General features: G+C 33.5%; 110 protein-coding genes, 6 tRNA genes, 2 rRNA genes and 1 CRISPR repeat array (1 of these 119 running past the window's edge). Of the genes, 72 read left to right on the top strand and 46 right to left on the bottom strand.

Annotation, left to right across the window (positions count from 1 at the left end):
• The 5 genes from rrf (EV697_RS10045) to EV697_RS00020 all read left to right on the top strand — a co-directional run.
• Window positions 1-86, top strand: a 5S ribosomal RNA gene (rrf, locus tag EV697_RS10045); the annotation flags it as partial.
• A 53-nt stretch (window positions 87-139) separates the two neighbouring features.
• Window positions 140-255: ribosomal RNA gene (gene rrf / locus EV697_RS00005) — 5S ribosomal RNA — on the top strand.
• Between the two features lie 12 nt (window positions 256-267).
• A tRNA-Asp gene (locus EV697_RS00010) sits at window positions 268-344 on the top strand.
• Window positions 345-362: 18 nt separating this feature from the next.
• A tRNA-Trp gene (locus EV697_RS00015) sits at window positions 363-438 on the top strand.
• Window positions 439-484: 46 nt separating this feature from the next.
• Window positions 485-1051, top strand: coding sequence for an anthranilate synthase component II (locus EV697_RS00020; RefSeq protein WP_132021268.1), 567 nt, complete (start codon window positions 485-487; stop codon window positions 1049-1051).
• Window positions 1052-1293: 242 nt separating this feature from the next.
• On the opposite strand, the gene mnmE is transcribed toward EV697_RS00020, so the two are convergent.
• The 5 genes from mnmE to rpmH form a co-directional block, all read right to left on the bottom strand.
• Entirely contained in the window at window positions 1294-2649 is a 1356-nt protein-coding gene (gene mnmE / locus EV697_RS00025) for a tRNA uridine-5-carboxymethylaminomethyl(34) synthesis GTPase MnmE (protein WP_132021271.1), read from the bottom strand.
• A gap of 139 nt (window positions 2650-2788) precedes the next feature.
• The gene (gene yidC, locus EV697_RS00030) at window positions 2789-4426 is read right to left on the bottom strand and encodes a membrane protein insertase YidC (protein WP_132021273.1); all 1638 of its coding nucleotides are present in this window, start codon (window positions 4424-4426) and stop codon (window positions 2789-2791) included.
• Entirely contained in the window at window positions 4426-4686 is a 261-nt protein-coding gene (yidD, locus tag EV697_RS00035) for a membrane protein insertion efficiency factor YidD (RefSeq protein WP_132021275.1), read from the bottom strand. Before yidD ends, yidC begins: the two co-directional genes overlap by 1 nt.
• Complete coding sequence (gene rnpA / locus EV697_RS00040) at window positions 4647-5009, bottom strand: ribonuclease P protein component (protein ID WP_132021277.1); 363 nt, start codon at window positions 5007-5009, stop codon at window positions 4647-4649. The genes yidD and rnpA overlap by 40 nt, the downstream gene beginning before the upstream one ends.
• A gap of 14 nt (window positions 5010-5023) precedes the next feature.
• Window positions 5024-5158, bottom strand: a complete 135-nt coding sequence (gene rpmH, locus EV697_RS00045) for a 50S ribosomal protein L34 (RefSeq protein ID WP_132021279.1) — start codon at window positions 5156-5158, stop codon at window positions 5024-5026.
• 362 nt (window positions 5159-5520) lie between these two features.
• Between rpmH and dnaA the strand changes: the two genes are divergently transcribed.
• Genes dnaA through recF form a run of 3 tightly spaced genes read left to right on the top strand, consistent with a single transcriptional unit; the run spans window position 5521 to window position 9080 of the window.
• Complete coding sequence (dnaA, locus tag EV697_RS00050; RefSeq protein ID WP_132021281.1) at window positions 5521-6888, top strand: chromosomal replication initiator protein DnaA; 1368 nt, start codon at window positions 5521-5523, stop codon at window positions 6886-6888.
• Window positions 6889-6903: 15 nt separating this feature from the next.
• Window positions 6904-8004 carry a DNA polymerase III subunit beta gene (gene dnaN, locus EV697_RS00055; protein WP_132021283.1) on the top strand — a complete coding sequence of 367 codons (1101 nt, stop codon included), beginning with the start codon at window positions 6904-6906 and terminating at the stop codon, window positions 8002-8004.
• Entirely contained in the window at window positions 8004-9080 is a 1077-nt protein-coding gene (gene recF / locus EV697_RS00060) for a DNA replication/repair protein RecF (protein ID WP_132021285.1), read from the top strand. Before dnaN ends, recF begins: the two co-directional genes overlap by 1 nt.
• Window position 9081: 1 nt before the next feature.
• Here recF and EV697_RS00065 read toward each other — a convergent pair whose 3' ends face one another.
• Window positions 9082-9837, bottom strand: coding sequence for a class I SAM-dependent methyltransferase (locus EV697_RS00065; RefSeq protein ID WP_132021287.1), 756 nt, complete (start codon window positions 9835-9837; stop codon window positions 9082-9084).
• Window positions 9838-9991: 154 nt separating this feature from the next.
• Between EV697_RS00065 and EV697_RS00070 the strand changes: the two genes are divergently transcribed.
• Window positions 9992-10693 carry a DUF6882 domain-containing protein gene (locus EV697_RS00070; RefSeq protein ID WP_132021289.1) on the top strand — a complete coding sequence of 234 codons (702 nt, stop codon included), beginning with the start codon at window positions 9992-9994 and terminating at the stop codon, window positions 10691-10693.
• Between the two features lie 53 nt (window positions 10694-10746).
• On the opposite strand, the gene EV697_RS00075 is transcribed toward EV697_RS00070, so the two are convergent.
• Genes EV697_RS00075 through tsaD form a run of 3 tightly spaced genes read right to left on the bottom strand, consistent with a single transcriptional unit; the run spans window position 10747 to window position 12619 of the window.
• Window positions 10747-11325, bottom strand: a complete 579-nt coding sequence (locus tag EV697_RS00075) for a thymidine kinase (protein WP_132021291.1) — start codon at window positions 11323-11325, stop codon at window positions 10747-10749.
• 7 nt (window positions 11326-11332) lie between these two features.
• Entirely contained in the window at window positions 11333-11566 is a 234-nt protein-coding gene (locus EV697_RS00080) for a hypothetical protein (protein ID WP_132021293.1), read from the bottom strand.
• A 21-nt stretch (window positions 11567-11587) separates the two neighbouring features.
• The gene (gene tsaD, locus EV697_RS00085; protein WP_132021295.1) at window positions 11588-12619 is read right to left on the bottom strand and encodes a tRNA (adenosine(37)-N6)-threonylcarbamoyltransferase complex transferase subunit TsaD; all 1032 of its coding nucleotides are present in this window, start codon (window positions 12617-12619) and stop codon (window positions 11588-11590) included.
• 228 nt (window positions 12620-12847) lie between these two features.
• Between tsaD and rpsU the strand changes: the two genes are divergently transcribed.
• The 5 genes from rpsU to gdhA all read left to right on the top strand — a co-directional run bounded on the left by rpsU (window position 12848) and on the right by gdhA (window position 19443).
• Complete coding sequence (gene rpsU / locus EV697_RS00090) at window positions 12848-13063, top strand: 30S ribosomal protein S21 (RefSeq protein WP_132021297.1); 216 nt, start codon at window positions 12848-12850, stop codon at window positions 13061-13063.
• 118 nt (window positions 13064-13181) lie between these two features.
• Window positions 13182-14927 (top strand): DNA primase, encoded by a 1746-nt coding sequence (dnaG, locus tag EV697_RS00095; RefSeq protein ID WP_132021299.1) that lies wholly within the window; start codon window positions 13182-13184, stop codon window positions 14925-14927.
• A gap of 90 nt (window positions 14928-15017) precedes the next feature.
• Complete coding sequence (gene rpoD / locus EV697_RS00100; protein WP_132021301.1) at window positions 15018-16859, top strand: RNA polymerase sigma factor RpoD; 1842 nt, start codon at window positions 15018-15020, stop codon at window positions 16857-16859.
• Between the two features lie 188 nt (window positions 16860-17047).
• Window positions 17048-17644 carry a Type 1 glutamine amidotransferase-like domain-containing protein gene (locus EV697_RS00105; protein ID WP_132021303.1) on the top strand — a complete coding sequence of 199 codons (597 nt, stop codon included), beginning with the start codon at window positions 17048-17050 and terminating at the stop codon, window positions 17642-17644.
• Between the two features lie 449 nt (window positions 17645-18093).
• Window positions 18094-19443, top strand: coding sequence for an NADP-specific glutamate dehydrogenase (gene gdhA / locus EV697_RS00110; RefSeq protein WP_132021305.1), 1350 nt, complete (start codon window positions 18094-18096; stop codon window positions 19441-19443).
• A 108-nt stretch (window positions 19444-19551) separates the two neighbouring features.
• On the opposite strand, the gene EV697_RS00115 is transcribed toward gdhA, so the two are convergent.
• From EV697_RS00115 to arsC, 6 genes are all read right to left on the bottom strand, one after another.
• The gene (locus EV697_RS00115; RefSeq protein ID WP_132021307.1) at window positions 19552-19812 is read right to left on the bottom strand and encodes a DUF5339 family protein; all 261 of its coding nucleotides are present in this window, start codon (window positions 19810-19812) and stop codon (window positions 19552-19554) included.
• 68 nt (window positions 19813-19880) lie between these two features.
• A complete protein-coding gene (gene htpG, locus EV697_RS00120) occupies window positions 19881-21761 on the bottom strand; it encodes a molecular chaperone HtpG (RefSeq protein ID WP_132021310.1) in 1881 nt (626 codons plus the stop codon).
• A gap of 84 nt (window positions 21762-21845) precedes the next feature.
• A complete protein-coding gene (locus EV697_RS00125) occupies window positions 21846-22139 on the bottom strand; it encodes a DUF5377 family protein (RefSeq protein ID WP_132021312.1) in 294 nt (97 codons plus the stop codon).
• Between the two features lie 53 nt (window positions 22140-22192).
• Window positions 22193-22378: an alternative ribosome-rescue factor A gene (locus EV697_RS00130; RefSeq protein WP_132021314.1), complete on the bottom strand. Its 186-nt coding sequence runs from the start codon at window positions 22376-22378 to the stop codon at window positions 22193-22195.
• Window positions 22379-22560: 182 nt separating this feature from the next.
• The gene (locus EV697_RS00135) at window positions 22561-23457 is read right to left on the bottom strand and encodes an SAM hydrolase/SAM-dependent halogenase family protein (RefSeq protein ID WP_132021316.1); all 897 of its coding nucleotides are present in this window, start codon (window positions 23455-23457) and stop codon (window positions 22561-22563) included.
• 103 nt (window positions 23458-23560) lie between these two features.
• Window positions 23561-23911: an arsenate reductase (glutaredoxin) gene (gene arsC, locus EV697_RS00140; RefSeq protein ID WP_132021318.1), complete on the bottom strand. Its 351-nt coding sequence runs from the start codon at window positions 23909-23911 to the stop codon at window positions 23561-23563.
• A 76-nt stretch (window positions 23912-23987) separates the two neighbouring features.
• Between arsC and EV697_RS00145 the strand changes: the two genes are divergently transcribed.
• Genes EV697_RS00145 through EV697_RS09780 form a run of 3 tightly spaced genes read left to right on the top strand, consistent with a single transcriptional unit; the run spans window position 23988 to window position 26641 of the window.
• Window positions 23988-25040, top strand: coding sequence for an AI-2E family transporter (locus tag EV697_RS00145; RefSeq protein ID WP_132021320.1), 1053 nt, complete (start codon window positions 23988-23990; stop codon window positions 25038-25040).
• A 33-nt stretch (window positions 25041-25073) separates the two neighbouring features.
• Window positions 25074-26468, top strand: coding sequence for a membrane-bound lytic murein transglycosylase MltF (gene mltF, locus EV697_RS00150; RefSeq protein WP_132021322.1), 1395 nt, complete (start codon window positions 25074-25076; stop codon window positions 26466-26468).
• A gap of 17 nt (window positions 26469-26485) precedes the next feature.
• Entirely contained in the window at window positions 26486-26641 is a 156-nt protein-coding gene (locus tag EV697_RS09780) for a hypothetical protein (protein WP_165906449.1), read from the top strand.
• A gap of 46 nt (window positions 26642-26687) precedes the next feature.
• Here the strand turns inward: EV697_RS09780 and dsbB are convergent, their stop codons facing one another.
• Both dsbB and nhaB read right to left on the bottom strand, forming a co-directional pair.
• Window positions 26688-27227: a disulfide bond formation protein DsbB gene (gene dsbB / locus EV697_RS00155; protein WP_132021324.1), complete on the bottom strand. Its 540-nt coding sequence runs from the start codon at window positions 27225-27227 to the stop codon at window positions 26688-26690.
• Window positions 27228-27260: 33 nt separating this feature from the next.
• Window positions 27261-28790, bottom strand: coding sequence for a Na(+)/H(+) antiporter NhaB (gene nhaB / locus EV697_RS00160; protein WP_132021326.1), 1530 nt, complete (start codon window positions 28788-28790; stop codon window positions 27261-27263).
• A 143-nt stretch (window positions 28791-28933) separates the two neighbouring features.
• Between nhaB and fadR the strand changes: the two genes are divergently transcribed.
• On the top strand, window positions 28934-29659 hold the full coding sequence (gene fadR / locus EV697_RS00165) for a fatty acid metabolism transcriptional regulator FadR (RefSeq protein WP_132021328.1): 726 nt from the start codon (window positions 28934-28936) through the stop codon (window positions 29657-29659).
• Between the two features lie 34 nt (window positions 29660-29693).
• On the opposite strand, the gene EV697_RS00170 is transcribed toward fadR, so the two are convergent.
• The gene (locus EV697_RS00170; RefSeq protein ID WP_132021330.1) at window positions 29694-30908 is read right to left on the bottom strand and encodes a pyridoxal phosphate-dependent aminotransferase; all 1215 of its coding nucleotides are present in this window, start codon (window positions 30906-30908) and stop codon (window positions 29694-29696) included.
• Window positions 30909-31068: 160 nt separating this feature from the next.
• Between EV697_RS00170 and EV697_RS00175 the strand changes: the two genes are divergently transcribed.
• Window positions 31069-32349 (top strand): isochorismate synthase, encoded by a 1281-nt coding sequence (locus EV697_RS00175; protein ID WP_132021332.1) that lies wholly within the window; start codon window positions 31069-31071, stop codon window positions 32347-32349.
• A gap of 15 nt (window positions 32350-32364) precedes the next feature.
• Complete coding sequence (gene menD / locus EV697_RS00180; RefSeq protein WP_132021334.1) at window positions 32365-34071, top strand: 2-succinyl-5-enolpyruvyl-6-hydroxy-3-cyclohexene-1-carboxylic-acid synthase; 1707 nt, start codon at window positions 32365-32367, stop codon at window positions 34069-34071.
• Between the two features lie 270 nt (window positions 34072-34341).
• Here menD and EV697_RS09785 read toward each other — a convergent pair whose 3' ends face one another.
• From EV697_RS09785 to corA, 16 genes are all read right to left on the bottom strand, one after another.
• The gene (locus EV697_RS09785) at window positions 34342-34446 is read right to left on the bottom strand and encodes a DUF5339 family protein (RefSeq protein WP_165906450.1); all 105 of its coding nucleotides are present in this window, start codon (window positions 34444-34446) and stop codon (window positions 34342-34344) included.
• A gap of 230 nt (window positions 34447-34676) precedes the next feature.
• Window positions 34677-35828: a peptidoglycan DD-metalloendopeptidase family protein gene (locus EV697_RS00185; protein ID WP_132021336.1), complete on the bottom strand. Its 1152-nt coding sequence runs from the start codon at window positions 35826-35828 to the stop codon at window positions 34677-34679.
• Between the two features lie 16 nt (window positions 35829-35844).
• A complete protein-coding gene (locus EV697_RS00190) occupies window positions 35845-36027 on the bottom strand; it encodes a hypothetical protein (protein WP_132021338.1) in 183 nt (60 codons plus the stop codon).
• A gap of 12 nt (window positions 36028-36039) precedes the next feature.
• A complete protein-coding gene (locus tag EV697_RS00195) occupies window positions 36040-36615 on the bottom strand; it encodes a YqaA family protein (protein ID WP_132021340.1) in 576 nt (191 codons plus the stop codon).
• 51 nt (window positions 36616-36666) lie between these two features.
• The gene (surE, locus tag EV697_RS00200) at window positions 36667-37407 is read right to left on the bottom strand and encodes a 5'/3'-nucleotidase SurE (protein WP_132021342.1); all 741 of its coding nucleotides are present in this window, start codon (window positions 37405-37407) and stop codon (window positions 36667-36669) included.
• Window positions 37408-37430: 23 nt separating this feature from the next.
• The gene (gene truD / locus EV697_RS00205; protein ID WP_132021344.1) at window positions 37431-38438 is read right to left on the bottom strand and encodes a tRNA pseudouridine(13) synthase TruD; all 1008 of its coding nucleotides are present in this window, start codon (window positions 38436-38438) and stop codon (window positions 37431-37433) included.
• A gap of 89 nt (window positions 38439-38527) precedes the next feature.
• Window positions 38528-39004: a 2-C-methyl-D-erythritol 2,4-cyclodiphosphate synthase gene (ispF, locus tag EV697_RS00210; protein WP_132021346.1), complete on the bottom strand. Its 477-nt coding sequence runs from the start codon at window positions 39002-39004 to the stop codon at window positions 38528-38530.
• Window positions 39005-39030: 26 nt separating this feature from the next.
• Window positions 39031-40836: a monovalent cation:proton antiporter-2 (CPA2) family protein gene (locus tag EV697_RS00215; RefSeq protein ID WP_132021348.1), complete on the bottom strand. Its 1806-nt coding sequence runs from the start codon at window positions 40834-40836 to the stop codon at window positions 39031-39033.
• 27 nt (window positions 40837-40863) lie between these two features.
• Window positions 40864-41541 (bottom strand): 2-C-methyl-D-erythritol 4-phosphate cytidylyltransferase, encoded by a 678-nt coding sequence (gene ispD / locus EV697_RS00220; protein WP_132021350.1) that lies wholly within the window; start codon window positions 41539-41541, stop codon window positions 40864-40866.
• Window positions 41542-41554: 13 nt separating this feature from the next.
• Window positions 41555-41827: a cell division protein FtsB gene (gene ftsB, locus EV697_RS00225; protein ID WP_132021352.1), complete on the bottom strand. Its 273-nt coding sequence runs from the start codon at window positions 41825-41827 to the stop codon at window positions 41555-41557.
• A 136-nt stretch (window positions 41828-41963) separates the two neighbouring features.
• Window positions 41964-42968: a tryptophan--tRNA ligase gene (gene trpS / locus EV697_RS00230; RefSeq protein ID WP_132021354.1), complete on the bottom strand. Its 1005-nt coding sequence runs from the start codon at window positions 42966-42968 to the stop codon at window positions 41964-41966.
• Between the two features lie 10 nt (window positions 42969-42978).
• Entirely contained in the window at window positions 42979-43656 is a 678-nt protein-coding gene (locus tag EV697_RS00235) for a phosphoglycolate phosphatase (protein ID WP_132021356.1), read from the bottom strand.
• Between the two features lie 14 nt (window positions 43657-43670).
• Window positions 43671-44345, bottom strand: coding sequence for a ribulose-phosphate 3-epimerase (gene rpe, locus EV697_RS00240; RefSeq protein ID WP_132021358.1), 675 nt, complete (start codon window positions 44343-44345; stop codon window positions 43671-43673).
• Between the two features lie 140 nt (window positions 44346-44485).
• Entirely contained in the window at window positions 44486-44779 is a 294-nt protein-coding gene (gene yggU, locus EV697_RS00245; RefSeq protein WP_132021360.1) for a DUF167 family protein YggU, read from the bottom strand.
• A 27-nt stretch (window positions 44780-44806) separates the two neighbouring features.
• A complete protein-coding gene (locus tag EV697_RS00250) occupies window positions 44807-45364 on the bottom strand; it encodes a YggT family protein (RefSeq protein WP_176672782.1) in 558 nt (185 codons plus the stop codon).
• The gene (gene corA / locus EV697_RS00255) at window positions 45364-46314 is read right to left on the bottom strand and encodes a magnesium/cobalt transporter CorA (RefSeq protein WP_132021362.1); all 951 of its coding nucleotides are present in this window, start codon (window positions 46312-46314) and stop codon (window positions 45364-45366) included. Before corA ends, EV697_RS00250 begins: the two co-directional genes overlap by 1 nt.
• Window positions 46315-46859: 545 nt before the next feature.
• Between corA and EV697_RS00260 the strand changes: the two genes are divergently transcribed.
• From EV697_RS00260 to EV697_RS00295, 8 genes are all read left to right on the top strand, one after another.
• A complete protein-coding gene (locus tag EV697_RS00260) occupies window positions 46860-48707 on the top strand; it encodes a TRAP transporter large permease subunit (protein ID WP_132021364.1) in 1848 nt (615 codons plus the stop codon).
• 187 nt (window positions 48708-48894) lie between these two features.
• A complete protein-coding gene (locus EV697_RS00265; RefSeq protein ID WP_132021366.1) occupies window positions 48895-49185 on the top strand; it encodes a YfcZ/YiiS family protein in 291 nt (96 codons plus the stop codon).
• Window positions 49186-49452: 267 nt separating this feature from the next.
• Window positions 49453-50436, top strand: a complete 984-nt coding sequence (locus tag EV697_RS00270) for a sialic acid TRAP transporter substrate-binding protein SiaP (protein ID WP_132021368.1) — start codon at window positions 49453-49455, stop codon at window positions 50434-50436.
• Between the two features lie 117 nt (window positions 50437-50553).
• Window positions 50554-51699, top strand: a complete 1146-nt coding sequence (locus EV697_RS00275; protein ID WP_132021370.1) for an N-acetylneuraminate epimerase — start codon at window positions 50554-50556, stop codon at window positions 51697-51699.
• 127 nt (window positions 51700-51826) lie between these two features.
• On the top strand, window positions 51827-52423 hold the full coding sequence (locus EV697_RS00280; RefSeq protein ID WP_132022271.1) for a GDSL-type esterase/lipase family protein: 597 nt from the start codon (window positions 51827-51829) through the stop codon (window positions 52421-52423).
• Window positions 52424-52629: 206 nt separating this feature from the next.
• Window positions 52630-54753 (top strand): polyribonucleotide nucleotidyltransferase, encoded by a 2124-nt coding sequence (pnp, locus tag EV697_RS00285; protein WP_132021372.1) that lies wholly within the window; start codon window positions 52630-52632, stop codon window positions 54751-54753.
• Window positions 54754-54860: 107 nt separating this feature from the next.
• The gene (nlpI, locus tag EV697_RS00290; protein ID WP_132021374.1) at window positions 54861-55763 is read left to right on the top strand and encodes a lipoprotein NlpI; all 903 of its coding nucleotides are present in this window, start codon (window positions 54861-54863) and stop codon (window positions 55761-55763) included.
• Window positions 55764-55898: 135 nt separating this feature from the next.
• Window positions 55899-57725, top strand: coding sequence for a DEAD/DEAH box helicase (locus EV697_RS00295; RefSeq protein ID WP_132021376.1), 1827 nt, complete (start codon window positions 55899-55901; stop codon window positions 57723-57725).
• 92 nt (window positions 57726-57817) lie between these two features.
• Here EV697_RS00295 and EV697_RS00300 read toward each other — a convergent pair whose 3' ends face one another.
• From EV697_RS00300 to EV697_RS00310, 3 genes are all read right to left on the bottom strand, one after another.
• On the bottom strand, window positions 57818-59044 hold the full coding sequence (locus EV697_RS00300; RefSeq protein WP_132021378.1) for a BaiN/RdsA family NAD(P)/FAD-dependent oxidoreductase: 1227 nt from the start codon (window positions 59042-59044) through the stop codon (window positions 57818-57820).
• Window positions 59045-59081: 37 nt separating this feature from the next.
• Window positions 59082-59756: a bifunctional tRNA pseudouridine(32) synthase/23S rRNA pseudouridine(746) synthase RluA gene (gene rluA, locus EV697_RS00305; RefSeq protein ID WP_132021380.1), complete on the bottom strand. Its 675-nt coding sequence runs from the start codon at window positions 59754-59756 to the stop codon at window positions 59082-59084.
• A gap of 147 nt (window positions 59757-59903) precedes the next feature.
• Window positions 59904-60608: a 7-cyano-7-deazaguanine/7-aminomethyl-7-deazaguanine transporter gene (locus EV697_RS00310; RefSeq protein ID WP_132021382.1), complete on the bottom strand. Its 705-nt coding sequence runs from the start codon at window positions 60606-60608 to the stop codon at window positions 59904-59906.
• Between the two features lie 224 nt (window positions 60609-60832).
• Between EV697_RS00310 and ubiE the strand changes: the two genes are divergently transcribed.
• The 11 genes from ubiE (at window position 60833) to cas2 (ending at window position 71880) form a co-directional block, all read left to right on the top strand.
• Window positions 60833-61630, top strand: a complete 798-nt coding sequence (gene ubiE / locus EV697_RS00315) for a bifunctional demethylmenaquinone methyltransferase/2-methoxy-6-polyprenyl-1,4-benzoquinol methylase UbiE (RefSeq protein WP_132021384.1) — start codon at window positions 60833-60835, stop codon at window positions 61628-61630.
• 8 nt (window positions 61631-61638) lie between these two features.
• Entirely contained in the window at window positions 61639-62274 is a 636-nt protein-coding gene (locus tag EV697_RS00320; protein ID WP_132021386.1) for a ubiquinone biosynthesis accessory factor UbiJ, read from the top strand.
• Between the two features lie 3 nt (window positions 62275-62277).
• Window positions 62278-63915 carry a ubiquinone biosynthesis regulatory protein kinase UbiB gene (gene ubiB / locus EV697_RS00325; RefSeq protein ID WP_132021388.1) on the top strand — a complete coding sequence of 546 codons (1638 nt, stop codon included), beginning with the start codon at window positions 62278-62280 and terminating at the stop codon, window positions 63913-63915.
• A 100-nt stretch (window positions 63916-64015) separates the two neighbouring features.
• A complete protein-coding gene (gene tatA, locus EV697_RS00330) occupies window positions 64016-64255 on the top strand; it encodes a Sec-independent protein translocase subunit TatA (protein ID WP_132021390.1) in 240 nt (79 codons plus the stop codon).
• A 3-nt stretch (window positions 64256-64258) separates the two neighbouring features.
• Complete coding sequence (gene tatB, locus EV697_RS00335; protein ID WP_132021392.1) at window positions 64259-64840, top strand: Sec-independent protein translocase protein TatB; 582 nt, start codon at window positions 64259-64261, stop codon at window positions 64838-64840.
• Window positions 64841-64856: 16 nt separating this feature from the next.
• Entirely contained in the window at window positions 64857-65627 is a 771-nt protein-coding gene (gene tatC / locus EV697_RS00340; protein WP_132021394.1) for a twin-arginine translocase subunit TatC, read from the top strand.
• A gap of 75 nt (window positions 65628-65702) precedes the next feature.
• Window positions 65703-66731, top strand: coding sequence for a porphobilinogen synthase (hemB, locus tag EV697_RS00345; RefSeq protein ID WP_132021396.1), 1029 nt, complete (start codon window positions 65703-65705; stop codon window positions 66729-66731).
• 36 nt (window positions 66732-66767) lie between these two features.
• Window positions 66768-67136 carry a DUF4870 family protein gene (locus tag EV697_RS00350; RefSeq protein ID WP_132021398.1) on the top strand — a complete coding sequence of 123 codons (369 nt, stop codon included), beginning with the start codon at window positions 66768-66770 and terminating at the stop codon, window positions 67134-67136.
• A gap of 293 nt (window positions 67137-67429) precedes the next feature.
• On the top strand, window positions 67430-70591 hold the full coding sequence (cas9, locus tag EV697_RS00355; RefSeq protein WP_132021400.1) for a type II CRISPR RNA-guided endonuclease Cas9: 3162 nt from the start codon (window positions 67430-67432) through the stop codon (window positions 70589-70591).
• Between the two features lie 55 nt (window positions 70592-70646).
• Window positions 70647-71561, top strand: a complete 915-nt coding sequence (gene cas1 / locus EV697_RS00360; protein ID WP_132021402.1) for a type II CRISPR-associated endonuclease Cas1 — start codon at window positions 70647-70649, stop codon at window positions 71559-71561.
• Window positions 71554-71880, top strand: a complete 327-nt coding sequence (gene cas2 / locus EV697_RS00365) for a CRISPR-associated endonuclease Cas2 (RefSeq protein WP_132021404.1) — start codon at window positions 71554-71556, stop codon at window positions 71878-71880. The genes cas1 and cas2 overlap by 8 nt, the downstream gene beginning before the upstream one ends.
• Window positions 71881-72124: 244 nt before the next feature.
• Window positions 72125-74668: direct repeats of the CRISPR family, unit length 36 nt; unit sequence ATTGTAGCACAGCGAAATGAGAAAGGGAGCTACAAC.
• 341 nt (window positions 74669-75009) lie between these two features.
• Here cas2 and EV697_RS00370 read toward each other — a convergent pair.
• Window positions 75010-76308 (bottom strand): phage head morphogenesis protein, encoded by a 1299-nt coding sequence (locus tag EV697_RS00370; RefSeq protein WP_132021406.1) that lies wholly within the window; start codon window positions 76306-76308, stop codon window positions 75010-75012.
• A 270-nt stretch (window positions 76309-76578) separates the two neighbouring features.
• Between EV697_RS00370 and EV697_RS09790 the strand changes: the two genes are divergently transcribed.
• On the top strand, window positions 76579-76719 hold the full coding sequence (locus tag EV697_RS09790) for a hypothetical protein (RefSeq protein WP_165906451.1): 141 nt from the start codon (window positions 76579-76581) through the stop codon (window positions 76717-76719).
• Window positions 76720-76924: 205 nt separating this feature from the next.
• Here the strand turns inward: EV697_RS09790 and EV697_RS00375 are convergent, their stop codons facing one another.
• Entirely contained in the window at window positions 76925-78508 is a 1584-nt protein-coding gene (locus tag EV697_RS00375) for an ABC transporter substrate-binding protein (RefSeq protein WP_418883950.1), read from the bottom strand.
• A 270-nt stretch (window positions 78509-78778) separates the two neighbouring features.
• Window positions 78779-79453, bottom strand: a complete 675-nt coding sequence (locus tag EV697_RS00380) for an HAD-IA family hydrolase (RefSeq protein ID WP_132021410.1) — start codon at window positions 79451-79453, stop codon at window positions 78779-78781.
• Between the two features lie 501 nt (window positions 79454-79954).
• Between EV697_RS00380 and clpB the strand changes: the two genes are divergently transcribed.
• The 4 genes from clpB to hflC all read left to right on the top strand — a co-directional run bounded on the left by clpB (window position 79955) and on the right by hflC (window position 85601).
• Window positions 79955-82525 (top strand): ATP-dependent chaperone ClpB, encoded by a 2571-nt coding sequence (clpB, locus tag EV697_RS00385; RefSeq protein WP_132021412.1) that lies wholly within the window; start codon window positions 79955-79957, stop codon window positions 82523-82525.
• Between the two features lie 135 nt (window positions 82526-82660).
• Window positions 82661-83419, top strand: a complete 759-nt coding sequence (locus EV697_RS00390; protein WP_132021414.1) for a 4'-phosphopantetheinyl transferase family protein — start codon at window positions 82661-82663, stop codon at window positions 83417-83419.
• Between the two features lie 59 nt (window positions 83420-83478).
• The gene (hflK, locus tag EV697_RS00395) at window positions 83479-84717 is read left to right on the top strand and encodes an FtsH protease activity modulator HflK (protein ID WP_132021416.1); all 1239 of its coding nucleotides are present in this window, start codon (window positions 83479-83481) and stop codon (window positions 84715-84717) included.
• Window positions 84717-85601: a protease modulator HflC gene (gene hflC, locus EV697_RS00400; protein ID WP_132021418.1), complete on the top strand. Its 885-nt coding sequence runs from the start codon at window positions 84717-84719 to the stop codon at window positions 85599-85601. Before hflK ends, hflC begins: the two co-directional genes overlap by 1 nt.
• Before the next feature lie 64 nt (window positions 85602-85665).
• Here the strand turns inward: hflC and yjgA are convergent, their stop codons facing one another.
• Entirely contained in the window at window positions 85666-86196 is a 531-nt protein-coding gene (gene yjgA / locus EV697_RS00405) for a ribosome biogenesis factor YjgA (RefSeq protein ID WP_132021420.1), read from the bottom strand.
• 113 nt (window positions 86197-86309) lie between these two features.
• Here yjgA and pmbA point away from each other — a divergent pair, with 113 nt between their 5' ends.
• Window positions 86310-87665 carry a metalloprotease PmbA gene (gene pmbA, locus EV697_RS00410; RefSeq protein ID WP_132021422.1) on the top strand — a complete coding sequence of 452 codons (1356 nt, stop codon included), beginning with the start codon at window positions 86310-86312 and terminating at the stop codon, window positions 87663-87665.
• A 227-nt stretch (window positions 87666-87892) separates the two neighbouring features.
• On the top strand, window positions 87893-88432 hold the full coding sequence (gene hpt / locus EV697_RS00415; RefSeq protein WP_132021424.1) for a hypoxanthine phosphoribosyltransferase: 540 nt from the start codon (window positions 87893-87895) through the stop codon (window positions 88430-88432).
• A gap of 47 nt (window positions 88433-88479) precedes the next feature.
• Here hpt and EV697_RS00420 read toward each other — a convergent pair whose 3' ends face one another.
• Window positions 88480-88728: a DUF5339 domain-containing protein gene (locus EV697_RS00420; RefSeq protein WP_132022273.1), complete on the bottom strand. Its 249-nt coding sequence runs from the start codon at window positions 88726-88728 to the stop codon at window positions 88480-88482.
• A 535-nt stretch (window positions 88729-89263) separates the two neighbouring features.
• Here EV697_RS00420 and EV697_RS00425 point away from each other — a divergent pair.
• The 19 genes from EV697_RS00425 (at window position 89264) to recC (ending at window position 103633) form a co-directional block, all read left to right on the top strand.
• Window positions 89264-90829, top strand: coding sequence for a cytochrome ubiquinol oxidase subunit I (locus EV697_RS00425; RefSeq protein ID WP_132021426.1), 1566 nt, complete (start codon window positions 89264-89266; stop codon window positions 90827-90829).
• Between the two features lie 14 nt (window positions 90830-90843).
• Entirely contained in the window at window positions 90844-91980 is a 1137-nt protein-coding gene (gene cydB / locus EV697_RS00430) for a cytochrome d ubiquinol oxidase subunit II (protein WP_132021428.1), read from the top strand.
• 20 nt (window positions 91981-92000) lie between these two features.
• Window positions 92001-92099, top strand: coding sequence for a cytochrome bd oxidase small subunit, CydX/CbdX family (locus EV697_RS00435; RefSeq protein ID WP_132021430.1), 99 nt, complete (start codon window positions 92001-92003; stop codon window positions 92097-92099).
• 4 nt (window positions 92100-92103) lie between these two features.
• Complete coding sequence (locus EV697_RS00440; RefSeq protein WP_132021432.1) at window positions 92104-92406, top strand: cyd operon YbgE family protein; 303 nt, start codon at window positions 92104-92106, stop codon at window positions 92404-92406.
• Window positions 92407-92537: 131 nt separating this feature from the next.
• On the top strand, window positions 92538-92936 hold the full coding sequence (gene ybgC, locus EV697_RS00445; RefSeq protein ID WP_132021434.1) for a tol-pal system-associated acyl-CoA thioesterase: 399 nt from the start codon (window positions 92538-92540) through the stop codon (window positions 92934-92936).
• A gap of 29 nt (window positions 92937-92965) precedes the next feature.
• Window positions 92966-93652: a protein TolQ gene (gene tolQ, locus EV697_RS00450; protein ID WP_132021436.1), complete on the top strand. Its 687-nt coding sequence runs from the start codon at window positions 92966-92968 to the stop codon at window positions 93650-93652.
• Between the two features lie 58 nt (window positions 93653-93710).
• Complete coding sequence (tolR, locus tag EV697_RS00455; protein WP_132021438.1) at window positions 93711-94139, top strand: colicin uptake protein TolR; 429 nt, start codon at window positions 93711-93713, stop codon at window positions 94137-94139.
• Between the two features lie 15 nt (window positions 94140-94154).
• On the top strand, window positions 94155-95342 hold the full coding sequence (gene tolA / locus EV697_RS00460; protein ID WP_132021440.1) for a cell envelope integrity protein TolA: 1188 nt from the start codon (window positions 94155-94157) through the stop codon (window positions 95340-95342).
• Between the two features lie 65 nt (window positions 95343-95407).
• Complete coding sequence (tolB, locus tag EV697_RS00465) at window positions 95408-96715, top strand: Tol-Pal system beta propeller repeat protein TolB (protein ID WP_132021441.1); 1308 nt, start codon at window positions 95408-95410, stop codon at window positions 96713-96715.
• 9 nt (window positions 96716-96724) lie between these two features.
• Entirely contained in the window at window positions 96725-97186 is a 462-nt protein-coding gene (gene pal, locus EV697_RS00470; RefSeq protein WP_132021468.1) for a peptidoglycan-associated lipoprotein Pal, read from the top strand.
• 180 nt (window positions 97187-97366) lie between these two features.
• Window positions 97367-97442: transfer RNA gene (locus EV697_RS00475), tRNA-Lys, on the top strand.
• 26 nt (window positions 97443-97468) lie between these two features.
• Window positions 97469-97544: transfer RNA gene (locus tag EV697_RS00480), tRNA-Lys, on the top strand.
• A 28-nt stretch (window positions 97545-97572) separates the two neighbouring features.
• A tRNA-Lys gene (locus EV697_RS00485) sits at window positions 97573-97648 on the top strand.
• Between the two features lie 20 nt (window positions 97649-97668).
• Window positions 97669-97743, top strand: a tRNA-Lys gene (locus tag EV697_RS00490).
• Between the two features lie 156 nt (window positions 97744-97899).
• Window positions 97900-98427 (top strand): prepilin-type N-terminal cleavage/methylation domain-containing protein, encoded by a 528-nt coding sequence (locus EV697_RS00495; RefSeq protein WP_132021470.1) that lies wholly within the window; start codon window positions 97900-97902, stop codon window positions 98425-98427.
• Window positions 98424-99167, top strand: coding sequence for a hypothetical protein (locus EV697_RS00500; protein ID WP_132021472.1), 744 nt, complete (start codon window positions 98424-98426; stop codon window positions 99165-99167). The genes EV697_RS00495 and EV697_RS00500 overlap by 4 nt, the downstream gene beginning before the upstream one ends.
• Window positions 99154-99852 (top strand): DUF2572 family protein, encoded by a 699-nt coding sequence (locus tag EV697_RS00505; protein ID WP_165906452.1) that lies wholly within the window; start codon window positions 99154-99156, stop codon window positions 99850-99852. Before EV697_RS00500 ends, EV697_RS00505 begins: the two co-directional genes overlap by 14 nt.
• On the top strand, window positions 99839-100138 hold the full coding sequence (locus EV697_RS00510; RefSeq protein WP_418883947.1) for a DUF5374 domain-containing protein: 300 nt from the start codon (window positions 99839-99841) through the stop codon (window positions 100136-100138). Before EV697_RS00505 ends, EV697_RS00510 begins: the two co-directional genes overlap by 14 nt.
• Window positions 100139-100174: 36 nt before the next feature.
• The gene (gene recC, locus EV697_RS00515; RefSeq protein WP_132021476.1) at window positions 100175-103633 is read left to right on the top strand and encodes an exodeoxyribonuclease V subunit gamma; all 3459 of its coding nucleotides are present in this window, start codon (window positions 100175-100177) and stop codon (window positions 103631-103633) included.
• A gap of 133 nt (window positions 103634-103766) precedes the next feature.
• Here recC and cysS read toward each other — a convergent pair whose 3' ends face one another.
• Complete coding sequence (gene cysS, locus EV697_RS00520; protein WP_132021479.1) at window positions 103767-105146, bottom strand: cysteine--tRNA ligase; 1380 nt, start codon at window positions 105144-105146, stop codon at window positions 103767-103769.
• 101 nt (window positions 105147-105247) lie between these two features.
• Between cysS and EV697_RS00525 the strand changes: the two genes are divergently transcribed.
• The 3 genes from EV697_RS00525 to EV697_RS00535 all read left to right on the top strand — a co-directional run bounded on the left by EV697_RS00525 (window position 105248) and on the right by EV697_RS00535 (window position 107150).
• Complete coding sequence (locus EV697_RS00525) at window positions 105248-105739, top strand: peptidylprolyl isomerase (protein WP_132021481.1); 492 nt, start codon at window positions 105248-105250, stop codon at window positions 105737-105739.
• A 77-nt stretch (window positions 105740-105816) separates the two neighbouring features.
• Window positions 105817-106356, top strand: coding sequence for a peptidylprolyl isomerase (locus tag EV697_RS00530; RefSeq protein ID WP_236824081.1), 540 nt, complete (start codon window positions 105817-105819; stop codon window positions 106354-106356).
• Window positions 106357-106361: 5 nt separating this feature from the next.
• On the top strand, window positions 106362-107150 hold the full coding sequence (locus EV697_RS00535; RefSeq protein WP_132021485.1) for a TatD family hydrolase: 789 nt from the start codon (window positions 106362-106364) through the stop codon (window positions 107148-107150).
• Window positions 107151-107153: 3 nt separating this feature from the next.
• Here EV697_RS00535 and nrdG read toward each other — a convergent pair whose 3' ends face one another.
• The 3 genes from nrdG to EV697_RS00550 form a co-directional block, all read right to left on the bottom strand.
• The gene (gene nrdG / locus EV697_RS00540; protein ID WP_132021487.1) at window positions 107154-107633 is read right to left on the bottom strand and encodes an anaerobic ribonucleoside-triphosphate reductase-activating protein; all 480 of its coding nucleotides are present in this window, start codon (window positions 107631-107633) and stop codon (window positions 107154-107156) included.
• A gap of 88 nt (window positions 107634-107721) precedes the next feature.
• A complete protein-coding gene (gene nrdD, locus EV697_RS00545) occupies window positions 107722-109845 on the bottom strand; it encodes an anaerobic ribonucleoside-triphosphate reductase (protein WP_132022277.1) in 2124 nt (707 codons plus the stop codon).
• 252 nt (window positions 109846-110097) lie between these two features.
• The gene (locus EV697_RS00550; protein ID WP_132021489.1) at window positions 110098-110898 is read right to left on the bottom strand and encodes a sulfite exporter TauE/SafE family protein; all 801 of its coding nucleotides are present in this window, start codon (window positions 110896-110898) and stop codon (window positions 110098-110100) included.
• Between the two features lie 295 nt (window positions 110899-111193).
• Here EV697_RS00550 and EV697_RS00555 point away from each other — a divergent pair, with 295 nt between their 5' ends.
• The 4 genes from EV697_RS00555 to EV697_RS00570 form a co-directional block, all read left to right on the top strand.
• A complete protein-coding gene (locus tag EV697_RS00555) occupies window positions 111194-112867 on the top strand; it encodes a solute:sodium symporter family transporter (RefSeq protein WP_132021491.1) in 1674 nt (557 codons plus the stop codon).
• A gap of 23 nt (window positions 112868-112890) precedes the next feature.
• Entirely contained in the window at window positions 112891-114339 is a 1449-nt protein-coding gene (locus tag EV697_RS00560) for a sulfatase family protein (RefSeq protein ID WP_132021493.1), read from the top strand.
• Window positions 114340-114443: 104 nt separating this feature from the next.
• Entirely contained in the window at window positions 114444-115025 is a 582-nt protein-coding gene (locus EV697_RS00565) for a Crp/Fnr family transcriptional regulator (RefSeq protein WP_132021495.1), read from the top strand.
• Window positions 115026-115069: 44 nt separating this feature from the next.
• On the top strand, window positions 115070-115343 hold the 5' end (the start) of the coding sequence (locus EV697_RS00570; protein ID WP_132021497.1) for an anaerobic sulfatase maturase. 869 nt of this gene lie beyond the right edge of the window; only the first 274 of its 1143 coding nucleotides appear in the window; the start codon lies at window positions 115070-115072; the stop codon falls past the right edge of the window.

The following is a 115343-nucleotide window of genomic DNA, read 5'->3' on the forward strand; positions in this document are numbered from 1 at the left end:
TAATCCATGCCGAACTTAGAAGTGAAACGCTGTTACGCCGATGGTAGTGTGGGGATTCCCCATGTGAGAGTAGGTCACCGCCAGGTTACTAATTATTTTATTAGCTAATTTAATTAAGTTAGTTAATAAAATAAAATTTTTTGGCAGATATAGTGCAGTGGACCCACCTAATTCCATACCGAACTTAGAAGTGAAACATTGTTACGCCGATGGTAGTGTGGGGATTCCCCATGTGAGAGTAGGTCACTGCCAATTATCAAATTTAGCGGAGTGGTAGTTCAGCTGGTTAGAATACCTGCCTGTCACGCAGGGGGTCGCGGGTTCGAGTCCCGTCCATTCCGCCAACTTATTGCATATCTTTTAGGGGCGTAGTTCAATTGGTAGAGCACCGGTCTCCAAAACCGGGTGTTGGGAGTTCGAGCCTCTCCGCCCCTGCCATTATCTTGTTTTTATTATTAAATTTTTCCTTTCTGATTTAAAATATATGAACTTATTAATTGTTAATAACCATGACTCATTTACCTATAATTTAGTAGAATTGGTTCGTAAATTAAAATGTCCTTTTGAGGTTATTGATGTTGAGTGCGTTGATTTATCATTGATTAATCATTTTACTCATATTCTCATTTCTCCAGGACCAGATGTACCTTCTGCTTATCCACAATTATTTTCTTTAGTTGAAAAATATTATTTATCTAAATCTATATTAGGCGTATGTTTGGGGCATCAAATGCTTTGTCAATTTTTTGGGGCTGTACTCTATAATCTCCCAAAAGTTAGACATGGCCAATCTCATAATATTTTTATCAAATCAGACAGTATTTTATTTCAGAATTTATTGAATCCCTTTAGGATAGGTCTTTATCATTCTTGGGCTGTGAGTAAAGATGATTTCCCGATAGATCTTAATATTATTGCTGAATGCGATGAGAATATTATTATGGCGTTTGAACATAAATACTTACCAATATATGGTATCCAGTTTCACCCAGAATCCTATATTTCTGAAAATGGATTAAAAATTTTAAAAAATTGGTTATCTAATAGTTAATTATTTTTTATTTTATTTAATTCATTAGAAAAGCTAAGTTTATAAAATTAATATATTAAAATAGGTAAAATATCTCTTTGGTAGTATAGGAGTAAAAGAACTAGTAATGATATTTATAATTGTTTACTAGCCCTTTTTTTTATTTATTATTAATATAGTAGTCTAAAAATTATTAAATATTTTTCCTTTTTAAACTCTTTCAGCTTAATATTATTTATTACTAGACACTAATTAGGAATATGTTACTTTCCAATACAGAATGAGCTAAATATATTTCCGAGTAAATCGTCAGATGTGAATTTACCTGTTATCTCACTCAAATGGTTTTGGACAAGTCGTAATTCTTCTGCGAGTAGTTCTCCAGCCTTATATTCCATAAGTTGTATTAATCCTGATTGTAAGTGCTTATCTGCTTTTTCTAAAGCTTCTAGATGGCGACGTCTAGCTAAAAATCCACCTTCAGAACTTGATTGGTAGCCCATTGATGTTTTCAAATGTCCTCGTAATAGATTAATTCCTTGTCCTGTTTTAGTAGATAAATTAATAATTGTCATATTATTATCTTCAAATTTTGCTTCTGTTTCACCACTTAAATCAACTTTATTACGAATAATTGTTACTGGAATACCCTTAGGTAATTTTGTTAAAAATTCTGACCGCACTTGCTCTAAATCTTGACTGGTGTCAGTAGTATCTAACATTAATAAAATACGATCTGCTTGTTCTATTTCATTCCAGGCTCTAGTTATACCAATACGCTCTACTTCATCAGTGGCATCTCGCAAACCAGCAGTATCAATAATATGTAGTGGCATTCCATCAATATGGATATGCTCTCTAAGAATATCTCGAGTTGTACCTGCTATATCTGTTACTATGGCAGCTTCTCTACCAGCTAATACATTGAGAAGACTTGATTTTCCTGCATTAGGGCGTCCAGCAATAACAACTTTCATTCCTTCCTTTAAAATTGAGCCTTGCTTTGCTTCTTTTTTAATGTCATTTAACTGATTAATAATATTTCGTAGTTTAGTTTCTATTTTTCCATCTGCTAAAAAATCAATTTCTTCATCAGGAAAATCAATTGAGGCTTCTACATAGGTACGTAAATAGATAATATCATCAACTAACAGATTTATTTTTTTTGAAAATTCTCCTTGTAATGATTTTAGTGCTGAGCGTGCTGCTTGTTCTGAGGTTGCATCAATTAAATCTGCAATTGCTTCTGCTTGTGTTAAATCTAATTTATCATTTAAAAACGCTTGTTCTGAAAATTCTCCAGGTTTTGCAAGCCGCAATCCTTTGACTTGTAAAATTCGTTTGAGTAGAAGATCCAGCACGATTTGCCCACCATGACCTTGTAATTCAAGAATATCTTCACCAGTAAAAGAATTTGGTGCTTTGAAAAATAATGCAATACCTTGATCTAGAATTGTACCATCCGAATCTTTAAAAGGAAGATAGTCTGCTATTCTTGGTTTGGGGCATTTACCTAATATTTCTAAGGCTACTTTTGTTGCTAGAGGACCAGATACACGTAGTATTCCAATTCCTCCTCGCCCAATAGGTGTTGCTTGTGCTACGATTGTTTCTTTCATTGCTTTTAAACTCATTCCGTTTTTAATTTTTATTGATATTACCATTAATGAATAAAAGAGCGGATCTTTTTTAGGTATATTTAATAAAACAAAAGGTATCTATTGATACCTTTTATAATAGTTTATTTTCAGTAAGATTTTACTTACGAGAATGTAATCCTTTTTTCTCCAAACCTCGATATATAAGCTGTTGTTGTGCAATAGTGATCAAGTTAGATACTAACCAGTACAGTACTAAACCAGCCGGGAAGAAAAGGAAAAATACCATGAAAATTAACGGCATAAATGTCATTACTTTCTGTTGTGTTGGATCCGCTACTGGTGTTGGTGACATTTTTTGTAATAAGAACATAGATGCACCCATTAAGATCGGTAGAATATAATATGGATCTTGTGCGGATAAGTCTTGAATCCAGCCAAAAAATGGTGCATGGCGTAGTTCTACCGCTTCCATAAATGTCCAATATAATGCGATGAAAATAGGCATTTGTAGAAGAATAGGTAAACAACCACCTAAAGGATTTACTTTTTCCTCTTTATATAGCTTCATCATTTCTTGGCTCATGCGTTGGCGATCATCACCAAAACGTTCACGCATTTCTTGCATTTTTGGTTGTAACATACGCATTTTAGCCATTGATGTATATTGTGCTTTAGTTAATGGATAGAGCAAGCCTTTTACTATTAATGTAACTCCAATAATTGCCAATCCCCAGTTACTTACAATACTTTGAATAAAGGTAAGTAGCTTGAATAATGGTTTTGCGATAAACCAAGCCCAACCATAATCAATAGTCAAATCTAAATGGTTGGCAACTTCTCCCATTTGATTTTGTTCTTTAGGACCTGTCCAAAGTTTGTTTGGTATAGTATTAGTTGTTCCAGCAGGAATAATCGTTGTTTGTCCTCTATAACCTATTAATCCAACATTATTCGCTTTATTTGTTAGCGTATATAATTGATTGTTTGCATCTTGATTTGGTACCCAAGCTGAAACGAAATAATGCTGTAAAATAGCAATCCATCCAGCTTTAGTGTCAATCGAAAGATTAGCTTTTTCCATATCATCAAAACTGTATTTTTTGTAATTGGTTTCTGACGAAGAGTATGCACCACCAGTATAAGTAGGCATCGTCATACTACCTGAACTTTCTACAATAGTATGTTTTAATTGTGCATATGGTACGACTTCAATGGCTTTATCACTTTGATTGTTGATTTCAAAATCAACAGCCACATCATATTTACCTCGTTTTAAGATAAATATTTTACTATAAGTAATACCATCTTTCTCGAAAACAAATGGAACCTTTAATTCGTTTTGTCCTTCAGCAAGTTTAAAGTTATCATTAGCTACTTGATAATTGGCTCTACCTGATTTGCTGTCAATACCATCTTTACCAATTAAGCCGCTTTGTGCAACATAAATTTTTTCAGCTGTATTTTGTAACAATACAAAAGGGGAGTTAGAGTCTAATTCTGCATCATATTTTAATAATTCTGAACGAATAATATCACCACCGAGTGCGTCTATTTGTAAGCGTAGAACATCACTTTCTAATGTAATAATGCGTCCTTTTTCAGTATTAGAATCATCTGCAATAATCGCTTGATTTGCTGTATTTGAATTAGGTACATCATTTAATGTTGATGCATTTGCAGACGCTTGTTCTGCAATGATTGGTTTTGGCGTATTGTAGTCTAAATTCCATTGTTGATAAACAAGAAAGGAAATAAAGAGCAATGCCATAACTAATAGGCTACGTCTTGAATCCATTATGTGTTCTCTTTGTTGTTATTAATCTTTGGGGGTACAGGATCGTATCCGCCCTCGTTTAAAGGATGACATTTTAATATACGTTTGGCAGTAAGCCAACTACCTTTTAATGCTCCATATGTTTTTAGTGATTCAATTGCATAATTAGAGCAAGTCGGAGTGAAACGACAACGAGGTCCGATTAATGGGCTAATCGTAACTTGATAGGCTCGTACAAGTATTATGAGTATTTTTGAGCTAAACGAATGTGTCGTTTCCATAGTTTATCCAAAATTTGAAATAACGTGGCATTATCAAGTTTACCGATGCCTGCTTTTGCAATGATTATAAAGTCGTAATTCGGAAGTTGATGTTGCAATAAACGAAAACTTTCACGGCTAATGCGTTTGACTCGATTTCGATCATGCGCTCGTTTTAAGTGTTTTTTAGGAATAGCTAAACCTAAACGAGGATTATCAGAATTATTCTGTCTAGCAAGTATGGTAATCTCAGGGGTGCTCGCACGCAGCGGCTCTTGAAAAACGTATTTGAATTGACTGGGAGTCAAGAGTCTTGACTCCCTAGTAAAGTTTAGCGTAATCACACTAATGTGTTAAATTATGCAGATAAACTTTTGCGACCTTTAGCACGACGACGAGCTAAAACTTGACGGCCATTTTTTGTCGCCATACGAGCACGAAAACCGTGACTACGACTACGTTTTAATACTGAAGGTTGAAATGTACGTTTCATAACTATAATCTACCTAAATTAAAATTGTTTTGTTTCTATTATACACGTTTATAAAACAGAAATGTTAAAAACAAAGGTTACTAAATAAGAGACAGAATTGTAATAGGAAATTACCTTTTCGTCAAATGAGAATGAACAAAATTGAAGAATAAATTTTATCTTCATTTATTATTAAGCATTAAGCTGTGTGAATTATACTTTTTTTGCAAAAGATCTCAAGTAACCTTTTTTATTTTTTTAGATCGTTTTTTAAGGATCTTTTCCATACTTTATTGTAGAATTAGTGACGCTTTTATATTACTTTTATTTATAAGTAGTATAGTTAATGAATTTTAAATTAATTGAAATTAAGATAATAGAAAATGACGATAAACTTATCTACCTTATGGCAAGATTGCTTGTCTCAATTACAAGATCAGATTCCTTCAGGTGATTTCAGTACTTGGCTTAGGCCTTTACAAGCTGATATTACTGGTAATACTATGATCCTTTATGCCCCAAATGTTTTTGTTAAAAGTTGGGTTGAAACTCATTATCTGACTCAAATTACTGAATTGAGCCAACAATTAATTAATTCGTCTGAATTTATAGTGAAGATTCAAGAAGGTTCAAAACCTATTGTAGAAAAACATCAGAATGATTATCAATCAGATACACCAAATTTACAAAAAGCACTTGATGTTGTTTTAGATACACAAGTAAAACATCAATCCAATTTGCAGTCAGATCAAATCTTTGAAAATTTTGTTGAGGGTAAATCAAATCAATTAGCAAGAGCCGTAGCACAAAAGGTGGCAAATAATCCTGGTGAGCAAGGGGTGAATCCATTATTTTTATATGGAGGTACTGGCTTGGGTAAAACTCACTTGTTGTATGCTGTTGGTAATGGTATTTTAGATAAGAATCCAAATGCTAGAGTTCTTTATATTCATGCCGAACGTTTTATGCAAGCCTATGTTAAATCATTAAAAACGGATAAAATGGATGCTTTTAAGAAATTTTATCGTTCACTTGATGCGTTACTTATTGATGATATCCAGTTTTTTGCGGGTAAAGATGGTACGCAAGAAGAGTTTTTCCATATTTTTAATTCATTATTCGAAAGTAGTCGGCAGATTATTTTAACCTCGGATCGCTATCCTAAAGAAATAGAAAAAATTGAAGATCGTCTAAAATCTCGTTTTGGTTGGGGACTGAGTGTTGCGATTGAACCACCAGATTTAGAAACTCGTGTGGCTATTTTATTAAAAAAAGCAGAAGAAAAAAATATGCGTTTACCTGAAGAAGTTGCATTTTTCATTGGCCAGAAATTACGAACTAATGTTCGTGAATTAGAAGGGGCATTAAATAGTGTTCATGCAAATGCTGAATTTAAAGGAAAGCCAATTACCATTGATTTTGTTCGGGAAGCATTAAAAGATATGTTAGCGTTACAAGATAAATTGGTTACTATTGAAAATATTCAAAAGGTAGTAGCTGAATATTATCGAATTAAAGTGTCAGATCTAAAATCAAAAAGTAAAGTTAGAACGTTTGTTCGTCCTCGTCAGCTTGCAATGGCGTTGGCAAAGGAATTGACCAATAGAAGTTTACCTGAAATTGGAAAAGGGTTTGGGGATCGTGATCATACGACAGTACTACATGCCTGTAAAAAAATTGTTGAATTACGAGAGCAAGATAATAGTATTCAAGAGGATTGGTCGAATTTAATTCGTACATTATCGGTATAATTAAGGGGCTGTATTATGCAATTTGTTGTTTCTAGAGAAAATTTACTAAAACCACTACAACAGGTTTGTGGTGTATTAACTAATCGTCCTAATATCCCTATTTTAAATAATATTTTGTTACAAATTGAAGGGAATAAATTAACGATTACAGGAACAGACTTAGAGGTTGAACTTTCGACACAAACGCATTTATCATCTTCTGAGAAGGATGGTAGTTATACTATCCCTGCAAAGAAGTTTTTAGATATTTGTCGAAGTCTTTCTGATGATGCAGATATTATTGTTACTTTTGAAGAAGAGAGAGCATTAGTACAAAGTGGACGTACAAAATTTAATCTGTCAACATTACCTGCAAGTGAATACCCTAATTTGGTTGATTGGCAGTCTGAGGTGGACTTTACTGTTAACCAATTAACTTTGAGACGACTCATTGAAGCCACGCAATTTTCTATGGCGAATCAAGATGCACGTTATTTTTTAAATGGAATGAAATTTGAAACAGAAGGTAATTTGTTACGTACTGTCGCAACAGATGGACATCGGTTGGCAGTTTGTACAATTCCTTTAGAACAAGATTTACAAAATCATTCTGTTATTCTGCCTCGTAAAGGTGTGTTAGAGTTAATGCGTCTTATTGATAATAGTGAACAAACCGTACGATTACAAATTGGCACTAATAACTTACGTATTAATTTAGGTAATATTATTTTTACTTCAAAGCTTATTGATGGTCGCTTTCCTGATTATCGTCGTGTTTTACCTCGTAATGCCACTCATATTATGGAAGCAAGTTGGGAAATATTAAAACAAGCGTTTGTGCGTATGGCAATTTTGTCGAATGATAGGGTAAAAGCGGTACGTTTACAATTAAGTCAAAATCAATTAAAAATTACAGCTACGAATACAGAACAAGAGGTTGCTGAAGAAATATTGGATGTCGCTTATTCTGGCGATGAAATGGAAGTTGGTTTTAATGTGACTTATATTCTAGATGTATTAAATACCTTAAAATGCCATCAAGTTCGCGTTCGTTTAACGGATTCTTCATCAAGTTGTTTAATTGAAGATGTTAATGATGCAAGTGCTGAATATGTGATTATGCCAATGAGATTATAATGGCGATTTCTCGATTACTTATTGAACACTTTCGTAATTTATCAGCCGTGGATCTTGAATTTGATCCCGGCTTTAATTTTTTGGTTGGTAATAATGGCAGTGGTAAAACTAGCTTATTGGAAGCGATTTTTTATCTGGGTCATGGGCGTTCTTTTAAAAGTGCGGTAACAAATCGTATTATTTCTTATGATCAACCTCATTTTACGCTTCATGGAAAAATTCAAGATAAGCAACATCAATGGTCAATAGGGCTACAAAAATTACGTCAAGGTAGTACCTTAATGAAAATTAATGGTGAAGATGCTAAAAAAATTTCTGATTTAGCTCATTTATTACCGATGCAAATTATTACTCCCGAAGGTTTGACATTACTGAATGGTGGACCGAGTTACCGTCGAGCTTTCTTAGACTGGGGGCTTTTCCATCATCATCAAGGTTTTTACCGAGTTTGGTCAAATTTAAATCGTTTATTAAAACAACGTAATGCGGCTTTACAACAAATTAATGATTATTCACAATTACTTATTTGGGATATTGAATTGGTTGATTTAGCCAATCAGGTAACAAAATGGCGGAAAAAATATGTAGAAACATTAAAGCCAGAAATAGAAAAAATGTGCCAATTATTTTTACCTGAGCTTGAAATTTCAGTTAGTTTTTCACAAGGTTGGGATAGAAATACAGATTATACTACAATCTTACAAACAAATTTTGAGCGAGATAGAAGTGTAGGCTATACCTTTTCAGGTCCTCAAAAAGCAGATTTTAAATTCAAGGCAAATGGTTTACCTGTGGAAGATGTGCTTTCTCGTGGACAGTTAAAGTTGCTAATGTGTGCATTACGATTGGCTCAAGGTGAACACTTAATGCAAGAGAAGGAACGTCATTGCATTTTTTTAATTGATGATTTTGCTTCGGAGTTAGATCAATATAAACGAGCGTTATTGGCGGAAAGATTGCAACAAAATGGTTCTCAAGTTTTTGTTACGGCGATTACTCAAGAACAATTACAAGAAATGCGATCAAAAAACAACCGCACTTTTTCTGTTAAACAAGGGGATATCCAAGTAATTTGAATTACTTTTGGCTTGCTATTGCAATAAAGTTTAGTTTTTTCTGTGGGTCATTAAAAATTTTAAACATTTTTTTAAAAGTTGGGAAATTTTCTGATTTTAGTGCATTTTTTATAATTTTTATTGTTCCTGTAATTCCTTCATCTCTTAGCATTCCTGTTGGTGAAAGTAGAGTCATATCACCAGAAGTACTTTCAACATTCATAAAACCAGTCTCTAAAAAAATTGCTTGCCAATTCTGCTTGGTTAGTGGGGTTACAGTAATATTAATCGCTTCTCTTAGTTCTTGAATAATATCTTCATCGGCATTATCTGTTAACATAACATCGTGAGTAAGCAGAATTCCCTGAGGTTTTAAGACTCGATAATATTCTGCGACTGCTTTATTTTTTGCTTGTACAGGTAACATAGTTAACATTGCTTCATTGATTACAATATCAAATGTATTATCTTCAAAAGGAAGTTTCATTGCATTGGCTCTTTGAATATGGATTTTATCTTGTAATCCATTAGTAATAATATTCTGTTGTGCTTGTACTAAAGCATTTTCATCAAGATCAACTCCTTCAATGTGGCAACCAAATTGTTTCGCTAAACCAATAGCTGTTGTTCCCATATTACAAGCTACTTCAAGTACTTTTTTATCTTTAGTAAAATGCCCTTGTTGAATTAACCAGTTTGTTGCTTTCTTACCACCCGGTCTTAAACGTGTTTTACCTAATCTAGCTAGAAAATTATGCCCAACTTCCTCTTTTTTCATCATTACTCCAAAGTAGTTGACTAAAATTATCGGATATTATAATTAAAAAAAGCGTAACATTATAGTGATTAAAGATATATTTTGATTAATTACACATCTTCAGGAATAATAGGTATATTTTTCTAAGATAAAGTAAATTGATAGGCGTTAACTTATGCTTTTTAAAAAATTATTTGGTGTTAATTTATTTTCGAATCAAAAAAGTTTTTCCAGTTTATACGATCAATATGCCATATTGGGTTTTGAAAAACAGTTAGCTTTTGCTGAAAGTGTCGAAGGACTAGATTGGAATATTAATCTTGATACTGGGCGTATTCATTTTGGAGAAAAATTAGTTTTTCCTGTTCAGGTAATCGGTTCTTTTTCTTTTGTCGAAAAAATCTGGTTATGGGCGTGGGCAAATAATACCGCAAAAATTCCTAACAAACTGCTCTCAGAAGTAAAGGAAATTCGAGCATACGGAAAAAAGCATAAAATTGATGAATTAATTAGAGTAAGTGCTAGTTTATCAATAAACGATATTCATACGTTCGGTTTGGTGATTATTGGAATGATGGAAAGTCATGGTTACTATATTGGTAATTTTGGAGACGGAGCTGTTCTAGTAACAGTTAAGAATGAAAATAACGAACGACATAATTTAGAAAGTGTACATACTTTAATACTTTCCACTTTTCCTCAATTTATTTCAAAGTTTAAAATTAAGGCTCAGAAAAAAGTATTGAAACATTATTTACTTGCGAAAAAATACCGTATTTTAGAGGAAACTGATACCCATCTTATTGGAAGCCGAGAAGGGAAGGAAATAGTCGGTATTTTTGATGAAAAAGGACGACTATTACAGTTGAAAGGGTAAAAGAGATTAATCATAAGAGCGGTCAAAACTAAAAAAGTTTTGAGCGCTCTTTTTTATTTATCTATCATTTCTTTATAGTGTTTACGGCATACGGAAGTATAACTGTCATTGCCACCAATCTGTATTTGTTCACCTTGTTTAACTACTTCTCCCTTTCCATTTAAACGCAGTACAAAATTTGCTTTTCTGCCACAATAACAAATGGTTTTTAATTCTTCTAATTGATCTGCCCAAGCGAGTAAATATTTACTTCCCTCAAAAAGCTCAGCTTGGAAGTCTGTCCGCAGTCCATAGCATAAAACAGGAATATTGAGCTTATCAACAACATCACTTAACTGATAAACTTGATCTTTTGTTAGAAACTGAGCTTCATCAACAAGAATACAATGTAATTTATTCTGCTGTTGCTGTGCTTTTATCTCTACAAAAAGATCGGTGTCATTATTAAATAAATTTGCTTGTCGACTGATGCCGATACGGGAGGTCACTTTGCCAAGACCAAATCGGTTATCTATCGCAGCGGTATAAACAAGCGTATTCATATTACGTTCACGATAATTATAGTCAGACTGAAGTAGTGTAGTTGACTTACCTGCATTCATTGTTGAATAGTAAAAATAAAGCTTTGCCATAATAAAATTATTTTAATACCCATAACCAGAAATAATAGAAAATAATTCCCATAAATAGTGGTAAACTTGCTACGATAAAAATACCTACGGTAGTACTTTGTCCTACAAATTCGCCAATTAAAGTAAAGTAATGAATGAGTTGCTGACTTGAGAGCATAAAAACAATGATACCAATGATTAACAATGTTATAAAGCAACCAATACCAGCCGCTCGTATAGCATAAAATTGATGTTTATCCATAATTACTTCCCTTGAGTTTATTTAGGTAATTGAGTTCAGCTCAGTCATTGCCCATCTAGGCTTTACTTCTAATGCTAAAGGCGATGTTTCTCCATTTTTTAAGCGAATAAAACCCGTATAAGCGATCATCGCACCATTATCGGTGCAAAATTGAGTTTGTGGATAAAATACTTCACCTTTTAACTGCGTCATTAATTCACCCAAAGATTGACGTAATTGCTTATTTGCACTTACTCCACCAGCAATAACTAAGCGATTAAAGCTGGTTTCTTTTAACGCTCGACGACATTTAATTACAATGGTTTCTACTACGGCTTGTTGAAAAGCATAAGCAATATCTGCTCTTGTTTGTTCTGATAATATTTTTTCATCTTTTATTGCTTGATTAATCGTATTTGCAGCAAAAGTTTTTAATCCTGAAAAACTAAAATCTAAGCCTGGACGATCTGTCATTGGTCGAGGAAATATGAAGCGATTTGCTTGTCCTTTTTCTGCAAGGCGAGAAAGGGCTGCACCACCTGGATAATCTAATCCAAGTAGTTTTGCTGTTTTATCAAAGGCTTCTCCAGCCGCATCGTCAATACTTTCACCTAATACCTGATATTTACCTATACCATCTACTCGTACTAATTGAGTATGTCCTCCAGAAATGAGTAGGGCGACAAAAGGAAATTGTGGTTTGTTATCTTCTAACATCGGGGCAAGCAAATGTCCTTCCATATGATGAACGCCAATGGCAGGTATATTCCAAGCATAAGCTAAAGCACGAGCAATGGTGGATCCAACAAGTAAAGCACCTACTAATCCAGGACCACAGGTATAAGCAATACCATCAATATCTTTTGAGGTTAGCTTAGCTTCTTCCAAGGCAGATATGATTAAGGGGATTGTTTTACGAATATGATCTCTTGAGGCTAATTCGGGAACAACGCCACCGTAATCTGCATGTAGGTCAATCTGAGAATATAGTTGATTCGCAACTAACCCTTTTTTTTCATCATAAATAGCAATACCTGTTTCATCACAGGATGTTTCAATGCCTAAAATTCGCATTTTTATCTCTTATTAGGTTAATATATATTTATGTTTGAGCGATTTTACTCTGTTTACTGTCATTTAACCAGTTTAGAAAAGATAATTTTAAGAAATGTTTAATCTGTACTTTACTTTTACTATCTATTTAGATTAAAATTGCGAACCTTATTATAGAATATCAATAAGCTTATTTATTGAAATATTAAATTTTGCAAAATATTAAATTAATCATTGAGGTGATGGCTCATGCCAGTAATTAAAGTACGTGAAAACGAATCATTTGACGTTGCATTACGTCGTTTTAAACGCTCTTGTGAAAAGGCAGGTATTTTAGCTGAAGTTCGTAGTCGTGAATTTTATGAAAAACCAACAACAATTCGCAAACGTGAAAACGCAACTCGTGCTAAACGCCATGCTAAACGTGTATTCCGTGAGAATGCTCGTAATACCCGTTTATATTAATTAAGATTATTTAATTAAACTCGAGTTCTGTAAACCGTGATACCTTTTAGGTTATCACGGTTTTGTTGCTTGTTAAAAATGACTATATTTATTTTCTATGTGATGAAAGGATAATTTAATGGCGGGATTGATACCACGTACATTTATTGATGATATTCTTGCTAGAACAGATATTGTTGATGTTATTAATAAGCGAGTTAAATTAAAAAAAGCAGGACGAGATTATCAAGCTTGTTGTCCTTTTCATAGTGAAAAAACGCCTTCTTTTACTGTTAGTCCTAAAAAACAATTTTATTATTGTTTTGGTTGCCATGCGAAAGGAAATGCAATATCGTTTTTGATGGATTATGAGAAGTTAGAGTTTGTTGAGGCAGTTGAAGAATTAGCAAATACCCTAGGTTTGGAAGTTCCTTACGAAAAATCTTTTAACTCTAATGAAAATAATCATTCTACAAGTTTTAAAACAAAACGTGATTTTTATACGCTTTTACAAAATATTGCTAAATTTTATCAAGAACAATTAGCGTTATTCCCTCTTGCTCAAGATTATTTGAAACAACGAGGACTATCTAAAAGTGTGATTGAACGTTTTCAAATTGGCTATGTACCAAATCAATTTAGTACGGTATTAAATAAATTTGCAATTAATTCTGAGGAACATAAAAAACTTTTTGACGTAGGAATGTTATCTCGTAATGACAGAGGTGATGTTTATGATCGTTTTCGTCATCGAATTATGTTTCCTATCAGAGATAGACGAGGCCGGACCATCGCTTTTGGTGGGAGAGCAACAAATAATGATGATAAGCCTAAATATCTAAATTCACCAGAAAGTGTAACATATCACAAGGGTAATGAGCTTTATGGCTTATTTGAGGCATTGGAAATAAATGCTAACCCTGAAAAATTACTTATTGTTGAAGGCTATATGGATGTTGTTGCTTTAGCTCAGTTTGACATTAACTATGCCGTAGCTTCTTTAGGTACAGCAACAACAGTGGAGCAATTACAACTTGCATTTCGAGCTACGGAACAAATAATATGTTGTTATGATGGCGATAGAGCTGGCCGAGAGGCTGCTTGGCGAGCGTTAGAAAATGCACTTCCTGCATTAGAAGATGGACGTCAACTAAAATTTATTTTTTTACCTGATGGTGAAGATCCTGACAGTTTTGTGCGGAAATATGGAAAAGACAAATTTGAAAGCTATATTGCTAATGCTCAATCATTAAGTGAGTTTTTATTTAGTTACCTTAGTAAACAGGTTGATTTTTCATCTTCAGAAGGAAAAGCAAAACTTGTTGCATTATCAGCACCATTGATAAAACAAATACCAGGTGAGATGCTAAAAGTTACGTTAAGAGATATATTAGCTCAAAAAGTGGGTATTTTTGATCAATCAAAATTAGAAAAACTTCTCCCTATAAATAAAAAAGATAGTGTGATAATCGCAAAACCAACATTAAAAAGAACACCTATGCGTTTACTTATTGCATTATTATTACAAAATAGTCAATTAGTTAGTTTTGTTCCTAATCTTGATGCGATAAAAGTATTAAATGAACCTGGATTTGATATATTTGAGGAATTAGTTAAGTTATGTCAATCTAGACCAGGACTAAGCACAGGGCAAATTTTAGAGCATTGGCGAAAATCTGATAAAATCAAGACCCTTGAAATTTTAGCTGTATGGGATCATCTTATAGAAGATGATAAAATAGAAACAATATTTTGTGATACATTAAAGTATTTTTATCGTCGAACTGTTGACAAACGAATTGAAGTTCTAATTGGTAAGCAAAGAATGGGTGGCTTAGATCTTATTGAAAGACAAGAGCTTGCTCAATTATTAATGAAAAAATAATAAAAGAATAGTTAATCTAGTGTAAGAATGATAAAATCCAGAGAATTTTATTCTTATACTTCATCATATTAATCAAGGCGGATATAGTAAATGGAACAGACTCCACAATCTCAATTGAAATTGTTAATTGCACAAGGAAAGGAGCAAGGCTACTTAACTTATGCAGAAGTAAACGATCACTTACCTGAGGATCTCGTTGATACTGATCAAATTGAAGATATTATTCAAATGATTAATGATATGGGTATCCAAGTATTAGAAACAGCACCTGACGCTGATGATTTGATGTTAAATGAATCTATTGCCGATGAAGATGTTGTGGAAGAAGCTACCCAAGTTTTATCAAGTGTTGAAGCTGAATTAGGTCGTACAACTGATCCTGTTCGTATGTATATGAGAGAGATGGGAACAGTCGAACTCTTAACAAGAGAAGGTGAGATTGATATTGCGAAACGAATTGAAGATGGTATTAATGAAGTACAAAGTGCAGCCGCTGCTTATCCGGAAGCGTTGAATTATCTCATTGAGCAATATGCACTTGTTGAAGAAGGCGGAATGCGTTTAGCTGATTTGATAACAGGTTTTGTTGATCCTAATGAGAATGTTGACGCGAGCGATGTGCCAGAAGAAGTATTGTTAATTGATGATGAAGAAGTTGTTGCGGATATTCCAGAGGAAGAAGAGGAAGATGAAGACGACAGCTCAAGTGATTCTGATAATTCTATTGATCCAGAATATGCTCGTGAAAAATTTGTGGAATTAAAATTACAATGTGCGAAAACATTAGAAGCTATAAAAAAATATGGTAGGACTAAAACACAAGCCAAAGAGCAAATTCAAATTTTATCTGATATTTTTACGCAATTTCGTTTAGTTCCAAAGCAATTTGACAGCTTAGTAAGTATTATGCGTAATATTGTTAAGCGTGTAAGACAGCAAGAAAGACAAATTCAACGCTTGGTTGTTGATCGGGCGACTATGCCTAAAGAAACCTTTTTGAAGGGGTTTGTGGGACATGAAACTTCAGATGCTTGGTTAATTAAAGCCTTATCTGCAGGAAAACCTTGGTCTGAAAAACTAATTCAATATGAAGAGCAAATCAGAATTCATATAAATACTCTTGCACAAATAGAGGAAGAAACGGGCTTAACAATTAAACAAGTTAGAGATATTTGTGAACGCGTTGCGCAAGGTGAGCTTCGTGCGCGTCGAGCTAAAAAAGAAATGGTAGAAGCAAATTTACGTTTGGTTATTTCTATTGCTAAAAAATATACTAACAGAGGATTACAATTCTTAGACCTAATCCAAGAAGGTAATATTGGTTTAATGAAAGCTGTTGATAAATTTGAATATCGCCGTGGTTATAAATTCTCGACTTATGCAACATGGTGGATTCGTCAGGCGATTACTCGTTCTATAGCCGATCAAGCGAGAACAATCCGTATCCCTGTCCATATGATTGAAACGATTAATAAACTTAATCGTATCTCTCGTCAAATGTTGCAAGAAATGGGACGTGAAGCAACGCCAGAAGAGTTAGCCGAAAGAATGGGAATGCCTGAGGATAAAATTCGTAAAGTCTTGAAGATTGCTAAAGAGCCTATTTCAATGGAAACCCCGATTGGTGATGATGATGATTCACATTTAGGTGACTTTATTGAGGATAATACCCTTGAATTACCATTGGATTCAGCAACAGCACAGAGCTTAAAAGTGGCAACCAACGAGGTGCTGGAAGGATTAACGCCTAGAGAAGCGAAGGTGTTACGTATGCGTTTTGGTATTGATATGAATACTGATCATACCTTAGAAGAAGTAGGTAAACAATTTGATGTCACTCGTGAACGTATTCGTCAGATAGAAGCAAAAGCATTACGTAAATTACGCCATCCTAGTCGTTCAGAAACCTTAAGAAGTTTCTTGGATGAATAAATAGTTTTTTCTATTTTCGTTTATTTCATAAAATTTGAAAGAAAATTAGTCTTCTAAGGAAGACTAATTTTCTAGCCCACCGAAGTATATTTTACGTTCAAATATCTAAACCAATTCAAAATATTAATGATCCTATAACATAAGCCAAATTACAAAAGTAATGATTAAAGAAGGAATAAGGGCGAATAATCAAAAAGTTTTTTTTATCATCTTCATTTGCTAATGTAGCAGAGCATTCGGAAGCTTTTGTAGGCGAAGAACTAACAGGAAAAACTCTTACTTTTATTCCAACCGCAAGTATTCCAGAAGAAGATAAAGCTTATGTGGAAGATGACAAAAAAGCATTTGAAAGATTAGGACTCATAGTAGAAGAATTAGATATTTCAAGCTCCACAATAAATCACATCAAAAAAACAATTAAGAAAAATGATTTTATCTATCCCTCAGGCGGAAATACGTTTTATTTACTTCAAGAACTAAAAATATCTGGAACTGATAAAATAATATTGGAAGAGATAAAAAATGGGAAATTGTATATCGGAGCATCAGCTGGTTCAATAATTACCACTAAAAACATAGGTTATATTGCGAAAATGGATGATAGAGGAAAAGCAAGAAATTTGACTGATTATAATGCGTTAAACCTTGTTGATTTTTACGTATTACCTCATCATACAAATGAACCTTTTACAAAGGTAGTAGAGGAAATAATTCTTGATTACAGTAACAAAATAGATTTAATTCCAATAAGTAATACTGAAGTAGTTCAGGTTAAGGGAGAATAAGTAGTAATAATAGGCGAAAAATAAAAATTGAATTCTGAAAAGATCTACTGATAAATATAAAAGTGCGATTAAAAAATCATTTAATTTTCTAACCGCACTTTCTATTTTCATAGAAATGTTGAGGATTCAATAAAATATGGAAATGATAGCTCCTGATATTTGTAAAAATAAATATTGAGTTAGTTATCCGAATAGGTACTAATACATAAAAGTTTATAATTAATGAAAGATTAGTTTATATTCTGTTTATGATGAATTTTTTATGTTTTATCTAAATAAAGCATTAATATGTTTTAAAAAATATTGCAATTGTTATTTTATTGTAGATTTATATTAAAAAATAATTGCAATCAGATGTTTTTTATTGCATATTAATAAAAGAGCAATTTGCTCACATAAGAATTAAATAAAAACAAACACACAAATTAAAATAATTAGGAAGGAAAATTATGTCAACATTAACTTCAGTAGAAGAATTTCTCGCAAAAGTAGAAAAACGTGATGGTCATCAACCAGAGTTTTTACAAGCTGTTCGTGAAGTACTAACATCTATTTGGCCATTTTTAGAAAAAAATCCTAAATACCGTTCTGAAGCATTATTGGAGCGTTTAGTTGAACCTGAGCGTGCATTCCAATTCCGTGTTGCTTGGACAGATGATAAAGGTCAAGTTCAAGTAAACCGTGCATTCCGTGTACAATTTAACAGTGCTATTGGTCCTTTCAAAGGTGGTATGCGTTTTCATCCGTCTGTAAATTTATCTATCTTAAAATTTTTAGGTTTTGAGCAAATTTTTAAAAATGCGTTAACAACATTACCTATGGGCGGTGGTAAAGGGGGTTCTGATTTTGATCCTAAAGGAAAATCAGATGCAGAGGTTATGCGTTTCTGCCAAGCATTAATGGTAGAGTTATATCGCCATGTTGGTCCTGATACAGATGTTCCAGCTGGAGATATCGGTGTAGGTGGACGTGAAGTAGGTTACCTTGCAGGTATGATGAAAAAATTATCTAATCAAGCTGGTTGTGTATTTACTGGTCGTGGTTTGTCATTTGGTGGAAGCTTAATTCGCCCAGAAGCAACAGGTTATGGTTTAGTTTATTTTGCTCAAGCGATGTTAGCAGAAAAAGGCCAATCATTTAAAGATAAAACTGTTATTGTTTCTGGCTCTGGTAATGTTTCACAATATGCGATCGAAAAAGCAATGCAATTAGGTGCTAAAGTAGTGACTTGCTCTGATAGTTCTGGTTATGTTTATGATGAAGCAGGGTTTACAGAAGAAAAATTAGCGGCATTGTTAGAAATTAAAAATGTAAAACGTGGTCGAGTGAAAGATTATGCTGAACAATTTGGCTTAAAATATTTTGAAGGACAACGCCCGTGGGGTGTGAAAGCGGATATTGCTTTACCTTGTGCGACTCAAAATGAGCTAGAATTAGAAGATGCGAAAACATTAATTGCTAATGGTGTTCAACTTGTTGCAGAAGGGGCAAATATGCCGACAACTATTGATGCAACAGATGCCTTATTAGCAGCTGGTGTGTTATTTGGTCCAGGTAAAGCGGCAAATGCTGGTGGCGTAGCAACTTCAGGTTTAGAAATGGCTCAAAGTTCTCAACGTTTATATTGGACAGCAGAAGAAGTGGATCAAAAATTACATAATATTATGCTTGATATCCACGCTAACTGTAAAAAATATGGCAAAGTTGAAGGGCAAGAAAATATTAATTATGTAGTCGGTGCTAACGTAGCAGGCTTTGTAAAAGTTGCTGATGCAATGTTAGCTCAAGGCGTTTATTAATAAAAATTAATTAAGATACTTTATAAAACCGCACCTTATTTTAAATAAGGTGCGGTTTATTTTTTATTAAGAAGAATGAAAAAATTAAGTATTATTTATTAAGAATATTTATTTGGATTTTTGTATAGTATGCGCCATTCGAATATTACAAATACGATTTTGTTTTTCAACAGGTAAGGCATCTAACTTTTGTTTGCTTTCATTAAATGAAATTTTTACATCTGATAAATTAGAAAGAGATGATTTTGATAAATTATTATCAATTACTTGGAAATAATCTTGGCAACTTGGCGATAACGTTTTTGTTGAATAATTTGTTGAGCAAGCAGCTAATAATACTGATATACCTAATAATAAAAATTTTTTCATACTCTTTCCTTTAATATTGAATAAAAAAAGCGTTACTATTTAAAGTAACGCTTACATTTTACTGAAATTTATTTAGATAACAACTGATTTACACGTTTAATAAATGCAGTTGGATTTTCTAATGAACCTCTTTCTGCTAGCATAGCTTGCTCAAGTAATAGTTCAATCCAGTTAGCAAAGGCCTCTTCATCAGCAATATCAGCCACTTTTTTAACTAGGTGATGTTCAGGATTTATCTCAAAAGTATATTTTACTTCAGGAACAGATTGCCCTGCGGCTACAAATAATTTTGCCATTTGTGTTGTCATTTGATCATTATCTGTTGATACAACTGCTGGCGTATCAGTTAATCGATGAGTTAAGCGGACTTCTTTTACTCTTTCACCTAACAATGTTTTTACCCTTTCGATAAAAGAACCAAATTCTTTATCTTGTTCTTTTTGCTGTTCTTCATCTTTGTCAGCAAGCTCACCGAGATCTAAATCTGCTTTGGTGATAGGTTGTAATTGTTTTCCATCAAATTCAGTTAAATAGCTTAACATCCATTCATCAATGCGATCTGAAAGCAGTAAAACTTCAATATCTTTTTTATTGAATAATTCTAAGTGTGGGCTATTTTTTGCTGCAATATAGCTATCTGCAGTAATATAGTAAATTGCCTTTTGTCCTTCTTTCATTCTTGCTACATAGTCAGTTAATGAAACATTTTGCTCACTACTATCATTTTTAGTCGAAGCAAAACGTAATAACTTAGCAATACTTTCTTTATTGGCAAAATCTTCTGCAGGTCCTTCTTTTAATACTAAGCCAAACTCTTTCCAAAATTGAAGATATTTTTCTTCATCTTTGGATAGTTTATCTAACATTTGTAGTGATCGTTTTGTTAATGCCTTACGTAATGCTGCTGTTACTTTATTGTCTTGTAATATTTCTCGTGAAACATTTAGTGGCAGATCGTTACTATCAATTAAGCCTCGCATAAAGCGTAAATAATTTGGCATAAATTGCTCAGCATCGTCCATAATAAAAACACGTTGTACATAAAGTTTTAATCCGTGTTTATGTTCACGATTAAATAAATCCCAAGGTGCTTTAGATGGAACATAGAGTAAACTAGTATATTCTTGGTTTCCTTCTACTCTGTTATGTGCCCATAATAGTGGGTCAGCAAAATCGCTACTTAGGTGTTTATAAAACGCTTTGTACTCATCGTCAGAAATTTCATTTTTACTACGATTCCAAAGTGCTTCAGCTTTATTGATTTTTTCCCATTTTACGCCCGTTTCTTTACCTTCATCATCATATTCTTTACTGAGAATTTCCACTGGTAAACCAATATGATCAGAATATTTAGCAATAACATCTCTTAGTCGCCACTCATTAGCAAATTCTTTTTCATCTTCTCTTAAATGTAATGTTATTTCAGTTCCACGATCTTTTTTCTCAATATCAGCAACAGAATACTCGCCTTCACCAGTTGATTCCCAAAGTACACCATTTTCTGATGTGGCTCCAGCTGCTCGAGTTTTTACAGTTACTTTGTCCGCTACAATAAATGCCGAGTAAAAACCGACACCAAATTGCCCGATAAGTTGACTATCTTTCGCTTGATCACTGCCAAGTGCAGTCAAAAATTCTTTAGTTCCAGATTTTGCAATTGTTCCTAAGTGATCGATCGCTTGATCACGAGTCATACCAATTCCATTGTCACTAACTGTAATAGTATTTTTTTTATCATCAAAACTGATGCGAACTTTTAACTCCCCATCCCCTTCATAAAGTTCAGGTGCTGAAAGTGCTTGAAAGCGTAGCTTGTCTGCGGCATCAGAGGCATTTGAAATAAGCTCACGCAAGAAAATTTCTTTATTAGAATAAAGTGAATGGATCATTAGTTGTAGAAGTTGTTTTACTTCAGATTGAAAACCACGAGTTTCTTGATTCTTGTTCATAAATTATTTCCTTATTATTTTATTAATTAGACGCTCACTTATATGGAGATAAAGTTACAAATTTCAACTTATTAAATGGAATTATTAGGCTTTAATACTAAGTTGACCAATTTTAACACCAAGTAACCCAAGAGAAATAGGATCTAAATAATCACCTAAAAATTTGAATAATTCTTCCAATTGAGTAAAAGAGCGGTTGATTTTTACTTGATCTTCTATTTTACGAATAAATTCATAAGAAATATTCATACCGTCAATATGAGCTAATAACGTTGTATTTATAGTCTCAAAAAAATGGCTTTTAGCACCCTCTTCACCAGGATCGCTGATTCGCACGTTACAATTATCAGTAAATAAAATTTCTGTTTTTGTTGACATAATTGATTACTCCTATTTATTTATAGCTTAAGAAAAACCCGATTATTAATTCTTTAGTAAAATAAGAAAGAATTAATAATCGGGCTTTCATCGCCTCTTTTTGCGTGTTTCGGCTTTCTTTGATAGCTCCCTTTTCCTTTTCGGTTTCGTTCTATCTTCTCTCTAAAAAGTCGGTCATGCAATAATGCTTTAATGGCATTATCTTTTATCTCACCACGAGTATGTTGATATTTTGTCATTTTTTTCTCTCATATTTTATTTTTAATAATATTACTAAATTTTGGAAAGCGATATATGAATAAATATATCGGTGGCGGATTATAGCACTATTTTATTAATAATAGACTAAAATCTTAGAAGATAATTCTAAGAAGATGGATGTAATAAAAAATGGAAGTTCTAATGAACTCCCAATTTTTAATTACTGGCACTTATGTAAAGTTACATTCCAATCTGATCCAGAATATACTTTATATGTTTCAGAGAAATTATCCATATTCAATGCAAAAGAAACATTTAATAAGCTGTTTAAATAAAGAAGCGGTTTTCCTTCTTTAACATCACCAAAACTACTTACATATGGCATTTTACCTGAATATTTTACTATATTTCCCTCTTTGATCTCGACACAAGTAATATCACCTTTTTTAATATTTGATTTAGTTAATAAATCATCATTTATATTTGTCCACACATTACCGTATTGGATATCTAAAATTGGAATATTACCTTTTAAAGTATCTTGTTCTAGAATTGCTTTCTGATAAGGTATATTAAGTACTTTATTATCTAATTTTTTACCCACTTCCTCAAATGAAATAGTCTCTGAGGCTAATCTTGCTCCAGTATAAGCATAGACATCTCTCCCATGAAAGGTATAAGACTTTTCAGAACCAGGAAGACGATTTTTATTTTCATCAATTTCTCGAATACTATCAATCCCTAGATTTTCAGCAATTAAGGTTAATGTACCATTGTCAGGTGTCACAAAGTAATGACCTGTTTTTGTTTTAAGTACAACAGATTTACGATCTGTTCCAACACCAGGATCTACAACGCTAACAAAGACCGTACCTTTTTTCCAATAAGGCGCTGTTTGGTATAAACGATAAGCTGCTTCCCAAATATTATAAGGGGGGATTTCATGTGTTAAATCAAAGATTTTTAAATCTTCATCAACAGAAAATGCGACGCCTTTCATTGCTGAAACGGCACCATCTTTCAAGCTGAAATCTGTTTGTAATACAAGTGCATTATCAGCTAATACCGAACAAGCACAACTTAAGCCAACAATTAGAGGTAAGAGTTGTTTTTGCATATTTTTTCCTTTTTGTGTAGTTATATAATCTAAAACTAATTATTACCTTATTTAAATTTATTTGTAAATAACTAAACTGATAGGAACAGTACAAATTAAATTGTTATAAAATAGATAATACATTTTCAGGAGGGCGTCCTATGCACGCTCGTTCACCATTTACTACAATAGGACGTTCTAATAATACTGGATTTTTTACAATCGTTTCTAATAATTCATCCTCGTTTAATTCTGGATTGTCCAATGCTAAAGACGTATAAAGTTCATCTTTGATTCTCATCATCTCTCTAGCAGAAGAAATCCCCAGTTTTTTGACTAATTCTTTTAGCTGCTCAAGAGAAAGTGGATTCTGTAAATATAGTTCTATTGTTGGTTGAATGTTATTTTTTTCTAATAATGCTAATGTTGCTCGACTTTTTGAGCATTTAGGGTTGTGATAAATAATGATTTCCATAAAAAAATCCTTTGTTGATATAAATTATTAAAATTTTACCTTATAATCATAAAAAAGTCTTATTGAAGGATAAATTATGATCGAAATGATAAGAAGCTGGTATTATCGCCGATTTACTGATCCACAAGCTATGGCATTGTTTGCTATTCTGCTTTTTAGTTTTATTATAGTTTATTTTTTTAGTAATTTACTTGCACCACTTTTAATTGCGATTGTGCTGGCATATTTACTTGAATATCCAATACATTTATTGACTAAAAAGTTAAATTTCCCTAGATTACTGGCTATTTCACTTGTTATTGGGGGATTTATAGGTATTGTTTTTCTAATGACATTTGTCTTGATTCCTAAATTATGGACTCAGACCGCAAAATTATTAAGTGATCTCCCTTATATGTTTAATCAATTAAACGGATGGCTAGTATCATTGCCTGAGGCTTATCCTGAGTTAGTGGACTATCAAATGGTTGATGCTTTTTTTACGACATTTAAAGGAAAAATTCTAGGTTTTGGTGAATCTGCATTAAAATTTTCGATAACTTCTTTACTAAGTCTAGTTACGTTGGGTATTTATGCTTTTCTTGTTCCGTTGATGATGTTTTTTTTATTAAAAGATAAACAAGAGTTAATGGATTATATTGTAGGTTTTTTACCTAAAAATCGTACATTAGTATCAGAGGTTTGGCGAGAAATGCAATTACAGATAGCGAATTATATTCGTGGTAAATTATTAGAAATTTTGGTAATGACGATTGTTAGTTATGCTATTTTTTTAATTTTTGGTTTGAATTATTCATTATTACTTGCGGTGTCTGTCGGTTTATCTGTATTAGTACCTTATATTGGAGCAGTACTTGTTACTATTCCTTTAGTGATTGTTGCCATCTTTCAGTTTGGGGTTACGCCAACATTTTGGTATTTAATTACAACTTATATTGTTTCTCAATTACTAGATGGTAATTTATTGGTTCCATTTTTATTTTCAGAGGCTGTAAACTTACATCCTTTAACAATTATTGTATCTGTTATTATTTTTGGGGGATTGTGGGGTTTTTGGGGGGTATTTTTTGCAATACCATTAGCTACTTTAGTGAAAGCAGTGGTCCATTCTTGGCCATCAACTGAGTAGAAAGAATGAGTATAAATTAATTGGGTGAATTGATTGAAAGGATTATTTATTAGAATTAGTTGTGCTATTTTATTATTGCTTTGGGCAATTGATATGGTTTTTCCTTGGCAAAAAGTAATTAGAGATGAGGAAAGTCGTTATACTGCGATTCAAAAACGTGGGGAGTTAATTTTAGGAACAATTAATAATCCAATTTCTTATTTCATTGACCAAAATGGACAATCAGGCTTGGAATATGAATTAGGTAAGCATTTTGCAGATTATCTCGGTGTAAAATTAGATATTAAGGTTTTTGAAAATAGTACTGAGTTATTTAGAGCTTTAGAACAACAACAAATAGATATTGCGGCAGCTAACTTATTATATGATTCAAATAAAGCAACTAATTTCCAATTAGGTCCCTCTTATTATAATGCTTCTTGGCAATTAGTTTATAAAAAAGGACAAAAAAGACCTTTATCTTTTGGAGATATTGATGGAAAGATAAGTATATCTTCAGGAACGGGTATTAATGAAATTCTCAATTCATTTACAGAGAAATATGCTAGATTAAGTTGGGAAGAATTAGATAAAACGCAAGAAGAGATATTGTTAAAAGTAGCAGAAGGAAAAATTGATTATGCTATTGCAACAAGCATTGATGTTGCCGCGGTACAGCAAATAAGGCCAGAAATATCTGTTGCATTTGATTTAACTGATGAATCAACAGTACATTGGTATTTGGCAAATAATGCGTATAATGAATTACAAGCTGCCTTATTAGGTTTTACAAGTATAGCTCTTGAAACAGGTGTTATTGCTAGAATAGAGGAAAAGTATTTTAGTCATTTATCTCAGTTTGATTATGTGGATATTCGCGCTTATATGAGAGCAATTCAAGATACTCTTCCGACTTATATTGAATTATTTAAAAAGTATCAAGGTAATTTGGATTGGAAATTATTAGCGGCTATTGCTTATCAAGAATCTCATTGGGAGCCTAAAGCCACATCTCCAACAGGAGTGAGAGGGATGATGATGCTAACAAAAGCAACTGCCGATAGAATGCAAATCACAGATAGATTAAATCCCGAACAGAGTATTAAAGCTGGTTCTGAATATATTCATCTATTACTTAATCAAATGCCTAATAGTATTTTAAAAGAAGATAGGATTTGGTTTGCGTTGGTCGCTTATAATATGGGGTTAGGGCATTTGTTGGATGTAAGGCGCTTAACAAAACAATTAGGAGGAAATCCGGATAATTGGTTAGATGTAAAAAATAATTTACCTTTACTTGCTGAAAAACGTTACTATTCAAAATTAAAATATGGTTATGCTAGAGGGTATGAGGCATTGCAATATGTTGAAAATATTCGGCGCTATATGAATAGTATTATCAATTATCATCGAGTAGAAGAAAATATAAAAGATAGTGTAGTAAAATAATAGAGGAAATAATTGTAATGATACGAAAAAGAAGAACATTTTTAAAACAAAATAAATCACCATCTAACTTTAGAACAAAAAGAACGGCAAGAATAAGACGTCTTAAACTACAAAAAAGACGTATTTGGGAAAGACAAAGTTTGCAGTTTGTTATTTTGGATATTCATAATTAGAAAATAAAAATGCTCAAATATTAATTTATTTGAGCATTTTTGTTCTCTAGCTTTCGTTAAAGATCATTCTTTGTTGCTTTATTTTTTTGAACTGGCTAATCAGCAATAATGAAAATAGAATGATATAACAAGAAAAAATAAAGATTATCCACTGTACCATAGAATACCCTAAAAATGACCACACAATGTCACTACAAGAGCCCGTTGGATTAAACATATAGGGAATCCATTTATCTAAAGGAATTGTAGTTGGAAACTCAGCTAATACAGAACATTGATTCCAAGGCCCTGGATTGATTTGATAATCAAAATGCTTTAATGCTAGTAACAATCCTTTAATGGCACTAAATAAGCCAACAATAATAGCAAATAGTCTTATTAGAATAAATCTAGGAAAGATAAAACCGATAATCCCTGAAATGACAATACCCAATAATGCAACCCGTTCATAAATACACATGAGACAGGGAGATAGGTCCATTCCATGTTGGAAATAGAGAGCGCATCCTTCTAACAACAATCCAGATAGAATGAGTAGTAGCCAGCTGGTACGTTGTGTTGATAATATTTTTAAAAATTTGAGCATTGCCATCCCTTTTGATTATAAGTAATGATGCATTTATCCCAGAAGTTGTAAAGCTAATGGGGTAATCCATGGTAGAATAAATTCAATTGCTAATAAACCAACTACAGATAAAACGATAGTATAAGGTAGTGCCATATATACCATTCTTCCATAAGATAAATTAATAAGTGGTGCTAATGATGAAGTTAATAAAAATAAGAAAGCAGCTTGTCCATTTGGTGTTGCCACAGAAGGTAAGTTGGTTCCCGTATTTATTGCTACTGCAAGCAACTCAAATTGATCTTGAGAAATAATATTTTCAGTAAGCGCTACTTTTGCTTCATTAATATAGACAGTCGCAACAAAAACATTATCTGATATGGAAGAAAGCACGCCATTAAATACGTAGAACAGAAGTAGTTGAGTATCTTCTGGTGCAGCTAATACAAAATGAATTAATGGGGCAAATAATTTTTGATCAATAATAACTGAAACAACAGCAAAAAATACGACCAATAATGCAGTGAATGGTAAGGATTCTTGGAAAGCCTTTCCTAGCTGATGCTCATTTGTCACTCCACAGAATGCTGTGGCTAAAATAATAACTGTTAATCCAATAATACCAACGGTTGCTAAGTGTAATGCGAGTCCAATGACTAACCAAATACCAACAATGGCTTGTATAATCAATTTCATTCTATCTTGCTTAGTCATTTTTTGGCTATTATTGCGATCAAATTTTGCCAAAATGCCCCATACTTTGCGAGGCAGTTTTGAACCATAGCCAAACCATTTTAATTTTTCTAATAAGACACAAGTAATAATTCCACAAATAAGAGTAGGAAGTGTAACGGGAAGCATTCGGATAAAAAACTCAGCAAAACTCCAATGAGCTTGTTCTGCGATAATTAAATTCTGAGGTTCTCCAACCATTGTCATTACACCACCCAATGCAGTTCCCACTCCAGAATGCATCATTAAGCTTCGTAAGAAAGAACGAAATTCTTCCAGTGTTTCTTTGCGATGAATAATATATTTATCATCTTTAATATCATCGGATTCATCGAATCCTCTACCAGATGCAACCTTATGGTACACCCCATAAAATCCAATACCAACACTAATGATAACAGCAACAACAGTTAAGGCATCAAGAAAGGCTGATAAAAAGGCCGCACTTAAACAAAATGCAAGGGATAAAATTATTTTAGAACGGATATTAAGTAACAATTTAGTAAAAACAAATAAAAGTAATTGCTTCATAAAATAAATACCAGCAACCATGAACATTAATAGTAGAATTACTTCAAAGTTTGCCATTATTTCTTCTTTTATGTGTTCTGCAGATGTCATTCCAATAATGACAGCTTCTAATGCCAACAGTCCTCCTGGTTGTAATGGATAGCATTTTAGAGCCATAGCTAAGGTAAATATAAACTCAGCGACGAGAACCCAGCCAGCTAAAAAGGGGCTAACTCCAAAAAATAAAACAGGGTTAATAATTAAAAAAGAGACTATTGCTATTTTATACCAATCAGGACTGCCTCCTAAAAAATTAACAAGGAAAGCTTTAGTATTGCTCATTTTACAACCTCAAATATAATAAAATAATAAAAACGAAGTCATTGTAATTGTAATATTTAGTACTTTCAAGGATAATAAAGAGCATTAATTTTATCACCTATAAAACTGTTAACTAAATCACATTTTTATTAAGTAGGCATATAATGACAAATAACCAATCCATTTTAAAAGCACAAAGTCCGGCAGGATTGGCTGAAGAATATATAGTTATGAGCATCTGGAATAATCATTATCCTCCAGGCTCTGATCTTCCCGCAGAAAGAGAGTTAGCAGAGCGTATAGGTGTTACTCGTACAACCTTGAGAGAAGTGTTACAACGTTTAGCAAGAGATGGTTGGTTAAATATACAACATGGAAAACCGACGAAAGTAAATAATGTTTGGGAAACTGCGGGACCAAATATTATTGGTACATTAATTAAGCTAGATAAGTCAACTGTTCCCACTATTATTTCTAATGTTGTTTCATTGCGAACGAGAATGGGGGAGCATTATATTCCTGAGGCAATAAAAATGGATTCAGTATCATCATTAAAGCTATTTGAATCATTGCCAAACTTACAAGATGATGAAAATTCTTTCGCAGACTTTGATTACCATCTTTATCGTAGTTTTACCTTTGTTGCTCAAAAGCCAGTATACGGATTAATTTTAAATAGCTTTAAGGATCTTTATCATAAAGTAGCTATTTTGTTTTTTAGTGAAAAAAAATCTCGTAAATTTACTTTATCTTTTTATCATAATTTAGCAGAATGTTGCAAAAATGGAGATTATCAAAAAGCAGCAAAATACTTATCGGATAATAAGGAAAGAAGTGCTGAGATTTGGAAATCAATGTTAAACCAGTTGCCTGATAATTTTGGAGAATAATAAAAACGCTCAACTTTGAGCGTTTTTATTTGTATTACTGTCGATATTGTTCCAAAAAACGAGCTAATTTATTTAATGCACTTTCAATTTGATCGGCATAAGGTAGTGTTACAATACGGAAATGATCTGGTGCATGCCAATTAAACCCTCTACCATGCACTAATAAAACTTTTTCTTGTCTTAAAAGATCCAATATCATTTTTTCATCATCATAAATATTGAATTTTTTAATATCAATTTTAGGGAACATATACATTGCGCCCATAGGTTTAACACAACTAATACCTGGAATTTGATTAATTAAATCATAAGCTTTATTACGCTGCTCTAATAAGCGTCCACCAGGTAAAATAAATTCATTAATACTCTGATAACCACCTAAAGCAGTTTGAATAGCATGTTGCATTGGATGGTTGGCACATAGTCTCATTGAGGCAAGCATATCAATACCTTCAATATAACCTTGAGCTTGATGTTTTGGTCCATTTAAAATCATCCAACCTTGACGAAATCCTGCAACACGATAAGCTTTTGATAACCCATTAAATGTAATAGTTAATAAATCTGGAGCTAACGCTGCAATATGATGATGAACCGCATCATCATAGAGAATCTTTTCATAAATCTCATCAGAAAAAATAATCAGATTATGTTGACGAGCGACCTCCACTATTTCTAATAGTAATTCTTTGCTATAAACGGCACCAGTTGGATTATTAGGGTTAATAATCACAATACCTTTCGTTTTAGAGGTAATTTTACTTTTAATATCATTTATATCAGGAAACCAATTAGCTTGTTCATCACATAAATAATGTACGGCTTTGCCTCCTGCAAGGGTTGTTGAAGCTGTCCATAACGGATAATCTGGCATTGGAATTAATATTTCATCTCCGTTATTAAGTAATGCTTGTAAGGACATAGTGATTAATTCAGAAACACCATTACCAATATATACATCATTTACGGTCGCTCCTAGAATATTTTTAGATTGGTAATATTGAACGATTGCTTTTCTCGCTGAATAAAGTCCTTTTGAATCGCAGTATCCTTGAGCGGATGGAAGATTTCGCAAAATATCTACAAGAATTTCGTCTGGAGCTTCAAAACCAAAAGGTGCGGGGTTACCAATGTTGAGTTTTAGAATTTTATTACCTTCTTCTTCAAGGCGCAATGCTTCTTTATGTACGGGACCACGGATGTCATAACAAACATGTTCTAATTTATCTGATTTAGGGAAATATTTCATAGGGTACCTTCGATTATTCGTTAAAAGTTGCATTATTTTAGGGGTATATTGTATTTATATTTGACTGACTAAAACTTTTGCTAAAAACTTTGGGTAAAGTGCGGTAAAATTAGAGCTTATTTTTAACTTATTTTTCCACTAAATACAATAATTTTTTGAAATGGATACTTTACAACAAATAAAAAGGGATTTAATTTCTATAATAAAGTGCCACAGACCTAGCAGAAAAGAGAAAATAAGTATTTTTCGTTTTCAAGTAACTGGGTATTTAGAATTACTGAGCTGGTTAAAGGCACAAGATTTATATCCTCAGTTTTATTTAAATTTTCGAGATAATGATAAAAAATTAGCCTCGATAGGTACTGTATTATCTTTTTCAGCACTCAATGAAGCACAGCAATTTATTTTATCAAACAAGGTTTCTCTAGTTGGAGGAATGAAATTTAATAATAATGTGATGTTTTTTCTACCTCGCCTTTTGCTTGAGCAAACTAAAGACTCATTATGTATTCAATTTGTTATTAACAACGAAATAAACTGGCTAGATGAAAAAAAAGAGATACTTGAATTACTTGATTCTTTAACATTAACTAAACCAATACAAGATATTAAGCAAACAATTCAATTACAAACTAAAAAAGCAAGTCAACAAGAATGGGAAAGTTGGGTTGAGGATGTATTAAGAGAAATTAAAAAAGGAATTTTAACAAAAGTTGTTTTGTCAAATGAAACTAATTTTGTGACTGATTCACCATTAGATGACAAGGATTTTTTAGCTAAAAGTGAAAAATATAATAAAGATTGTTACCATTTCTTATTAGCTGAAAATAAACATTGTACTTTTTTAGGTTCTAGTCCTGAACGATTATACCAACGTAATGGTCAATCTTTAGTAACTGAAGCGGTTGCTGGCACAGCGGTAATTACAGATAATGAAAAACAGAATAAACAACAAGCAACTTGGTTACTTAATGATGAGAAAAATGGTTATGAAAATTGGCTTGTTGTAAAAGATATTAAGCAGAATTTATTTCCTCATATTGAAGAAATAAATATTCAAGATAAAGAAATAAAACGATTAAGACAGGTTCAGCACTTAAAAAGAAGAATTACTGCAAGATTAAAGTGTGGTTACTTAGATCAGATTTGCTTAGAATCTATTCACCCGACAGCTGCAGTTGCAGGGGTACCAAAGAAAGAGTCAAAAAGCTTTATCCAACAAGTAGAAACTTTTAGTCGAGAGTGGTACGCTGGTACATTAGGTATTATGGCTGAAGATTATGCTGAATTTACAGTAACAATTCGTAGTGCTTTTATTGAGGATAATAATATTCGTATTTTGGCGGGAGCTGGGATTGTTGAAGGTTCTGTTCCTTTGCTAGAATGGGAAGAAATAGAACGTAAAGCACTGGGATTAATCTCATTGTTACACAAAGAATAAATGGAGAGAATAATAATGTCAATTAGTGTATTTAATCGTTGTTGGGCAAAGGTAATTTTAGAAACACTTGTTCGACAAGGCGTGTCGCATTTCTGCATTGCTCCAGGCTCTCGTTCTACTCCATTGACATTAGAGGCAAACCGTTTACAGGACGGAGGAAAAGTCGTTTGCCATACTCATTTTGATGAACGAGGTTTAGGTTTTTTTGCACTTGGTTTATCAAAATCAATAAAACAAAAAGTGGCTATTATTGTTACTTCTGGTACTGCTACGGCTAATTTGTATCCTGCGATTATTGAAGCTCGTCAGACAGGTGTTAATTTGATTGTTTTAACAGCAGATAGACCATTAGAGCTCCTAGAATGTGGAGCCAATCAAGCTATATTACAAGAAAATATGTTCGCAAATTATCCTATCGCAGCGATTAATTTACCTCGACCGAGCCAAGACTATAATACTAGCTGGTTAATCTCAATTATTGATAATGCTTGCTATAAACAAGAACAAGAATCAGGTGTTATTCATATTAATGTCCCTTTTGCAGAACCTTTATATGAAGCGAAGAATGAAGAAATTGATTTTCATCCTTGGTTATCAAATATACAACGTTGGTTGGCTCAAAATAAAAAATGGGTAAAGTACCAGTCTAATCAACATGAAGTTTTAATGCATGAAAACTGGGATCATTGGCGTACCCAAAAGGGAATTATTGTAGTGGGACGTCTTCCTATTGAACAGGCAATAGGCATTAAAGATTGGGCGAATACAATGGGTTGGATAATGATTACTGATATTCAATCAACTGTTGAACCAAATTTACCACATGCTGATATTTGGTTAGCTAATGAAACAATAAAACAAAAATTATTACAGGCAGATATTCTCATTCAACTAGGAACTGGCTTTATTAGTAAACGAATTAACCAATTCTTAAGTACATTCAAAAATGAATTTTGGATTGTAGATTCTTCAAATAAAGTGATCGATCCTTATCATCATTCAAGTATTCGCTTTAATGCTAAAATTCATCATTGGTTGAGAGCTCATCCTCCACTAAGACAGAAACCTTGGTTAATTGAGCCTTTAGCCTTAGCTAATTTTTGTACTAAATTTATTGAAGAAGAAGTGAGTGGAAATTTGAATGAGGCGTCTTTAGCTTATTATATTGGTCGTATTTTACCTAAAAATAGCCAATTATTTTTAGGCAATAGCTTATTTGTTCGATTAGCAGATGCTTTAGCTAAATTACCAGATGGTTATCCTGTTTATACAAATCGTGGTGCAAGTGGTATTGACGGATTACTTGCGACAATATCAGGTATTAGTATTGGCACTGAAAAGATAACTGTAGCAATGCTTGGTGATCTTTCGGCACTATATGATTTGAATTCATTTGCATTATTGAAAAAATTAGATCAACCAACGGTTATTTTCATTATTAATAACAATGGTGGTGCTATTTTTGATATGTTACCAGTAGATGAATCGGTTAAAGAACAATATTATCGAATGCCACACAATGTTGAGTTTTCTCAAGTTGCCACTATGTTTGACCTCAAATATGCAAGACCTTATACTTGGGCTGATCTTAGTTCCGTATTAAAAACAGCATATATTCGCAAAGAAACAACCATTATTGAAATAAAAGTCAATCCAAGTGACGGAAGTAATATTTATAAACGCTTAATTGAACAGATTAGTTATGCTGTTATTGGTTCGTAATGAATATTAAATTGTAATTATTTAAAGGGGTTTAGTAATATTATTAATTCATTACTATAACTTATAGCTTACAATAAGTTGAATTATATATTCAACATCTGTGAATAAGAGGTATAAGAAGAAATGAAAAGTTCATTATTTGATAAAATAGGTGTACGTTATCTGTTACTACAATAATAAATGGATTGAGACTAAGTTAAGAAGACTAGCCTTGATACAATATTGAACTAGTATCTAAAATTATTACTTAAATTTTTAACTATTTTTTATTTATTTCATACCCATTGCTGCTTCCATTTGTTTTAATTGTTTGAACGCTTGATTACAAGTTTGCTCTTGAGAATCTTTTGGCATTGCAACAAATTGAGCTTTCATTGCATCATTTGTGTTGCTTGAGCTACTGGTAATTTTGATAAGAAATTATTGTATTTTGTAAAATAACCTTAAAAGTAAAGTATTGTAAGTTTATATCTTTATTTCGGGTTATTTCGACAATATTAAGAGATTAAGAGGCATTGTAGATTTATATTCAAGTTACTATTTAGGCTAATTCCAGTAGGAATTAGCCTAACGAAGTAAAAAAATTGATTTTTACTGTTTATTTTTTAGCGTCTTGGTAAATAGCTCATCGGATCTACAGACTTACCTTTGTAACGAATTTCAAAGTGAAGTTTTACTGCATTCGTTCCTGAACTTCCCATTTTAGCAATTTGTTGACCTGTACTTACTTCTTGTTGATCTTTAACTAAAATAGTTTCGTTATGTGCATAGGCACTTAAGTAATCATTATTGTGCTTAATAATAATTAAATTACCATATCCTCTCAAGGCATTGCCTGCATAGACTACTCTCCCTGCTGAAGTTGCATTAACTGCCTGCCCACGAGAGCCTTTAATGTCAATCCCTTTATTTCCTCCATCGGCACTTGAGAAACCTTGTATTACTGTTCCATTAGTTGGCCAACGCCAAGCTATGTTAGAGGCAACAACAGGTTTTGTTGTTTGAATAGGAATGATGGATGGTGTTTTCTGCACTGTTGCAATAGTTGTATCTGTAACTGTTTGTTGAGCATTTGCTGTTGTTGATTTTATTGGTCCTACAATAGTACCATCCGATCCATATTTAGTGCCATTTGGTCCTTCTCTATAAGTTACCACTGGTTTAACTGGTTCTACAATTTTAGGCGATGGCGCAACTATATTTGTTGGTTCATTGCTATTATTAGGAATAGTTAAGGTTTGACCTACGGCTAAATGGTAGGGCTCCGACATATTATTAGCTGTAGCAAGCTCATCTACGCTAATCCCTGAAATATAGGCGATTAAGAACATTGTATCGCCCTTGCGTACTTTATAGCTACTTCCTTTATAAAAGCCTTTGTCAATTTTACTATATTCTGGTGCATTGGTTTGCGGATTACGTGGAATAGTAAAATCTTGAGATACTTTTTGTGTTACTGTATTTACCTGAGTATTGATCTTTTGCTTTGTCGCATTTATTTGAGTATTTACTTTCTGTTTTGTCGCATTAACTTGCGTATTTACACCTTGTTGATAACCAATGTTTGTATTGTTATTAACAGGTATTGATTGCTCCACAATTTGTGGTTGCCAGCTGCCATTTGTACCTGTATTTGACACGGGCTGCATCACGCCAGGTGTTAGCTCACCACTTGCGTTTTCAACGGGAGCTGGTGCATTGGATGAACAGGCGGTTAATACTGTGATTGCAATTGGCAGTACTAAAAATTTTTTCATTTTATTTTTTTCTCCATTAATTCATATTTGATTGTATAGCCTGCTCTTTTATTTCAGGAAACAGGTCGATTTTATCCTTTCCTTGATAGTCAACGGGTTGCATAATACCTGAAGGCAACAAATTTTCATCTTTTGGTTTTTGAGTAGCACAAGCCACCAATCCTAAGATTATAGACAATAAAAAAAGTAATTTATTCATATTTATCCTAAATTATTTTAACAGTAAGTAGGCTATTATAGCTAACGCCACGACTGACCAGCCAATAATTTCAATAGATTTACGTAATTTCGCCGCAAATTTTTCTCCACCCCAAGCGGCTAATTTTGCTACCAGTAAAAATCTTGCATATCTTGAAATAAATGAGGTAATTATAAAAGGAATAAATGCCATTTGCATTACACCTGCACAAATGGTAAATACCTTATAGGGTATTGGTGAAAATCCAGCAACAAAAACAACTAATATTCCCCATTTTGTAAACCAAGAGATAGCGGTATCTAAATGATGTTGATAACCCCATTGTTGAATATAGTCAGACACCAGATCAAAGGCATAATAGCCGATAGCATAGCCTATCATACCGCCGAGCATAGAGGCAATGGCTGTGTATAAAGCAAGCTTAGTTGCTTGCTTAGGTTGCGACATTGACATTGGAATTAACATCACATCAGCTGGTATAGGAAAAAAAATCGCTTCTATAAAACTTACAAAAGTAAGCCAGAAAGTTGCAAAACGATGTTTAGACCATTGCATCGTTTTATCATACATTGCCCCGAAAATATTCATTGATAGTTATTCCAAATATTTATACTTATTTTTATCAGTAAAATCATTGTATTATTTACTTTCTAGCCAATTTTGTAAAGTATCTAGCGAATGATAAGCGGTCATATCTGCTTGAATAGGCGTAATAGAAACATAATTATTTTCAATGGCGTGAAAGTCAGTACCTTGCTGTTTATTTTCCGCAAGTCCTGCTGGACCAATCCAGTAAATATGTTCACCTCTTGGATCAGTCTGTTTAATAATTTCAGCGGCAGCGGAACGATGACCTAAATGGCAAACTTTAATTCCTTGAAGCTGTTCATAGGGGACATCTGGCACATTAATATTTAATATCTCTCTTGTTTTTACTATTTTACTATGTAATTTAGGGACTAGATCACAAACTACACGAGCAGCAGTTTCATAATATAAGCGACCATCTAAAGAAACCGCAATAGCGGGTAAGCCTAAGTGACGACCTTCAAGGGCGGCAGCAACTGTGCCAGAATAAATAATATCATCACCTAAATTGACACCCGCATTAATACCTGAAACAACTAAATCTACTTGACCTGATAAAAAACCATTTAATGCTAAATGGACACAATCAGCGGGAGTACCATTAATACAATAGTCACCATTTGGTAATTTAATTGGACGTAATGGTTCAACTAGGGTAAGTGAGCTTGAGGCAGCACTACGATTTCTATCTGGAGCTACAACAGTTACCTGAGCAATTTTTCTTAATTCATCCGCTAAAATCTTAATTCCTTCGGCGTGAATACCATCATCATTAGATAGTAGAATGTGCATTAATTTTTCCTTATTTTTATCTTTTATTCTTCTGAAATTATTACTAATTCCCTGATCAACGCCGTAGCATAGCTACCTGTTGGTAAAAAGAAGCTAATAGTAAGCCCTTGATGATTAAACTGCCAATTCAAATTTTGGGCTTGCATTAATACTGGGCGACGAGCCGGTTTTACACGCTCTTTTTTCATCAGATTCAAAATATCTTGATGTTGTGTAACGATTTGATTTTCTAGTTCACAAGCTAACTGTGGCATATCGCCAACCAATGGAGCTGTTAATTGAATATCTTGTGTTTTTAATCGTTCTTGTAAAGCGGAAAAGTCTTCCTCTTTCGTTGCTGAAAACCAGCTATGCGAGCCTGTAAGTTGTAAAATATCATTTTCAAGAATAGTATTTGTTAGCTGTTGATTAATTCGTTCAGATACCACTAAATTAAATATTTCACTTCTTGCGGCAGATAAATAAAAACTACGTTTCTTACGATCTTTAATATTAATTTCACCCTTTGCCCAACGTAATGCTTGGGTTAAATTATGCCCGTCACGACCAAAACGTTGCTCGGTAAAATAATTAGGAAAACCATAATTCTTTAAATTTTCCAACCGCACTTTTAATTCATCGGTTTCAACAACATTACGCAGTAAGATTTCAAAATGATTTCCTTTGAGACTACCAATACGAATTTTCCGATTATGGCGAGTAACCGCTAAGATTTCTACGCCATCAAGTTGAAATTGACTAAAATCAGGGGTAGGTTTACCAGGCATTTGTAGGCAGAACCATTGTTCAGTAACCGCTTGACGATCTTTCAAGCCCGCATACCCCATATTCCGAGAGGAAATGCCCGCAAATTTTGCTAACTGTTCTCCTACAAAAAGCGTATTACAATTAGTTTTTCTCACCTTTAATGCAACAAATTCTCCCTCCCCTGATATTTGGTAGCCAAGTTCCTCTTTAACGATAAAATCAGTGCATTCTGATTTTAAAAGTGCGGTTTGTTTTGGTGGCGTTTGTAAATAAGCTAAGTTCATTATTTTCTCTATATTTATATTTATATTTATATTTATATTTATATTTATATTTATATTTTGCTATTTTTATGATGTGCTATTACTATATTTTACGATTTAACTAATAAGGCTACTGCTTCACAGGCAATACCCTCGCCACGCCCCGTAAATCCTAGTTTTTCTGTTGTCGTCGCTTTAACATTTACTTGTTCGACTTCACAATTTAATGTTTCAGCGATAGCTTGACGCATATCATCAATATATGGACGCATTTTCGGTGCTTGAGCAATGATAGTGACATCAATATTCCCTATTTTATAACCTTTTTTCAATATGTTTTGGTAAGCTATCTGTAATAATTCACGACTATCCGCTCCCTTATATTGCATATCTGTATCAGGGAATAATTTACCAATATCCCCAAGTGCTATTGCACCTAATAGTGCATCTGTTAATGAATGTAATGCTACATCGCCGTCACTATGAGCAACTAAGCCTTTTTCATAAGGAATAGTTACACCTCCAATAATAATAGGACCTTCACCACCGAAAGCGTGAACATCAAAACCATGACCAATTCTTATCATTCTTTTTCCTTGTTCTTTTTTCTTTATCAATCTTCTTTATGGATAATTTGTTGTATTTCAGCCATAATCTCTTGGTCAATATCAAGGGAAAGGCGAATAAGTTCTTTATTGTCAAAATGTGAGATTTTTGGGTCATAAATCTCAGAAGTTAGTTTTATATTATGTCTGTCCTTATAAAAGTAAACTTCGGTAATTTCCCTTGCCATCTCTTTTTCCATACCAAAAGCCCGTAATGTTTTTTCAACAGTCCTAAGTGCAGAATCAAAGGTTTCACGAATCTGAATATCTGCTCCTGCATTATAAAGATCATAAACGTGGACTCTGTCATAAGCTCGAGCAATAATTTTAATTTGTGGATTAATTTTTTTCGCTAATTCTACAATACGAATTGCTTGCTGTTTATCATCAATAGCGATAATAAGTAATTCCGCATTAGCTACACCTGCGGCTTGAAGTAATTCGGGGCGGCTTGCATCGCCATAATAACATTTAACACCCAATTTTTTCATACCAGCGATTAAAGACGCATTTTTGTCAATAATGGTTGGTTTATGCCCAGTCATTAATAACAACCTATTGACTACTTGACCAAATCGCCCCAAGCCAATTAAGACCGTAGGATGTTGTTCTTCAATATGATCGCTTTCTTGTTCAAAGCTCTCTTTTTTCAAATTTGGAATGACATATTTTTTATATAGGATAATCCATAATGGTGTTAGCAACATAGAAAGTACAACAATAGCCGTCATCGTTGCTTGCTGTTCTGGATTGATGACATATCGAGTTGTGGCAGCAGTAAAAAGTACGAAGGCAAATTCACCACCTTGCGACATAGTAACTGCTCGTTCAATAGCACTAGCATTGTTCATTCCAGTTATTCTTGCTACAAGGTAAACCGATGAGGTTTTGACTAACACAAAAAGCAATACTCCAATAACAATAAGAGCGAGGTTATTTGCTACGATAGCAAGATCTAAGGACATCCCAACACTTAGGAAAAATAAACCAAGTAATAATCCTCTAAACGGTTCTATATCTGCTTCCAGTTGATGCCTGAAACTTGACTCTGAAAGTAGCACGCCTGCAAGAAAAGCACCCATTGCCATTGATAAACCGCCAATTTCCATTAATAAGCCTGATCCCAGAACAACTAATAATGCGGCTGCGGTCATTACTTCTCTTATTTTTGTTTTAGCGAGAATTTTAAATAATGGATTTAAAAGCCATAAACCTATCACAATTAAAATAGCAATAGATGCTATTGGAATTGTAAGCTTTAACCAAATTGGATCAGGATTATCTATTTTATCTGGCGCTAAAAAGGTAACAAATGCAAGTAATGGTACAATCAACAAGTCTTCGAATAGTAAAATAGAAATAATACGCTGACTACGAGAAGAGGTCATATTTCCTCGGTCTCGTAGTTCTTGCATTACAATCGCCGTAGAGGAAAGGGTAAATCCTGCACCTGCAACAAAGGCAATTTTCCAATCTAGACCATATAATATGCCAATTCCTATAAGGATAGACATACAAACGGTTATTTGGAAGCTACCTAGACAGAAAATATGATGACGTAATCCCCAAATATGCAACGGTTTCATTTCTAGTCCAATAATGAACAAGAACATAACTACACCTAATTCAGCAATATGGATAATACCTTGGGAATCATTTACAAAGCCGAGTCCAAAGGGACCAATAACTAAGCCGGCAACAAGGTAGCCTAATATAGAGCCTAGGCCTAAGCGTTTGAATAATGGTACTGCAACAACAGCAGCAGCTAGTAGTGTTACCACACTAACAAGTTGATTTGCATTTTCTACTGCCATAATAAAGAGCCTCTATTACTTTAAAGTTTAATTGTTTAAATAAAATGAAACTAATGCAAGATCTTCTGGATTGGTTACTTTTATATTATCATTTCTTCCAATCACCAAATGCGGTTGAAATCCTGCGAGTTCCATTGCGGAGGCTTCATCTGTAATTTCATCACCATTTTTTATTGCATTTTCTAATGTATTTTTTAATATATCTGCTGGAAAAAACTGTGGTGTTTGAGCAAGCCATAATTCACTTCTATTTTCAGTATTTTGGATAGTATTGTGTCGAGTTGCTCGTTTAATTGTATCTATTGCAGGTTTAGCTAAAATTGCACCGCACTTTTCTTTTATTGCGAGTAATTTGTCAATATCTTGATGAGTAATACAAGGGCGAGCGGCATCGTGGACTAACGCCCAAGCGTCATCAAAATGCTTATTGATGTAATACAAGCCATTTAATACTGATTTAGCACGCGTATTCCCTCCAGTAACAAAAGTAACATTAGGGTTACTGAATAAATCTAATGTTTTTATATAGGGATCATTTTCAGCAATAGCCACAATAACAGTATTTATATTATTATGCTTTAATAACTTATCAACGGTATATTCTAAAATTGTTTTACCATTAATTTTAAGATATTGCTTAGGCTTATCTGCTTGCATACGACTACCTATGCCAGCAGCAGGAACAAGTGCGATTATTTTTCTCATTATTTTGGATTATTTACTGTTTAATGACACGATAAAAAATTTCATTTGATTTCATTAATTTATGTTCCATTCTTGCTTTCTCCTCAATAGCTGCCACTCCATTTTTAAGATCTTTAATTTCTGCAAAAATCGCATCATTTCTTTGTCTTAATTTATCATTTTCTACTTTTTGAATGGCTATTTCTTTAAGCACTTTTTGGTTGTCAATATAACCATTTTTTCCGAACCAAAATTCATATTGAAACAACGTTAAAACACCTAAAAGAATAAAAATGAATATTCGCATTGTTTGACTCTTTATTATCGTAAGTCGGTTTACTTTCATTTATTATTCAAAATAAGTAAAAAATAAACCGCACTTTTTATTTTATAATCAGACTGCTTTTATTTAATTAATGCTTAATTGAATTACCATTTAGCGATCAATAATTAATAAAACCAACAGCTTGATATACCTTGTCTAATGTTACTTTGGCACGTTGACGTGCTTTTTCTGCACCTGCTATAGCAATTTCTTTCAGTAATGTTTCATTATTACGGAAATGATAAAAACGTTCTTGTAATTCCATTAGCATTTTAGACACTTCATCGGCAACCGCACCTTTTAAATGACCATACATCTTGCCTTCAAATTCTGCTTCTAATTCGGCGATAGATTTTCCTGTTACTCCAGATAAAATATCTAATAAATTAGAAACGCCTGCTTTATTAGCGGTATCATAACGTACAACAGGTGGCTCATCGGAATCGGTAACGGCACGTTTAATTTTCTTGGCAACTGCTTTAGGATCTTCTAATAAACCAATCACATTATTTCGGTTTTCATCGGATTTAGACATTTTCTTTTCAGGTTCGAGTAATGACATTACTCTTGCTCCCGCTTTAGGGATAAATGCTTCAGGTATTACAAACATATTATCGCCATATAAACTATTAAAACGTTGAGCAATATCACGAGTAATTTCTAAATGTTGACGTTGATCATCTCCAACTGGCACTTGATTAGCTTGGTAAAGTAAAATATCCGCCGCCATTAATACAGGATAAGTAAATAATCCAACATTTACATTTTCAGCGTGGCGAGCGGATTTATCCTTAAACTGTGTCATACGTCCCATTTCACCAAAATAAGTATAGCAATTTAATACCCAAGCAAGTTGAGCGTGTTCAGGTACTTGAGATTGAATGAAAATTGTACTTTTTTGTGGATCAATTCCACAAGCTAAATAAAGAGCTAAAACATCTAAGGTTGCTTTACGTAATTGTTCTGGATCTTGGCGTACTGTAATCGCGTGTTGATCAACGATACAAAATAAACATTCGTAATCGTCTTGCATTTTTACCCATTGGCGTAATGCACCCAAATAATTACCAATAGTTAATTCGCCAGAAGGCTGCACGCCACTTAGTACAACGGGTTTAGTCATTCTTATTTCCTTATTTAATAATTTTTAAAATATCAGCGAAGTCATCAAATACCCAATCAGGATGGGCTTCCGAAATTGGAATATTATAATTATAGCCATAAGTTAAACCAACAACTGGGCAGCCAGCAGAATGGGCGGCTAAAATATCATTTTTGGAATCACCAACAAAAAGCACTTGTTTTGGATATAAACCAAATTTACCACATAAATAATAAAGTGGAGCAGGGTGTGGTTTAATGGCTGGCAAGGATTGACCGCCAAGCATCTCATCAAATAAATGATCAATACCAAAAGCCGATAAAACAGGTTTAACGTGCTTGGTTGGTTTATTGGTTACAACTGCTAATAAATATCCTTGCGCTTTTAATGTTTCCAATGTTGCCTTTACATTTGGGTATAACACACTAATATTACAAAGATTTTCACCATAATAGAACTCAAACCGTGCTTTTAGTTGGTTAATGTTTGCTTCATCAAGTTTTTTACCTGTTTCTTTTTCAGCCCATTCTAACGCACGTGCAATTAGAATATTTGCCCCATTACCAATCCAAGTTAATACGAGAGATTCTGGTGCTTTAGGATAGCCTACTTCGGCTAATGCTGAATTTACAGAAAGAGCAAGATCAGGCAAGCTATTGACTAATGTGCCATCTAAGTCAAAGCCAATTAATTTTATTTGTTGAGTCATTTATATATCCTAATTTATCTTGTTACACTTGCTAATTGTTGACGCATTGCGGTAATGACCGTTTCATAGTCAGGTTGATCAAAAATGGCTGAACCAGCAACAAACATATCCGCCCCCGCTTGAGCAATTTCTGCGATATTATTGACTTTTACACCGCCATCTACTTCTAAGCGAATATCATAACCACTTTCATCAATTTTTTTGCGTACTTGTTTTAATTTTTCTAAAGTCGCAGGAATAAAAGATTGTCCACCAAATCCAGGATTAACCGACATCAGCAATATAATATCCACTTTATCCATTACATAATTTAAATAACTTAAAGGTGTTGCTGGGTTAAACACTAAACCAGATTTACAACCACAATCACGAATAAGTTGTAAAGAGCGGTCAATATGTTCGCTAGCTTCTGGATGGAAAGTGATATAACTTGCACCTGCTTTTGCAAAGTCAGGAATAATACGATCGACAGGTTTCACCATTAAATGCACATCAATCGGTGCTGTAATACCATAATCTCTTAGAGCCTTACAAACAGCCGGACCAAAAGTTAAATTTGGTACATAATGGTTATCCATTACATCAAAATGAATAATATCCGCACCATTTTTTAATACATTTTCCACATCTTCACCTAAACGAGCAAGATCAGCAGAAAGAATAGAGGGTGCAATCAAATAAGGTTTCATTTTATCCCCTTGTTACTTGATAAAAAATAAAATTAATATTCCCTAGTGTACTATGTAATCGGTCTATTATTAAGAATTAATTAGAGAAAATTTTGTAAAATTGCAGGAAAGGTTATTTACAGAAACAAGCAAATTGCCTATTAACTTTTTAATAATGTAGAAAGTTCATCAGGAATCATTTTAGGAGCGGGAATTAAAATCTGTTTATGGCGATTTAATTCCCCTTTTTCTAAAATAATTGCACTTTTGGGGACTTTAAATGTTTTACTCAAAAACTTTAAAAGATGTGCGTTTGCTTTGCCATCTATTGGCGGAGCAGTGATGGTGATTTTAAGCTCATCATCGTGCAAGCCAACAATCTGATCTCGACTTGCTTTGGGTTGCAAAAATATACGCAACCTTAAATCTTCACCAATTTTTTCTACTGCTAACAAAAAATATCCTTATTTTTAACCGCACTTTTATGCTAAAGCCCAAAGGGTACCTAAAATATCATAAAGCACTCTATTTCCATAAAAGAGAATAAAGGCTAATAACATAGGTGAAAAATCAATCATTCCTGTTTTTGGTAAAATGCGGCGAATAGGATTTAATAATGGCTCACCTAATTGATATAAAAGGTATTGAACTGGGTTAGCGCCTTGATTAAACCAACTAGAAATCGCCCCAAAGAAAATAATGTAAAGCATTGCTTCGCCAAATACGCGTAGCGTATGTAACAAACCAACTACCACATAAAGTAGTAAAGGTAACTCAATTTGACCGAAACTAATTAATGGCAGTTTTACTATACCAATAATGAATACAACTAGTATTGCTGAAAAGTTAATACGCATTACCGTTGGAATAACTTTTTGCAACGGATTAATAATCGGATTAGTTATTTTTGCGATACTTTGAGAAAGGGGATTATAAAAATCTACCCGACAATATTGGAACCACATTCTCAGAATAAAAATAAAACTTAAAATATCAATCGCTAAATTGACTAAATACTGGATAGAATTATATTGTGTCATTATAACCAACCTTTACGTTTAAAATACCAATAGGGTGCAAATGCAGCTAATGCCATTAGGCTAAGCGCCATTGGATAACCAAATTTAAAGCCTAATTCTGGCATATTTCCAAAGTTCATACCATAGTTAGAGGCAACTAATGTTGGTGGTAAGAAAATAACGGATACCACTGAGAAAATCTTAATAATACGGTTTTGCTCTATATTAATGAAACCCATTGCTGCCTGCATTAAAAAGTTTACTTTTTGGAATAAAGACTCGTTATGAGGTTGCAATGACTCAATATCTCGTAAAATTTCACGGGCTTGTTCTAACTGATTTGCCGGTAAGCGAGTTTTACGCACTAAGAAACTCAAGGCTCGTTGTGTATCCATCAAACATAAACGTACTTTTGAACTGGTATCTTCCTGCTCTGTTAAGGTTGCTAAAGCCTGATCAAAGGCTTCCCCTTGTGTTCCGTCTAAAATAACACGGCTTAATTTTTCTAAATCAGAATATACATTCTCAATAACATCAGCAAGTTGCTCAATTTTAGTTTCAAAGAGATCCAATAAAACTTCATAAGCATTACATTCATTTAAACGTTGATTACGTGAACGCATACGATATAAACGAAAAGCGGGAAGTTCCCTATCTCTTAATGTGAATAAACGGCCATCACGAATAGTAAACGCGACACTTTCTAAATCAGCATAGTCGTCTTCATCTTCACAATAAAAGAAAGAGTGAAGATGTAAACCATCTTCATCTTCAAAGAAACGAGCCGATGCTTCGATATTTTCCAATTCAAGAAAAGTCGCAAGGTTTTGATCTAATCCTTCTTGTAAGACCTCACGTTCATCTTCTGTTGGAGAAAGTAAATCAATCCAAATCGCATCATTTAAGGTATTGGAAATACCTTCATCAAGACGAATTAAGCGAGCGTCTGCCAGTGCAAAAGCATTAATCATTTTGTCATACTCCTTATAGGATTATGAACAAACCCGATGGAACAATAAAATCAAATTATAGCTGACCACAACGCTGTGGAAAATTATTTTGACTAAAAGATACCTGATAAAATTAGGTAATGGAAACTTACCCGCGAAATCCCGCCGATAAGTAAAATGACGAGATTTAGATTAAAGACGATCGGTATCGACTGTGACTGTCCAAAGTGTATGTCCTCTTACTAATAAACTGTGGCGAATGTTACGCTTGTAAGACCAATTCGTCAAGATTATGATGGATATATTTTCTTTTTATAGTATGTTCTTTAATCCCAAAAAAATTGGTAAATAATTTTTTTAAAAATTTAAAGTAAATTGTGATATATGTCTCATTTATGAAATTTTACTTCATTTATAATGTAAAAAATAAATAGAAGATAGCTTATAATGGTTATTATTTGTTTATTATTGTAATTAGCGATTACAAATATATGGTGAAAGACTTCGATTATTGGAATGTGTCTTTAATTTAGTATCAGTAGGTAATTGATATTTTTGGAGTTTCTATGAAATTTATTAACAAATTAGAAGAATGGCTAGGCGGAACCCTTTTTCTGATTATTTTTGGGATACTGTTAGCACAGATAGTCTCGCGCCAAGTCTTTGATTCACCATTGATTTGGAGTGAGGAATTAGCAAGGTTATTATTTATCTATGTAGGTATGTTTGGAATTAGTATGGCGACTAGGACGCAACAACACGTTTACATAGATTTTTTAACCAATAAAATGCCAGTGGGAGTAAGAAAAGGGGTTAATTCATTTGTTCAAATCTTGACATATATTTGTCTTTTTTTATTTTTCCATTTAGGTTTAAAAGTTTTCTTAGATGCAAATTTTGAAATTGTGTCATTAGAGATATCAGAAAAATGGTTATATGCGGCATTGCCGTTAATTACGGTATTGATGTTTTACCGTTTTTTACAAGCACAAAATGAAAACTATAAAAATAATTTAAGTCATTTACCCCCATTATTTTATATAGTTTTGACAGTGGTATTACTTGGGATTTTATTTTTCCAACCTGATTTATTTAAGGCGTTGAGAATCACTAATTATGTAAAATTGGGTAGTGATGCAGTTTATGTTGTTCTAGTGGTTTGGTTAATTATTATGTTTCTTGGCTCACCGGTGGGTTGGTCATTATTTATTGCCACAATCTTATATTTTGCGATGACACGTTGGAGTATAGTAAATTCAGCTTCAATAAAGCTAACGGATAGTTTAAATAGTTTCTCATTACTTTCAGTACCGTTCTTTATTTTAACAGGTATTTTAATGAATACTGGTGGGATAACAGAAAGAATTTTTAACTTTGCGAAAGCGTTATTAGGTCATTATAGTGGTGGAATGGGACACGTTAATATTGGTGCGAGTTTGATTTTTTCTGGAATGTCAGGTTCAGCCTTAGCGGATGCGGGTGGTTTAGGGCAATTAGAAATCAAAGCGATGCGAGATGCGGGTTACGATGATGATATCTGTGGTGGGATAACGGCAGCATCTTGTATTATTGGACCGTTGGTTCCGCCGAGTATTGCGATGATTATTTATGGTGTTATTGCGAATGAGTCTATTGCCAAATTATTTATAGCAGGGTTTGTGCCAGGCGTATTAATTACCATTGCGTTAATGACGATGAACTACTTTGTGGCGAAAAAGCGTGGTTATCCAAAGACAGCAAAAGCGACATTAGAAGAGCGTTGTGTAGCGTTTAAGAAAGCGATTTGGGCGGTATTAACTCCAATTTTAATTATAGGTGGTATTTTCTCAGGGTTATTTACACCGACAGAGGCGGCGGTAATTGCGGCAGCATACTCAACAATAATTGGTATGTTTGTTTATAAAGAATTAACATTAAAGTTATTCTTTAAGAGTTGCGTAGAAGCAATGGCGATTACGGGTGTAACGGCGTTGATGGTAATGACAGTAACTTTCTTTGGAGATATGATAGCACGTGAACAGGTTGCGATGCGAATCGCGGAGTTTTTTGTTGCGGTAGCGGATACACCGACAATGGTATTAATAATGATTAACTTACTGTTGTTGTTCTTGGGAATGTTTATTGACGCATTAGCATTACAGTTTTTAGTATTACCGATGTTAATACCGATAGCGGTGCATTTTGGAATTGATTTAGTGTTCTTTGGAGTAATGACAACCTTAAATATGATGGTGGGTATTTTAACGCCACCGATGGGAATGGCGTTGTTTGTGGTAGCTCGAGTGGGTAATATGTCGGTAAGTACAGTAACCAAAGGTGTGTTACCATTCTTAGTGCCAATATTTGTGACATTAATATTAATTACATTCTTCCCGAGTATTATTACTTTTATTCCTAATTTGATTATGCCGTAATTGAGATGGGTAATAAGTAATTTGAGTATAGAATGAAATAGTCAATGAATTAATAATTATTGATAGTTAATGATAGAAAAGATGAGTGTAATGCTCATCTTTTATTTTAATAATAGGTATTTTATTATGATATTATTAAAGCTAGGTGTATAATGAACTGATATAAAGTTATTTAGTTGGAAGTAGAATGAAAACATTTAGTGATGAAGCTGATTGCTGTCGAGGATCTTGTCGTACGAAAACTACAGCAATGTTTGATAATGAAGATACAAGTCTTGAGATAATACAAGTTTATTCTACAGAGCAAGAAGCAAGGGAAGTACTGGAGCAATTAATGAAAAAAGCTCATTCTGTTGAAAATGAACCTTGTGAGATTGAAAGTCAAATTTTAGAGATTGAAAATGGTTTTGAATTATATGCAAAATTTAATTTTAGTTGTCAAGCTGAGTCCGTATTATTTCAATTGGCACTAAGATAATTAATTTTATATTTTTTGTATCTATCAGAAATAAAATGGAGTGTTTCTTCATATAGAGGGTGAGTGTTTTTTATTGAAATATAATAATTTATAAGAATTTTATAGGGGGCGAATATTTTTTTATTTTTTTTCTAAAAGTGTGATCTAATTCTCAGTAATGAAATATTACTTCATTTATTATAATAACAACTAAGGTTACCACATAGTTGAAAACTATGTCTTAGACAATTAACTATTATCTCTCAATCATTAAACAGGAGAATTTCAATGAAATTAAATAAATTAGCATTAGCAACATTGTGCGTTGGTATGTCAGCATCAGTTTTTGCTGCAGATTATGATCTTAAATTTGGTATGGTTGCGGGAACTAGCTCTAATGAATATAAAGCAGTAGAGTTCTTTGCTAAAGAAGTAAAAGATAAATCTAATGGTAAAATTGAAATTGCGATTTTCCCAAGTGCACAATTGGGTGATGACCGTGTAATGTTAAAACAATTGAAAGATGGTGCTTTAGATTTCACTTTAGGTGAATCTGCTCGCTTCCAAATTTTCTATCCTGAAGCAGAAGTGTTTGCATTACCATATATGTTACCTAACTTTGATATTGCTAAAAAAGCAGTATTAGAAACAAAATTTGGTAAGAATTTATTCAAAAAAATTAATAAAGAGTTAGGCGTAGATTTATTAGCTATCGCTTACAATGGTACTCGTCAAACAACATCTAACCGCGCTATTAACAGCATTGAAGATATGAAAGGATTAAAATTGCGTGTACCTAATGCTGCAACTAACTTAGCATACGCAAAAAATGTTGGTGCTTCACCTACACCTATGGCGTTCTCAGAAGTGTATTTAGCATTACAAACTAACTCTGTTGATGGACAAGAAAACCCATTACCAACAATCCAAGCTCAAAAATTCTATGAAGTGCAAAAATATTTAGCATTAACTAACCATATTTTAAATGACCAACTTTATTTAGTTAGTAATGAAACTATGGCAGATTTACCTGCCGATTTACAACAAGTTGTGAAAGATGCCGCATTAAAAGCAGCTGAATTCCATACTAAATTATTCGTAGATGGTGAAGCAAGTCTTGTTCAATTCTTCAAAGATAAAGGTGTGACAGTAACTAAACCTGATTTAGCTCCATTCAAAAAAGCATTAAAACCGTATTATGATGAATATTTACAAAAAAATGGTGATTTAGGTAAACAAGCATTTGAAGAAATTGATGCGTTAACTAAATAACTTCTTTTTATCCCTCTTTTCTACAATAAAGAGGGATATTTGAATGATTTAAATTGGTAGCTAGTACTCTGTAAGATCGATAATTTATTTATAGAATTAATTTTTATTGAGGTCATTATGAAAAAAACAGCTTTACATACAGCGTTATTTGCAGCAGTTGCGATGACAGCATTTGCAGCTCAAGCAGGACAATATCCAGATCTTCCTGTTGGCATTAAAGGTGGTTCTGGTGCATTGATTGGTGATACAGTTTATGTTGGTTTAGGTTCTGGTGGAGATAAATTCTTCTCTCTTAATTTAAAAGAAAAAGACGCTCAATGGCAAGAGTTACCAGCATTCCCTGGTGGTCCACGTAACCAACCTGTAGCAGCTGGTGTTGATGGTAAACTTTATGTATTTGGTGGTTTCCAAAAAACTGAAGTGGCAAATAACCAAATTATCAATGATGTTCACGTATATAATCCAGAAGATAATTCTTGGAGCAAAGTAGATACTCGTTCTCCACGTACTGCAGTTGGTGCAAGTTCAGTAACGAAAGATGGAAAAATTTATTTTGTTGGTGGTGTGAATGAAGAAATTTGGAATGGTTTATTCCAAGCATTAACAGCTGCTGGTGATGATAAAGCGAAACAAAAAGATATTTTAGATCCGTATTTTAATATGCGTGCTCAAGATTTCTTCTTCTCATCTGAAATCGCAAGTTATGAGCCGATGAAAAATAGCTGGCGCAATGAAGGTTATTTCCCATACCAAGGTCGTGCTGGGGCTGCATTAGGTCTTAAAGGCGATAAGTTATTGGTTGTTAATGGGGAAATTAAAGCTGGTTTACGTACCCCTACTACTGAGTTAGGTACTATCGGTAAAAATGGTATTTCTTGGAAGAAACTTGGTGATTTACCAGCACCTGAAGGCTATAAACAACAAGAAGGTATTGCCGGTGCAATGGGTGGTTATACAAATGGCAACTATATTGTAACAGGTGGTGCTAACTTCCCTGGTGCTCGTGCTAATTATGCAAAGGGTATTATGGATGCTCATCGTACTGGTGGATTGAAGAAAACTTATCATAGTGCAGTTTATGCTTTAGATGGCAAAAAAGGCACTTGGAAAGTGGTTGGTAATTTCCCACAAAATATAGGTTATGGCGTAGCAGTATCTTACAATAATAAAGTTGTTGTAATTGGTGGTGAAACTGATGGTGGTAAAGCATTAACTGCTGTTAGAACAATGAGCTACGATGGTAAGAAATTAGTGATTGAATAATTAAGTTTGAATAAGACCCCTTTATTGGGGTCTTTTTTATTTTTATTACTGATCGATTAATTAAGGGGAAAATATGCTATTAAATCAAATTATTCCACCAAGAGTATTACACATTCAAAAATTAGGAATGTTATCTGATCAGGATATGTTTTATCGTTATCAAGAAAAAGAATTTGAATTCCAAAAGGATGCTAATATTTCTTTAATTGGGCATTCTTTATTTGATATGTGGTCTGATATAGCACAATATAAGAATGTGTTTGTAAATAAACGTGTCGCAAATTTAGGTATTTCTGGGATAAGCACTTTTCAATATTTAGATATTATTACTCGTCCAAAGCGAATTAAAGAGCTTGGAGAAAATGTATTTATCTTCTTAGGAGTCAATGACATTGTCAAAGAACTTGATTATTCTCCAGAGAATGTTGGGTTATGGTTAAATGAAATTGTAGATGAATTAAGAGAGATTTCACCTAATTCTTATTATCATTTTTTAGAATTAACGCCGGTACGTGATAGAGATAACCTAGATAATAAAGTCATTAGAGAATTAAATGATTATTTGAAATTACATTGTCCAAAAAATGTTAATTTTATTGAAACATATAACTTATTTTGTGATCAAGAGCAAAAAATAAAAGAGGAGTTAACTACAGATGGGGTTCATTTCTCAGAAAAAGGCTATGATATTTTAGCTAAATTACTCATTCAGCATTTAAAATAATAAAAAGTTACCAATAAATAGAAAAGCCCTGTATAATAACAGGGCTTTAGTTTTCCTATTGGCGTGCGACTATCAAAAATGATCTTCACTTCTCGTTTAAAATAGAGTTTTCTTAATCATAATAGCGTCGTCTTTTTTAGATTATTTTTGCTAGTCGCAATTGGAAAATAAAGTATTAGTGTAATTTATTAAAAAAGGAAAACATAGTGAATCCAATTGTAAAACAATTTAAATATGGTCAGCATACCGTAACTTTGGAAACGGGGGCTATTGCTCGTCAGGCAACAGCAGCGGTGATGGCTAGTATGGACGATACAACAGTATTTGTAACTGTTGTGGCTAAAAAAGAAGTAAGAGAAGGGCAAGATTTTTTCCCTTTAACTGTTAATTATCAGGAGCGTACTTATGCTGCTGGACGCATTCCTGGTGGGTTCTTTAAACGTGAAGGTCGTCCTTCAGAAGGTGAAACTTTAATTGCCCGTTTAATTGATCGTCCAATTCGTCCTTTATTCCCCGAAGGTTTCTTTAATGAAATCCAAATTGTAGCGACGGTTGTTTCGGTTAATCCACAAATTAGCCCAGATTTAGTTGCTATGATAGGGGCTTCTGCTGCACTTTCTTTGTCTGGCGTCCCATTTAATGGCCCTATTGGTGCTGCTCGAGTTGGGTTTATTAATGATCAATTTGTGTTAAACCCAACAATGAATGAACAAAAATTAAGTCGTTTAGATCTTGTTGTAGCTGGAACAGACAAAGCTGTATTAATGGTTGAATCAGAAGCGGATATTTTAACAGAAGAACAAATGTTAGCTGCTGTTGTATTTGGTCATGAACAACAACAAGTTGTGGTTGAAGCGATTAAAGAATTTGCTAAAGAAGCAGGTAAACCTCGTTGGGATTGGGTTGCTCCAGAGTCAAATGTAGCATTAGTTGAGAAAGTTAAGACATTAGCAGAAATCCGTTTAGGTGATGCTTATCGTATTACTGAAAAACAAGCACGTTATGAACAAATTGATGCTATTAAAGCAGATGTGATTGCTCAGTTAGTAACTGGAGAAGATGAAACGATTACGGAAGGTAAAATTATTGATATTATTACCGCACTTGAAAGTCAAATTGTTCGTAGTCGTATCTTAAATGGCGAACCTCGAATTGATGGACGTACAGTTGATACAATTCGTGCATTGGATATTTGCACTGGTGTGCTACCAAGAACTCATGGTTCTGCTATATTTACTCGTGGTGAAACACAAGCGTTGGCAGTGGTAACATTAGGTACCGAGAGAGATGCACAAACGATTGATGAGATCACTGGTGAGCGTTCAGATCATTTCTTATTCCATTATAATTTCCCTCCATATTCAGTAGGTGAAACAGGGATGATCGGTTCACCAAAACGTCGTGAAATTGGTCATGGTCGTTTAGCAAGACGTGGTGTTGCGGCTGTTATGCCAGCATTATCTGAGTTCCCTTATGTAGTGCGAGTAGTTTCTGAGATTACAGAATCAAATGGTTCGTCTTCTATGGCGTCTGTTTGTGGTGCTTCCCTTGCATTAATGGACGCAGGTGTGCCGACTAAAGCACCTGTTGCTGGTATTGCAATGGGCTTAGTGAAAGAAGAAGATAAATTTGTTGTGCTTTCTGATATTTTAGGTGATGAAGATCATCTAGGCGATATGGACTTTAAAGTTGCGGGTACACGTACTGGTATTACCGCATTACAAATGGATATCAAAATTGAAGGTATTACTGCTGAAATTATGCAAATTGCATTAAACCAAGCAAAAAGTGCTCGTATGCATATTTTGGGTGTTATGGAGCAAGCTATTTCTACACCTAGAGATGATATTTCTGATTTTGCACCTCGTATCCATACAATGAAGATCGATCCTAAGAAAATCAAAGATGTAATTGGTAAAGGTGGTGCAACAATTCGTTCTTTAACTGAAGAAACTGGCACATCAATAGATATTGATGATGATGGTACAGTTAAAATTGCTGCTGTGGATAATAATGCAGTAAAAGAAGTGATGGCTCGTATTGAAGATATTACCGCAGAAGTTGAAGCTGGCGCTATTTATCAAGGTAAAGTGACGCGTTTAGCTGACTTTGGTGCTTTTGTTGCTTTAGTTGGTAATAAAGAGGGGCTTGTACATATTTCTCAAATCGCAGAAGAACGCGTTGAGAAAGTCACGGATTATCTTGCGGTTGGTCAGGAAGTCGCTGTTAAAGTTGTAGAGATTGATCGTCAAGGACGTATTCGTCTAACAATGAAAGATGTTACTCCAAAGCAAGAAGAAACAACGGATACTATTCTTAATGAAGAGTAGTATTTAAAGTAGTATGATAGTTAAGCGAAAGGTATATTTTACTTAACTATCATTTTTATTCATATTTTATGGATAAAAGTAATATCTGTGCTTAAGGCTTATCTAAAATGATACAACAATCAAAGTTGTTGGTATTTGTAAGATACTTAGTTTTATTATGTTCTATCATTCTACTTGCTAATTGCGCAAGTAATGATAAAACGTTTATTCTTAAGAATGAAATGATGCTCTCTGAGCAACATCCAAATACCCATTTTGAACAAGAGGTTATGATTGTTAGAATAAGCCAAATGTTGCTTATTGGGCGGGTGAGTGATAAAGAACGCGCTAGTTTATATTTTGAACGTGGTGTTCTTTATGATAGTTTAGGATTATGGGCATTAGCTAGGTATGATTTTACTCAAGCACTTGCTTTACAGCCTAAGATGGCATCAATATATAACTATTTAGGGCTTTATCTTTTACTTGATGAAGACTATGATGGTGCATCAGAAGCTTTTAATGCATTAATAGGATTAGATTCTGAATATGAGTATGCTCATTTTAATCGAGGGTTAAATTTTTATTATGCAAATCGATATAGCTTAGCAGAAAAGGATCTTCTCACTTTTTATGAAGGGGATAAAACCGATCCTTATCGTGTGTTATGGCTATATTTTAATGAATTAAAATTTGATGCAAAAAATGCATTAGTAAATCTACGTAAACGTTATGTAGGTTTATCTAAGGATTATTGGGGAACCAATATTATCCAATATTATTTAGGTGAATTATCAGTTGAAGAATTGCAAAAGAAAGCACAGGGTTTTGCACAATCTACATCTTCAAAGTATGCAGAGATTTTAACTGAAACTTATTTTTATCTAGCAAAACAACAACTCAATATGGGGGAGTTAAATAAAGCTGAAGCTTTGTTTAAGCTTGCCGTAGCAAATCAAGTATATAACTTTGTTGAGTATCGTTTTGCATTGTTAGAGCTCGCAAGATTAAAGCGATTTCAAAACAAATAAGCTATAAATTGAGCTATTTAAATTTGCTTACTTTAATTTATGGCACCGGTGTTGTAAAACGAAAAAGTGAACAACAAGTTATAAACCAAAAGAGATGCATATTGAGCCTTTCTTTTTTATATTCGAGAATTTTTAATGACTGAAACTAAAATCACATTTAATGATTTAGGCTTGCCTAAATTTATCCTTAACGCTATTTCTGACCTAGGCTTTGAAAGCCCTTCACCCATTCAACAAGAATGTATTCCGCATTTATTGGCTGGGAGAGATGTTCTAGGTATGGCACAAACTGGTAGTGGAAAAACGGCAGCTTTTGCATTGCCACTATTAGCACAAATTGATATTAATAAAAAACATCCACAAATGTTGGTAATGGCACCAACTCGAGAGCTTGCTATCCAAGTAGCCGATGCTTGTGAGCATTTTGTGAAGCACGCTGATAAAGGTATGAATATTGTTACTCTATACGGTGGTCAACGTTATGATATTCAGCTAAGAGCATTACGACAAGGTTCACAAATTGTAGTAGGAACCCCTGGACGTATTTTAGATCATATTCGTCGTGGTACATTAGATTTGTCAGCATTACAATTTATTGTATTAGATGAAGCTGACGAAATGTTACGTATGGGCTTTATTGATGATGTAGAAACAGTAATGGCAGAGTTACCAGAGAAACATCAAACAGCATTGTTTTCTGCAACAATGCCAGATCCTATTCGTCGTATTACAAAACGCTTTATGACAGACCCACAAGAAATTAAAATTAAATCAAGTGGTAATACTGCACCTGATATTACTCAAAGCTGTTGGTATGTTCACGGTTTTCGTAAAAATGATGCTTTATTGCGTTTTTTGGAAGTTGAAGATTTTGATGCCGCGATCATTTTTACTAGAACAAAATCAGGAACATTAGATATTACTGCTTTGCTTGAGCGTTATGGCTTTAGAGCAGCAGCACTTAATGGTGATATGACCCAACAAGCACGTGAGCAAACTTTAGATCGTTTACGTAATGGTAGTTTAGATATTTTAGTCGCGACTGATGTTGCAGCTCGTGGACTTGATGTCGAACGCATTAGTTTAGTCGTTAACTATGATATTCCATTAGATGCAGAAAGTTATGTTCATCGTATTGGTCGTACTGGTCGAGCAGGAAGAGCTGGACGTGCGTTATTATTTGTTGAACCAAGAGAACGCCGTTTATTAGGCAATATTGAACGCTTGACGAAAAAAGCTATTGAAGAAGTAGAGATTCCAAATCATCTCGCTTTACAAGAGTGTCGTCGCAAAAAATTTGTAGTAGAAATCACTAAGCAATTAGAACATCGTGATTTAGAACAATATCGTAGTTTATTAGAAGATCTATTTACCGCAGATCAAGATCAAGAAGATATTGCAGCAGCGATGTTAATGTTATTACAAGGTAAGAAAAAATTAATTCTACCTGTTGATCCTGTTATCAATAAACGTTCTAATCGAGATAGTGGTGATAGACGCGGTGATCGTCGTGAAAATCCACGCTCATCAGAGCGTCGAGGTTATGGAAAGCCTACTGCTATGGATGTTTACCGCATTGAAGTAGGTAGAATGGATGGTGTTGAAGTCCGTCATATCGTTGGTGCTATTGCTAATGAGGGTGATATTAATAGCCGTAATATTGGACATATTAAATTATATGATAACTATTCAACTATTGAGTTACCTCAAGGCTTACCAAAAGATATGTTAAAGCTATTTGGTAAAACACGTGTTCTAAATAAACAAATGCAAATGTCGTTTATGGGGGAATCACAGGGTGAAGCTCGTAATGATCGTGGTAGCGATAAACGTGGTGGACGAGGTCGCCGTAGTGATGATCGTGGCTCTCGTGGTGGAAATAGTGGTAGTGGTGAACGTAAATTTAAAGAAAAAAGCAACCGCACTTTTAACGAACGCTCAAGAAAAGACGGTCGTAGATAGTTTAATTAATCTTTAATTATTTAATAAAAAGGCAAACCAAAGGTTTGCCTTTATTTGTTTAAAAATAACATAAAGCATAGAAAATTATCTTGCTACTTTTCCATAATCCCTGTTGCACAAGCATAAGCTGAACTCCAAGCCCATTGGAAGTTGTAACCTCCGAGCCAACCAGTTACATCGATGACTTCGCCAATAAAATATAATCCTTTTACTTTGTTGGATTCCATTGTTTTTGAAGAGATTTCTTTGGTATCAATTCCTCCCATTGTCACTTCAGCGGTACGATAACCTTCTGTGCCATTAGGATAAAATTGCCAATGATGAATTAAATTCTCTAAATTTTTTAACCGCACTTTACTTAATTGAGCTAATATTTCATCTTGGAAAAATTGTTGATTTAACCATAATTCTACTAATTTTGATGGTAAAAGCCGAGATAATGCTGTTTTAAGTTGTAATTTTGGTGATGTTAAGCGTAGTGCTTGTAAATATTCCACGATATTTTGATTTGGCAATAAATCGATCTTGACAGATTCTGTAGCCTGCCAATAATTTGATATTTGTAAAATAGCAGGACCTGAAATTCCCCTATGGGTAAATAACATATTATTACTAAAGGATTTTCCTGATTGGGCTGTAACAGTAATGGGTAGAGATATACCAGAAAGTGCGGTATAAAATTTATCAGTTTCTCTCCAAGTGAATGGCACAAGGCTTGCTCTCGGTGAAAATACGTTCAAGCCAAATTGTTCGGCAATTTGATATCCAAAAGCAGTAGCACCTAAGGCTGGCATAGAAAGTCCGCCAGTGGCAATAATTAAATTATGGCAATAATATGTTTTGCTATTTACTTGTAGCTTAAATCGGGCATTTTCTGGTTTTTCAATATCTTCTATATTTTCAATATGTTCTATGCTTTCTACATTTTGGCGTAATTGAATAATCGCATTATGTTGATCACATTCATTAACAAGCATTGATACAATATCTTCTGCACCATTATCACAAAATAGTTGTCCCAGTTCTTTTTCGTGATAAGGAATTTCATATTCTAAAACCTGAGCAATAAAGTCCCATTGGGTGAAACGTGCTAGTGCAGATTTTACAAAATGTGGGTTATGTGAAAGATAATGTTGTGGGCTAACATCAAGATTAGTAAAGTTACAATAGCCACCACCGGACATTAAAATTTTTCGTCCAATCTTTTTACCATTATCAAGCACTAATGTTGGTTGTTTGTGCTTTGCCAGTTTCCCTGCACAAAATAATCCTGAAGCGCCAGCACCGATGATAATGTTTTCTATAAAATTTTCTTTCACTTAGGTAACCTTGATTGTATTTAATTAGTATTTTTTATTAGAAATCTAAAAATGAAAAATCCGCTTCTTTTTGGAAAAGCATTGTTTCTTTTGTTAATGGATGACTAATTTGTAATGATTCTGCGTGTAAGCATAGACGAGGAGATAAGGATTTAGCTAAGGGATTCGCATAAAATTTATCGCCTAAAATAGGGTGTCCAAGTGCTAACATATGTAAACGTAATTGATGAGAACGCCCTGTTATAGGGGTTAATTTTACGCTAGTTGTGTTATTCGGTAAACGAGCTAAAACTTCAAAATTTGTAACCGCACTTTTCCCATTTTGAAAACAAATCCGTTGACGTGGTCGATTCTCCCAATCACAAATAAGCGGTAAATCAACCGTACCACGATCTTCTTTTAAATGTCCCCATATTAATGCACGATAATATTTTTTCGGCTCACGTTCTCTAAATTGGCGTTTCAACTCACGATCAGCAAGTTTACTCATCGCAAATAATAAAATACCACTGGTTGCCATATCTAAACGATGAGCGGGCTCACAAAATCCGTATTTATCTTTAATTCTCGACATTGCACTATCATAATACTTTGGTTTACTTCCTGAAACGGAGAGTAAACCACTCGGTTTATTTATCACCATAATATGATTATCGTGATAAATAATGTCTAAATAAGGTGTTTGTGGAGGATTGTATTCAATAAGTGCCATAATAGTTAATTTCTGATGCGTTTTATTACATTATGTAAGGAGAGTTGGGATTATAGCGTAATTCTGATGGTTGATGAAATAGAATTGAAATAACAATACTCCCTTTCTATATTATTCTTTATTTTATAGAAAGGGAAAGTTTTGAAATTATGCCAATTTAGGTTGCAGACTTTGTAAACCTAATTTACGCACAATATAGCTGAGTAATGCACCATAAGCTGGCACAAATAATAATAAACCAATAGCAAGTTTAAAGAGATAATCGACAATGCCGATTTCAACCCAATGTTCAGCCATAAATGGATCACTACTTGCGTAGAATGCCACAGAGAAGAACATAAATGTATCTGCCATTGTACCGAAAATCATTGAGCAAGAAGGGGCAACCCACCAAGCTTTTAATTGACGTAAGCGGTTAAACACATAAACATCTAGTAATTGACCTAAGGTATAAGCCGCAAAACTTGCAAAGGCAATACGGAATACAAACATATTAAAGTGAGTAAGCACTACCATTCCTTGATATTGTGTATCTGAAAATAAAGTAGAAATAATATAACTAATCACCAGTGCAGGAATCATTACGACAAAAATAATCCATCTTGCTTCTTTTGCTCCAAACACTCGAACGGTAAGGTCAGTCGCCAAAAAGATAAAGGGAAAAGTTAACGATCCCCAAGTTGTATGGAACGAAAAATCATTTAAACCAAGTAAATGCAAAGGTAATGTCATTTCGAAAGAAATTTGTACTAAGTAATTACTTGCTGTAATGATAAGAATATGGAATAAACTTAGAATAATAAGCGAATAGCGTTTTTGTTGATCGCTAACGATCGAAGAAATAGTTTTCATTTTTACACCTTTTTAATTAATAAATTGGGGTGAGGGAACCCAATATGATTTTGTTTTAAGTATATGCAAAAGAAACAAATTTAAAGCTTGTATTTTGCGAGAGCCGAATATTACGGATTTAAAAAAATAATTCAAGATAATTTTAATAAAAATTCTTATTTTAAGGAAAAAAGTTAGGTTTTTTGTTATCCTAAGCAAAATTGTTTTTTGGAGATCATTACAATATGAATAACGAAAATTTCGTTGAAAATCAACCGCACTTGGATAAGCAGACGACTAGTGAAGAAACAACCCATTTTGGTTTTAAAACGGTAGCTAAATCAGAAAAACAAAAATTAGTGGAGAATGTTTTTAATTCTGTGGCGGGTAAATACGATTTAATGAATGATTTGTTATCTTTTGGTATTCACCGTATTTGGAAACGTTTTACCATTGATTGCAGTGGTGTCAGAAAAGGGCATAAAGTACTTGATCTTGCAGGGGGAACAGGCGATTTTACCGCAAAATTTTCCCGCATTGTAGGCAATACAGGAGAAGTAGTTTTAGCGGATATTAATGCAGCGATGCTTGAAGTCGGTCGTGAAAAATTGCGTAACTTAGGCATTGTAGGTAATGTAAATTATGTACAAGCAAATGCCGAAGAATTACCTTTTGCCGATAATACATTTGATTGTGTCGTCATTAGTTTTGGTTTGCGTAATGTTACAGACAAAGACAAGGCACTTCGCTCAATGCTCAGAGTGTTAAAACCGGGTGGACGTTTATTGGTTCTAGAATTTTCTAAGCCGATTTTAGATCCATTAAGTAAGGCCTATAATTTTTATTCTTTCAATATCCTGCCTAAAATAGGTGAAGCTGTCGTAAATGATGGTGAGAGTTATCGTTATTTGGCAGAATCCATTCGTATGCACCCAGAACAAGATATTTTAAAAGAGATGATGGAAGAGGTGGGATTTGAACAAGTATCTTATTACAATCTTAGTGCGGGAATTGTTGCATTACATCGTGGTTATAAATTTTAGGGGGAATAATGAACGCTAACCTTGAATTTTTAAAATCGCAGTTATTGTTTCCCCAATGGCTCAATGCTGGCTTAGAAACCTTACTTAATCAACTAATTGATCGTACAGCACATTGTGAACCTTATTTTCACAAATTAAATGGTAAAGTGTTAGCTATTCGTTTACAAAAATTAGCGACTCCTATTCATTTTATTTTTTCAGAAAAACGTATTGATTTGTTAAATCAGTACGAAGGTGATGTTGATTGTGCCGTAACAGTTGCACCGAGTTTATTGTTAAAAATGCCTAAAAAATCACAAATTAGTGAATATATAAATGATCAATCTATTCAATTACAAGGCGATTTACAAGTTTTACAAGATTTTGTTGGGCTGATTGAGTTTTTAGAAAAAGATCCAGCTGAATTAATTTCACCTTATGTTGGCGATGTGGTAGCACATAGTGCGGTTAGTTTTTTAGGTAATTTTGTCGCGATCATTAAACAAAAATTAACACAAAGCGAAAAATACTGGGGGGAGCGTTTAACAGAAGAATGGCAGTTACTTTCACCAAGTTTAGCTATTGCAGATTTCTGTGATCAAGTAAAAATCCTAGCAAAACAGACCGCACTTTTAGAGCAAAAACTTTTACAATTAGAAAAATAAATAATGAAATTAAACGATTTAAAGCATCTATATAAAATTATTCATACCTTTCTAAGCTATGGTATTGATGAAGTATTACCAGTTAATTCTTATACTCGAGCAATGCGTTATGGACGAAAATTATTTTTCTGGATCCATAATCAACATAAGGATAAAGCTTTTGGTTTACGACTACGTTTAGCATTGCAAGAACTTGGTCCTGTGTGGATTAAACTTGGGCAAATGCTTTCTACAAGACGTGATCTTTTCCCGCCTGAAATTGCAGATGAACTAGCATTATTACAGGATCAAGTAGAGGCTTTTGATGGCAAAATTGCAAGGGAACAAATTGAACAAGCGTTGGGTGGAAATTTAGATAATTGGTTTATAAATTTTGATGAGAAGGCATTGGCATCCGCCTCTATTGCTCAAGTGCATACGGCTATTTTTAATGATAAACAAGATTTAGCGGGCAAAGAAGTAGTAATTAAGATATTACGACCGAATATTCAACCGATAATTGATGCCGATCTTAGTTTAATGTATCGAATCGCAAGTTGGGTTCCTCGTTTATCTTCGGAAGGTTATCGTTTACGAGCTACGGAAGTCATTGAAGAATATGAGAAAACTTTGCGTGATGAATTGGATTTACGAACAGAAATGGCAAATGCAATTAAGTTACGTAATAATTTCTTAGATAGTCCAATGCTTTATATTCCTGAAATGTATCAAGAGTTTTGTCATCAAAATGTGATTGTAATGGAGCGAATTTACGGTATTCCTGTTTCGGATATTGAGGCTTTAAAAGAAAATAATACCAATATGAAATTATTGGCAGAACGTGGTGTGCAGGTCTTTTTTACCCAAGTGTTTCGAGACAGTTTTTTCCACGCAGATATGCATCCAGGAAATATTTTTGTTAATCCAAATCATTCAGACAATCCACAATATATTGGTATTGATTGTGGTATTGTGGGCAAGCTTAACGAAAGTGATAAACGTTATTTGGCTGAAAGTTTTGTTGCCTTTTTTAATCGTGATTATCGCCGAGTGGCACAAATGCACGTTGATGCTGGCTGGACACCAGAGGATACGGATATTGATGCTTTTGAAGAGGCATTTCGTGAAGTGTGTGAACCTATTTTTGCGAAACCATTATCGGAAATTTCTTTCGGACAAGTGTTATTAAATCTCTTTAATGTGGCAAGGGATTTTAATATGCAAGTACAACCTCAATTGGTATTATTACAAAAAACTTTATTATATATTGAAGGCTTAGGACGACAGTTGTATCCTGAGTTAGATTTATGGGATACCGCAAAACCATTTTTACAAGATTGGTTAAAAGAACAAATGGGAGTTAAGGCATTTGTAAATAAGCTAAAACAAAAATTACCTTATTTACAAGAACATCTGCCTGATTTTCCAGAAACTTTGGTTGAGGCATTAAGACAACAAAAATTAATTAATCAGCAATTAAGAGATATTAGTAAAAAGTTGAGTTTACAACAGCGTTGGTGGAGAAAATCCTTTGCATTACTTGCAGGGGGAATGGTATTTTTAGGGACGTTATGGCAGTATCCAATATTACCGAGTAGCTTAAGTGCGGTATTATTTTTATGTAGTTTTATTATTTGGTTAATCGGATTTTTATTACCTTAACTAAAAAAGATGTTAAAATAATCTTATTTAGCTATTGTTCACTCAACTCAAACACGTTATATTCAGCAAGATTTAGTAAATTATTTAACAGGAGATAAAAATGGGATTTAGTTGGCAGCAATTACTGATTCTTTTATTAGTGGTTATCGTTATTTTTGGAACAAAAAAATTAAGAAATATTGGTTCTGATCTTGGTGGTGCAGTAAAAGATTTTAAAAAGGCAATGAAAGACGAATCTTCAAAAGGAACAGAACAAACAGATGCAGAGTTCAAGAAAATTGAAGAAGATGGCGTTGAATCTGTTAAAGCTGAAAAAGCAAAAGAAAAAGAGCAGGCATAATCCGTGTTTGATATTGGTTTTTCTGAATTAATTTTAATTTTTGTAGTGGGGCTTGTGGTATTAGGTCCACAACGACTGCCTATTGCTATTCGTACTGTGATGGGGTGGGTGCGTACTATTCGTGGCTTAGCTGCGAATGTACAGAGCGAATTAAGCCAAGAATTAAAATTACAAGAGTTACAAGAAAGTATTAAAAAAGCAGAAAAATTAAATATACAACAGCTTTCCCCTGAGCTTGCTCAAACAGTAGAAGAACTTAAAGTTTCGGCTCAAAAAGTAAAAGCTGATTTAGAGCGTAAAGCAAGTGAAACTGGTACAGATCTACAAAAGCAAGTTACTGAATTAAAAAATCGTATTGAACAGGAAGATAATTCAGAAAATACTAAAAATTCGACCGCCCTTTCTCCAGAAGAAATCGCAGAATTAGCAGAAGAAGATGAAGAGATGGTTTATCTCAATGAAGATTATTATCCTGATGATACTTTAGCTGATGTAAATTCTTCCCAATCATTAACTACAATTACTGATTCTCGAAATGAGCATACTTTAGAGAAAGATGCTTTAGATAAAAAAGAAAAAGTATAAACGATAAGAGAAAATTATGAGTGTTGAAGAAACTCAGCCATTAATTAGTCATTTATTAGAACTGCGAGATCGCTTGTTGCGTAGTATTGTTGTAGTAGCCATTATCTTTTTAGGGCTAGTTTATTTTGCCAATGATATTTACAGTTTTGTTGCTTCTCCTTTATTATCCGTTTTGCCTAATGGCACAACAATGATAGCAACAAATATTGCTACACCATTTTTTACGCCAATAAAACTAACTGCTGTTGTGGCAATTTTTCTTGCTGTGCCTTTTTTGCTCCATCAAATTTGGGCTTTTGTTGCTCCAGCGTTGTATCAAGATGAAAAACGTCTTGTCTATCCATTATTAATATCAAGTACTTTACTTTTTTATTTAGGCGTAGCTTTTGCTTATTATGTAGTATTTCCGCTAGTTTTTGCCTTTTTAACGAAAACGGCACCAGAAGGTGTAGCGATTGCAACAGATATTAGTAGTTATCTTGATTTTGTACTTGCTCTATTTCTCGCATTTGGTATTTGTTTTGAAGTGCCAGTGGCAATAATTTTACTTTGTTGGGCTGATATCACAACGCCAAAAGCACTTAGAAAAAAACGTCCTTATATTATCGTTGGTGCTTTTTTTGTGGGAATGTTATTAACGCCACCTGACGCTATTTCGCAAACCCTATTAGCTATCCCTATGTGGTTGTTATTTGAAGTTGGGGTTATATTAGCAGGATTTTATCGTTCAAAAGAAAAAGATGATGATGAACATAATCAGAAAAATGAAGACGACATTATAAAATAAGTATAATGAATTAAAAAAACTAGGCGGGCTTAATGTCCGCCTAATTTCATAGAATGAATTAAATAGAGGGATATTATGACTCAACAAATTTTTACAGGATTTCCTACCCGTCGTTTACGTCGTATGCGTAAGCAAGATTTTAGTCGTCGTTTAATGGCAGAAAATAAATTAACTGTCGATGATTTAATTTACCCTGTGTTTATCCTTGAAGGTGAAAATTATCGTGAAGCAGTGCCTTCAATGCCAAAGGTGGAACGTTTAACTATCGATCAATTATTAATTGAAGCAGAATTGTTGGTGAAATATGGTGTACCAGTTGTTGCCTTGTTTCCAGTAATCGATCAAAGTAAAAAATCAGAAATGGCAGAAGAAGCCTATAATCCAAATGGTTTAGTACAACGTGCAGTGAAAGCCCTAAAAGCTAATTTCCCAGAATTAGGAGTACTAACTGATGTTGCATTAGATCCTTATACTATTCACGGACAAGATGGCATTATTGATGAGACAGGTTATGTTTTAAATGACATCACCACAGAAGTATTAGTGAAACAAGCCCTTTCTCACGCTGAAGCTGGGGCTGATATTGTTGCTCCGAGTGATATGATGGACGGTAGAATTGGTAAAATTCGTACCGCACTTGAACACAACGGTTTTATTAATACGTTGATAATGGCATATTCTGCTAAATATGCCTCTAATTATTATGGTCCTTTCCGTGATGCTGTTGGTTCTTCAGCAAATTTAAAAGGTGGCGATAAAAAAACTTATCAACTTGATCCAGCCAATAGTGATGAAGGGTTACAAGAAGTTGCATTAGATCTGCAAGAAGGGGCAGATATGGTAATGGTAAAACCGGGAATGCCTTATTTAGATTTAGTTTATCGTGTCAAAAACCAATTTGGTGTCCCTACTTTTGCCTACCAAGTTTCTGGTGAATATGCTATGCATATGGCAGCTATTGAAAATGGTTGGCTAAAAGAGAAAGAATGTATTATGGAAAGTTTATTATGTTTTAAACGTGCTGGCGCAGACGGAATTTTAACTTATTTTGCTAAGCAAGTGGCAGAATGGATATATTTTGAAAATAATCATTCAGAAAAATAAAGTTATTTTTCCATAAATTCTAAATAAGGAATGTTTATGACGGATACTGATGTAGTAGCAAAAGAATATCTCCTAGAGCAAAACAAACCTTATATGATTGTGACTTATATATTATTTGCAATAGGAATTTTTACAGGCGGATTTATCACTATCATTGGTTTAGTATTGGCTTATATTAAACGTAAAGACGTTGTAGGAACAATTTATCATGATCATTTAACTTATTTGATTAGAACTTTTTGGATTTCTGTTATTGGTAGCATTCTCAGCTTTATATTACTTTTTATTCTGATTGGATATTTAGGTTTTATTTTATTAAGCCTTTGGTATATTTTCCGCATCGTTTATGGATTGATTCAATTACTCAATAAACAACCTGTTACTGCGACAGGTTGGTTTATGTAAGTTTATTTAATTAGAGAAAAGGCTAAATGTTTTAATATTTAGTCTTTTTTTAAGGTAAAAAACAATCGTTGAAAAATAAAATACCACAAAAATGATGCCCCTTAAAACCTAAGTCTTAAGGGGCAGAGCATTACGGTCATTCTTTTCAGAAGCCTTATTGTAGCAACGTTTCTCATTTCGCTGTGCAACAACAGGGAAATTTTATAAATTTAAGTAAAAATTGTCAACAATTTATTCATTTTATGATAGAAATATAACCGTAAAACTATTCACTTTAATTATATGGGGTTTCTATGGAAAATTCACAATTAAATTATATTTTAGGTTTAGATATAGGTATTGCTTCTGTTGGCTGGGCGGTAGTTGAAATTGATAAAGAAGAAAATCCCATAGGACTAATTGATGTTGGTGTGAGAACATTTGAAAAAGCTGAAGTTGCTAAAACAGGAGAATCTTTAGCTTTGGCAAGACGGTTAGCGAGAAGTACTCGTCGTTTAATTCGTCGTCGAGCATTTCGATTGCTAAAGGCAAAACGCTTGTTAAAAAAATATGAAATTCTTACCCAAGATGATTTTATTTCGTCAAAAGAAATTAAGGGATTACCACATAATCCTTGGGAACTACGTGTTAAAGGACTAACACAAAAGTTATCTCAAAAAGAGTGGGCTGCCGTTTTATTACATTTATTAAAGCATCGTGGCTATTTATCTCAACGTAAAAATGAAAGTAAAACGGATAATAAGGAGCTTGGTGCTTTGAAAAAATGTATCGACCAAAATCATCTACTTTTACAAGATAAAGCATATCGCACCCCTGCGGAGCTTGCACTCAAATATTATTATAAAAAAGATAAGCATATTAGAAATCAGCGTGGTGCTTATACACATACTTTTAATCGATTAGATTTATTAGCAGAATTAGAATTATTATTTGAAACTCAACGAAACCTTGGTAATCGCTATACATCAAAAGAATTACAATTAGAATTTTCAGAATTATTAATATGGCAAAAGCCAGCATTATTGGGCGAAGCTATTTTAAAAATGCTAGGAAAATGTACTTTTGAAACAGCTGAATATAAAGCCGCTAAAAATACTTATAGCGCGGAATATTTTGTATGGTTGACTAAATTAAATAATTTGAGAATTCTTGAAAATGGCTCTGATAGAGGAGTTTCAGAAGAAGAAAGAGTCGTATTGCTAAAACAACCCTTTGAAAAAGCAAAACTTACTTATACTCAAGTAAGAAAATTATTAGGGTTATCAGAAAATGCAATTTTTAAAGGATTAAATTATCGTAAAGAAAATGCAGAAAATACAACGCTAATGGAAATGAAGTCTTGGCATAGTATTCGTAAAGCATTAGAAAGTAATGGTTTAAAAACAGACTGGGAAGGTTTAAAAACACAACCAGAATTACTTGATAAAATAGGTACCGCTTTTTCTATTTATAAAACGGATAAAGATATAAGCCATTATCTACAAAATGATATATCTAAAGATATATTAAATGTTTTATTAGAAAATATTAATTTTGATAAATTTATTCACTTATCCTTAAAAGCACTGTATAAAATTTTACCTTTAATGGAAAAAGGTTATCGCTATGATGAAGCTTGTAAGCAAATTTATGGCGATCATTATGGACAAAAAGAACAACAGTTAGAAAATATTAGAAATCCTGTTGTTTTACGATCTTTATCTCAAGTTAGAAAAGTAGTGAATGCAATTGTGCGTTTATATGGTTCCCCTTGTCGAGTACATATTGAAACAGGAAGAGAAGTGGGGAAATCTTATGAAGATCGTTGTGAAATTAAAAAGCGTCAGTTAGATAATCAAGCGGATAAACAAAGAGCGGTCAAAAAATTTAAAGAATGGTTCCCTAATTTTGTAGGTGAGCCTAAATCACAAGATATTTTAAAAATGCGTTTATATGAACAGCAGCATGGTAAATGCTTATATTCAGGTAAGCCTATCAAACATTTAGATCGTTTATTAGAAAAAGGATATGTTGAAATTGATCATGCATTACCATTTTCTCGAACTTGGGATAATAGCTTTAATAATAAAGTATTAGTATTAGCTGCAGAAAATCAGAATAAAGGCAATAAAACCCCTTATGAATTTTTTAATGGAAAAGAAAATTCAAAAACTTGGAAAAATTTTACCGCACTTGTATTAGGAAGTGGTTTTTCTTACGCTAAAAAACAAAAAATTCTAACCCAGAAATTAGATGAAAAAGGATTTAGAGAGCGTAATTTAAACGATACAAGATATATAGCCAGTTTTTTGTGTAACTTTATTGAAAATAATACGCACTTAATTGGTCAAGGTAAAAAACGTGTATTTGCTTCAAATGGGAGTATCACTGCATTTTTGCGTCATTGTTGGGGAATTCATAAAGAAAGAGTAGCCAATGACCGCCACCATGCGATTGATGCTATTGTGGTTGCTTGTTCTACGGTTTCTATGCAACAAAAAATTACTAATTTTGTGCGTTACAAAGAGATGAATTTATCTAAGGGGGAAATTATAGATAAAGAAACAGGAGAAATTCAGCAAGTTTATTTCCCTGAACCTTGGCAATTTTTCAGAAAAGAAGTTGAAATTAGAGTATTTAGTGATAATCCACAAGAGGATCTAGTTATTCAACTACCAGATAGACCACAAGCGAATCATCAATTTGTGCAACCTTTATTTGTTTCTCGAGCCCCGACTAGAAAAATGAGCGGTCAAGGACATAAAGACACAGTGAAATCAGCAAAACGTATAGCTGAAAATATCAGTGTAATCAGAGTGCCTTTAACTCAATTGAAGTTAGAGGAGCTCGAATGTATGGTAAATAGGGAAAGGGAGCCAGAATTGCATGAAGCTTTAAAAACTCGTTTAGAAGCATTTAATAATGATCCTGCGAAGGCTTTTGATCCTAAAGAAAGACCTTTTTATAAGAAAGGTGGACAGCAGGTTAAAGCTGTAAGAGTTGAGAAACTGCAAAAAACAGGGGTATTGGTTTATAATAAAACAGGGGTTGCTGATAATGGAGCAATGGTTAGAGTAGATGTCTTTATTAAAAAAGGAAAATATTTTTTAGTGCCTGTCTATGCTTGGCAAGTGGCTAAAGGGATATTGCCAAATCGAGCCGTTGTTAAAAATAAAGATGAGTCAGACTGGGAAATTATGGATGAAACGGCTATATTCCAGTTTTCCATGTATCCTAATGATTTAGTAGAAGTTAAAACAAAGAAAGGAGTAGTGAAGGGGTATTATGTAAGTATGGGAAGAGCTAATGGAACCATTAATATTAGGGAGCATGATTTAGATAAAACAAAGGGGAAAGAGGGGATACACCAAAGTATTGGTGTTAAATTAGCTATTTCATTTAAAAAATACCAAATAGATGTATTGGGAAAAAATATATTCTTATGTAAAACTTCAAAATACCGTTCTATTAATTAATATTATCCCTGCTAGTTATAGCAGGGATTTTTTATTGAAAATATAAGGGGAAAGAATGAGTTGGCGAAGTCTAATTATTAGTAAACCTGGAAAGCTATCTCTGAGGCAACAACAGTTATTTATTCAGCAAGAAGTGAATGAGTTTACAGTACCACTAGAGGATATAGCTGTCATTGTGGTGGAAAGCAAAGAAATTATTATTACGGCTCCATTACTTTCAGCTTTAGGAATATATGGAATTACCTTATTAACCTGTGATGAACAATTTCTACCTTGTGGGCAATGGTTGCCATTCTCACAATATTACCGTCAATTAAAAACCTTGAAATTACAGCTTGAAGCGACAAAGCCGCAAAAGAAACAACTTTGGCAAAAAATTATTCAACAAAAAATTCGTAATCAAGCATTTGTGTTAGCTCAGTCAAAATATCCGAAAGAATCCCAAAAACTATTAAATATGGCTGATAGAGTGAAATCAGGAGATAAAGATAATTTGGAAGCTCAAGCCGCTCAAATTTATTTTCAAACTGCTTTTGGAGCTGATTTTAGACGTTGGCAAGAAAACCATATTAATGCACATTTAAACTATGCTTATACCATATTACGTTCAGCAGTTGCTAGGGCATTAGTACAATATGGTTGGTTGCCTTATTTGGGGTTATTTCATCGAAGTGAACTGAATGCATTTAATTTAGCTGATGATTTTATTGAACCTTTTCGTCCTTTAGTTGATTTGCAAGTATGGAAATTATGGCAAGAAGGAAAAATTAGTAATGGACTACAACCTAAGACTAAACAATCGCTAGTAGCATTACTCCATTATCAAATGCAATTTCAAGGACAAACATTTACTGTACTTGCTTCAATTGATCGATGTGTTGGTTCTTTACAAAATGCATTTATTAATAAAAATGCTAATTTGCTTAAATTACCCGAAATGTTACCACTTAAGGAACATTTATATGAGTGAGGCTAAATTTATGCGATTAATCGTTTTTTTCGATCTACCTGTTACAACCGTCGCTAAGCGCAAAGCTGCAAATCGTTTTCGTCATTTTTTAATTAAAGATGGTTATCAAATGTTACAACTTTCCGTTTATTGCCGAATCGTTAGAGGAAGAGATGCTTTAGAAAAACATAATAAACGTTTACAAGAGAATTTACCCGAAGAAGGATCTATACGTTGTTTAGAAGTAACAGAAAAACAGTTTGCAAGTATGCATATTTTACTTGGAAAATTAAAAATTCAAGAAAAGAAAGTCAACACAAATCAAATGCTACTTTTTTAAATTTTTTAATGTTTTTATCTATATCTACTATACATAAAAATTTTTTCTGTTTGCTTGTTTTATATACAGAGATAATAATAAAAAACAAGTCTTTTTAGAAAAATAAGATAATTTTATCTATATTATCGTTCTTTTTTTCCTTCAAAAAATCAGAAAAAAATATAAAAAAATGATAGAAAGCAAAGAAATTTTTTTATAATTAAAATCGTTGAAAGCCCTTGATATAAGGGCTTTCACAAGGGCTATTGTAGCACAGCGAAATGAGAAAGGGAGCTACAACTATCGTTATCAGTGCCTCCACTGCTACTTTATTGTAGCACAGCGAAATGAGAAAGGGAGCTACAACGCAAGAGGCTTGTGTAGAGATTATGAGTAAATTGTAGCACAGCGAAATGAGAAAGGGAGCTACAACAAAGCCTGATGACACCGCTCAAATATTACAATTGTAGCACAGCGAAATGAGAAAGGGAGCTACAACAATAAAGCCTAGATATTTACGGTATCTAGGATTGTAGCACAGCGAAATGAGAAAGGGAGCTACAACTATCTTTGGTTATTGGCATAAAAATTAAGTATTGTAGCACAGCGAAATGAGAAAGGGAGCTACAACTAACAGTTTCTTCTTGTACTTTTTTCCACGATTGTAGCACAGCGAAATGAGAAAGGGAGCTACAACACGATCAAGAATTGTGAAATTTCTGAATTAATTGTAGCACAGCGAAATGAGAAAGGGAGCTACAACTCTGAAACATATAAGCGTAATGTTTCTCCAATTGTAGCACAGCGAAATGAGAAAGGGAGCTACAACAGAAGTTGGAAGCGATGAGATTTGAATTGAATTGTAGCACAGCGAAATGAGAAAGGGAGCTACAACCCACAAGCGATCGCTATGTGCTCTACCATTATTGTAGCACAGCGAAATGAGAAAGGGAGCTACAACCATCACATTGCCCTGCAACTAAACGTCTTAATTGTAGCACAGCGAAATGAGAAAGGGAGCTACAACGGTTATATATGCGTTAAAAATGGGTTAAATATTGTAGCACAGCGAAATGAGAAAGGGAGCTACAACGGCAGGGCTTGGCATATAAATGGCAAGCAAATTGTAGCACAGCGAAATGAGAAAGGGAGCTACAACAAGCACCATTTGTTATAACAGTATTATAATATTGTAGCACAGCGAAATGAGAAAGGGAGCTACAACATTTTATGCCCCTTATTTTTTAGTTTCTGTATTGTAGCACAGCGAAATGAGAAAGGGAGCTACAACAAATCATCTGGTACAGTTTGACCTGCAATAATTGTAGCACAGCGAAATGAGAAAGGGAGCTACAACCTATCATTGAGTCATCTTCAATAATCTCTGATTGTAGCACAGCGAAATGAGAAAGGGAGCTACAACAAACTAGCTAACCGCTTTGAAATATCAGACATTGTAGCACAGCGAAATGAGAAAGGGAGCTACAACCGAGGATTAAATGGTTTGGTAATATAATCAATTGTAGCACAGCGAAATGAGAAAGGGAGCTACAACTACCATTACCGCCACTGCGCGAACAAGCGCATTGTAGCACAGCGAAATGAGAAAGGGAGCTACAACATAGAAATATAGCAAGATGGATAGGATATAATTGTAGCACAGCGAAATGAGAAAGGGAGCTACAACTCAATCTCTGATACTGGGTTTACTACAGGGATTGTAGCACAGCGAAATGAGAAAGGGAGCTACAACCTTACTAATTTTCGTAGAGATATTGAAACAATTGTAGCACAGCGAAATGAGAAAGGGAGCTACAACTTCTAATATAGCCAATCCTTGTTCAATATGATTGTAGCACAGCGAAATGAGAAAGGGAGCTACAACCATACACCATTGACAATACCTGTGCCTGTTATTGTAGCACAGCGAAATGAGAAAGGGAGCTACAACGCGTTTCGTCAAGCTCTTCAGAGAAAAAATATTGTAGCACAGCGAAATGAGAAAGGGAGCTACAACTTTCGGCTTGTAATGGTGATTGAGATAACTATTGTAGCACAGCGAAATGAGAAAGGGAGCTACAACTGATGAGTAATTGGGTAGATTGCCTCTAAGATTGTAGCACAGCGAAATGAGAAAGGGAGCTACAACGTATTATCTGGGTTTGATGTTTCTCGTGTTATTGTAGCACAGCGAAATGAGAAAGGGAGCTACAACTGCAACAAGCACTTGTTGAAATGAATATTGATTGTAGCACAGCGAAATGAGAAAGGGAGCTACAACTCTTGTAAATCATCATTACCAAGACGTCCTATTGTAGCACAGCGAAATGAGAAAGGGAGCTACAACACCACCAACTGTTTTTTGTAGCTCTTTTAAATTGTAGCACAGCGAAATGAGAAAGGGAGCTACAACCCTGTCATCCACTTGTTTGCAGCAGCTCTGATTGTAGCACAGCGAAATGAGAAAGGGAGCTACAACGCTCATTTTAATCAAGTAACTAAATTTGAGATTGTAGCACAGCGAAATGAGAAAGGGAGCTACAACATTCCCGCTTACGCTAAAAAAACAGGAATGATTGTAGCACAGCGAAATGAGAAAGGGAGCTACAACACGAAGCAATTAAATTAATTTATAAAATAAATTGTAGCACAGCGAAATGAGAAAGGGAGCTACAACATACTCATTTAAAATATGCAACCTTGGATAATTGTAGCACAGCGAAATGAGAAAGGGAGCTACAACTAGAAACGTTGAATAAGAGATTTTATATTGATTGTAGCACAGCGAAATGAGAAAGGGAGACTGTCAGATCGAGTTTGACCTTCTACATCTAAATCCTTCCATTTTTCACCCGTTGGCGAGCGTTCATTATCAAAAGCCTCTTCTGACTCTTCTCGTAAAACATTAGCTATTTTTCGAGAAATATCTGTACCACTCATCACTTTTCTTAAGTGCGTGATTTTTCTGATAACGTCTTCATCTTCAAATTTGAATTCTAAAATCATTTGACTTTTCCTTTTGGATGATTTTATACTGTTAGAAAGAAGTAAATTCGTGTCAGTTAATGGTAAACTAACAAGAAATTGTCACTGTAGGTTCAACCCCTACCACGAATTTAACAGCGGGATAGTTTATCTATCCCGTTTGTTTTACGGCTCACCCTCTAATACTTTATAATTTTCACCTGATATTTCAGCAAGAACACTTTTATAATTTAATAATTTATAAGCATTAATGACAACATCAAGCTTTTCTTTTGGTTTTAATTTTTCTTTACCTGAAACATCTACTAACACTTTTATTGTTTTATCTTTATTGAAATAAATTAGAGATCCTTTTCTATCCCAAACCACTAGACTAGGAGTTGCTATAATACGTGAAATACTTGCATATTCATTATCATCAAGCCTAACACCACCTGTGTGATGTTTCAGACTATTTGCATGAGCTAAACGCTTTTCACTCATCACAAGTACACGTTGAGATAATTCTTGCCCAACAATTTGATTAACAGCTTGAGCAATATTTTCGGATACAAACCCAGCCGTAATATAACGATTACTTGCTCCTTGTTTGCCTAAATTTTCTTTTACCCACTTTTCAAAATATTGGTGTCTTAGTTCGCTATTATTAATCGCTTGAATGACTTCTTGACGTAGTTGTCTATTTTGAATTTGTTGTAATTTACGAATAATAGCAATATCAGAGCCTACTGCAGATTTACCAACATTATAATTCCAACCCGGACCCGTTTTAATTGTGCCTTTATCTGTTGTGAAGCGACTTACTTTTGCATGGGTTTCTTCACCCGTTGATTTATCAACACCAGCAAGTTCCCAATCTGTTTTAATGTTACCCTCGCTTTTACTTACTTTTAAGCCTTGTTGTTTTAGTCTGAATTCACTTAATGCACGGACACGACAACGATAGCCCCAGTCATTAGGCGGATACATCGTATCCCAGATAGGATCATCATAACGATACATTTTACAGTGTAACGCTAAATGACTTGCACGAGTGCGACTATCACGCACGGCAACATATTGCCAGTAGGGTTGCTCATCGACATTTTCCATTTGATGTGCATAACGTCCGACGTGATAAGCCGTGATTTTATTTGTTCTTAAAATTGTTCGTAAACGACGAGGTGAGTCAAGTTGTACTTGTTCTGCATTGCCTTTGCTATCAATTACAATTTGTTTTCCCCACCAACTTAAACGCTGTAATTCAGGCTTAAGATTTTTGATAAATTCCCGCTCTGATGTGCCATTCTCTATTGCACTTACTGTTGCCTCTCGAATAGTTTCTAATATATCAGCACGGGTTACTTTAGCGACGGTAAACGCTTTAACATGAGCTTCTTCTAGCTGTTCTTGCCAGTTCCACGTAATGTTGTAACCTTTGGCTTTTAAATAATCAACAGCTAGCTTTGGCGCAAGTCGTAACATATAACCATGTCGATTTATTGGAGTTCTGAGAAATGGAAAAGGAGCTACGGGTAACTTGATGTAATAATCAACGCTTATAAAATTAATTTTGAACAGGATATAGAGAATGTAATTCAAGGGGGATTATGTGGTTATTCAAGTGAGTAAGTGTTACGGTGGGAGTTGAACCCACATACCCATTTGCCCTTTCGGGGTATGGCGACTTTACCATTAAGCGTACGTAACACTATTACATAGTTAAAATTTAATCTTATTTTTTAGAGATGTCAAATGACTTTAGAATTTAAGTTTGAAGATGAGGCAGAGAATATTGTTGGTAATAAACGCTCTCTGACTAGTGAAAGAGGAGAAATTTTTGGAATGGTTGGTATTGCTAAGAAATATGGACAGAGTCATATGTTTGGTACCTAAAAGTATCAGTAGGAGATTTATACAATGGTAAATTTATTAATATAGATTATTTTAAATATAAATTTTGCAATTTATGTATCTGTTTTTTCATAAAATAAAAAATACCTATTTCTGATATGTCCCCCAAAAGTTGGACACAATTTTTTGGGGGATATATTAATTAATATTACGATGGTTTTTGACGTTTTTTATTCTAGAGTAATAACTAATCTACTAGTTTCACACCATAAAAATAAGAATAACCAAATGGACTTTGTTTATAGTCTTGTACTCGTTTGCTCATTGGTGCAAAGTTAATTGAGTGTGCAACGTTAATCCAAGGTGCTTGTTCTTTTAACAATACTTGTGCTTGCTCATAGATTTTTGCTCTTTCAGCTTTATTCGATAACCCTATTGCTTTATCTAATAATGCATCTAATTCTGGGCTATTAAAGCGAGCATAGTTACTATTACCAATATTATCACTTCCTAAAAGTGGTGAAAGGAAATTATCAGGATCACCATTATCGCCAGACCAGCCATAAGTCCCTGTTGTTAGTTCACCTGCTTTGGTTCGTTTTATATAATCGCCCCATTCGTAACTAACTAGCTCGGCTTTAACGCCTACTTTATTCCAATCGCTTTGTACTAGCTCTGCCATTCGACGTGGATTTGGGTTTGAAGCTCTTACCACTGGTTGCACCCAAATTTTTGTTTCAAATCCATTCTCAAAGCCCGCTTCTTTTAAAAGTGCTTTTGCTTTTTCTGGATTGTATTCATAATCTGTAATTTCGTTATTATATCCCCAAATAGTCGGAGGTAATGGATTTTTGGCAACAACACCTGCTCCACGATATACGGCATCAATGATTGCATTTTTATCTACCGCATAATTTAGCGCTTGTCGAACTTTTACATTATCGAATGGTGCTTTTTCAGTATTAAATGCGATGTAAGCAATATTCAAACCTGGTTGAGATAGTACTTTAACTTTAGGATCTTTTTTCATTTTATCTAGATCAGCTACATTCGGTAAGTCTATCATATCACAGCTTCCAGCTTGTAATTTTGCATATCGAGTAGTCGCATCAGGGACAATATCAAAAATTAAACGATCAATATCTGCTTTCCCTTTCCAATAGTCTTTATTGGCGAGAAAACGAATTTTTTGATCTAATTGATAACCTGAAAATACAAATGGACCCGTACCAATAGGGCTTGTATCAACATTTTCTGGCGTACCTTTTTTCAACATTGTATCAGCGTATTCAGCTGAATAAATGGAAATAAAATCCATACCTAAACTAGATAAAAAAGTGGCATCTCTTTTATTCAAAAGAATTTTTACTGTATAATCATCCACCTTCTCTACTGATTTTAATAATTTAGGGAATTTCATCGCTTTAAAATAAGGGTATGTACCGTTAGATACATTGTGGTATGGATGTTCTTTATTTAGTTGGCGTTCAAATGAAAATATCACATCATCTGCGTTAAATTCACGACTCGGTTTAAATTCTTTATTGCTATGGAATTTTACACCTTTACGTAAATAAAATGTATAAGCCAATCCATCATCACTCACTTCCCAACGTTCAGCCAAAGCTGGCTCTATTTCAGTTGAGCCTCTTTTAAATTCAACTAAGCGATTGTAAACTTGTTGTGAGCTTGCATTATAAGAAGTTCCATCCATAACCAATGCTGGACTGAATCCTGTAGGGGAACGGCTAACGCAGTTTATTAACGTTTTATCCGATGCTTGTGCTAACGTTGATATAAACAATGTTGTAGCAATTAAAGAAAGTTTCATTTTCAATTTCATGATGTCTCCTATATTAAATTTTAACCATTTTTTATAAGATACCTATTTTATTTCTTTAGGTCAAAGAACTAAAGGTAGTTTCTTATAACTAAAAATTATAAGTAATAATAACGGTTATCTTGATGATAAAATTTGTTTAGGTTTTATATATTGAAAGAAGATAATATTGAAAGGTTAATTTATTATGTAATACTGACTAAATAGTACATTTTACAGATACTAATGATTCATATTAGTATCTGTAATATATTAGTAATATCAATTAGTTATTGGAACAAAGGATAGCTTTATTTTTCCATTTTCAGTAACAGATAAATGAATTGCAGATAAATCATAAATTACTATTTCATTTGGAAATTTTGATGGTTGATAGGTTGTCGCCAAAACAATTACTTTTGCCCCAGCACGATGTCCTGCTTCAATGCCACCAGGTGCATCTTCAATTACAATGCAATTTTTTATATCTACATTTAATTCTTCCGCGGCCTTTAAATAACCTTCTGGATCAGGTTTTCCTTTTGCTACTTTTTCTGCGGTAATTAAAGAAGTCGGTATAGGAAGTCCACAATAAGATAATCTTTCTCTAGCAATACTTTCTGTGGATGAGGTAACTATTGCCCACTTATCTTTAGGGATATTGATGAGTAAATCTTTTGCACCTGTTATAGTTGTAACATCTTTTTCTTTTGCTTCCTCGATAGAAAAAAGTTTAACAGCTGCTTTTATATCAGCATTTTCACCAAGAACACTTAGTGCGGTATCTTCTGGACGGCGACCATGGGATTGATGAATAACCTCATCTTTATTTAATCCATAATATTCAGCCCAACGTCCCCAAATTCTTGCACAAGCTTGGCTCGAATCAATTAAAGTTCCGTCCATATCAAATAATATTGCGTCAACTTCTAGAGATATTTTTTTTGATTTATCCATATTTTTCTCCTAAATACTGATAAAATTTTATGTTGATATATATGAAGAAAATATTGTTAATATATTAACAATATTTTTAAAATTATCATTTTTGTTTGCATGATGCAATATTTTTATCATTTTGGGTGAGTAGATATTTTCTCAGTAAGATAGTTATTGTATGTGTGAGATATGTTTATTATTAAAATAAATTCTATAAATAGGCTACATTAAAAGTGTATTTATATTTTTCTAATTGTTATTTATATCTAATAATAAATATCACAATAGGGATAGGTATTTTGTGTGATGAAGTTGAATGTAGCTAATATAAAGAATTTACTCATATTCTAAAGGATATTACAAAATATAGTTTGCTTGTATTTGTACATAATATTATTGTGATAATGATATCAATAAAATCAAAACTCACCTTGAAATTAAAAAAATTGTACATATTTAAGATAATAATAAGATGTTAGTGTGGATAACCATACTGATAATATAAAAAAGGAGAGTTTTATGAACATAGAAAAATTTACAAGTAAATTCCAACAAGCCCTTGCCGAAGCACAATCTTTGGCATTAGGAAAAGATAATCAATTTATTGAGCCTGTTCATTTGATGATTACACTTTTAAATCAACAAGATGGGTCGATTAGTCCAGTGCTTACATCAAGTGGTGTGAATCTTGCGTTATTACGTAATGAACTAAATATGGAGTTAAGTCGTTTACCACAAGTTTCTGGTAATGGTGGCGATGTACAAATTTCTCGTGCTTTACTTAATTTACTCAATCTCTGCGATAAATTAGCTCAGAAGAAACAAGATAAATTTATTTCATCTGAATTATTTTTATTAGCTATTTTTGAAGAAAAAGGGGCATTAAGTAAGATTTTAGAAAAGTGCGGTGTAAAAAAAGCAAGTTTACAACAGGCAATAGAACAGATGCGTGGTGGTGAAAAAGTGAATGATCAAAATGCTGAAGAAAATCGTCAAGCTTTAGAAAAATATACTATTGATTTAACAGAAAGAGCAGAAAGCGGTAAGTTAGATCCTGTGATTGGGCGTGATGATGAAATTCGTCGTGCTATTCAAGTATTACAACGTCGTACTAAAAATAATCCTGTTTTGATTGGTGAGCCAGGGGTAGGGAAAACGGCGATAGTGGAAGGATTAGCACAACGTATTGTTAATGGTGAAGTACCAGAAGGATTAAAAAATAAACGTGTTCTTTCTTTAGATATGGGGGCATTGATTGCGGGAGCTAAGTATCGTGGAGAATTTGAAGAACGTTTAAAAGCAGTATTAAAAGAGCTTTCTCAAGAAGAAGGTCGTGTTATTTTATTTATTGATGAAATTCATACAATGGTTGGTGCCGGAAAGACTGATGGGGCGATGGATGCTGGTAATTTGTTAAAACCCTCCCTTGCTCGTGGTGAATTGCATTGTGTGGGTGCAACTACTCTTGACGAATATCGTCAATATATAGAAAAAGATGCGGCATTAGAGCGTCGTTTCCAGAAAGTATTTGTTGGTGAGCCTACTGTGGAAGATACCATTGCTATTTTGCGTGGTTTGAAAGAACGGTATGAAATCCATCATCACGTTCAAATTACTGATCCTGCTATTGTGGCAGCGGCGACTTTATCTCATCGATACATTTCTGATCGTCAGTTACCAGATAAAGCGATTGATTTAATTGATGAAGCCGCTTCAAGTATTCGTATGGAAATTGATTCAAAACCACAACCATTAGATCGTTTGGAACGCCGTATTATTCAATTAAAATTGGAACAACAAGCGTTACAAAAAGAAGATGACGAAGCAAGCCGTAAACGTTTATCTATGTTGGAAGAAGAGCTTGCCGAAAAAGAGCGTGAATATTCTGAGCTTGAAGAGGTTTGGAAGAGTGAGAAAGCCTCTCTTTCAGGTACGCAACATATTAAGGCTGAATTAGAAAATGCTCGTACACAAATGGAGCAAGCTCGTCGTGCAGGTGATTTGAGTAAGATGTCCGAATTACAATATGGTCGTATTCCAGAATTAGAAAAACAATTAGCACAAGCAGAAAGTTCTGAAGGTAAGGAAATGACCTTGTTACGTTATCGTGTAACTGATGAAGAAATTGCTGAAGTACTTTCTCGTGCTACAGGTATTCCTGTTTCTCGAATGATGGAAGGGGAAAAAGAAAAGTTATTGCGTATGGAACAAGAATTGCATAAGCGTGTAGTGGGGCAAAGTGAAGCTGTTATTGCTGTTGCCAATGCGATTCGCCGTAGTCGTGCAGGGCTTTCCGATCCTAATCGTCCAATTGGATCTTTCTTATTCCTAGGTCCAACTGGTGTTGGTAAGACGGAATTATGTAAAACCTTAGCAAGTTTTATGTTTGATGATGAAAATGCAATGGTGCGTATTGATATGTCTGAGTTTATGGAAAAACACAGTGTTTCTCGTTTAGTTGGCGCTCCTCCAGGCTATGTTGGTTATGAAGAAGGAGGATATTTAACCGAAGCGGTTCGCCGTCGTCCTTACTCTGTTATTTTGCTCGATGAGGTGGAAAAAGCACATTCAGACGTATTTAACATTTTATTACAAGTATTAGATGATGGACGTTTAACTGATGGACAAGGTAGAACAGTAGATTTTCGTAATACAGTTGTGATTATGACTTCAAATTTAGGATCAGATTTAATTCAAAGTAATCAAGATCTTGATTATGAAGGAATGAAGACGATGGTTATGTCGGTAGTTGGACAACATTTCCGTCCAGAATTTATTAACCGTATTGATGAAACCGTGGTATTCCACCCATTAGCGAAAGAGAATATCCGAGCTATTGCGACAATCCAATTACAACGTTTGGTAAAACGTATGGAGAGCTATGGCTATCAATTATCTTTTAGTGATTCATTATTAGATTTTATTGGTGAAGTTGGTTATGATCCAATTTACGGAGCAAGACCACTAAAACGTGCAATTCAACAAGAAATTGAAAATCCATTAGCACAACAAATTTTATCGGGTCAATTATTACCAGGTAAAGTTATTACCGTGGATTATGTTGATGGAGAAGTTGTTGCTCATCAATAAAAATGGATAATACTTACCACATTTTTTATCATATTGATGTGGTTATTTATCATTTAATATTTGATAGCTAAATAACGTTGCTATCTTTATAATAAAAGCCAGATTATGTATCTGGCTTTTTTATTGGGGGAATAGATGACGGTATTAGTAGCTTGGGGAAATATTCAAGATGAGTATCCTTTACATTTAATTCCACAAGAATTACTAACAGAAAAATTGTTATTTCTACCAAATGATAGTTTTCGGGCAAAACAGAAATATCAATGTCGTTGGGTTGCACATTTTTTATTGTGGGAATTATTCAAAAAAGCAGAAATTAATACCGCACTTTTAAGTCAAATTTTCCTCACAGAAAAAGAGCGTCCAAGGTTACCTATAGCACATATTGATTTTAATATTAGTCATTCTGATAATTGGGTAGCGGTGGTATTACAAATCAAAGATAAAAAACAAAAAAGTGCGGTAGGAATTGATATTGAATATCCTAAAAAATCTCGAAAATTTACCGCACTTTTAACTCAATTTGCTTCAGCAAAAGAAAAAGAGTGGTTTAATCAACAACAAAATGTGAATGATGCCTTTTATCGTATTTGGTGTTTGCGAGAGGCGATACTAAAATCACAGGGAGTTGGTATCGCAAAACTTTCGGAAGTACAACATTATCCTGATAAATTTTTGATTAATTCTGAACATTGTCCTGAAGGAGAATTAATTTTTACGACAGAGTTACCTTTTTATTTAGCTATTTTTGCTAAGGATAATTGCGAAAATTTACAATTTTTTAATTGGTGTAAAGGGACTTTATCAGAAATAAAATTATTTAAAAAAATTAAATATTTAGTAAATAATCAATCAGGTACTTTAAAAGCGAAAAACTGCCCCCAAATTAATTAGACTTAGCTGAATATTTTATTTAGACTGTGTAGCAATTTTTTAACAAATGGAGATAATGAATGTCATTGAACGATTCAGATCAAGATCCTTGGGGTAAACCAGGGAGTAGTGGGCAGAAAAAGCCAGAAAATAATAATGGTTATGACAATAAATCTAACCAAAATTCTCAAAATAAAGATCAACAATCCCCACCTGATCTTGAAGAGATGTTTAATAATTTATTGAAAAAATTAGGTAGTAGCGGTAATAAGGGGCGTAGTAATAAAACTCCACAAAATTTAGGTAAATTACTCCCAATAGCTGCTGTTATTGGTGCTATTGTTTGGGGGGCGAGTGGTTTTTATACTGTAAAAGAGGCAGAACGAGGCGTTGTCTTGCGTTTTGGTGAGTTGCACTCTATTGTTTTGCCTGGTTTGAATTGGAAACCAACATTTGTTGATAAAGTAATCCCTGTTAATATTGAACGTGTAAAAGAGTTGAAGACACAAGGTGCAATGTTAACTCAAGATGAAAATATGGTTAAAGTTGAAATGACTGTTCAATATCGAGTACAAGATCCTGCTAAATATCTATTTAGTGTAACTAATGCGAATGATAGTCTGAATCAAGCAACAGACAGTGCATTACGTTATGTGATTGGTCATATGTCGATGAATGATATTTTAACAACAGGACGTTCTATTGTCCGTGAGAATACTTGGAAAACATTAAATACTATTATTGCATCTTATGATATGGGGTTAGAAGTATTAGATGTAAACTTCCAATCAGCTAGACCACCAGAAGAAGTTAAAGATGCTTTTGATGATGCAATTAAAGCACAAGAAGACGAACAGCGTTATATTCGAGAAGCAGAAGCTTATGCTCGTGAGCAAGAGCCTAGAGCACGTGGTAATGCACAACGAATTATAGAAAAAGCTACGGCATATAAAGAGCAAATTGTATTAAGTGCACAAGGTGAGGTGGAACGTTTCCAACGTTTATTGCCCGAATTTAAAGTAGCACCAGAGCTATTGAAAGAACGTTTATACATTCAAACAATGGAAAAAGTGATGGCAAATACACCTAAAGTTATGCTAGATAGTAGTAATGGCAATAATTTAACTGTATTACCATTAGAAAAACTTCTCTCTATGAGTAAATCAGAATCAGATGAAGCAACTGAGGCTAGTAAAGATATGAACGCTGACAGAAGTAGTGAATTTTCTAAATCAACTATAACAGAATCATCTGTGCCTATTCGTCGAGTTGAAGATAATTCATCTGTTACTCAAGGTCGTCAAGGGAGATTTAACTAATGCGTAAATTTTTAACGCCAGTAATCATTATTCTTATCGCTATTATTTATTCCAGTCTTATTGTAGTCGATGAGGGAACAAGAGGTATAATGTTACGTTTTGGTAAGGTACAACGTGATACAGATAATAAGGTTGTTGTTTATACACCTGGTCTTCATTTTAAAATACCATTTATTGATTCAATTAAAGTATTAGATGCTCGTATTCGTACTTTAGATGGTCAAGCAGATCGTTTTGTTACCGTAGAGAAGAAAGACTTATTAGTGGATTCTTATGTAAAATGGCGTATCAGTGATTTTGGTCGTTTCTTTACTGCAACAGGAAGTGGTGACTATAATCAAGCTGCAAATCTTTTACGCCGTAAAGTTAATGATCGTTTACGTTCAGAAGTTGGTTCAAGAACGATTAGAGACATTGTTTCTGGTACACGTGGCGAATTGATGGAAGGTGCGAAAAAAGCACTGAATACGGGACAAGATAGCACTTCTGAATTAGGTATTGAAGTGATTGATGTTCGAGTAAAACAGATTAATTTGCCTGATGAAGTTTCGACTTCTATTTATCAGCGTATGCGTGCTGAGCGTGATGCAGTAGCACGTGAACATCGTTCGCAAGGTAAAGAAAAAGCTGCATTTATTCAAGCAGATGTTGATCGTAAAGTAACCGTAATGTTAGCAACTGCAAATCAAAAAGCTCAAGCATTGAGAGGGGCGGGTGAGGCTACTGCCGCTAAGCTTTATTCTGATGCATTTGGAGATTATCCAGAGTTCTTTGCTTTTGTTCGTAGCCTTAAGGGTTATGAAACAAGTTTTTCTAACTCTGGGAATATGATGATTTTAAAACCTGATAGCGAATTTTTCCGCTATATGAAATCACCAAATTAGTTATATATTTTAAAGACAAATAAAGGGAAAACAATGTTTTCCCTTTATTTGTATATTGTAAGTGTTATTGTATTATTGCTGCTTTTAAATATTGAAATATTTCACGATAAGCTTTTGGTGGCTTATTTTGTTCTTTTTCTTTAATTGCAACTCGAATTAGATTGCGTAAATGTTGACGATCTAATTGTGGATATTCTTCCATTAATGTATTGATAACATCATCTCCTTTATCAATTAATTCATCTCTTGTTAATTCTAATTTATGTAACATCGCTTGTTGTTGTTGATGTTTATTTTCTAATTTATCAAGGGCTTCTTTTATTGGTTCAGGATCGATATTACGTAATAATTTTCCAATATATTGTAGTTGTCTTCTACGCGCTTCTTTTTGTAAACGTTGTGCCAATTCGACAGCGTCTAATAAGTTTTCTTCTAATGGGATTTTTTTGAGATTTATCTTCGTTAAATTAACGAGTTGTTCGCCTAATTTTTTTAATTCTTCCGCATCTCGTTTAATTTCACTTTTACTGACCCAGATGATTTCTTCTTGTTCTTCATCTTCCCAATCAAATTCATTTTTTTTTCTTTTTGCCATTATTTATTTTCCTAATTAAATGCTTATATTTATTTTATCATAAAATTAAGTCTGTTAGCGATAAGCCTGAAAATAAGATAGAATAAGAGTAATTTAGTTAAGTAGGACTTATTATGAAAAATCAACAAAATTCCACCGCAATTTTAAAAAATCAAGAACAAGAATTACGAGATGCTGTGAGCTATGCACTAAAAATAGCAAAAGATTATAATGCAACAGCAGAAGTGGCGGTAACAAAGGTTAGTGGACTCTCTGTATCGGCGAGATTACAAGAGGTTGAGAATGTTGAATTTAATAATGATGGCTCTCTTGGTATTTCTGTTTATTTAGGGCAAAAAAAAGGAAATGCTTCTACTTCTGATTTAAGTAAAAGTGCGGTTAAAAATACCGTTGAATCTGCATTAGCTATCGCAAAATATACTTCATCAGATGATTGCACTGGACTTGCACCAAAGGAATTAATGGCATTTGATGCGCCTGATTTACAATTATATTATCCAAATGAAGTGGATATTGATCAAGCTATCCAATTAGCATTAGATACAGAAAAAGCTGCTCTAGACTATGACCCACGTATTGTAAACAGCGAAGGGGCAGCATTTAATTCTCATACTGGGGTGCGAGTTTATGGTAATACCTATGGTATGTTACAGAGTTATTTATCTAGTCGATACTCATTGTCTTGTTCAATGATAGCTGGAGTTGATGAAAACTTAGAAAGAGATTATGAATATACAGTCTCACGGAATATCAAGGATCTTGAAACACCTGTATGGGTAGGTGAAAATTGTGCCAAGAAAACGATTTCTCATTTACAACCTCAAAAAATTGTTACTCAAGAAGTTCCTGTCGTCTTTTTAAATGATATTGCAACTGGGTTAATTGGGCATTTTACAGCAGCAATAAGTGGTGGTAGTTTATATCGTAAATCCAGCTTTTTATTAGATCATTTAGGTCAACAAGTATTACCTGATTGGTTTCATATTTCAGAACATCCCCATTTAATTGGAAAATTAGCATCCTCACCATTTGATAGTGAAGGTGTAAGAACCGTTGAAAGAAACATTGTTGAAAATGGTATTCTACAAACTTATTTATTGACCAGTTATAGTGGACGTAAATTGGGTATGCAAACAACGGGGCACGCAGGAGGAATTCATAATTGGCTTGTTAAACCTAATTTATCAGGTGGATTAGATGCTATTTTGAAAAAAATGGATCGTGGATTACTTGTAACTGACTTAATGGGGCAAGGTGTAAGTCTTGTTAATGGTGATTATTCTCGTGGGGCAACAGGTTTTTGGGTTGAAAATGGAATAATTCAATATCCTGTTGCCGAAATTACTATTGCTGGAAATTTAAAAGATATGTTGACTCATATTGTTGCGGTATCTGATGATATTGAATATCGTTCAAATATTCAAACAGGATCTATTTTATTAGAAAAAATGAAAATATCAGGAAATTAATCTAAATAAGAATAATTATCATTGACACAGTGATTATTTTCATTTAGACTGCAACTGTTTGTTAGGTATTGCGGTTAAAAATGTTTAGTTTCATTTTTAGGGTACTCCAAACAGTAGAGTAGAAAGTAAATTCGTTAGGGTATTTAAAAAGCTGGAGTTTAAACTTCAGCTTTTTTTTTGCTACAATAAGATATCTAATTATTTTATAAAATTTAAGGTTGTTTATAATGAAAAAACATCATGTAGAAACATTGATTTCAGAGCAAGATATTCGTTCTAGGATAAAAGAGCTTGGAGATGAAATTACTCAATTCTGCCATCATAAAAGTATCGATAATCTAATTGTTATTGGGCTTTTACGTGGTTCTTTTATGTTTATGGCTGATTTAGTGCGGGAGATTAAGCTCCCATTAGAAATTGAGTTTATGACAACATCAAGTTACGGTTCGAATATGACAACAAATCATGATGTAAAAATTACTAAAGATCTTGATGGTGATATAAAAAATAAGCATATTTTAATTGTGGAAGATATAATTGATACTGGCTATACCTTACAGAAAGTAAGAGAAATATTACTGTTAAGGGAGCCTCAATCTTTGGCAATTTGTACGTTACTTGATAAACCCTCTCGTCGAGAAGTTGATGTGCCTGTTGATTGGGTTGGTTTTACTATTCCCGATGAATTTGTGGTCGGATATGGGATTGATTATGCTCAACATTATCGTAATCTTGGATTTATTGGACAGGTTGTATTGGAAGAATAATAAAAAATGGCTTGTTATGTTAACAAGCCATTTTTACTTTTAATTTTTTATTCTTGAGCAATATTACTTAATTTAGCAAGACCCTTGTCACATAAGCTACTTTGGGTGGCTATTTCCATTTCTAAGATCTGTTGTTTACTCTGTTTTAATTTACTTTTTATATTTTGTAATTGAAGATGTGTACCTGGTTGTTTTTCTGCTTCTGCAATTAAATTTTCAGTCTCTTTAAAAAGTTTTTGGCATTGTTGCACTGGTGCAACATCCTTTACTTGATCTACTTTCGTGGCTTCTGCCATTGTAGGTAAGCTAGCTAATGAAATCACGATAGATATTATACTTAATATTATTTTTTTGAAAATCTGCACTTTTAACTAACCTTAAATTATTTTGAATAATGTCATTGCTGGCAAGTTAGCATTAATATGCATCAATGTCTATATTATTTAACTGATTAGTTGGTTATTTTTTATTTTTATCATTTATGCTATAACAATTATGTTGCAAACTTGTTAATTCTTATGTGTTTTTTGATGTTAATCATTTAGATGATATATGTTAATTGTTTGTTATTTTGATTTAAGTGAAAAAATGTGATTGCCGTAACATTTTTTTTATTTTTTATATTCCTTTTAATATAGTAGAATGTAGGAGAGATATTAATTTATCTGTATGATGGTCAAGTTTTATGATTATAAGATAATATCAATTTGATATGTTGTTGTAATTGTAAATATGATTTGGTTTAAAATCTTAAGAACATTCTTAAGTATAAATGGTGTGATCACAATGTGATCATTGTGGAAGTCTTGTAGTATTTACAAGGAGTTGGAAATGTTGGACGTTGTTGAACTGTCTAGATTGCAGTTTGCACTAACTGCATTATATCACTTTTTGTTTGTGCCATTAACATTGGGTTTATCATTTTTATTAGTAATAATGGAAACTTTATATGTGGCGACAGGCAAAGAAGTCTATAAAGATATGACTAAATTCTGGGGTAAGTTATTTGGTATTAACTTTGCCTTAGGAGTAACAACTGGTATTACCATGGAATTTCAGTTTGGTACTAACTGGTCATATTATTCTCATTATGTAGGGGATATCTTTGGTGCTCCACTTGCAATTGAAGCATTATTAGCCTTTTTCTTAGAATCAACTTTTGTAGGTTTATTCTTTTTTGGATGGAATCGACTTTCAAAAGGAAAACATTTACTAGCGACTTATTGTGTTGCATTTGGTTCAAATTTATCAGCAATGTGGATTTTAGTTGCAAATGGTTGGATGCAGTATCCTGCAGGTTCAGAATTTAACTTTGAAACTATGCGTATGGAAATGACAAGTTTTATGGAACTTTGGTTAAATCCAATTGCTCAAAGTAAATTCTTGCATACATTATCTGCTGGTTATATTGCTGGTTCGTTCTTTGTTTTAGGAATTAGTTCATACTACATTTTAAAAGGGCGTGATATTGGTTTTGCAAAACGTTCATTCTCTATCGCCGCTGTATTTGGTATGATTTCAGCTATTACAGTAGTTATTATGGGGGATGAAGCTGGTTATGAAATTGGTCATCATCAGCCTGTAAAATTAGCAGCAATGGAAGGTGAGTGGCATACGGAAGAAGCTCCAGCGGCTTGGAATGTAATCGTTGTCCCTAATCAAGCGGAGAAGAAAAATGATTTTGCTCTTCAAATCCCTTATGCTGCTGGTATTATCGTTACTCGTTCACTAGATAAACAATTTGCTGGTTTAGTTGATTTACAAGCTAAAAATGAAGAACGTGTTCGCAGAGGTATGGTGGCTTATGCTCTTTTAGAAAAATTAAGAGCTGATAAGAAAGCAACAGGGCAGACTGATGAGTCTCTAAAAGCTCAATTTAATTCTGTAAAAGATGATCTTGGTTTTGGTTTATTACTAAAACGTTATACAGATAAAGTTATTGATGCTTCTGAACAGCAAATTAAGCAAGCCGCAGCAGACACAATTCCTAATGTTGGTCCTACATTCTGGTCATTCCGTGTAATGATGTTTGCTGGTGGGTTAATAGTATTATTATTAATTCTTGCTTTAGCTCAGAATTTAAGAAAAACAGTTGGTCGTAGTCCATTATTACTAAAAGCATTATTATGGGGAATGCCATTACCTTGGATTGCTATTGAAAGCGGTTGGTTCCTTGCTGAATATGGTCGTCAACCGTGGGCGATTTATGATGTTCTTCCTGTTGGTGTTGCCGCTTCAAATTTAGGTGTAGGTGATCTTTGGTTCTCTATAGGATTAATTTGTACTATTTATACTATTTTCTTAGTTGTAGAAATGTATTTGATGTTTAAGTATGGTCGTTTAGGACCTAGTGCATTGAAGACAGGTCGTTACCACTTTGAACAATCATCTAAATAAGCAGGAGCCTAACTATGATTGATTATGAATTTCTACGTTTTGTTTGGTGGATCTTAGTCGGTGTATTGCTTATAGGCTTTGCAGTAACTGATGGATTCGATATGGGTGTTCTTACTTTATTACCTTTTGCAGGTAAGAAAGAAGTTGAAAAGCGTATTATGCTTAACTCTATAGCACCTCATTGGGATGGAAACCAAGTATGGTTATTAACCGCTGGTGGCGCAATGTTTGCGGCTTGGCCTATCGTTTATGCTGTATCATTCTCTGGTTTTTATATTGCAATGATCTTAGTATTAGCTGCATTATTTTTCCGTCCTGTAGGGTTAGAATATCGTGCAAAAATTGATAATCCTACTTGGCGTAAAGCTTGGGATTGGGGATTGTTTGTAGGTGGTTTTGTACCTTCGTTAGTATTCGGGGTTGCTTTTGGCAATTTATTACAAGGTGTACCATTCGAATTTAATGGTATTATGCAAATTACATATACGGGTTCATTCTTTGAATTATTGAATCCATATGCTTTACTTTGTGGTGTTATTAGTGCTTCTATGTTGACTACACAAGGTGCTGCTTGGTTACAAATGAAAACTACTGCTGAATTACGTGAAAGAGCTCGTGTTATTACACAAGTAGGTGCATTTATCACTATTGTTGCATTTATTCTATCTGGGGTGTGGTTATACTTTAAAGATGGCTTTGTTGTAACGAGTGTTGTTGATCATTACGCACCGACTTCTCCTTTAGGTAAAGATGTTGTTATTCAACAAGGAGCTTGGTTCAATAATTACTTTGATATGCCTATATTATTTATTTTCCCAGCATTAGCTGTTGTTGGCGGGATATTAAATATTTTAGCATCAAAAGCTAATCGTTGTGGTTTCGCATTTCTATTTTCATCATTAACTATGTTTGGTATTATTTTTACCTGTGGAATAGCTATGTTCCCATTCGTGATGCCTTCTATCACTCATCCTGGAATGAGTTTGTTAATGTGGGATTCTACATCAAGTGAATTAACTTTAATGCTAATGTTTGTTTTTGCATTAGTATTTGTTGTTATTTTGTTGGCTTATACAATTTGGTCATACATCAAAATGTTTGGTCGATTAGATGCTAGTTTCATTGAAGAAAACAAAAACTCATTATACTAATTTCTAAGGAGAATAAGGCTATGTATTATGTTTTATGGGTAGTGGGGGTTTTGTTAGCTGTTATGTTGAGTGCTATTGTTACTATTGGCATTGAAAAGACAGGTAAATTTGACGAGTAGTTAAATGATCAATTCACTTACTCAATTAATGGATAAGGGCTCTTGGCGAGCCCTTTCACTTATATCAGCAATATCTATTACTGTTTGTATTTTCTTTAATATTAATAATTTTGTGATGTCTTTAAGAGCTCTACCTAATCATGAGATTATTCTTGTTATATTAAGTAATATTATTTTGTGGATTCATGGAATAGGATTAGCTATCAGAAATATCAGATGGCAACGATTATTTTTATTTACGATGTTAGGTGCATATATAGTAATAATAATTGTCTTAATTAATATGACTACTAATTCGATGCTTTAGTAATATTTACAACAGTCTTTAACAATAAGTATATTTTATCTATTATTTAATTTTTAGGTACTTGATTATTAATTATACCAGCTTTAGAATGGGCGAGTTTTTTCAATTAAAATGAGTAATTAAGTAATAAAATGGATGGATTTAAGTATTTTACTCGCGTTTATTATGAAGATACCGATGCTGGTGGTGTTGTTTATCATGCAAATTATTTACATTTTTTTGAAAGAGCAAGAACGGAATATTTAAGGGCGCTTGGATTTTCTCAGCGAGATTTGTTGAATAGATATGATCTTGCTTTTGTTGTGAAATCTATGAGTGTTGATTTCTGTGCTCCTGCTAGCTTAGATGATAGCTTATTAGTAGAAACAAGAGTCAAGCAAATTAAGGCTGCAAGTATGTTATTTACTCAAGCAATAATATGTAATGATAAAATTTTATGTGGAGCTGAGGTAAAGATTGCTTGTGTCAATTTAAAGAAAATGAAACCTGTTATAATTCCTAATGAAATAAAAACAGCATTTTCAAGTTAAACAATCGTATATATTTTCGGAGCAAGTTAATGACATCTGAATTAAATTTTTTAGAATTATTTTTAAAAGCAGGAATTGTAGTCCAAATTGTAATTGTGATTTTACTTATTTTCTCAATTATTTCATGGGCTATTATTATTCAACGTAGTCGTATTTTAACGAAAGCAATTAAAGAATCTGCACGCTTTGAAGATCGCTTTTGGTCAGGAGAAGATTTAAATAAACTTTATGAAGGCTTAGAAAACCGTCGTGATGTTTTAACTGGGAGTGAGCAAATTTTTTATGTTGGTTTTAAAGAATTTTCTCGTTTGAAAAAATCCAATCCGAATGCGCCTGAAGCTATTCTTCAAGGTACTTCTCGTGCAATGAATTTATCAATGAATCGTGAGATAGAATATGCAGAGGATCGTATTCCGTTTTTAGCAACAGTTGCATCTATCAGTCCATATATAGGTTTATTCGGTACTGTATGGGGAATTATGCATTCTTTTATGGCCTTAAGTGGAGCTAAACAAGCAACTTTGCAAATGGTTGCTCCTGGTATTGCAGAAGCTTTGATTGCAACTGCGATAGGTTTATTTGCGGCTATTCCTGCTGTAATGGCATATAACCGTTTGAGTTTAAGAATGAGTAAACTTGAACAAAATTATAGTAATTTTATTGATGAATTTACTACAATCTTGCATCGTCAAGTTTTTGGGAAAAATCATAACTAATTTATTGTAGGTACTTATTTTGTAAGTGCAGTAGTTTTAATAGAATTTTGAGGCAATAATGTCCTATCGTCGTAATAGAAATCGTCGTAATATAAAATCAGAAATAAATATAGTTCCTTTCTTGGATGTATTGTTGGTGCTTGTTTTGATCTTTATGGCTACAGCACCAATTATCAGTCAAAGCGTTCAGGTCGATTTGCCTGATGCTGTTGATAGTCAAAGTGTTTCAAATGAAGATAAAATACCTGTCATTTTAGAGGTTTCTGGAATAGGTCAGTACACATTATCTATTTCAGGTGAAAGAAATGAAGGTTTGAATGAAGAAATGGTGACTGAAATATCAAGACAAGAATTTGCTAAAGATAATAAAACATTATTTTTAGTCGGTGGTGCAAAAGATATTCCTTATGAAGAAGTAATTAAAGCATTGAATTTACTTCATTTAGCTGGTATTAAGTCAGTCGGACTTATGACAGATCCAATTTAAAAGTGGGTAAATATTGTGAGGGAAGGTAGAAAAAAAATAGGTATTGACTCGTTTCTAATTTCTATTTTGTTACATATAACATTATTTGCATTGCTAATTTATGGTTCTTTTTATAGCAAAATTAATGTTATGGGCGGTGGGGAAGGTAATGGTGATGTTATTGGTGCAGTAATGGTTGATACTGGTAATGCTGCTCAAGAATGGGGACGTATTCAACAAGCTAAAAAAGTTAATAATACAAACACACAAAAAATAGAACCTTTAGAAACTAGAAAAGAAATTATCGAAGAAACAGAAAATAAATTAGAACAAACTAAAGTCGAGCAAGATGCAAAGTTGCAAGCTGAAAAAGAGGCAAAATTCAAAGCAGAGCAAGAGGCGAAGTTAAAAGCTGAAAAAGAGGCAAAACTCAAAGCAGAGCAAGAGGCGAAGTTAAAAGCTGAAAAAGAGGCAAAACTTAAAGCAGAGCAAGAGGCGAAGTTAAAAGCTGAAAAAGAGGCAAAACTGAAAGCAGAGCAAGAAGCAAAGTTGAAAGCTGAAAAAGAGGCAAAACTGAAAGCAGAGCAAGAGGCGAAGTTAAAAGCTGAAAAAGAGGCAAAACTGAAAGTAGAGCAAGAGGCGAAGTTAAAAGCTGAAAAAGAGGCAAAACTGAAAGTAGAGCAAGAGGCGAAGTTAAAAGCTGAAAAAGAGGCAAAACTCAAAGCAGAGCAAGAGGCGAAGTTAAAAGCTAAGAAAGAGGCGAAACTCAAAGCAGAGAAAGAAGTGCAGTTAAAAGCTGAAAAAGAAGCAAAAGTTAAGTCTGCTCAAAGAAATGCATTAGATGATTTCATTAATGGTGGTGATATAGGTGGTGGAAGTGCTAGTATTGGTGGTAATCAGAGTAAACAAGGTGCTTCAGGAACTGGTGCCGCGTTAGGTGTTGGTGATGGCGGTAAAGAAGGGGATCGCTATGGAGCTTTGATAAAAAAACAAATTCAGCGTCGCTTTTTAAAGGAGCCTGGATTTATTAATAAAGTTTGTATTGTTGAAGTTGAATTAGCGAGAAATGGTGCAATAACTGATTTCCGACGTTTATCTGGACCTGATGATATTTGTACTGCGGCGTTATCGGCTGTTTCCAGAACCAAGAGAGTTCCATCTGCACCAAATGAAGATATTTATAGAAAATATCAAAAGTTTTCTTTAGAATTTAAATTAAGATAATTGATTTTTATCATACGATAACAAGTAGTTTTTGTATGTTAATGTTAACCTAAAAGGTAAATTTAATGAAATTAATAACTCGTTTTATAAGTTTATTAACAATATTGTTTGTTTGTTTTTCTCATATAACATTTGCTAATGATGAGGTTAGGATAGTTATTGATGAAGGTGTTGATGGGGCAAGACCTATAGCGGTTATTCCTTTTAAATGGAATGGTCCTGGTACTGCGCCTGTAGATATAGCTGAAATTATTTCTTCTGATTTAAGAAATAGTGGGAAGTTTAATCCCATTGCAGTTAATCGAATGCCTCAGCAGCCTACAATGCTTTCAGAAGTTAATCCGGAGAGCTGGTCTAATCTAGGTATTGATGCCATTGTTGTTGGACAAATTACACCTGAAAATGGTAATTATAATATAGTTTATCAACTAATTGATACTATAGGAGCTTCTGGTGAAGCTGGTGCGATATTAGCTCAAAGCCAATATACGGTACCGAATAGTGCGATACGTTTAGGCGCTCATACAATTAGTGATGCTGTTTTTGAAAAATTAACAGCAATTAGAGGTGCTTTTAGAACTAAAATTGCCTATATAGTACAAAAAAATGGGGGAAGTAAACCTTATCAAGTCAGAGTTTCTGATTATGATGGTCATAACCAATTTATTGTTCATAGTAGTAGTCAACCATTGATGTCACCTGCTTGGTCAGCAGATGGTTCACAGCTCGCCTATGTATCATTTGAGAACCGTAAATCACAGCTTGTAGTACATAATTTACGAACAGGTGCTCGTCGTGTGGTCGCTTCTTTTAATGGGCATAATGGCGCACCAGCATTTTCTCCTGATGGTTCAAGACTTGCATTTGCCTCTTCAAAAGATGGAATGTTAAATATTTATGTGATGAGTTTAAGTGGTGGACATATTTCACAATTGACCAGTAATTCTGGTAATAATACAGAGCCTTCTTGGTCAGCAGATGGAACTCAAATTGTTTTTACCTCTGATAGAAGTGGTTCGCCACAAGTTTATATAATGAATGCCTCTGGAGGAAATGTTTCCTTGGTTAGTTCGGGTAATCGTAGTTATAGTGGAAAATTATTACCAGACGGTAATTCGTTAGTAATGATTTCAGGTGATCATATAATGAAGAAAGATTTAATTTCGGGTACAATTGATATGTTAAGTACAACTTTTTTAGATGAAAGCCCAAGTATTTCACCAAATGGTATTATGGTTATTTATAGTTCTACACAAGGATTAGGAAAGGTGTTACAATTAGTGTCCGCTGATGGTCGCTTTAAAGCACGTTTACCAGGAAGTGATGGCCAAGTTAAATTTCCAGCTTGGTCGCCATATTTAAATAAAAATTAGGAGAAGTTTATGAAAAACTTTACAAAATTGTTAGCTGTTGCAAGTGCAGTAGCTTTATTAGCTGCTTGTAGTAGTTCAAAAAATGACAAGTCAGAAATGGCATCAGAACAAACTTTTGGTGGTTATTCTGTTCAAGATTTACAGCAACGTTATAACACCGTTTATTTTGGTTTTGATCGTTATAATGTAGAAGGTGAGTACGTACAAATTTTAGATGCTCATGCTGCATATTTAAATTCTGTGCCAGCCTCTAAAGTATTAGTAGAAGGTAATACTGATGAGCGTGGTACTCCAGAGTACAATATCGCATTAGGTCAACGTCGTGCAGATGCAGTAAAAAATCATTTAGAAGCTAAAGGTGTACAAGCTAATAAAGTTTCTACTGTATCTTATGGTGAAGAAAAACCTGCTGAATTAGGTCATAATGAAGCAGCTTATTCAAAAAATCGTCGTGCAGTACTAGTATATTAATTATTAATTTAAAATAATAATGGATAAGGCTTATGGATAATAAGCCTTATTTTTTGCTTAAAAAATGATATTTTGCAGTGAATGTGATGACTATTTATTCAAATAACTAAAAAAAAGTTTTTTTTTATTGATTATTAAAATAAAAACAGTATCATAAGCTTCCGTTACAGATGAGTAGCTGGGGCGTTAGCTCAGTCGGTAGAGCAGCGGACTTTTAATCCGTTGGTCGAAGGTTCGAATCCTTCACGCCCCACCAAGTTTGTAGCAAACCTATCGTAAATAGGGTCGTTAGCTCAGTCGGTAGAGCAGCGGACTTTTAATCCGTTGGTCGAAGGTTCGAATCCTTCACGACCCACCAATATTTACTTACAAGCCTATTGTAGATAGGGTCGTTAGCTCAGTCGGTAGAGCAGCGGACTTTTAATCCGTTGGTCGAAGGTTCGAATCCTTCACGACCCACCATTAATTTACTAGACTCTCTAGGGTCGTTAGCTTAGTGGTAGAGCAGCGGACTCTTAATCCGTTGGTCGAGAGTTCGAATCTCTCACGACCCACCAAATAATTTCCTTTGTTTTCTAATATTTTCTATAAGAAATTTTTTAATTCATTCTTATTACTTATTTTTACGATCTTGATCGCAATGATTTAATAACTTCCTTTTCATCTAATTATTTCCCGTTTATATTTTATTGAAAATAGAAAAGGATTGAGAAATGAATAATAAAGGATTTACTTTATTGGAAATGTTATTAGTCATAGGGATTATTAGTCTATTAATTAGTTTTTCACTTCCTAGTTTCCAAAAGTTAAATGATAAAACGATCTTATCAAGAGAACAGCATAAACTTTATCTATTTTTGAGAGATATTCAGGCTCGTGTTGAAAATTCAAATCAAATTTGGCTTTTAATAGCGAATAGAGATGTAATTACTCACAAATGGTGCTTGGTTGCCCAATTAAAAAGTCGTCATATTTGTAATTGCTTATCTCCGAGTAGTTGTGATAAATCGACTCATCCTAAAATTTATATTTCTTCCGCTTCTAGTAGAACAATGTTGATAAGTAAAAAATATTATCCGAAGGAATTGACTCGTTTAAGTGGTGTTCGTAATACCTTATCAACAATTTGTTTTGTATTGCAGTCTGATAGATACAGAACAGTATTCTCTTTGTTTAATATAGGGAGTGTTAAATTGAAAAATTATCAATCACTTAGTGCTTGTGTGAAGAGCAATTTATGATAATAGGTAAGATATATAGAGGACAAACCTTATTAAGTTTAATACTTTCCTTAAGTTTATCTTCCATTTTATTATTTATCATTATTAGTTTTTATACACAAACAGAACATCAAAATAAAAAGATTTTTTCTAAATTATATTTACAATCAGAATTACAGAGAACAGTACAATTAATTGCAAAAGATTTACGTCGTTCAGGATTTCGTGCTATATCAGATAAGATAAAGGTGGATAATTTAAGTTATTTTGAAAAAAATAATCCATATTCAGTGACTATCGGTCAATTAGCAACAGAAACTCAGAATAGTTGTGTGATTTTCTTTTATGATTTAAATGCAACAGGTTGTATTGGGACAACTTACACACAAGGTTTATGTATTAAAGAAGGAAAAAATAGCACTAAAGAAATAGAAAGTGAATTGTTTGGTTATCGTTTAAATAAAAATATGATTGAAACCAGAAGTGCCTATAAAAATTCTGTTAGTCAACAATGTACCTCATCTCAATGTTTTAAATATTTACAGGCATCAGCTTGTGATTCTAGCGGTTGGATTGATTTATTAGATGATAATGAAATTGCTATTTCAACATTAAATTTTAGTTGGCTTATTGAAGGAAAAGCAATTGAGGTATCATTGGAGGGGTATCTAAAATCATCACCAGATATTCGTTATGAAACTTCATCTATTATTCCTATTCTTAATAATATCATTTGGACTGAAAATAATGAGAGTAATTGAAAAAGGGATAATGACACTAAGTTTGTTGTTGATATTAAGTGCTTTACTATTGATTTTATTATTTCTTGATGATGGTATATTAAAAACACATCGTTCAATTATCGCTTTAAGAAAAAATTATCTTGAACATAGTTTGGTATTGCAAAATGCTAGTCAACAAAATATTTTACATTTATGCAATACGCTTTCTTTAGATAATAATCAAAAAACGCATAAGATTATTTTAGAAAATACGCTAAAAAATGACCGCACTAATGACAATATATCTACGGCAATTTGGTGTGATAGGCATTTTTTATTTAAAGAATTACCGAAAAAATCAACTTATCAAAAAGAATTCAAGAATTATATTGACTCAGAACAGTTACAAATTTTTAAAGAAAAGCTCGTAATACCAAAGAACAATTTACCTAAAAGTAAAACAGCAACGTTATATTGGTTTCCAAAGGATCATTCTCAATGGGAAATTAACAATGATCTCTATGGCGTAGTTATTGCTGAAGATGATCTGCTTATTTCAGGAAAAGGGAAAATCCGTGGAACTGTTATAACAGGAGGAAATTTAACGCTGATTGAAGGTGTAACAGTAGCTTATAAAAAGTCAGTAATAAATTCTGTGGTGAAAGAATATAGTCAATGGCAGTTATCCTCAAAAAGTTGGTATGATTTTAATGATGAATTATAACGTATCCAAATATAAAGGAATGAGTTTATTGAGTTTACTAATGACTTTAAGTCTATTTAGTGGTATTTTTTTGTCTATTAATCAGTGGACAAGTTATCAACGAAAAAGTGCGGTTGAAATTTATCAACATTATCAAGCATTACAGATTGCAGAAAATCAAAAACAACGATTATTTTTAAAATTAGCTTGTCAGCATCGTATAATACAAAATGATTTAACTTTTACTATTCAATGTGCTAATAAAAAGGTAAAAGTACAATATCTTAATCGAGAGGTAAGTTTATAACTCTCATAACTATTAACTATGGAAATGCAATCGGAAATGCAATCACAATTTACTATTTATTATTCCAATCAACTTGAAGTACAAAAAGCTATTTTATTAAGAGTAATGGATATCACACCTCTAAATAATCCTTTTGAATCTGAAGTGATTCTCGTACAAAGTCCGGGAATGGCAAAATGGTTACAGTGGAAAATAGCTGAAGAAAAAGGGATTGCGAGTAATATTAAATTTCCGATGCCTGCGACATTTATTTGGCAACAATATGTTGATAATCTCTCTAATGTAGAAAAAATAAGTCAGTTTAATAAAGAGAGCATTATCTGGCGATTAATGCGTTTGATCCCTACATTTTTAGATAAAGAAAATTTTCAACCTTTACGTCATTATTTAAAATATTCTCAAGAGGCGGAACAACAAAAATTGTATCAATTAGCTTGTAAGATCGCTGATTTATTTGACCAATATTTAGTTTATCGACCAGAGTGGATTGATGCTTGGGAAAATAATCAAGATGATAAAATTGAGCAAGCGATTATTCAATTTAATAAATTAAAAGCTAATCAGTCCATAAATAATGAAAAAAATGACCGCACTTTTACCCAAGTAAGTGAACACATACAATGGCAGGGGCTATTATGGCGTGCGTTGGTGCGAGAAATTAAACAAGAAAACCCTAATGCTCATCATCGTGCTAATTTACATAAGCGTTTTCTTGAGTTATTAGCTATTCAAAATCCACAACATTTGCCTAAACGTATTTTTGTTTTTGGTATTTCTGCGTTACCAAAAGTGTACCTTGATACCTTACAAGCTTTAAGCGATTATTGTCAGGTACATTTGTTTTTTAATAGTGCTTCCAAAGAATATTGGGGAGATATTATTGATGAACGCTATTTGCAGAAATTACAACAAAAGAAACGTTATACTTATTTATCCGATTCTCAAGGTAAGTTTTCAAGTGAAACCAGAGACATTTTTTCAGAAAATCAACTTGTCAACATTGGTAATGAAAAAGTTGATCGAACGAATGAAGGTGAAAAATTACAAATTGGGCATCCTTTACTAGCTTCTTGGGGAAAATTAGGGCGAGATTTTTTGTATTTATTATCGGATATTGATCATCTAGAAATTGAGGCTTATACAGAAGGCTCAGATCGTCATTTACTTGCTCAATTACAAACAAGTATTTTAAATCTTGCTACTTCTAAAATAAATTCATTAATTAAGAAAGATAATGATCGTTCTATTAGCTTCCATTCTTGTTATAGCATTATGCGTGAGGTAGAAGCTTTACAGGATTATTTATTGCATTTATTCAATGAGAATAAAAATAAAGCAGAAGATGAAAAAATTACGCCAAAAGATATTGTAGTAATGGTGGCGGATATCGATAAATACACTCCTTACATTCAAGCGGTATTTAGTCAAGGAGAACATTATATTCCTTTCTCCATATCGGATAATAAATTATCAGAAAGTGATGTATTAGTGATGAGTTTTATTCACTTACTTAATTTGAAAGAAAGTTTATTTACTGCTGAGGAAGTATTGGCTTTCTTGGATATTCCAAGTATTCGAGAACATTTTGATATTGAAGAAAATGATTTAGTACAAATTCGTTATTGGGTAGAAAAATCGGGTATTCGCTTTGGATTAGAAAAATCCTTAGATAATCAACAGAAAAATTATAATTCTTGGAAAGCTGGATTAGAACGAATGCTACTCGGTTATGCAATGCGAGAAGAAAATGGTATTTGGCAAGATAGTCTTGGCTTTGATAGTAGCTATGGTTTACAGGGCGAAATTGCAGGATCATTAAGTGCTTTTATTGATTGTTTGTATCAATGGCAACAGATTTTACAAGGAAAATATCAAGCAGAACAATGGCAAGCTTATTTATCTGATTTAATTGATGGTTTTTTTGCAGAAACACCGCAGAGTAGTAAAACATTGTGGTATTTTAAAGAAAATATTCAAGCCTTAACAGAACAGCTGCAAAGTGTGCAATTTACCGATGTTTTATCGGTAGAAGTGATAGCTGAAACATTAACAGAAAAGCTACAAGAAATACCGAATAGCTTAACCTTTCTTGCTGGTAAAGTGAATTTTTGTACCCTACTACCAATGCGTTCGATTCCTTTTAAAGTGGTGTGCTTATTAGGAATGAATGACGGAGAATATCCTCGTCAACAAACTGCAAATAGTTTTGATTTAATGTTTTATCATCGACAAAAAGGTGATCGAGTAAGACGTGATGATGATCGTTATTTATTCCTAGAAGCATTATTATCCGCTCAAGATTACTTATATATTAGTTATATTGGACGTTCCATTGTTGATGATAGCGAAAGAGAACCTTCTGTTTTGGTTAGTCAGTTATTAGATTATCTCGCAGAAAATTTATCAAAAATAGGTGAGTTATCAGAAAGAAAGCAGATTAAAAACTCACTGATCAAACAGCATTCAATGACAGCTTTTGGAGAGCAAAACTTCAAAGGAAATGACCGCACTTTTGCAAAAAGGTGGTTATCCGTAGCAAAAGCCGATAGACAGCAAGCTGATAATCACTTTATTCAGCCATTACAATGTTCTGAACAAATTGAAGTTATTGAATTAGAAAACCTAATTGCCTTTATATGTGATCCTGTAAAATTCTTTTTTGAACGTCGTTTAGGCGTATATCTGGGCAATGATATTGATACTATTGCGGATACGGAAAACTTTATTTTAGATAGTTTAGATAATTATTTGATTAACGAACAACTGATTCACTGTGATTCAACTAATTTTAATCAATTTTTTGAGCAATTAAAAATTAAAGGTACTATGCCAAGAGGCACATTTGCAGAGATTTATCAGCAAAATTTTGAAGATAATATCCTTGATTTTAAAGAGCAAATCAATACTTACCTAACAGAACAATATGACAGTATTTACATTGATCAGCTAATTGAAGTTGATAATCGGAAAATACGTTTACGAGGTACATTAGATCATCTTTATAACAATAATACACAACGTGTTACTTGGCGAGTGGCCAGCATAAAAAATAAAGATATTATCCAAGTGTGGATCCCTTATTTATTACAAATTGTTACACAAAAACGAGTTTTACCCGCTATTCATTATGGTCGTGATGGATATAAAACCTTTAGTTCTATTGAAAAAACAACCGCACTTAAACAGCTTGAAGTATATATAAAAGATTATTTACTCGGGCAAAATGAGCTTTTCCTTGTGCCAAGTGCTTTCGCATTAGATTATCTAAAAAATCTACTTGAAAAAGATGGTACAAAAAAAGAACAAAGTACGGTGGATTTAGATAAATGTTTTTCAGAAGTTACAAAAATAATTGCAGGCGATTGTTATTCTAAAGGCAATATTTATTGGCAACGTGTTTTTGAACAAACGGATCTTGTCCAAGAACAATTAGAATCTATCAATCAGAAAACAGTAGACTGGTTTGAAGTGATGAATAAGTCTTTAGTGAAATAGGTTTATTGTTGATTTTAATAAAACTTTCTAAAAAAACACCGCACTTTTATTTTCGTAATAAATATTATAAAAAGGTCTAAACTGTTTTTTAGACCTTTGGTTTTAGGATTAATAAAATCAATAACTAGTTAGCTTATTTCTTACGCCAAGTTGTGCCATTAGCACCATCTTCTAGAATAATACCCATTGCAGTGAGCTCATCACGAGCGGCATCGGCAGCAGCCCAGTTTTTTTCGGCACGAGCATCATTACGTTGTTTGATCAGTGCTTCGATTTTAGCAACTTCATCATCGTTAGACCCTGCTTTTAAAAATTCTTCTGGATCTTGTTCCAAGAAGCCAAGAATTTTCGCTAATTCACGCATACGAGCGGCGAGATGATTCGCTTCCGCTTTATTTTCTGTTTTTAGCTTATTGATTTCTCTTGCCATTTCAAATAAGACAGAAACTGCATTTGGCGTGTTGAAATCATCATTCATTGCTTCCGTAAAGGCTTCGACAAATTTTTCTCCACCTTTAGCAATGGCATTTTTATTTGTATCACGCAAGGCAGTATAAAGACGTTCTAAAGCAGATTGAGCAAGATTAAGGTTTTCTTCTGTATAATTTAATTGGCTACGGTAATGAGTGCTTAATAAAAAATAACGTACGGTTTCAGCATTATAATGCTCTAAAACGGTACGGATAGTGAAGAAATTACCTAATGATTTTGACATTTTTTCGGCATCAACCATAATCATTCCGGAATGGATCCAATAGTTGACGTATTGAGTGCCGTGAGCACAGCAAGATTGTGCAATTTCATTTTCGTGGTGTGGGAACATTAAATCAGAACCACCACCGTGAATATCAAAATGTTCACCTAGTTGTTTACTATTCATTGCTGAACATTCAATATGCCAACCAGGGCGACCAGCACCCCAAGGCGATTGCCAACTAGGTTCATTTTCTTTAGACATTTTCCAAAGCACAAAATCCATAGGATTTTTCTTGATAGCCGAAATTTCTACCCTTGCCCCAGCTTGTAATTGTTCCAAATTTTGACGCGAGAGTTTGCCATATTCTTTAAAACTTTCTACATCAAACATCACGTCACCATTTTCAGCGACATAAGCGTGTTTACGAGCAATCAGCTTTTCAATAATACCAATGATTTCTGGCATATGATGTGTTGCACGAGGTTCAACGTCTGGACGTAAAATATTTAAGGCATCAAAATCCTTATACATTTCTACAACCATACGATCGACTAATTGATCGCAAGTTTCATTATTTTCTAAGGCTCGTTTAATGATTTTATCGTCAACATCGGTGATATTACGTACATAAGTGAGGTTGTAACCTAAATAACGTAAATAACGAGAAACCATATCAAAACAAACAAATGTGCGTCCGTGTCCGATATGACATAAATCATAGACAGTTACACCACATACATACATACCAACATTATTGTCGTGGATTGGTTTAAAAATTTCTTTTTCTCTGGTTAATGTATTAAAAATTTTTAGCATTTGTTTGTTCTCATTTTATTGTTAAATCTGACCGCTCTTTATAGCACTTATTACGCTTTTATGGAATAATAACCATCTCTAAATTTTATAGGAAAATAAAAATGGTTACATTACACACAAATTTTGGCGATATTAAAATTAATTTGAATTTTGAAAAAGCACCAAAAACAGCGGAAAACTTTCTAAATTATTGTAAAGATGGCTTCTATAATAACACAATTTTTCATCGTGTTATTGATGGTTTTATGATCCAAGGTGGTGGAATGGAAGCGGGAATGCGTGAAAAAAACACCAAAGATCCAATTAAAAATGAAGCAAATAATGGTTTAAGTAATAAACGTGGTACATTAGCAATGGCGCGTACTTCTGATCCACATTCAGCAACTGCACAATTTTTTATTAATGTTAGTGATAACGATTTTTTAGATTTTAAATCTGAAACAATGCAAGGTTGGGGCTATTGCGTATTTGGTGAAGTGGTTGAGGGTATGGAAACTGTAGATAAAATTCGTAAAGTAAAAACAGGTAACTATGGTTTTCATCAAGATGTACCAAAAGAAGAAGTAATTATTAATTCAGTAACGGTTGAATAATCAAAATTTATAGGACGCTTTTAGCGTCCTAATTTATAGTCAGTCCTAGGAATAAAAAAATGAAAACGTTAAAATTTATGACCGCACTTTCACTTTCTTTGATAGCGTTGACTGTCAGTGCAACTAATGTTATTTTGCATACTAATTATGGTGATATTGATATTCAACTAGATGAAAAAAATGCCCCGATTTCCAGTAAAAATTTCCTTGAATACAGTCAAAGTGGTTTTTATAACGGTACGATTTTTCATCGTGTGATTGATGGTTTTATGGTTCAAGGTGGTGGATTTGCCAGTGGTTTGAAGAAAAAAGAAACTAATACTCCTATCAAGAATGAAGCGGATAATGGTTTAAAAAATCAAATTGGCACAATCGCTATGGCAAGAACAGGTGATCCTCATTCTGCAACGGCTCAATTTTTTATTAATGTTGCGGATAATGATTTTCTAAATCATAAAGATAAAAGTTCACAAGGTTGGGGCTATGCGGTATTTGGAAAAGTCGTTGCTGGAATGAATGTAGTGAATAAAATTGCCAAAGTTGAAACGAGTAGTGCTGGCTTTTATCGTGATGTACCTAAAAATGAAATTGTTATTCAATCGGTGTCTGTTAGGTAGTTATTGTGGCATTTTTTGATACGCATACTCACCTTGATTATTTGGCTTATGAAACTAATGAGCCAATATCTTTATTGGTAGAAAATGCAAGGAAAGCACAGGTTGAAAAGATTTTAATTGTTGCGGTAATGGCGGAGCAGTTTAAAAATCTTGAAAAAATAACCGCACTTTTTCCTAATCAGCTTTGTTATGGATTGGGTTTACATCCTTTATATATTCAGCAACATCAGCAGGATCACTTGGTTTTACTCGAAAAATTGCTTAATGAAAAAAATGAGCGTTTAGTTGCTATTGGTGAGATTGGTTTAGAGCGTGCAATTCCTGAATTATTAACAGATGAATTATGGAAAAAACAATGTGATTTTTTTGAAGCTCAATTATCTTTAGCTCAACAATATCATTTACCTGTGAATATTCATAACCGAAAATCACAAGATCAAATTTTCCCTTTTTTAAAACGTATTCAACTAGATAAATGTGGTGTAATTCACGGCTTTTCTGGTAGTTATGAGCAAGCAAAACGTTTTGTTGATTTAGGGTATAAAATAGGAGTAGGGGGCGTGATCACCTATGCTAGAGCCAATAAAACTAGAAACACTATTCAACGCTTACCTTTAGATAGTTTATTATTGGAAACAGATACCCCTGATATGCCCGTTTTTGGCTTTCAAGGACAGCCTAATCGCCCAGAAAGAATTGCAGAAATTTTTACCGCACTTTGTGAATTAAGAGATGAAACACCAGAACGCATTTCAGAAACTATTTGGGAAACGAGTTGTTCGCTTTTTAGTTAGAGATTAGCGAATATCTTTTGCTGAAAAGCGATGAATAATTTGATTAGCCGATCCTCGCCAAGCAAGAGCGGGATCGGCTTGTTCTTGGATAAATTTTCCGTCAATTAATACATCAATATAAGGTAGCATTTCTTGTTGCTGTTCGTTTAATTCGGTTAGTTTGTAACCAGTCCATACCCAAATATCTTTATCGGTACATTCTTGTTTTACTCGCTTAACGAGTTTTAATAAAGTGGGGATATTTCTAGGGTGTAAGGGATCGCCTCCAGATAAGGTTAAACCTTGTCGTTTAATTCTGGTATCTTGTAAATCTTGAATAATTTGATCTTCCATTACTTGATCAAAGACTACACCAGCTGAAAAAGACCAGCTTTTTTTATTATAGCAACCTTTACAAGCGTGTTCACAACCGCTAACAAATAGCGTACATCTTGTGCCTTCGCCATTAACTATATCAACAGGATAATATTGTAAGTAATTCATTTTATTTAAGATTTTTAAAGCAGTACGAGTGAATATTTTACTCGTACAGGCTTTCTTTTAGGTAATTTATACAAAAGTGCGGTCAAATTTATAAATGTTTTACACGACGTTTCACTTCTTCTTGTTTTCCCGCATTGAATGGGCGAGCATCAGGACTACCCAAATACCCACAAACTCGACGAGTAACCGACACTTTGGTACTGTCGTGATTGCCACATTTTGGACAGGTAAAGCCTTTACTGGTACATTCAAATTCACCAGTGAAACCACAGTCATAACATTCATCAATCGGTGTGTTTGTTCCATAATATGGCACTCTGTCATAGCTATAATCCCAAACATCTTCAAGGGCTTTTAAGTTATGTTGAATATTAGGATATTCGCCATAACAAATAAAGCCACCACTTGCCAATGATGGATAAGGCATTTCAAAGTCGAGTTTATCGTATGGATTGACCTTTTTCTCTACATCTAAATGGTAGCTATTAGTGTAATAACCTTTATCGGTTACACCATCAATGACGCCAAATTGTTTGGTATCTAAACGACAGAAACGATCACAAAGATTTTCGCTTGGTGTGGAATATAAACTAAAAGCATAACCTGTTTCTGCTTTCCATTGTTTGGTAGCATTACTTAAATATTCAACAATTTTGATACCTTTTTGTCTAAGTTGCTCATCATCATAAATATGCTGATGATATAAAGCATTAATGGTTTCGTGGATACCAATATAGCCAAGTGAAATAGACGCTCGTCCATTTTTAAATATTTGTGCTACATTATCATCAGCTTTTAGTCTTACCCCACAAGCGCCTTCCATATAAAGAATTGGGGCAACACGTGCTTTGGTATTTTCTAAACGTGCAACACGAGTCATTAGTGCTTTTTTAGCAATAGCAAGTCGTTGATCAAGGATTTGATAAAACAAATCTTCATTTCCTTTGGCTTCCAAAGCAATTCTTGGTAAATTTAAACTCACGACACCGAGATTATTTCGCCCATCGTGTTGATATTCTCCATCTTGCTCATAAGCATTTAAGAAACTACGACAGCCCATTGGTGCTTTAAATGATCCTGTTACTTTAACGACTTGGTCGTAGTTGAGAATATCAGGATACATACGTTTTGAAGCACATTCTAATGCGAGTTGCTTGATGTCGTAGTTTGGATCATTAGTACTTTGATTTACACCTTTTTTAATAGTAAATACTAATTTGGGGAAAACAGGGGTTTTATGATTTTTACCTAGTCCACGGATACGATTACGTAAAATAGATTGTTGGATTAAACGAGCTTGCCAAGTGGTTCCTAGTCCAAAACCAAAGGTAACGAAAGGGGTTTGACCATTAGAAGTATGTAAGGTATTCACTTCATATTCTAAGGACTGGAAAGCATCAAAACATTCTTTCTCAATAAGTGCCTGTGCATATTTTTCTGCTTCGGGAATATGCCAAGTTTCTGCATTTTTTAGATGTTTCTCATAACTTAATTGTACATAAGGAGCAAGTACTTCATCAATACGGTTAATTGTTGTTCCTCCATAGATATGACTTGCGACTTGAGCAATAATTTGTGCAGTAACCGCCGTTGCTGTTCCAATTGATTTTGGCGGTTCAATTTCTGCATTACCCATTTTAAAGCCTTGTTTTAGCATACCTTTTAAATCAACAAGCATACAATTAAACATTGGGAAGAATGGGGCGTAGTCAAGATCGTGATAATGAATTTCGCCTTTTTCGTGTGCGCTAACAACATCTTTTGGTAGAATGTAGCTTTTCGCATAGTGTTTAGCAACGATACCTGCTAGTAAATCACGTTGGGTGGGGATCACTTTCGCATCTTTATTGGCATTTTCGTTAAGTAATTCCACATTACTTTGTTCTATCAATCCTTCTATTTCTTTAGTTAAGCTGCTACGCTTTTCACGAGCTAAATCACGATCATGTCGATATTCAATATAAGCACGGGCAATTTGTGGGTATTGGCTAGACATTAAATGATTTTCAACGAGTTGTTGAATTTGGTTAATATCAATTTCTTGCTGGTAATGTCCAAAAATATCATCACAAACCAGTTGACCAATATTATGGCAATAACGATCATCATTGATTCCGACTGCATTTGCTGCTTTTTTGATTGCATTAATAATGCGTTGTAGTTCAAAGCTAATACGTGAACCATCACGTTTAATAACAAAAAATGTACCCATCATTTAGACCCTATATGTTGTGTTTATTAAATTTCATCGGCACTATATATAGATTTTAATTTTATTTCAACCACTATATATTGTGGTTTTTTGTAAGGTTATTTATATATATTTATTGCTAGGTTATTGGTTTTTTTATGAAATTTAATTGTTTTATATGATAATTATTCTCAAAAAATAATTAAGAAATGTGATCTATATCAAATTTGGACTACTCGCCTTTAAATTTATTTGAATATAAATATGTACGCTTTAGTTTATTTGTAGAGCAAGCATATATCCAGCAATGATAAATAAAATAATACCTAATAATTTTCTAGATATTTCTGGAGATAAAATACCTCTTATTTTCATTGACAGAAAGCTCGTTAAGAATGAGCTTATCACTACAATTACAACAACTGAAAAATTTATATAACCGATTTGCCAAGAGTTGACTAAATAAAAATCAGGTATTTTAGTCAAGTATCCATATAAACTCCCTAACCCACCAATAACCATCATATAGTTAGTATAGGCTGCAATTTGATAAGGTTTAACGCTTGTAAGTTGTGCTACTAATGGTGCCATAATTGATCCACCACCTATTCCTGTTACACCTGCAATACTTCCCCCTAGAAAGCAAAATATAATCCCCTTTAAAGTGTCATTGTTTTGTTTATTTTCATTGTTGTTGAGAGTGTTATTTAGAAATAAGGTTCTAATTCCTAAGATACTTAGTGTAATTACAAATATTGCGATAATAGACCAGTCGGGAATATAGAAGCTTCCTTCAAATCCAATTTGTACACCAATGATCATACCAATAGACCATAACAACATTGATTTAAAGTTTATTTGAATTTTTTGTTTATAAAAGTAAAACAAATTAATTATTGATGTTCCAATTACGATAGTTAAGGATGTTGCTGCGACCATTTGTAAAGGAAATTCAGGAAACAAAGTGTGTAATACTGGTACCATTAATACTCCCCCACCAATACCAAACAATGCTGACATTAAATTGGTTAATGTGCCACAGATAATTAAGATAATGATAACCGTTATACTCATATTTATTATTCCTATTAAGAAAGAGAACTTTGAGTATTATTTAGTAAAAAGTATTAATTCTTTATGATCATTCTCATAAATTAAAAAAATTTAGTTATTTATTTGAACTGTGATCGGGATCACTAAGTGAATATGATGGTTATCATAATCGTATTTTTTTAATCATATTATTCTAAACTTGTTTCAAATTATGGAATTTGTGATGAAAGATATTTTTAACAGATTCTTACTAATGATGACACATAAGTATCGAAAGATGGTCTAGGATTAATTTGTAAAACATTAGGAGGTCAATATGTTCTTGACTATTGTGAGTTTTTTAGTTGTAACAGGAATAGTGGCACTTATTTCTTGGTATAGAACTAAAAATGATGATTTAAGTACATCAAAAGGTTATTTTCTGGCTGGACGTGGATTAAGTGGGCTGGTCATCGGTTGTTCTATGGTGCTAACTTCATTATCTACAGAACAATTAATCGGTGTAAATGCTAACTCTTATGCAGGAAATTTTTCTATTATTGCTTGGACAGTTCAATCAGTTGTTCCACTTTGTTTTTTAGCACTATATTTATTACCTAAATATATTCGCAATGGATACACTACAATACCAGAATTTTTTGAAAGCCGTTTTGATAGACAAACAAGATTGATTATGTCGGGTTTATTCTTAGTTTTCTATTTATTTATCGTTATTCCGACCGCACTTTATACGGGTGCTATTGCATTTAATAAAATTTTTAATCTTGAAACTGTCTTTGGATTAACTTATGGACAATCAATTACTTATACGGTGATTGCAATCGGTATTGTCGGTGCTATTTACGCTATTTTTGGTGGGTTAAAAGCTGTTGCAGTTTCTGACACTTTAAATGCTGTGATTCTTGTTATTGCCGCATTACTTGTTCCTATCTTTGCTTTAGTCTACTTAGGAAATGGCAGTTTTTCTGAAGGTATCCATATTATTACTACACAACATGTAGAGAAATTTAATGCAATTGGAGGACCAAAAGATGCCGTGCCTTGGCCCGCAATGTTTACGGGTATTTTAATTGTAAACTTTTTCTATTGGACAACTAACCAAGCTATTGTACAACGTGCATTAGGAGCAAGGGATTTAAAAGCTGGGCAAAAAGGTATTTTGATTGCTGCACTTTTCTTACTATTATTACCTATTATTTTAAACTTACCAGGATTGTTAAGTTTTCATATTATTGGTGAAGGGGAAAGAATGGATGCATCTTATCCTCTATTAGTTAATAGAGTGTTGCCAACAGCATTACAAGGCTTCTTTATTGCTGCATTATTTGGTGCTATTTTGAGTACATTTAACTCATTCTTAAATTCGGCAGCAACTATTTATTGTAAAGATTTATTACCATCTATTACTAAGAAACAATTTTCAGATAAAGAATTAATTACTTATGCTAAGAAAGTCTCTGCTGTAATGGCTGTAATAACTATGATAATTGGACCTTTATTAATGTTTGGTACAGATGGTATTTTCTTATTAACAAAACGTTTTGCAGGTTTTGTTAATATTCCTATTGTTGCTTTATTTGCTGTTGGTTTGTTTAATAAAACCGTCTCTGGTAGAGCGGCAAAAACCGCATTGTTGTTACATGTGATTCTTTATTTCTCTATCGTATGGGTATTTAATGTCAAAGTGAACTTTGTGTATGTAATGGCTACACTGTTCGTATTTGATGTAGTGTTAATGTTATTACTCGGTCTAGTTTGGAAAAGAGAACCTTACGTGGAAAATAAAGAAAATTATGCCAATGTTGATTTAACTAACTGGGAATATGCACCTTTAGTTGTTGCTTCTTTAGTTTTAGGTTTAATAACATTGTACACTTTATTATCACCACTTGGCTTAGCTTCTATAGATGGTAATCCATTGCTTGTATTAGGAGTCTATGCAATATTACAAATAGTGGTATTGTTTGTATTTGGTAGAAAAAGAATTTAATTAGTTATATTGAGGTTGTTGCTATGAATAATGTGATTTATATTTTATTAGATCAGGTAAGAAAAGATATGATAGGTCCTTATGGTCATAATATTGTAAAGACACCTAATCTTGACCGATTGGCGAGAGATGGAATTCGATTTAATAATGCATTTACTCCTGCCTCAGTTTGTGGTCCGGCAAGAACCTCTTTATTTACAGGATTAATGCCATCATCTCACGGGATTATTAAAAATGGTGAAAAAGGTGGAACTGGCGAGATAAGCCCAACGAAACCGAATATTGGTCATATTGAGGGTTATAATACTTATTTACTTGGTAAATGGCATGTAGGTACAAAATCTGTACCTGAAGATTATGGAATTAAAGGACATAATTTTGATGGATATGGTTATCCTGGAAGTCGAGTATATAAAAATTTAGTATTTGATCAACCGCCAACACATTCTAATCGTTATAAAGAATGGTTAGATGAAAAAGGTTATGATATTCCTGAAGTTAGTCGTGCTTATTTTGGGGACAATCCTCATTTAAGAGTACAAGAACTTTGTGGATTATTATCCGGGACTAAAGAGCAGACTATTGAATATTTTATTATTGATGAGGCAAAAAAATACATTCAAGAATCGCTTTCTGAAAATAAACCATTTTTTGCTTGGATTAATTTCTGGGGACCTCATACACCTTGTATTGTTCCTGAACCTTATTATTCTATGTATGATCCTAAAGATGTTGTCTTAGATGAGAGTTTCTTTAAACCATTAGAGGGTAAACCCGGACATTACCGTACAATTTCTAAAATGTGGGGTATGTGGGAAGCAAGTGAAGCACATTGGCGTGAAGTGATTACTAAATTCTGGGGATATATTACTTTAATTGATGATGCTATCGGTGAGTTATTTAATTATCTTGAAGCACATAATCTTTATGATAATACATTCCTTGTCGCAACAGCGGATCATGGTGATGCGATGGGAGCTCACAGAATGATTGAGAAAGGTGAGTTTATGTTTGAATCGACATACAATATCCCTTTAATAGTGAAAGATCCAAATTCTGAGCGTGTCAATGAAGTTGATGATAATTTGGTCTATTTACATGATTTGACATCCACTGTTTTTGATATTGCAGGTCAAACTGTACCAGATGATTTCCAAGGTGAGAGCTTATTGCCATTGACAAGGGAACATAAATCTAATGACCGTAAAGGGATATTAGGACAACTTGCAGGGCATTTTGTGTATTTTGAGCAAAGAATGTGGCGAAGAAAAGATTATAAATTAGTATTTAATGCTACTGATTTATGTGAACTTTACGATATTCGCAAAGATCCAGGTGAATTACATAATTTATTTTATGATGATGATTATCGAGAGATTAAAAAAGAAATGCTAGAAGAAATGCGTCTTGAAATGAAGAGATTAGGTGACCCTTTGGAAAATTGGGTATATAGAATAATTGATGAAGTTTAATTTAGGATCGATTTACGTTATTATTAAATGCCTCTTCTTCCGAGTTTGAGGCATTTAATTTATTTGAGATAATATTTTAATAAACGTATATAAAAAGGCATATTATGGAAAGTAATCCAATTCTTCCTTCTACATTAATACATTGCAAATTAAAACATTTTCACACTTTTTTTAAAGGTATGACGGTGTATAAACAAGGCGAAATTGCACAGGAATTTTATTTTATTAAAGAAGGTTTAATTGGCTTGTATCACACATTGGATAATGGTAAAGAAAGTTTAGTTCGCTTGTATCAGAAAGGTGATTATTTTGGGTATCGGACATTATTCGGAGATACCATGTACCATTGTAGTGCAAAAGTTTTAGTGGAGGCAGAAATTATCTGTATTAAGCCTGAAGATACGCAGCTCTTTTTATTACAAAATCCAACGATAAGCCGTTTTTTATTACAAATTATTGCAAGTGAATTACGAGATGCCGAGCAACGTTTAGCTAAAAGTGCCTATATGAAAACGGTTGATAGGATCCTTGATAGTGTACATTTTCTTTCTGAGCATTTTCCTTATTATAATTGGACTCATCGTGAAATAGCGGAATATTCTGGCTGTGAAACGGAAACAGCTATTCGGATATCTAAAGAATTAAAAAAGAATGGGTTGTTGTTACCTTCTCATAAAGATAAGTAATTTTTTTATTTAGCTTTTTAATTTTCTTTATAAGGATTGTGATAATGCCAACAAGTAAAGCTTATTTTCATTTAATGGCAAAACCAAGTAGTTATCATTGTAATATTAAATGTGAGTATTGTTTTTATTTAGAAAAAGAGCATATTTTTCAACATAAAACGGAATTTATGTCTGATGATGTCTTAAAGCATTATATTCAAAATTATATTGATTCTCATGCGGGTGAGCAAATTGATTTTGCTTGGCAAGGAGGAGAACCAACATTACTTGGCATTGATTTTTTTAAACAGGCAGTTAAGTATCAAAAACAATTTTCTA

Origin of the sequence: Bisgaardia hudsonensis (genome assembly GCF_004345785.1) — a bacterium.
Taxonomy (GTDB): domain Bacteria; phylum Pseudomonadota; class Gammaproteobacteria; order Enterobacterales; family Pasteurellaceae; genus Bisgaardia; species Bisgaardia hudsonensis.

Excerpts from the sequence above, each read along its gene's own strand:
- tolB (WP_132021441.1), top strand. The coding sequence starts at position 95,408 with ATGAAATTAATAACTCGTTTTATAAGTTTATTAACAATATTGTTTGTT.
- EV697_RS00070 (WP_132021289.1), top strand. The coding sequence starts at position 9,992 with ATGCTTTTTAAAAAATTATTTGGTGTTAATTTATTTTCGAATCAAAAA.
- EV697_RS00130 (WP_132021314.1), bottom strand. The coding sequence starts at position 22,378 with ATGACAAAATATCAACATACTCGTGGTGAGATAAAAGATAATGCCATT.
- ybgC (WP_132021434.1), top strand. The coding sequence starts at position 92,538 with ATGGATGGATTTAAGTATTTTACTCGCGTTTATTATGAAGATACCGAT.
- EV697_RS00510 (WP_418883947.1), top strand. The coding sequence starts at position 99,839 with ATGATGAATTATAACGTATCCAAATATAAAGGAATGAGTTTATTGAGT.
- menD (WP_132021334.1), top strand. The coding sequence starts at position 32,365 with ATGTCAATTAGTGTATTTAATCGTTGTTGGGCAAAGGTAATTTTAGAA.
- dsbB (WP_132021324.1), bottom strand. The coding sequence starts at position 27,227 with ATGCTCAAATTTTTAAAAATATTATCAACACAACGTACCAGCTGGCTA.
- rpsU (WP_132021297.1), top strand. The coding sequence starts at position 12,848 with ATGCCAGTAATTAAAGTACGTGAAAACGAATCATTTGACGTTGCATTA.
- EV697_RS00135 (WP_132021316.1), bottom strand. The coding sequence starts at position 23,457 with ATGCAAAAACAACTCTTACCTCTAATTGTTGGCTTAAGTTGTGCTTGT.
- EV697_RS00075 (WP_132021291.1), bottom strand. The coding sequence starts at position 11,325 with ATGGCAAAGCTTTATTTTTACTATTCAACAATGAATGCAGGTAAGTCA.
- EV697_RS00185 (WP_132021336.1), bottom strand. The coding sequence starts at position 35,828 with ATGAAAAAATTTTTAGTACTGCCAATTGCAATCACAGTATTAACCGCC.
- tatC (WP_132021394.1), top strand. The coding sequence starts at position 64,857 with ATGAGTGTTGAAGAAACTCAGCCATTAATTAGTCATTTATTAGAACTG.
- dnaN (WP_132021283.1), top strand. The coding sequence starts at position 6,904 with ATGCAATTTGTTGTTTCTAGAGAAAATTTACTAAAACCACTACAACAG.
- EV697_RS00565 (WP_132021495.1), top strand. The coding sequence starts at position 114,444 with ATGGAAAGTAATCCAATTCTTCCTTCTACATTAATACATTGCAAATTA.
- EV697_RS00190 (WP_132021338.1), bottom strand. The coding sequence starts at position 36,027 with ATGAATAAATTACTTTTTTTATTGTCTATAATCTTAGGATTGGTGGCT.
- htpG (WP_132021310.1), bottom strand. The coding sequence starts at position 21,761 with ATGAACAAGAATCAAGAAACTCGTGGTTTTCAATCTGAAGTAAAACAA.
- trpS (WP_132021354.1), bottom strand. The coding sequence starts at position 42,968 with ATGACTAAACCCGTTGTACTAAGTGGCGTGCAGCCTTCTGGCGAATTA.
- EV697_RS00275 (WP_132021370.1), top strand. The coding sequence starts at position 50,554 with ATGAAAAAAACAGCTTTACATACAGCGTTATTTGCAGCAGTTGCGATG.
- EV697_RS00390 (WP_132021414.1), top strand. The coding sequence starts at position 82,661 with ATGACGGTATTAGTAGCTTGGGGAAATATTCAAGATGAGTATCCTTTA.
- tatA (WP_132021390.1), top strand. The coding sequence starts at position 64,016 with ATGGGATTTAGTTGGCAGCAATTACTGATTCTTTTATTAGTGGTTATC.
- EV697_RS00525 (WP_132021481.1), top strand. The coding sequence starts at position 105,248 with ATGGTTACATTACACACAAATTTTGGCGATATTAAAATTAATTTGAAT.
- hemB (WP_132021396.1), top strand. The coding sequence starts at position 65,703 with ATGACTCAACAAATTTTTACAGGATTTCCTACCCGTCGTTTACGTCGT.
- EV697_RS00195 (WP_132021340.1), bottom strand. The coding sequence starts at position 36,615 with ATGAATATTTTCGGGGCAATGTATGATAAAACGATGCAATGGTCTAAA.
- cas9 (WP_132021400.1), top strand. The coding sequence starts at position 67,430 with ATGGAAAATTCACAATTAAATTATATTTTAGGTTTAGATATAGGTATT.
- cysS (WP_132021479.1), bottom strand. The coding sequence starts at position 105,146 with ATGCTAAAAATTTTTAATACATTAACCAGAGAAAAAGAAATTTTTAAA.
- EV697_RS00235 (WP_132021356.1), bottom strand. The coding sequence starts at position 43,656 with ATGACTCAACAAATAAAATTAATTGGCTTTGACTTAGATGGCACATTA.
- EV697_RS00175 (WP_132021332.1), top strand. The coding sequence starts at position 31,069 with ATGGATACTTTACAACAAATAAAAAGGGATTTAATTTCTATAATAAAG.
- yidC (WP_132021273.1), bottom strand. The coding sequence starts at position 4,426 with ATGGATTCAAGACGTAGCCTATTAGTTATGGCATTGCTCTTTATTTCC.
- cydB (WP_132021428.1), top strand. The coding sequence starts at position 90,844 with ATGATTGATTATGAATTTCTACGTTTTGTTTGGTGGATCTTAGTCGGT.
- pmbA (WP_132021422.1), top strand. The coding sequence starts at position 86,310 with ATGAAAAATCAACAAAATTCCACCGCAATTTTAAAAAATCAAGAACAA.
- corA (WP_132021362.1), bottom strand. The coding sequence starts at position 46,314 with ATGATTAATGCTTTTGCACTGGCAGACGCTCGCTTAATTCGTCTTGAT.
- mnmE (WP_132021271.1), bottom strand. The coding sequence starts at position 2,649 with ATGAAAGAAACAATCGTAGCACAAGCAACACCTATTGGGCGAGGAGGA.
- EV697_RS00370 (WP_132021406.1), bottom strand. The coding sequence starts at position 76,308 with ATGTTACGACTTGCGCCAAAGCTAGCTGTTGATTATTTAAAAGCCAAA.
- EV697_RS00170 (WP_132021330.1), bottom strand. The coding sequence starts at position 30,908 with ATGAAATATTTCCCTAAATCAGATAAATTAGAACATGTTTGTTATGAC.
- EV697_RS00440 (WP_132021432.1), top strand. The coding sequence starts at position 92,104 with ATGATCAATTCACTTACTCAATTAATGGATAAGGGCTCTTGGCGAGCC.
- EV697_RS00265 (WP_132021366.1), top strand. The coding sequence starts at position 48,895 with ATGAAAACATTTAGTGATGAAGCTGATTGCTGTCGAGGATCTTGTCGT.
- EV697_RS00560 (WP_132021493.1), top strand. The coding sequence starts at position 112,891 with ATGAATAATGTGATTTATATTTTATTAGATCAGGTAAGAAAAGATATG.
- pal (WP_132021468.1), top strand. The coding sequence starts at position 96,725 with ATGAAAAACTTTACAAAATTGTTAGCTGTTGCAAGTGCAGTAGCTTTA.
- recF (WP_132021285.1), top strand. The coding sequence starts at position 8,004 with ATGGCGATTTCTCGATTACTTATTGAACACTTTCGTAATTTATCAGCC.
- EV697_RS00080 (WP_132021293.1), bottom strand. The coding sequence starts at position 11,566 with ATGGATAAACATCAATTTTATGCTATACGAGCGGCTGGTATTGGTTGC.
- cas1 (WP_132021402.1), top strand. The coding sequence starts at position 70,647 with ATGAGTTGGCGAAGTCTAATTATTAGTAAACCTGGAAAGCTATCTCTG.
- EV697_RS09780 (WP_165906449.1), top strand. The coding sequence starts at position 26,486 with ATGATACGAAAAAGAAGAACATTTTTAAAACAAAATAAATCACCATCT.
- EV697_RS00420 (WP_132022273.1), bottom strand. The coding sequence starts at position 88,728 with ATGGCAGAAGCCACGAAAGTAGATCAAGTAAAGGATGTTGCACCAGTG.
- dnaA (WP_132021281.1), top strand. The coding sequence starts at position 5,521 with ATGACGATAAACTTATCTACCTTATGGCAAGATTGCTTGTCTCAATTA.
- tsaD (WP_132021295.1), bottom strand. The coding sequence starts at position 12,619 with ATGCGAATTTTAGGCATTGAAACATCCTGTGATGAAACAGGTATTGCT.
- EV697_RS00115 (WP_132021307.1), bottom strand. The coding sequence starts at position 19,812 with ATGAAAAAATTTTTATTATTAGGTATATCAGTATTATTAGCTGCTTGC.
- EV697_RS00280 (WP_132022271.1), top strand. The coding sequence starts at position 51,827 with ATGTTATCTGATCAGGATATGTTTTATCGTTATCAAGAAAAAGAATTT.
- EV697_RS00270 (WP_132021368.1), top strand. The coding sequence starts at position 49,453 with ATGAAATTAAATAAATTAGCATTAGCAACATTGTGCGTTGGTATGTCA.
- ispF (WP_132021346.1), bottom strand. The coding sequence starts at position 39,004 with ATGATAAGAATTGGTCATGGTTTTGATGTTCACGCTTTCGGTGGTGAA.
- EV697_RS00435 (WP_132021430.1), top strand. The coding sequence starts at position 92,001 with ATGTATTATGTTTTATGGGTAGTGGGGGTTTTGTTAGCTGTTATGTTG.
- hflK (WP_132021416.1), top strand. The coding sequence starts at position 83,479 with ATGTCATTGAACGATTCAGATCAAGATCCTTGGGGTAAACCAGGGAGT.
- rpmH (WP_132021279.1), bottom strand. The coding sequence starts at position 5,158 with ATGAAACGTACATTTCAACCTTCAGTATTAAAACGTAGTCGTAGTCAC.
- EV697_RS09785 (WP_165906450.1), bottom strand. The coding sequence starts at position 34,446 with ATGAAAGCTCAATTTGTTGCAATGCCAAAAGATTCTCAAGAGCAAACT.
- ubiE (WP_132021384.1), top strand. The coding sequence starts at position 60,833 with ATGAATAACGAAAATTTCGTTGAAAATCAACCGCACTTGGATAAGCAG.
- hflC (WP_132021418.1), top strand. The coding sequence starts at position 84,717 with ATGCGTAAATTTTTAACGCCAGTAATCATTATTCTTATCGCTATTATT.
- EV697_RS00500 (WP_132021472.1), top strand. The coding sequence starts at position 98,424 with ATGATAATAGGTAAGATATATAGAGGACAAACCTTATTAAGTTTAATA.
- tolQ (WP_132021436.1), top strand. The coding sequence starts at position 92,966 with ATGACATCTGAATTAAATTTTTTAGAATTATTTTTAAAAGCAGGAATT.
- EV697_RS00550 (WP_132021489.1), bottom strand. The coding sequence starts at position 110,898 with ATGAGTATAACGGTTATCATTATCTTAATTATCTGTGGCACATTAACC.
- ispD (WP_132021350.1), bottom strand. The coding sequence starts at position 41,541 with ATGAGAAAAATAATCGCACTTGTTCCTGCTGCTGGCATAGGTAGTCGT.
- nlpI (WP_132021374.1), top strand. The coding sequence starts at position 54,861 with ATGATACAACAATCAAAGTTGTTGGTATTTGTAAGATACTTAGTTTTA.
- EV697_RS00020 (WP_132021268.1), top strand. The coding sequence starts at position 485 with ATGAACTTATTAATTGTTAATAACCATGACTCATTTACCTATAATTTA.
- nhaB (WP_132021326.1), bottom strand. The coding sequence starts at position 28,790 with ATGAGCAATACTAAAGCTTTCCTTGTTAATTTTTTAGGAGGCAGTCCT.
- EV697_RS00250 (WP_176672782.1), bottom strand. The coding sequence starts at position 45,364 with ATGACACAATATAATTCTATCCAGTATTTAGTCAATTTAGCGATTGAT.
- EV697_RS00295 (WP_132021376.1), top strand. The coding sequence starts at position 55,899 with ATGACTGAAACTAAAATCACATTTAATGATTTAGGCTTGCCTAAATTT.
- EV697_RS00350 (WP_132021398.1), top strand. The coding sequence starts at position 66,768 with ATGACGGATACTGATGTAGTAGCAAAAGAATATCTCCTAGAGCAAAAC.
- arsC (WP_132021318.1), bottom strand. The coding sequence starts at position 23,911 with ATGGAAATCATTATTTATCACAACCCTAAATGCTCAAAAAGTCGAGCA.
- tolR (WP_132021438.1), top strand. The coding sequence starts at position 93,711 with ATGTCCTATCGTCGTAATAGAAATCGTCGTAATATAAAATCAGAAATA.
- hpt (WP_132021424.1), top strand. The coding sequence starts at position 87,893 with ATGAAAAAACATCATGTAGAAACATTGATTTCAGAGCAAGATATTCGT.
- cas2 (WP_132021404.1), top strand. The coding sequence starts at position 71,554 with ATGAGTGAGGCTAAATTTATGCGATTAATCGTTTTTTTCGATCTACCT.
- EV697_RS09790 (WP_165906451.1), top strand. The coding sequence starts at position 76,579 with ATGACTTTAGAATTTAAGTTTGAAGATGAGGCAGAGAATATTGTTGGT.
- EV697_RS00495 (WP_132021470.1), top strand. The coding sequence starts at position 97,900 with ATGAATAATAAAGGATTTACTTTATTGGAAATGTTATTAGTCATAGGG.
- yidD (WP_132021275.1), bottom strand. The coding sequence starts at position 4,686 with ATGGAAACGACACATTCGTTTAGCTCAAAAATACTCATAATACTTGTA.
- rpoD (WP_132021301.1), top strand. The coding sequence starts at position 15,018 with ATGGAACAGACTCCACAATCTCAATTGAAATTGTTAATTGCACAAGGA.
- recC (WP_132021476.1), top strand. The coding sequence starts at position 100,175 with ATGCAATCACAATTTACTATTTATTATTCCAATCAACTTGAAGTACAA.
- EV697_RS00065 (WP_132021287.1), bottom strand. The coding sequence starts at position 9,837 with ATGAAAAAAGAGGAAGTTGGGCATAATTTTCTAGCTAGATTAGGTAAA.
- rpe (WP_132021358.1), bottom strand. The coding sequence starts at position 44,345 with ATGAAACCTTATTTGATTGCACCCTCTATTCTTTCTGCTGATCTTGCT.
- EV697_RS00145 (WP_132021320.1), top strand. The coding sequence starts at position 23,988 with ATGATCGAAATGATAAGAAGCTGGTATTATCGCCGATTTACTGATCCA.
- EV697_RS00260 (WP_132021364.1), top strand. The coding sequence starts at position 46,860 with ATGAAATTTATTAACAAATTAGAAGAATGGCTAGGCGGAACCCTTTTT.
- ubiB (WP_132021388.1), top strand. The coding sequence starts at position 62,278 with ATGAAATTAAACGATTTAAAGCATCTATATAAAATTATTCATACCTTT.
- truD (WP_132021344.1), bottom strand. The coding sequence starts at position 38,438 with ATGAACTTAGCTTATTTACAAACGCCACCAAAACAAACCGCACTTTTA.
- EV697_RS00505 (WP_165906452.1), top strand. The coding sequence starts at position 99,154 with ATGAGAGTAATTGAAAAAGGGATAATGACACTAAGTTTGTTGTTGATA.
- nrdD (WP_132022277.1), bottom strand. The coding sequence starts at position 109,845 with ATGGGTACATTTTTTGTTATTAAACGTGATGGTTCACGTATTAGCTTT.
- dnaG (WP_132021299.1), top strand. The coding sequence starts at position 13,182 with ATGGCGGGATTGATACCACGTACATTTATTGATGATATTCTTGCTAGA.
- nrdG (WP_132021487.1), bottom strand. The coding sequence starts at position 107,633 with ATGAATTACTTACAATATTATCCTGTTGATATAGTTAATGGCGAAGGC.
- EV697_RS00310 (WP_132021382.1), bottom strand. The coding sequence starts at position 60,608 with ATGAAAACTATTTCTTCGATCGTTAGCGATCAACAAAAACGCTATTCG.
- EV697_RS00375 (WP_418883950.1), bottom strand. The coding sequence starts at position 78,508 with ATGAAACTTTCTTTAATTGCTACAACATTGTTTATATCAACGTTAGCA.
- EV697_RS00215 (WP_132021348.1), bottom strand. The coding sequence starts at position 40,836 with ATGGCAGTAGAAAATGCAAATCAACTTGTTAGTGTGGTAACACTACTA.
- EV697_RS00425 (WP_132021426.1), top strand. The coding sequence starts at position 89,264 with ATGTTGGACGTTGTTGAACTGTCTAGATTGCAGTTTGCACTAACTGCA.
- gdhA (WP_132021305.1), top strand. The coding sequence starts at position 18,094 with ATGTCAACATTAACTTCAGTAGAAGAATTTCTCGCAAAAGTAGAAAAA.
- EV697_RS00125 (WP_132021312.1), bottom strand. The coding sequence starts at position 22,139 with ATGTCAACAAAAACAGAAATTTTATTTACTGATAATTGTAACGTGCGA.
- EV697_RS00530 (WP_236824081.1), top strand. The coding sequence starts at position 105,817 with ATGACCGCACTTTCACTTTCTTTGATAGCGTTGACTGTCAGTGCAACT.
- rluA (WP_132021380.1), bottom strand. The coding sequence starts at position 59,756 with ATGGCACTTATTGAATACAATCCTCCACAAACACCTTATTTAGACATT.
- yjgA (WP_132021420.1), bottom strand. The coding sequence starts at position 86,196 with ATGGCAAAAAGAAAAAAAAATGAATTTGATTGGGAAGATGAAGAACAA.
- clpB (WP_132021412.1), top strand. The coding sequence starts at position 79,955 with ATGAACATAGAAAAATTTACAAGTAAATTCCAACAAGCCCTTGCCGAA.
- ftsB (WP_132021352.1), bottom strand. The coding sequence starts at position 41,827 with ATGCGAATATTCATTTTTATTCTTTTAGGTGTTTTAACGTTGTTTCAA.
- EV697_RS00555 (WP_132021491.1), top strand. The coding sequence starts at position 111,194 with ATGTTCTTGACTATTGTGAGTTTTTTAGTTGTAACAGGAATAGTGGCA.
- fadR (WP_132021328.1), top strand. The coding sequence starts at position 28,934 with ATGACAAATAACCAATCCATTTTAAAAGCACAAAGTCCGGCAGGATTG.
- EV697_RS00380 (WP_132021410.1), bottom strand. The coding sequence starts at position 79,453 with ATGGATAAATCAAAAAAAATATCTCTAGAAGTTGACGCAATATTATTT.
- EV697_RS00320 (WP_132021386.1), top strand. The coding sequence starts at position 61,639 with ATGAACGCTAACCTTGAATTTTTAAAATCGCAGTTATTGTTTCCCCAA.
- surE (WP_132021342.1), bottom strand. The coding sequence starts at position 37,407 with ATGCACATTCTACTATCTAATGATGATGGTATTCACGCCGAAGGAATT.